Raw genomic sequence first — 112,812 nt, 5'->3', positions numbered from 1 at the left:
CCGGCTTTGCCACCGTCTGGAAGGAACGAATCGAGAGCACCAGCTTTGCGTCCGTCTAGTGTGGATCCGGTTGGAAGCGACGAGGCGACTACCGCTGGGGGGACGATGGTGACTGGGTTGTCGCCGAGGCCGACTAGGGACGATGGGATGACGATCGTGCTACCTGCTGGGATGGCGACCCCTTGATCGATCTGAAGAGTGAGCTTGGCGAGTTTGGGATTGTCTAGCTGAATCTTAGAGACGGAACCTACCTTCACACCTGCCATCAGGATACGGGTTCCAGGGGTAATGCCTGTGGCGTCGGAGAGTGTGGCGAAATACTCGTCAGTTTTGGAGAGGAAAGAGCGACCGAGGACCCCGAAAGCGCCAATCAACAGGACGATGGAAACGATCAGGAGTAGGCCAACCTTCGCCGCGCTCTTCATAGGGCACAGTTTACAAGTAATGAGACGGGGATGCCGCCATTCTAACAAAGATTCGATGCGGGGCATTCAAATAGGTCGAATGGGTTGGAGTGCTCGTGTGGGCTTTGGTAGTCTTGGTCGTTTCAAGATCGAGGGTAAGAAATGTGGCAAAGATTTTCCCAACATGCTCGTAAGGCCGTCTTCTATGCGCAGGAGGAGGCGCAAAAGTTTGGGCATTCCCATGTAGGTAATGTGCATTTGCTCCTGGGTGTGTTGCGAGAGCCGGAGAACATGGCTTGCATCGCGCTGATGCGGCTTGGAGTATCTCTTACTGAGATTCGCGAGGCGGTCCTTAAAGATGTGCAAAAGGACCAGGCTCATTTTTCTCATGACATGACTCTGACGCCAGAGGCTAAAGGGGTTATTAATCGTGCCTACGCCGAGGCAAGAGAATTAGGGAACGACTACATAGGTACAGAACATCTGCTTTTCGGGCTGCTCCACAAGCCTGAAAGCGTGTCAGTGACTGTTATTAGGCAGTTCGGTGTGGAGTATGACGCGCTTCGATCAGTCGTCAAAGAGCTACAGGAAAACACGGGAATCAAACCAGTTGACGTTGGTGCCCAACCGAGCGAACAACTTTTTTTCATCGGTGGCGGTGCGGAACTAACACGAGAGGCGGAGAAAACGATAGCCCGTGCGCAGGAGGAGGTGGTTCGATCGGGTTACCCGTATATGAGTACCGAGCATCTGCTCCTTGCTGTTGTTCAGGAACCTGCCAGCATCGCTAGTCTTTCTCTTGAGCGACTTGGAGTAACCATCGCTCAGGTTGAAGGGGAAGTGCGAAGACACATGCCGTCTATTAGTGAAGTTTCAAACCGAACGACAGGAATTATGTTTACGCCGCGTTTGAGAAGGGCGATCGACTTTGCCTATGACGAAGCGCGTAGGCACAACCACGGTTTGGTTGGTCCCGAATACTTGCTGCTGGGATTGTGTCGAGAAGGTGGCGGTGTCGCGGGTCGCGTACTGGCTAAGTTCGGAGTGAAGCAGGATGTGCTGAGAGACGCGGTGGATACCATTCGCAAGGAGAAGCAAGTGGATGATCACCTGTTGCCTCTCATTGACCAAACCACTCACAACCATACAGGACAAACCTTTGTCTTGGGCAAAGAGGTTCGAGAGCTTGTTCTGTATGGATATTGTGAAGCGCAGCGACAGGGAAGAGGCGAGGTGACACTCGAACATCTCGTGATCGGTCTGCTGATTCGATCGACCATTTCGACTGATTCAATCTACGTGGATCTTCAGAACAAGCTAGATACCTCTAATGCCGATGTAGAGTCTGCTCCCCAGGTTGTTCTGTCTGAGGCCGTTTTTCAAGTCTTCTCCAAGGCATCCGGTTCTGCTGACTCAGTGGGCGTCCAAGGACTCTTGAAAGCGATATTGCTGGATGCTAACTCAGAGGCTGCTCGCGCGTTGGAGATTCTTGGATTAAGCCTACAGAGTCTGGGCGAGTAGGAATAACATGGACCTCGCTCGTTTGTCCTGATAAATCTCGCGATTTAGGGCAGAAACAGAGCATCCTGGTATCCCTAGCAGGCAAAATGCGTGCAAAGGCGATTTAGAAGCGGTTGCTTTCGCTCGACGAGTCCTGTTTTTTGGTAGGCCCAATGGCTCAATTTGTTTCGCAATACACAAATCGATCCAACCTGCCGACAATTTTAGGAACTAAGAAGGGTGAAAGGGACTCTTCTTAAAATGAGCGATCTTCTGAGGCACGTTACGACGTCCAAAGAGGAAAAGCGCATTTTTAGGTCTGGATAACGCAAGGTGCATAACCGAACGTAGATATAAGTGTCATGGAGCCGAGGTAACTCGACCGCTGACGAAAGGTAAAAGGCAAAGACTATGTGGCAACGCTTTACAGAACGCGCGAGAAAAGTTGTGTTCTACGCGCAAGAAGAGGCACAGAGATTCGGAGAAGGCTATGTCTCTACGGAACACCTTCTCTTGGGACTGGTGCGCGAGTCGGATAGCGTCGCCGCACGAGTGCTTGAACGACTAGGTGTTAGTCTCAATCGCATTCGAGCAGAGGTGGAGAAGCAGCTTCCCCGTGGAGATGCAAGACCATCCCAGGACATGACGCTCACCCCACGCGCAAAACGAGTTATCGATCTCGCATACGACGAAGCGCGTAACCTCAACAACAATTACATTGGCACAGAGCATCTGCTGCTCGGGCTTATCCGAGAGGGCGATGGTCTGGCAGGTCGAGTATTGGCCAAGCTAGGCGTTGAGCTAGAGAAGGCACGCCGAGAAGTGATGTCCCTTCAGGACAACGAGTCTCAGGCAAAGTCCGGCTCCAGCGGAAACCGTGCGTCGAACAACACCACGGCTAGCCCCAATAAGACCGCTACTTTAGACGAATTCGGACGAGATCTTACGGATCTGGCCCGTGAAGGCAAGCTCGACCCCGTCGTTGGACGACAGGGCGAAATTGAGCGCGTCATGCAGATTCTCTGCCGACGAACGAAGAACAACCCTTGTCTCATTGGCGAGCCAGGTGTTGGTAAGACCGCTATTGCAGAAGGACTCGCTCTCAAGATCGTGAGTGGCGACATCCCTGACATCCTTCGAAACAAGAGAATTGTCTCGCTTGATCTTGCTGGCCTGGTTGCAGGGACCAAGTATCGTGGTGAGTTCGAAGAGCGCATGAAGAAGGTGATGGAAGAGGTTCGTAAGTCAGACGGGCAGGTCATTCTGTTCATCGACGAACTTCACACCCTGGTGGGTGCCGGTGCTGCCGAGGGCGCCATCGACGCATCCAACATCATGAAGCCTGCTCTTGCACGAGGCGAACTGCAATGTATTGGCGCGACTACTCAAGACGAGTTCCGCAAATATATTGAGAAGGATGCTGCTCTTGAGCGACGCTTCCAGGCTGTTAAGGTTAAAGAGCCATCGGAAGAAGAAGCTATTGATATCCTCAAGGGTCTTCGAGAGCGATACGAAGCTCATCACCAGGTTGAGATCACTGATTCGGCATTGGATGCAGCGGTCAAGCTCAGTCAACGTTATATCAGCGACCGAACACTGCCAGACAAGGCGATCGATTTGATCGACGAAGCTGCTTCACGTGTTCGGCTTCAGCAGAGCCTTCCACCTCTTGATGTTCGAACTGATCGCGCTCGACTGACTAAGCTTCGTTCAGAGTTGGAGCACCTCAAGAAGCGATCCAGCACGGATGACGAGTTCTTGAAGCTTCAAACTGAAGTGGATGCACTGGAAACCAGCGTTACGGAACGAGAAGAGGAGTGGCAGAACACCGAGAAGCCAGAGCCTATCGTGAGCTACGACGAGATCGCGGCCATTGTGCAGTCCTGGACAGGTATTCCTGTTACCACTCTTATCGAAACTGAAACGCAGAAGCTGCTTAAGATGGAGGATGAATTGCACGAGCGAATCATCGGCCAGCATGACGCAGTGGTTGCTGTTTCGCGAGCGATTCGACGAGCACGATCCGGGCTTAAGGATCCGAAGCGACCTATGGGAAGCTTTATCTTCCTTGGACCAACGGGTGTGGGTAAGACTGAGCTTGCAAAGGCTTTGGCAGCTTATCTCTTTGAGAAAGAGGCCAATATGGTCCGAATCGACATGTCGGAATATATGGAACGGTTTGCCGTTTCCCGACTGGTTGGTGCCCCTCCGGGATACGTGGGATACGATGAGGGCGGTCAGCTTACAGAGCAGGTTCGACGAAATCCTTACTGCGTAGTTCTTCTCGACGAAATCGAAAAGGCTCACCCAGAGGTCTTTAACATCCTTCTGCAGGTGATGGAAGATGGACAGCTTACGGACAGCCAAGGGCGAACTGTAGACTTCCGAAACACCATTATCATCATGACTTCCAACGTTGGAGTTCGACCTCTCGAACTCGATAAGGGCCTTGGCTTCCGAGACAATCGTGAAGATCCAAGTGATCCTAAGACGTATGAGAGCATGAAGCGAAAGATGCTTGAGGAGATGAAGAAGATGTTCCGACCCGAGTTCTTGAACCGTGTCGACGAAGTCATCGTCTTCCAGCACCTTAAGGAAGAGGAGATCTTGGAGATCGCCGATCTGTACCTGAAGAGAGTCAACCAGCAAGCCGCTTCTATGGGAGTCACCATTGAGCTCAGCGAAGCTGTTAAGAAAGTTCTTGTGAAGGAAGGATACGACCCCAACCTCGGTGCTCGACCTCTACGAAGAGCTGTTCAGCGATTCATTGAGGATCCGCTCAGTGAAGAGATCCTTTTGGGTCGATTCCATGAGGGTGATCACATCCTGGCCGATCTGGAAGATCCAGAGAGCAAGACAGTTATCTTCAAGGTGAGTTCTCCCGATGGTGGATCAGCTCCTGAGAAGGAACTCGTCTCAAATAGCTGAAGTCAGGCTCGGTTAGAAAAGAGGGAGTTTGCCAAATGGCAGGCTCCTTCTTTTTGCATTTTTCGGGGACCTCGATCGGAGCTAAAGAGTGCTCGCCCATTGTATTTGCCGGTTTGTTGCTGATATGTTAAGGGGGTGTTGTCATCTTGTATCTTAGTCCGAAACCGCAAAGGGATACTATTTTCTCTCGGATTGCTTGCAATCACGATTTCAAGCGGTCTCGCTCAGCAGGCTCCTAACCCAGCGGTCCAGGAAAGGGTTCGCAAAGAGGTTGCTCGTCTTAAATCTGTGGCAGACCTTCGTGCCAAGGCGATCGGCAAATTAGTCCAAGAGAATGGTGTGACTTCTGACGACAAGTCTATGCAGTTGCTCCAACAGATGGTGGACGAACTGAAAGCCATTCGCGAAAAGCTGAAAGACTTGGAAGCTGAGCTATCTCCAAGTGGGAAGAAGGAACAGCCAAAGGGAGATAAGCCCGGCACCTTCCAGATTACGGGATACGGTCACTTCCAGTATCAAGATTCCGATAAGAGGAATAACAGTTCCTTCAACTCCTTCCGGTTTAGACGGCTTGAGTTCGGTTTTATCGATACGATTAGCCCCCGAGTGCAAGCGAGAGCTCTCCTGGATATTTCCCAGGGGCCGGACCATAACGCGGCACAGATGCGAGATGTTTATTTCACTTTTGACACGAGTCCTGCTGAGAAGCTGGGCCGTGACAAGCTGATCGTTGGTCAGATGAAGACCCCACTTGGATACGAACTGGAGCGTTCGTCATCCGAGAGAGAGTTTCCAGAATTGGCGCAGTACAACCAGATCTTCTTCCCAACAGAACGGCTTCGAGGTGTTCAGTTTAACCGGCAAGAGGGCAAGTGGTTGTTCAAGACCGGTCTGTTCGATTCTCTTGCCATGAATGACCCAGAGCAGGCAAGCCTTGCGTCTGGCACAGGAAGTCGTTTGGCCGGGACTGCGGCAGCGAAGTATTCGAGCGGTCCGGTTGAGTTAGGGGCTTCGGGGCTTGTGGGTGAGAGATCTGCTTATGCTTCGAACTCGGTTATCTCGCCTCGCATTACGGATCGGCACTTTTATTATGTGGATGCTCTGGTGAAGCATCTTCTGCGTGACCGCGCAACACTTCGTGCCGAGTATATGGAGGGCAAAGATCGCATACCAAATGCGACAGCGTCCGCCACTGCTCTTGCTCATGGCGTAAAGGGGTTTCATGTGATTGGGCTGTATGACCTTTCCGGGATCGATCAGTTTGGTCTTCGGATGGAGCAGTTTGATCCCAATACTAGCCACAGCGGCGACTACCTCAAGGGGTATGGCATGGCCTATCTCCGTAATGTTGCTCCTAACACAAAACTGACGGTTGGATATGAAGTTTTCGTGGACGATTCGCGTCGTACGCTGCATCAGACTAGATATGGTCTGACGACCGTTCGATTGCAGATTAAGTTCTAGTTCGGGGTCTGAAACTTGTAGACAGGTTCCTAGGAAAATTGCCTGGGAACCACCTATTTTTGCTAGGATAGCCTCTGAAACGAATTGTTAAGGGGCTATTAGGGAATTGTTAAGGGAAGGGTAACGAGCTGACTCTGGCACCAAACTTGAAGTGCATTTGCTTATCACCGTCAAGGCGGTAAGCGGAGTCACCCCAATGAAGAAAGCCTTCACCCTAATCGAACTTTTGGTCGTTATTGCCATCATCGCAATCCTCGCGGCTATCCTTTTCCCAGTTTTCGCACAGGCTAAGGCTGCTGCTAAGAAGACTGCTGACTTGTCGAACATGAAGCAGATCGGTACGGCAACCATGCTGTACGTTGACAGCTACGATGACACTCTCTATCCTCACCGACTGAACTGCAACGATCCAGCTAACCCAACGCTTTGCCAGGATTATACAGACGGAAATGGCAATCTCAAGCCAGATGCACCTGACCAAGCCGGTGGCGTCGGATCAGCTGTTAACGCCCGATATTACTGGGTTTATATGCTTCAGCCATATGCGAAGAACTACAATATGTTCGCTAACCCAGGTCAGACGAATGCGTTCTACCCAGGCGGCAAGACAACTGTAGGTTTCCAGAAAGCTCGCGGTGGTCAACAAGGCAACAACTACGGTGGCCAAAACAGCTACGCTCACAACGATGTTTATCTGAGCCCTGCTGCGAGCACCAACGGCGGAAGTTCTGCAGTTCCAACACCTCCTACAACTACATCCATTCCACGTGTTGCAAGCACGATCCTTACCGTGGATGGTAGCTACTATGGTGGTGCAATGGACATTAACAATGCTTCTGGCTTCACTGACATGAGCAAATTGAACGGTACTGAAGCAGCCAGCAGCTACTGGACAGTCAACGGCAGTTACGGTAGCTACTGGAAGAACCTTGGCGGTGCAGACTGGACAGTTTCCAATCTCAGCGATGCTGATGCACTCAAGAAGGGTCAGGCGATGTGGGGCGGAAAGCTCAACGTTCAATGGGCTGACGGTCACGCTAAGTCGCTCGATTACAAGGCTGTCGTTGGCAACATCTGCTACTGGACAACCGACGTAGACGGCGCTCACCCTAACTGCGGCTAATCTCAGCTAGACAAAGAGTAAGAAATCGAGAGTGATCGGGCGGAAGCTCGGTCGCTCTCTTTTCGTTTTTGGCTGGTAGCATGAGCTGTGGAAAAGGAGACGTTCAGCTGGAACGATGAAGTACGGGCACTTGCTGGAGCGAGGCTTAAGCGTACGCGAACGCAGCAGCGGATGTCGATTCGGCAGCTAGCAGAGCTGGCCCATATCAGTAAGACGACTGTTCTTTAGGTTGAATTTGGGAGGTCTACCCGCCGCAGCACTTACCTTAAGGTCGCGGAAGTCCTTGGTTTGCACCTTGATAAAGTGACCGAGCCAGTGACGACAGGTGACCGACCCTATGCCGTTCACAAGTACAGACAAGATACTTGGTTTGATCTTGCCAATTTCGAGGGTGGTCCCTTTGATCCACATGGTTCTAGAGAGATTTTGGCTAGGGAAGCAAGCGTTACCCCTCTGAATATCCTTGCTTCTCGGCTGGAGGCTGGGCGTATCAAGCCAACCATTTTAGAATTGTACGCACCGAGTCCGGTCAGGACCCATGCGGGCGAGGAGCATGCGTTTGTGCTTTCTGGGACAGCAATTGTAAGTGTCGGAGGTGAGGAGATTGAGCTTCTCACTGATGAGTCGATCACATTCTGGAGCATGGAGCTCCATTCATACGCGCCGGTTCCGGGTTCTCTGCTGCCTGTACGTCTTCTTTCTGTGAGGGTGGACAGCTAATCGATTTAAACTAGTACAGTATCAATTGTGATGCTCGCCCTCCTATTGATCACCGTTGCTCAGCAGAAATGGTCTCGACCCTATAAGGTTGTGACCCCACCCGTTAACGTCGCCAGGTTCGCAAAGCGGCTGGGTTCTGACGAGGCTGGAGTCTTTCTTGAAGGTAGGAACTTAACCTTTGTCGGTAAGCATGAGCGTAGCCTCACTCTCCCCGATTGGATGTGGATTAATTTTGAACGGGATAACAAGACAAGCCTGTGGTTCGCTCAGGCCGAGATGAGCAATTGGGACCAGGCATTCTTTACTTACCAAGTTGGAAAGGAGAGCAAAACATTCCTAGGTCGGCATGCGACAAAATTGCCTCAAGTGGCCAAAGATCTCCGAGGAAGCATTAAGACGGTGCCACTAATGAGTAAAGCTTTGGGTGAATCACGGGATATAACCGTGTATCTTCCACCAGTCGCCAATAGGAAATTGAACGCGGTCTATATGGCTGATGGGCAGGGTTGCAAAGATTTTGCGCAGGTACTTGAGCCCCTGATTCTGTCTGGAAAGGTTGCCCCAACTGCGATCATCGGACTTCACCATGGGCCATACAAAGGAACTGGTCCGAGTTATGACATGAGCCAGGATTACCGTGCACGTGAATATCTAAAAGTTGCGGATCCTGAGCGGTTTGCGGCTCATCTAAGGTTCGTTTTGGAGGAAGTCATGCCTTGGGCTGAGGCCGAATATGGGCTTGTCAGTAACCCGAAGAACCGGACGCTCTTCGGATTTTCGAATGGTGGTGCGTTTGTGGTGAGTGCGATTGCGGCTCGTCCAGATGTTTTTGGGTCTGCGATCCCATGTTCGGTTGCGGCTTTTGACCGCAAAGATCTTGAGAAGACACTCATCGGAAGGAAGCTTCCAGTAACATTCTTGTCGGCTGGAACTCTCGAGTCGTTCATTGTCAACACCTCGGACGTTGCCGACATCCTCAAGCGAGCAGGGAATCGTGTGCGATTTGATCACTACGTGAGTGGTCACGAATTCATGATGTGGCAGCTGGCCTTTACCAGAGTCCTGCCTCAGATTTTTCCGAATCCGAGGTAGCGCGCCGTCGGTGCCTTTCTTACTTTTCCTTTTCTTCGAGAACGTATTTGAAGAGAAGAGCGGCGGCCGCGCCGCCTAGCAGCGGGCCGACTAGATAGACTGCTGCATCGTTGAACTGGCCTGATGCGATGGCTGGGCCGAAGTAGCGAGCTGGGTTCATTGCTCCTCCGGTGATCGGGCCGATCGCAAGAATGTCGAGCACGACAGTGAGACCGATGAAGAGTGCACCCATCTTAGGGGCACGTTTGTCGACGGCAGTGCCATACACCACGAACACGAGGAAGAAGGTGGTGATGAACTCCGCGACCATTCCTTGGGCCGGTGTGATGCTCTTTCCCAGCGCAGGCGTTCCGTGGAGGATTGTTTGCATCGAATCACCCGCTGCGCAGAACTTTGCCGCAAAAGCCGCTACGATGGCACCTAGGATCTGTGCGACTACGTATGTCAAGAAAGTGGCGACATTTATCTTTTTGGCCAAGAACAGTCCAAAGGAGACGGCGGGATTTAGGTGTCCCCCACTGATTCCGCCAGTGGCACTTGCCATGCATGCTATTGCCAGCCCGTGAGCGAACGCTACTCCCACAAGGCCAAGATGCTGGTCCGCCTCTCCGAGATGGGCAAGTACAAGAATGCCTACAAAAATCAGTGCAAAAGTTCCGATGAACTCCGCGATCAACGCCTGAGTCTTCATGATTGATCATACAGACGTTGATCTATTTATCAAAGAATCGGATAAATGAAACGTTAACGTGGTTTTTGGTTGGGTCCGAAGCTCGCGGAGTAATAGTTCACGTGATGGCTTCCGGGCTCAAAGATGTCATCGATCTGCTTGAGGATCCGTTCGCTGAGTTTCAGCTGGCACGCATTCACTGATTCCAGGAGCTGGCTTTCTGAGCGAGCGCCGATGATTGGGCTGGTGATACCGGGTTGGTTTGCTACCCACGCAAGACTCAGTGTCGCCATCGACATTTCAGATCGCTTTGCAAGAGCTTGGAGTCTCAGTAGCTGCTTGGTGGGGAGTTGTTTGAGGCGTCCGCCGGGGTCGCTTGACGAGTAGCGCGCGCCTTGGGTGTTCGGGTCTAGGTACTTGCCGCTCAGCATGCCGCCTGCCAGGGGAGACCAAGGGATCACGCCGTAGTCGTAGGTGCGGCAGAAGGGGAGTAGTTCCCGCTCAATGCGTCTGTCCAGGAGGTTGTAAGGTGGTTGCTCGGTAATAAAACCTGCTGCTCCCATCTCTTTGGCCACGTAGTGAGCTTCACAGACTTGCCAAGCGGCGAAGGTGCTGCATCCTGCATAGCGTATCTTTCCCTGTCTCTGGAGGATATCGAGAGCTCGGAGTGTTTCATCGATCGGAATGGACGGTTGAGGACGGTGGATTTGGTAGAGGTCAATCCAGTCTGTATTGAGCCTTTTGAGGGACGCCTCGCAGGCTTCGATGACATGCTTGAAGCTGTTGCCGAGTGCATTTGGGTCGTGGTCATCCATCTTGCCGTGGCATTTTGTTGCGAGGACGACTTTTTCTCGTTTGCCCTCTGAGAGTGCTTTGCCCAGAATGGTCTCACTGATGCCCCGGGCATACACATCGGCAGTATCGATGAAGTTGATGCCTAGATCGAGGGCAGCGTGTGTAATTCGAATGCTCTGCTCTTCGTGACTGCCCCAGTCATCCGGCTCCCAGCCGAACGTCATGGTTCCCAAGCACGATGTTGAGACTTGCAGTCCGGTGCGTCCAAGTTGTTTGTAGTTCATATCAAAAATGGTCTACGGATTATCGCGCCATTGGTCTTTGCATCTCAATAAGAGCACTTTCTCAACTGCACAAAATTGCCGATAGATCGACCTAACAGAGGCAATACTGGTATTTCGTTAGTAATAATATTTTAGGAATATACGCTCGTTTGATATATTTTTTATTGCGGTGGTTATCGCATATTCTTATTGTTATCCTGTTATTCTTCTGAAAAATATAAGAATTTGCCCCGAAGTGGGATGTTTCGTTCCGATAACAAATTCTGTAGCGCACTCAGTGGGGATGCTCATGAATTGGTTAAAGAACATTAAGATTGGAACAAAGATTGGTCTGGGTTTTGGGATCGTCGTTTTCTTGCTTGCCTTTGTAGGCATGGTAGGCGTCAAGGCCTCGAATGGACTAAGCCGTGAAGTCGACAGACTGTACAAGGATGGCGTTCTCGGGCTGAAGAATGCAAAACAGGTCAATGTCATCTTTCGGAAGAGCAGGATTGCCATTATCCGAGTTATTCACGAGAGAGATCCACAAGAGCAGAAGAAGTTACTCGAAATGCTAGACGGCTACAAGCCTGAGAATGATGCAGCATTATCGGCCTACAAGAAGACTATACATTCCGCAGAAAATCAGAAGCTATTTGATGCGCTCGATCAAGCCAGAAATAAATATCTAGTTCGAAAGAAACAGATTATGAAGGCATGTTCAAAAGGCAACTATGCCGCTGCAGAAGCCGCTTATAAAGACTCAGAAACCAAAGAGTATAAAGAGTACTATGAAGCGGCTGAGGCGCTTGCCGACTATAGCGAGAAAAATGCTGAGGTTCTTACTAAGAGGGCACGCGATGCAGCTCAGACCTCAATCAACCAGATCGTTTTCTTTGGCACTCTCGCGGTTTTCCTCAGTGTTGTGGTTAGTGTTGGTATCTACAAGGGGATTGTTCCGCCCATCCGATTGCTTTCCCAGCAGATCAACCACCTGCAGACGGAGTCGATTACCGAGCTACACACCGCTGTTGACGCATTAAGTAATGGCAACCTTACGGTCTCCGCTAAATTGCGAACTGAGCCGGTGAAAATTGATACAACCGATGAGGTTGGCGTGATGGCGAAGGACTTCAACGCCATGCTTACGCAGCTAGGTGGAACTATCGAATCGTTCGACCGAGCTCGCGTTAGCTTGCAGGCGTTGTTGTCTGATGTCAGAGACCGAGCGAACACTGTCGCTAAGACCAGCGAAAAGCTTCATACATCTGCCATTGAAAATGCTCAGGCTGTCGAGTCTGTGAACATGGTCATTGCCGAAGTGAAGCAAGCAAGTGTTGAGAGCTCCATGACATCCACTGAGATTGCCGATGGAAGCGAACAACTTGCAGTGAGCGCTACGAAGGCTACTGGTTCGATGGAGGACCTTGAGGCTTCGATTGGTGCGGTTAAAGAGAGCAGTGAGCAGCAGCTTAAGGATTCGCTCTCTGCTGCGGAAGTTGCCAACAAGGGTAGCAAGGCCGTTGAGCAGACAATTCAGAGCATGGGACGCATTCAGGTTCAGGTGGATGCCTCTGCCAAGAGCGTTCGAGAGCTCGGTGCCAAGCAGGAAGAGATCGGAAAGATCGTTCGAACAATCGATGAGATTGCTGAGCAGACCAACCTTCTCGCATTGAATGCAGCCATTGAAGCTGCTCGTGCTGGAGAGCACGGTCGTGGTTTTGCGGTTGTTGCCGATGAAGTTCGGAAACTTGCAGAGCGTTCCAGTGTGGCGACCAAGGAGATTGCTCAGCTTATTGAGACGGTCCGGTCCGGTGTGAGCCAGTCGATCAAGTCCATGGAAGCTAGCTCTAACGAAGTCAGCGAGGGAGCGAACTTCTCGTCCGAGGCCAGCATCGCCTTAGCGGAAATTCTCTCTGCGGTTGAGGGTGTTCGAGATGAAACCATCCGAAACCAGGAGCTGGTTGTGAAAATGTTCGAGGAAGCTCGCTCGGTAACAGACGCTATCTCTAGCGTGGCTGCGGTGAGTGAGGAGACTGCTGCTGGAGCTCAGTTGGTGAGCGCGAGCAGTGCACAGGTGGCTTCTTCAGCAGGAACTGCGGCGAACGCCGTTGAGAGTCAAGGATCGCTTATCCAGAACACGGTTAGCATGTCCCAGGGGCTCAATTCTATCTCGGAAGAGCTTAAGGAGCTTGTTGGTCAGTTCAAGATCGACGATGAAGACTCCGGCAAGTTCCGCCTAGCTGCCTAAGATAAGACATAGGGTTGAAGGCGATTGCCTTCAACCCTATTTTTATTCCTGGGCGATGACCACAGCCGTTCCGTAGGCTAAGACCTCGGTTACTCCGGGTGCGATCTCGGTAGCGTCGTATCGCATGGCAATAATGGCGTTGGCTCCAACCTGGACGGCATGTTGGATCATGATCTCGTAGGCTTCCATCCGTGCGTGCTCTGCCAGCTCTGTGTAGAGAGTGATATTGCCTCCAAACATTTGTTGGAATCCTGCACCGATTTGTCCAAGGGCACTTCTACTGCGGCACGTGATTCCTCGAACGATCCCGAGTCCGCGTACCACTTTGTAACCGTCAATCGAATTTGCGGTTGTCACCCAATGATGGATATCGCTCATGTCCCCTGCATTCTGCCACTAATATGGGGTTTTGTACTATCTTGACCGTTTAAGAAGTGAGTGATAAGGTGGGTTGATGAAACGACTTGTGTGTTTAGGTTGTGCAATTATTTTGGCCGCAAGTAGCCATGCTACCGATCAAAAGGAGGCCAATTCAGTCATTGCGAAGACCCTTGCTGCCTATGTGAAGGCGATCAAAAACCGTGATTACAAATGGTTTGAACAGCACTCTTCGAAGGATTTCAACACCATCGATCCGAAGGGCAAGCGGCTCTCCCGAACCCCGGCTTTGGAAGAATTGAAGCAGTCGTTTTCTATGATGAAGAAAGTGAACAGCGTAACTGCCAAGGCACAGAAAGTCTCGGTGAACAGCCAGAATGAGATTCTTTGCACCTATACCGATACCATCGATGTGATGATCCCTGGCGCGAATGGCAAGCTGTCCCGACTTGTGATGAGTTCTCGGACGGATGGTGTTTTGGTGAAGGAAGCAGGGATATGGAAGATGAAGACTGTCCACACACTCAAAGACAGCACAACCATTGATGGCGTTAAGCTGAAGCGGTAGTTCTACCAGGTATATTTGCGAGGCGTTGAGGCGGTAGGCTAAATTCTGTCATACTCAGATGAAAAGCCAAGGAGCCCCAATGCCCGCTTTTCGCGAAGGTCTTAGCTTCGACGACGTATTACTAGTCCCTAAACACACATCGGTACTCCCAAGTGAGGTCGACATTTCGACCCAATTCTTGCCTGGAATCACACTTAAGATTCCTATTGCGTCCGCCCCGATGGATACGGTTACGGATGCCCGACTTGCCATAGCAATGGCGAGAGAGGGTGGCGTAGGCGTGATCCACCGCAACCTGACGATTGAACAGCAGGCTGAGCAGGTAGACCGTGTAAAACGCTCCGAGAGTGGCGTTATTACCAAGCCTTTTAAACTCGAACCCACAAAGACTATTCAGGACGCTGTAGACCTGATGGAGCGATTCCACATTAGTGGCGTTCCCATTGTGGATGAGAATGGCCGACTCGTTGGAATTCTTACCAACCGAGACATCCGATTTGAAACTGATTACTCCAAGCTGGTGGCTACCCGCATGACGAGTGAGAAGTTGATTACCGCTTCGGTCGGAACAACCCTTGAGCAAGCTCAAGAGATCCTTGCCCAACACCGTATTGAGAAGCTTCCCATCGTGGATAGCGAAGGTCGGTTGATGGGATTGATCACCATCAAAGATATCCAGAAAGTTAAGCGACATCCGCTCGCGACCAAAGATGCAAAGGGGCGCCTTGTGGTCGGAGCTGCGATTGGAGCTTTGCGACAGCCTTATGAGAGGGCGAAAGCGCTGGCTGATGCTGGTGCGGACTTCGTGGTCATCGATGCCGCTCACGGTCACTCTTTTGGAGTGATGGAGTGCTTAAAGATGCTGAAGACCAAGCTGCCAGACCTGAAGGTAGTTGCTGGTAACGTGGCAACTAAGGAAGGCGTTCGAGACCTCCATGCCTTGGGTGCTGATGCGCTTCGACTCGGTATTGGTGCCGGCTCTATCTGTACAACGCGTGTAGTGGCAGGTGTGGGTGTGCCTCAGTTCACTGCCGTGATGGATTGTGCTGAGGAAGCCAACAAGTTGGGCATTCCAACCATTGCCGACGGTGGAATCCGATCGTCTGGAGATGTGGTGAAGTGCCTTGCTGCTGGTGCAAGCCTCGTCATGATGGGCAACATGTTTGCTGGTTGTGAAGAGAGCCCAGGCGAGATGGAGATCTTCCGAAACCGTGCGTACAAGGTGTACCGTGGCATGGGTTCTGTGAGCGCCATGAAGCAGGGTTCTTCGGACCGATACATGCAGGTGAAGGAAGCCGGTGGGGTGATTGTCCCTGAGGGAGTCGAAGGTCGGGTTCCATACAAGGGACCGCTTAGCGACACAGTCAATCAGCTTATTGGTGGATTGCGGTCTGGAATGGGTTATGTTGGTGCTGAAAGCCTAACGAGCCTACGAGAGACTGCTGAGTTCCTCAAGATCACCAACGCAGCGTTGCGCGAGAGCCATCCGCACGACGTGCAGATTACGAAGGAGCCACCCAATTACTCCTCTCCTTACGGTTCTTCCGAGAACGAGTAAGACTCAGAAAGGGCGAAGCGAAAACTTCGCCCTTTTCGATTTTGGATACAAGTGCCATAATCGGCTCGATGAACGAGCTTCAACTGCGCGCTGAAATGTGTGAAATTGGCCGCCGACTTTGGCAGCGTGGACTCATCGGAGCCTGCGAAGGCAATCTTACTGTCCGACTTTCCCCACAGCGGTTTTTGTGTACTCCGGCAGGTAAGAGCAAGGGCCACTTGCGTCCGGATGACATTGTTGTGGTTGATACAAAAGGAGAGCCGGTGAATGGCGGAGTTCCAAGCACGGAGATCCGTCTGCATATGGCGATCTATTCGCAGCGACCTGATTGTAACGCAGTCGTTCACGCGCACCCTCCCATTTCGACGGCCTTCGCGCTTGCTGGGGAGACGATTCCAGACAACTATCTGCCCGAAGCAGCCACGATTCTGGGTTCGGTGGCGACAGTTCCTTTTGCTATCCCAGGGACCGAGGAGGTTGCTAGCGCGATCACTCCGTTGGTTGCAGACCACAAGACGTTCTTGATGAGTCACCATGGGGCTGTCGTATTGGGAACGGATCTCAATGACGCGTACAACCGCATGGAGACTTTGGAACGAGTCGCGAAGATCTTAGTCTATGCGAAGCTGATCGACGCACCGATCCCGATGCCGGAGTACGCGTTTACGCACTACTTAGCGTCGGCACTGGATGGAAGTTTGTGAGCTGCTGACTTAGGCACAAAATGCACCGCCTGAGGTCTATCTTCTACAATAAGGCCTATGGGTTACCAAGCTCCTCGCGGCACCGAAGACGTTTTGCCGAATGATTCTCATCGGTGGCTGCGAGTTGAAGCGGCTTTCCGCGAAGTTTCGAGCCGTTACGGCTATCAGGAGATGCGCACTCCTACGTTTGAAGAGACCGAGTTGTTCACTCGGTCGGCGGGTGATACATCGGACATCGTCACCAAGCAGATGTACACCTTTATGGACAAGGGTGATCGCAGCATCACGTTGAAGCCTGAAGGCACAGCGGGCTTGATGCGTTCGGTGATTCAGCACAGCATGTGTCCTCCGGGCACTATCTTGAGGCTGTCGGCGATTACACCCATCTTCCGGTATGAGCGTCCTCAGAAGGGAAGGCTTCGGGAGGCACACCAGTTTGATCTTGAGCTTGTGGGTTCTGCCGCGCCAATGGCCGACGCTGAAATCATCGAAGCGACGATCGCGTTTTACCGAGAGGTCGGGCTGCCTGAAGTTCAAGTGTTGCTGAACTCAATAGGTCGGGCAGAGTGTCGAGCCAAGTATCGGGATGCGATCCTTGCTCATGCTGCTGCTTATTTGCAGGACCAGGATGAAGAGACGCGCGCCCGCTATCAAAAGAACCCGATGCGGCTTTTGGATAGCAAAGACGAGGCGGCTAAAGTTGCTTTGCAGGGCGCACCTCCTGTGACGGATTATCTTGAGGACGAGTCGCGGGCAAACTTCGACCAGCTTCAGCAGTTGCTCACCGATGCGGGTGTGGACTATGTGCTTTCCCCCGAGATTGTTCGTGGGCTGGACTACTACACGGATACAGTATTTGAGGTTCAGTCGACTAAACTGGGCTCCCAAAGCTCACTTTGTGGTGGTGGACGCTACGATGGTCTGATCAAGGAACTGGGCGGTAAGCAGACTCCTAGCGTCGGCGTGGGGATGGGTATTGAAAGGCTTCTCATCGTGCTGGAGGCTTCCGAAATCGAGATGAGTGCAAAGCGCCCTGATGCGTTTATCATTTCGGCGACTCCTGCGGGGCGAACGGTTGCGGCAAAGATTGCGAGAGAGTTGCGGGCTGAGAAGCTCACCGTTCTGGTGGATCCGGATCAGCGTAGCTTGAAGTCGCAGCTTGGTCAGGCGGATAAGGCCAAGGCAAAGTTGGCTCTTATTGTGGGTGATGAGGAGATTGCCAAGGGGGCTGCGCAGATCCGAATTCTGGATTCGGGCGAGCAGCGTGAGGTGAGCTTCGAACAGCTCGTGAAGACGGTTCAGGTACTTGTGTGAGATATCTTGTCCCAGCTTTGATTGCGCTTAGCAGTGCGGCATTTGGCCAAGTGCCGGATGTCCGCACGAAGGTGGATCTGACTATTTCCTATCGCACGGGCGACCATATTCCGAGCGAGCTGAAAATGTACGATCCGTTGGGCAAGACGAGCACGCTGGGACTCACTTTTTATCTAGAACCTGGGTTCCGGGCGTTCATTGCCGAGCGACTCCAGCGAATTGAAAACGACCCTGATCGGGATCCTTTTGACGAATATTACGTGGAGGATGAAGGGATCTGGAGAGTTGGTCGTCAGTATCTTCCATTTGGTTCGGGGAACATTCTGCGCGAGAGCGTCGTTGCAGCTCGAGCAGATACGAACCTGATTATTGAGCGCCTGCCTATTTCCGTTGCAGTGTGTGATGGTGGCAACGGTTTGCCTCAGGGCTTTGTCGGGCGGCTTGGGAACCAGTTTGGGCTTAGCTTTGCTACGGGGCACAACTTTGGAGTGAGTGGGACGGCTCTCGGGTTAGTGCGTCGCCTTGAGAATTCACCTGGTAGGAATAGAGGCTGGAGACAAGCTCTCGGCGTCGACGGTGTTCGTAAGAGCGGCATCTTCTCATCGCGTTTTGAAGTGGTGGCACTCTCAAACTCTCAAGATACGTCTGTAAAGGATATCCAGATCTATGATCTCAGCTTTAGCAGCCAGCCTTCTAAGTACCAACTTTTCACTGTCGGTTTCACTCGAAGAATGCCTGACCGTCTGGATATTTTTCGGTTGCTGGGCTCTTACTACATCAGCAAGAACGTGACTTTAGATCCAATGGTTCGTTACGCTGAAGGGAAGTTGTTTGACGCTACGGTCTCAGTTCGTGTCCGTTTTTAGGCTAACTTGTTGGAAATGCTTCACACGGTTCGCATCTGTCGGTAACCTTAAAGAATATGAGTACGGCTAAACGTGCCTACGACGTTCTTCGTAGCTACGTCAACTATGGTTGGGACCGAGTGCAGGGTGGCGACGAGACAGATGCCGAGCGTGAACTACGTCAGGCGATGGAGCAACCTCTGCCCAACTCGAAGCCGCAAACTCAGGATGTGCCCAACACGCCGAAGCCAGTTCCAATGACCTTGGAGAATGCGCGCAAGTTGTTGGGGGTTGATTCCAATGCGACTACAAAGCAGATCGACGCATCTTATCAAGAGGTGATCGGGGTTGTAGACCCCGCCAAGTTTACGGTTGGGACCGATGCGCACACACGGGCGGTGGAGCTTCGGGCCAAGTTCCTCGCTGCACGGACCTTGTTGATTGCAAATATAGACCCGACTGTTCAACGCTTCGAGCATCTCGAAGTGGAGTAGCGCTCAGATCGTTTTCTTTGCAATGGACAAGATCTTGCGCTGAGGTGCGGGCATTGGCAAAGTTGCAAGCTGTTCCAGGCTGCACCAAGTGAGCAAGGGCGATTTGGACTCGCACCGAACATAAGAGACATCCACTGTGATGCGATGCTTGGTGACCGAGTGGCGGATTTGTCCTAGCTCCTGCAGCCATCCATCACCCACCAAATCTCTCAATTCTGCTACTTCTCCGGTCTCGTCTGTTTGGATTCGTGGGAATTCCCACATGCCTTCCCACCAGGTTCCTGCGGGGATTTGACGGACTCCGAATGAGTCTTCAAATTGAGGAATCCAAACAACGTGGCGTAGTTTAACCGTTTCTTGCTTGGGGGATTGTGTTGGCAGTTCGTCAACTGTCCAAGATTGCCGGGCTACGCACTGATCCCGTAGCGGGCAAATGGGGCAGTCAGGCTTTGTTGGCTTGCAGATCGTGGCGCCTAGCTCCATGAGGGCCTGGTTCCAGTCGCCTGGGCGATCCTTAAAGAGTTGGTAGTGCGCCCACTCCCAGGCGTTTTTGGTAAGAGCTGGGCCAAAGGCGCGATCACCCGTTACTCGTGCATACACTCGCTCAACGTTTCCATCCACAAGAGCGGCGGGCAGTGATTGGGCAATGCTTGCGATTGCCCCGGCAGTATATCGACCGACTCCAGGCACTGCGAGCCAATCAGTGGCGGACTGGGGAATTCCATGGGTTGCCACAAACTTTGCGCCATCTAAGAGAAGGCGGCAGCGACGGTAGTAACCGAGGCCTTGCCACAGCTCAAGGACGTCCTGTTCATCCGCCTTTGCCAAATGCTCGACGGTGGGGAAGCGGGCCATCCATCGTTCCCAGTAGGGGATGACCGTGGCAACCTGCGTCTGCTGAAGCATGATCTCGCTGACCCAGATGGCATATGGGTCGCTCGTGCGGCGCCAGGGAAGGTCTCGCTTGGCTGAATCGTACCAGCGAAGGAGTGGGCCGCCGTTCTTTTGATGCAGCAGATGCTCCGCACGTGAACTGGCATAGCCGTTAGGCACTTGCTTGCGGGGCATATAGGAAAGGTACCTCTAGCAGACTCTTCCAGTGGTGGGGAGAAAATGTGGATAACTAGAATTAATGCTGTAGGTGCTTCTTAACAATAAGTGAGAGAGTGGTACTTGTAGGCGCGATCTTTTGATCTGCCTCGTGTGGAGAAGAGTTGCGGATGGGGCCGGAGTGATCTGGCCCCAAATAGATTAGGCCTTGTAGTTCAGGCCGTGACTAAGCCGAACTGGCCGAGCGTAGACATAATGTCGGGGCTTTGGATGAGTGCGCGTCCGATCACGAGATAGCTGGCGCCATCTTCAAGGGTTTGTAAGGCGTCGCCAACTCTCTTCTGGTCGTGGACTTCGCAGTTGGGCAGTCGGATGCCCGGGGTGACGATTTCCGCCTCGTGTCCGAGTGCCGCACGGAGTGCTTTGACCTCGTGAGCGGAGCACACGACACCCGCGAGTTCACAATCCATGGCTAGCTTGCCGAGGTAGATCATCTGCTCTTCGATCGTTCGTTGCACACCTAGGTGGGTTGTAAGAATGTGCTGGTCCAGACTGGTGAGTACCGAAACGCCGACAAGCTTAGGTCGTGTTTCGATAGGGTAGCACTTGGCCTCTTCTGAAGCAGCCAGCATCATGGCTGGGCCACCAACGGTATGGACGGTGATCATCCATGCCCCACGTCTACAAGCTTCACGCACGGCGAGGGCGACGCTGTTGGGGATGTCGTGGAATTTGAGGTCTAGAAAGACGCGATTTGCGCCCGCATCGTGTAGTCGATCAATGACATCGAGACCGTGGCCCAAAGTCAGCGCATGACCAATTTTGAAGGCACCCACATAGGGGGCTAGCTTCTTTACAGTGGATACCGCTTCATCGAGGTCGTGCATGTCCAATGCGCAGATAATTTTCTTATTAAGTTTTTCCATCGCCAACGTCTCCACTGCTTATTGTCGCTCATTTCACCCTATACAGCGAACTAAGTTATGTGATTCTGACGTCAAGTTCAGGTTTTTTCGGAGGGTGCGTGTTAAGGGGCGTAAAGACCTGTTAATTCTTCTGGGCTTCTTTGGCTGCGTCGGCGTTGGCCTTGATCTGATTTGCCTCTGCCTGCATGGCTTTGCAGATTTCGTTGGCCTTTGGAGTGTCCACGGCTGCGAGTAGTGCCGTTACCTGGTCTTCTTCCATCCGAAGCGCGATTTTTGCGACGTCCTTGGCGGGCCACTTCATCACTAAGTCTTTCAACTTAGTGACATCCATGCCGTTCCAAATACTGGCGAGTTTCATTTCGCCTGGTTCCGTGGAGGGTGGAGGCACGGCCTTCTTCTTGGGTTGAGCGTTCTTCTTACGCTTCTCTTCGGCAGCCATTTCTTTTTGGAATGCGGCTACAGATTTTTGGAGCAGGACGACATTGTCTTGAATGAAACCAACTTTTGGGTTCTTCGTGGCGACAATGTTCTTTGGCTTCTTCTTTGGAGTGATTCCTGGGATTTCTAGAATGCCTGTGAAGGCAAGTCCGCCCACTATTCCGACGATCAGAATAATTGGAATCAGCACAAAGAGAAGCTTCTTCATCTGTTTCCGAAGCCTCGTTCCTTGATGCGCAAGACGCCGCTAACATAGGCAATGGTTTCTGGGAAGTCAGGGATTCCACCTGCTTTGTTTACGTTCCCAGGGCCAGCGTTATACGCTGCCAGTGCCAGCTTTTCGTTCCCTTGGTAGGCGTCAAGCATCTTCTTGAGATACTTTGCTCCACCGCGAAGATTTTCTTCAGGGTCGAGTGCGTTTTTGACACCTAGTCCGCGCGCGGTCTCAGGCATCAGCTGGGAGAGGCCGGTGGCACCTGACTTGCGGTTGACGCTATTGGGGTTCCAGCTGCTTTCCTTCTCGACCAAAGCTAGGAACAGTTCTGGGTCTACTCCTGCTTCGTTCGCAGCATTTCGGGCCATTTCTTGTAAGCCCTTCACATTGGCGTCTACTGTGAAGTTGCCACCAGGACTGAAGGGCTTGAGGGGACCTTTCATGGCTAGATCCATATGATCCTTGTAGGACACCGCCGATGAAGAAAGTGTGGTTGGTTTGTTAGAATTGGTTCCGCTGTACGCAGAGATTCTTTGTTGCAGGGAGTTCATGCGCGAAAGTGCGCCTTCAGGACCAAGCAAGCTCATGCTGCCCTCCGAGTCACCGCCCATTCATCAAGTTCGTTTTGCTCTCTGCGAGACTCTTCCAGTTGCCATTCTTCTTCAGCTCTCTCTCGGAGCTTCTCGATTGCCTGGACCTCTCGCTTCCGATCTTGCCAGTTTTCTAGGGCGCGCTGCTCTTCGGACTCGACGACGGTAAGAGCGATTCTCGCCTCACGTTCGTCGCTGTCGGTCTTCAACAGCACTCTCTCAAGCGCTCGGTGGCCTTCAAGTGTCAGAACGGATTCTTGAAGCAGGGATTGGCGATAGTTCTGGATTGCAACGATGGAGGCATCGACTTCAAGACGCGCGGCGCGAGCGTCGCGATACGCCTCTAAGGCCCAGCTCTCTTCGAGTCGGCGATATTCCAAAACCTTCTCTAGACGGAACTTGAAAGACATGGCGGTAACTATCCGATAAAGCGATATTGGAAAGTTCAATTAAGAACTTCCCACTATCGTCATCGGTTAATTTGCTCGGGTTCTTTAGAGGGAATTGGGGTGCAGCGTTTTAGAAAGTTGAGCAAGGGTGGTTTCCCACTCGGAACTCTCATCTTTCCGCTGCTTCAGGAACTTCAGGATTCCATCGTACAGGTCGAGAGCTCGATCTGTGTCTGGCCGTGATCCACGTTTGTACGCTCCAATGCTTACCAGGTCCTCGATGTCCTTGTAGGATGCAAGTGTCTCCCGAAGGTCTCTTGCTAGCTCCATCTGGTCAGGGTGAGTAACCATGGGCATGGTTCGGCTGAGGCTTTGGAGGATGTCGATCGGTGGGTAGTGGCCTCGGCTGGTGAGCTTTCGGTTGAGGACTACGTGGCCGTCAAGGATGGATCGTGCAGCGTCTGCGATGGGCTCGTTGGTGTCATCACCGTCTACTAAAACTGTATACAGTGCAGTGATGGCCCCGCGTGGCCCTGTTCCGGCTCGCTCCATCAATTTAGGGAGGAGAGCGAAGACGCTGGGGGTGTAGCCCTTGGTGCTTGGTGGTTCTCCGACGGCGAGACCGACTTCGCGTTGAGCCATTGCAAATCGAGTGACGCTGTCCATCATGAGGAGGACTGACTTGCCTTGATCACGGAACGCTTCACAGATAGCAGTTGCTGTGAGAGCTGCTTTGATTCGGACCAAAGCAGGTTGTTCGCTGGTGGCGCACACGATGATGCTTCGTTTGAGGCCTTCTGGACCCAAATCGTTTTCGATGAACTCTCGGACTTCACGACCTCGTTCTCCGACAAGTGCGATCACGTTTACGTCGGCCTGACAGTTACGCGCAATCATGCCGAGGAGGGTGCTCTTTCCAACGCCGGAGCCCGCGAAGATGCCCATGCGTTGGCCGACGCCCAGACTCAAGATCCCATCAATGGCGCGAACGCCAGTCGTCATGGGTTCGTGGATCATCGTGCGATCCATGGGTCTGGTGGACTGCGCCAGGACGGGATACGTGATGGGGCTATGGATCGGGCCAAGCCCGTCCATTGGATTTCCTAACGCATCGAGGACACGTCCGAGAAGACCTTCTCCTGTCGGAACTCGAAGACACGAACCTGTGGCATAAACCTTTGCGCCGGCTCGGATGCCACCGAGTTCTCCAAGAGGCATGAGCAAGGTGCGATCTCCTTTGAAACCCACCACTTCGCAAGGGAGAAACTGGTCGTCAGCATCGTCGTCGGTGACGCTCAGCTTGCGGCTCGGAGGAGGGGCATCGCCACTGGCCTGAATCCAACAGAGATCGCCAACGCGTGCATTAGGGCCGTTCGATTCGATGATCAGTCCGACAACATCTGCAACTCGTCCAGCCACCCGGAAGGTTGGAGCTTCCTCTTGGGCTTTCTTGAAGCGGTCAAATCTGGCTGGGGCTGGGAGAAGAAACCGTGACATTAAGCGGCTTCACCAACATGCTCTTCCAGCAGTTCGAGATGTGTTTCAACAGTCGCATCGATGATGCCACCCTCTGTTTCGATGACACAACCTCCTTCGATCGTAGGGTCATCGACCAGTTCAAGTGAACGGATCGATGCGGTTGCGGCGATTAGTTCACTGCGATGTTGGTTGAGGATTGCAGAATCGAACGGGTTGAGCCGAATCCGAGCGTGAGTTGAGTGGGTCACTTCTCTTAGAGCGTATTTCACCAGTTCCAGACAGGAGTCGCGGCTCATGGATAGCTCTGTCCTGAGAATGTCTCGGACTGCGTTCATGGCTAAATCGGTCATGGATTCCTCCGCCTGTCGAACCCAGGCGTTGAGAGCGACCTGGATCTTATCGACAAGTTCGTCTAGGTCGGTGGTGAACTCGCTGAGTGTTACTTGCTCGGCCTGAGTTCGCTCTGTGTAGGCTTGAGCGAAGGCTTCGTCACGACCCTGTATTCGCCCTTTTTCAAGGCCGGTTCGGAAGCCGTCTTCATAACCGGATGCAAAGCCTTCTTTGCTGGCTTCTTGTCGAGTCTCCTCGATTAGTTGCTGGGTGCTCATACCCCGCGACTTGTTGAGAATCGCGCCTGGGATTGCGGCAACATTCGGGAGGATTCCTGCGAGCGTTTGTGCTTCGCCAGGAAATCCACCGCGAATAACATTCTTGTTGGTAGGTTGTTCAGACATAGACATTTACTCGCCGCATTAAATGAGGACGTCTTCCTCTCCGCTTCTTCCGACAACGACTTCGCCAGACTCTTCGAGCTTTCGGATGATAGCAACGATCTTTTGCTGCGCTTCTTCCACCACGCGAAGTCGAACGGGGCCCATGAACTCCATGTCTTCTTTGAGCATCGCAACAGCGCGCTCGGACATGTTTTTGAACACCTTGTTTTGAACGTCGCCGTTGACACCCTTGAGGGCTGTGGCAAGTTCTTTCATATCGACTTCCCGGAGGATTGCCTGAATAGCTCGGTCGTCCAGTTGGATGATGTCTTCGAATACGAACATCATGTTCTTGACTGTGTCGGCGAGCTCGGGTGACATTTCGCTGAGGCTTTCCAGGATAACGCGCTCTGTCGAACGGTCTACTCGGTTCAGAAGGTCCACCAAGGCCTTCGGTCCGCCTGCCTGAGTGAGTTCTTGGCTAAGAATGCTGCTGACTTTCTTCTCAAGAACCTGCTCGACACGTCGGATCACCTCTGGTGGCGTTTGCTCCATCATGGCGATTCGGGCAGCGACATCTCCTCTCAGTTCGCTCGGGAGCTTGCTGAGGATCATGGCTGCGTTATTAATCGGCATGTATGCGAGGATGAGGGCGATAGTCTGTGGGTGCTCGTCTTGGATAAAGCTGAGAACCTGGCTGGGATCGGCCTTCTTGAGGAACTCGAAGGGCACGACCTGCATGGCGGCCATGATTCGCTTGATGACCTCATCGGCGCGCTCTGCACCGAAGGCTGACTCGAGCACGGAGCGAGCCTGTTGTACGCCACCCTCGGCGATGAATTCTTGCGCAACGGCATGCTCGTAGAACTCGGAGATAACGGCTTCGCGTTGATCGGGAGAGATCTTATCGAGTCGAGCGAGTTCCAAAGACAGCTGTTCGATGTGCTCTTCTTCCAGATGGCGAACAACCTTACCCGCGATCTCTGGTCCGAGGACCATGAGCATGATGGCTGCTTTCTGGCGGTGCGTTAAATCTTCCTTGCCTTTTCTCATCTTCTTTCCTCAAGCAACATGCTCTTCACAAGCATCGCTACCACCTGTGGCTTTTCCGTAGCCATCTTTCTTAGCTGTTCCAATGGAACGTGAACTTTGTCTTTGATCTCTTCGATTTCGATCACGTCATCGTGTGGATGCGGGTACGAGTGACCGTGGTCTCCAAGAGCGCTGGCAGGAAGATGAACACCGTCTTCTGTCGCGATTCGATCCAGCAGTTGATTAGCAATCGACTCAAGCGACTGAGGGGTGTCGTTGTGATGCATCGAGCCATCTGCCGACATAGCGAGCTCGTTGTCTGAACGATGGACCGCTGCGGGAGCTGGTAGATAGGTCTTTGCGAACTTGCCGACCTGTTTCACTACGAGCAGTGCGACGAAGAGCAGAGCTACGATGGGCAGAATCGAAATGAGTTGCTGCATTCTGGCTTGGCTTGCTGCTTTATCTTCTGCGGCCCTAGCATCTTCAAATGCTTTCGTGTCAAAAGCTACGTCGGTAACCATGTATGCGAACGGCTGGTTTGGTAAGGGCACGCCGTTTGCATCTACTTGCAATTTGCTTCCCAGATGGCCCCGTAGGATCTGCTCAACCTTCGCCTTGTCGACATTTCGGTTGGTGTCTACGACAACGTTGAGATTTAGGCTTTTGAGGGTGCCAACTGCCTTATCGCTGATATTAACCCGACGGCTCGCACCGAAGTTGGCTGTTTTGACGTTGCCGAGGTACGTCCCCTTATCCCCTCCTCCTCCACCTGACGTGGGTGCGCCAATATTTGAACCTGCTCCGGCGGCTCCTCCGACGGCGTTGCCCGGTTTGCCGTCAACTTTCTCGTTACTGGTGGTGACATCAAGCGGCTTTTCTGTAGGAGTAACAAGGTCTTCCGTAGACTTGAGCGAATCCATGTCGACTTCGGCTCTCGCTATGACCGACGTGGCTCCCACACCGAAAGCGTGGTCAAGCGTCGCTTGAAGTTGGTTCTGGTGTTCCTTTGAAATCTGTTTTTCTAGATCAAGTTTCTTGGAAGCCGTCGAGGTGCTGTTGCCTTGTTGATCTGCTCCATTCCAGAGGAACTTCATCTGCTGGTTGGTCACCACGACGTTTGCAGCCTCCATCTTCGGCACCGCGTTGCTAACCAGCATGGCGATGACTCGGCCGTTTTCTTGTGTCAGTGCTCCTGGGCTGGATTCTACGACGGTGACTGCTGCCGTTGGTGGTTTGTCATCGGATTGAAAAAGTGCTGCAGGTGGCAGAGTGATTTGGACGTGAGCGCTGGAGATGCCATCAAGTTGCTCGATGGTGCGAGAGATCTCGCCTTCGGCGATGGTCTTGAGGCGCTCTCGCTCAACGGTTGGAGTTGATCCCATGGGAATCTTATCAAATTCGCCCTGACCCCAACTGCCTTGAGTTCTGGGTTGTTTGCCGGTGACAGCAAGCTTTGCGTGGAGTTTGTCTTTCATGCCCACAGGCACCTTGATAACGCCAGCTTCGGACACAGCGTCAATTCCCTGACCTTCCAGCTCAGCCATGATCACTCCGCGATCCTGGTCGCTCAGGTTGGAGTAGAGCGTTTCATACTTGGGCCGTGAGGCAAAGATATAAACGCCGATGAGCATAAACAGGAGGACAGCGACTCCGCCGAGAGTGGCTACTCTCTGAGTCTTATCTGTGGTTCTCCACCATTCTTGCAGTCGTATTAGCAGGCCGCCCATTGCTTAGTTCCAATGTGGCGACGTCTTGATTATTGTTTCTAGACTTGCATACGATTGATTTCCTGATAGGCTTCAAGCACCTTATTTCGAACTGCAAGGGTTAATTGCATCGTAGTGCTTGCCTTCTGGACAGCAATCATCAAGTCATCTACATCCACAGGACGTCGACCCGTGAGGAAGTCTTCGGTCTTTGCTTGCGCATTGTTTTGCGCTCCATTGACCTCTTCCATCACGTCCATCAACATCGAAGCAAAGTCGTTGCTTTTGTCACCCCCGCCCTTCACCTTTGGAGAGGTGCCAAGCTGCCCAGACTGGAGAGCTTGTTCGATAGCGGGGTTGGTGGGGATTCTCATGATCAGTTACCGTTTACGGTGTTCTGGTTAAACTTTTCCGATACTCAAGGCGCTTTTGATCATTCCTTTGGCGGTGTTGAATGCCGCAATGTTGGCTTCGTAGGCCCTGCTTGCACTCATCATGTCCAGCATCTCAAAGACAGGCTGAACATTGGTTGCCTTTACGTTGCCCGTGGTGGGGTCAGCGTTTGGGTTGCCTGGATCGTATCGTTGAACGAAGTCCGTTTGGTCTTCCTGAATGCCTGTGATCACGGGGCCATTTTCGCTGGTTGTGATCGAAACATCTCTTCTCCGATAGGGCAGAGTGTTTCCAACTTGAGTTGACTCGGCGTTCGCGATGTTTGCCGAGATCACGTCCATTCGGAAGCGCTCTGTAGACAGGCCAGCTGCCGAGACTTTCATTGTGCCGCTAAGTGTCATCGTGGGTTATCTCCTAGCTATTTGCCCTCGCGGATGACGTTTTTCATTCCGCTAAAGTAGTTGGCAGTGAGATCGGTGAGAGTCTGATACCGAAGCTCTGTTTCTGCAATGGACTGGACCTCTCGTTCGAGGTCCACGCTGTTGCCATCACGACGGATACTGCCCTCATCCGTGGTGACTTGGTCTTTGGGGTCGGATGGCAGCTTCGGGGCGCCAGAAGGTGTCTTCATTTCGCTCTCCAAAGCGATGTTGAAGTCTAGATCCTTCCGCTTGTAGCCGGGCACGTTTACGTTCGCAAGGTTTGCGGTGAGCAAACCCTGTCTTGCGGACGCTTTTTGAAGTCCTCGACTTAAGTTATTTAGCTGTGGCGAGAAAAGTTTCTCTAACATGACACGGTTGGTTCATCCTTCCGCGCATCCGTTCGCTGACTGCCTCACCCTCTTGGTTTGGCTGGGCCTGAGTAGGCCCATCAGCTTTGTCGGTATTCCCTCGCCAAAAGCTCAGGGTGTTTGTTTACTTTGCGCGCTTAAAGAAGCGCTTGTTGACAATCACACCAGGTTCCTGCTTCCCGCGCACTTCAATCGTGCAGGGAGTATCGAGTGCAATATTTGAGTTGATGAAAACGAACGCGAGGCCACGATCCAGCAAAGGTGAGACCACGCCACTGCTGACTTCGCCTACTTCTTCGCCGTTGACCATGACCTTCATGCCCGGTGTGATCAGTCGCTTGGATTCGAGCTTCACACCTTGAAGTTTCTGTGCTGTGCCGTCCGTTCGGGCTTTGTTGATGATGTCGCTGCCGATGAAGCTTTTCGTTTTGCTAATGACCCAGCCGAGGCCAGCGGCGATTGGGCTCAGCTCGTCGGTAAGTTCATGACCGTACAGAGGCAGGCCAGCTTCCACACGAAGCGTGTCTCGTGACCCGAGTCCGCATGCAGCAACTCCTGCATCGAGGAGGGCTTGCCAGAGTCCCGGCGCATCTTCTGCGGAGCAGATCAGCTCATAGCCATCTTCGCCGGTGTAGCCGCTTCGGGCAGCAAAGACGGGGATGCGGGCCACATTTGCCTCGACAATTCCAAAGGCCGCAGCGTTTCTGAAGGCACTTGGATTGTCGCTGAGACCTGCAAGGGTCTCGACTGCAGTTGGACCCTGAACAGCGATCATGGCGGTGGCATCGGTCTGATCGGTGATGCTCACCGACTCTTCATTGTTTTGCCGGAGCCAATTCACGTCTTTCTCGTGGTTGCTGGCGTTGACGACCATGCGGTAGTGCTCGTCCTCAATTTTGTAGACGATGATGTCGTCAACGACTCCTCCGTTCGCGTTGGGTAGCAGGGAGTATTGTCCGGTGCCGTTGCCTAGCTTCGCAACATCATTGCTGGTGACGCGCTCAAGGAATTGGAGCGTTCCTGGACCCTTGAGAGTGAGACGTGCCATATGGCTCACATCGAACATTCCAACTCCGTCGCGAACAGCTTTTGACTCAGCGATGATGCTGGCGTACTGGACCGGCATGTCATAGCCAGCAAACGGAACCATACGGCCGCCTAGTTCAATGTGCTTTGCATGAAGCGCGGTGCGGAGTAGTTCTTGTGTAGACATATTGTCTTGAGGGTACCGCGAACTGCTAAAACAGTGCGCTGGCGGCAGTTTTCCAGTTTTTTGAGAGAAAGTGTCAGAAGTTCCTGGGCAGTAGAACCGTCTATAGTGGAGGTATTCCACTCAAAATTAGGTTTGGTACAATGGCAGGAGATTTGTCGTTGTACGGTTCGGCAGGAGAATCGCTCCCTTATGGTCCTTTGTAAGCATTGCAATACACCCAACAGCCTGGATAGCACTTTCTGTAAGAGATGCGGAACAGGTCTTCCTGAAGATGACATTTCAGAAGCGAAAGCCAAGCTGGAAGTAATCCTTGCGGAAGGTGTCGCCCGACTCAATGAGGGCAAGGTTGAAGAGGCTATGGCTATTGCCGAGTCTTCGGTGATCTCCGATCCTTCTTCAGTTATGGCCCTTACGCTAAAGGCTAACTGTCATGAGCGACGTGGTGAGATCGCTGAGGCATTGGAGTGTGCCGAGCAGATCGTGGATCTGAATCCAGATTCTGACCTTGACAAGATTCGACGCAATCAGCTTCGAAGCGCACTTGTGTTACATGCTCGACCGGCTCCTCAATCTGATCGTAAGCTGGCCGTGATCGGCGCTGTCGCTGCAACCCTGTTAGTGGTTTGCCTTGGCGCGCTCATCGCGAAGGTTTCTCGAGAGCCCGTCGAGAAGCCTGTTGCTTCTCTCAGTGGTTTGGAACGACAGCCCAATCAGGATTTGGGCCAGCAATCTGTGCAGCAGCCGAGCACTCAGACAAACCCTGGGACTAATCAGCCGGCGACTCAAACAAACACAGCTACGCCCACTACTGATCAGACCGGGCAACAGAATCCTCCTGCGGATCGAACCGAGGCACCATTGGACACTAAGACTTCCCCTTGGCGTCCGGGCGATATCGGCAATCAACTTCCATTGCCAGGGAATTCGGGCAACACGATCGTGACACCCACCAATCCGGCTCCGAAGAAGCAAACAGACAACCAGCGAAATGGTGCTGAGAATCCTGGTAGCGATCCTTCGCCGGTACCTGGACCTGCTCCCACTCCGCCGAAGGAAGAACCAGAGGCAGTTCAAGGCGAGTACAAGATAGAAGTCTCGAAGGGTGGCGGTAGGAAAGTGAATGGTGGGTCGGAAACGGTCAACCCCACAGGTGGATCCAAGGCTTACTTCAACGTTGCGAACGATCAGTACCTGCTGGGCAACTATGCAAGAGCAGCAGTCAATTTTGAGCAGTCACTGAGAAGCGGCGGCGACCCAACCCGCATCAACATGAGGCTCGGACAAGCCTATCAAAAGATGGGCAAGAAGTCAGAAGCAGCCAACGCCTATCAGCGAGCCATAACGGCCTGCGATAAGGCGATTGCTTCTGGGCGAGGCGATAAAGAATCGTTGCAGGCTACTCGGGAAACTTGCCAATCCTACCTCCGCGTAGTTCAGGGAGGCTAATCATCGGTATTGTAAGCAAGTCAACGTTCATTGCTGGATTTCTATTCACCGGGGCGTTTGCACTTGCAGATACCCCTCCTACCGTTCTCATTGTTCCCATTAGCTTGGATGCAAAAGACACTGCCGGGGCTAACTACTCCGTTGCCAACTACTTGGCTCAGGAGATGGAGACGGAAGGTCGCGTCGCTCCTGTCGTGTGGGGACTTACTGATCCTGTTTTCCGAGCCGCAGCGCTTGATGGCAAATTGGGCAATGTGCCGGACAATCCGAACGGCAAACAAGCCTTAGAAGTTGCCAAGAGACTTAAGGCCGGTTTTGTGGTCTTGTACAGCACCAAGCGGGAGAAGGGAAGTTTAGTCGCCAAGGCGGACCTGTACTCCGGGAGCCGCAAGGTTTGGCACAAAGAGACGAACATTGCTGCGCTGACGGCTGGCCAATCGGATGCGGAGAATGTAGCCGCTTCCACGGCGAGAACGTGGTACATGCTCATGAGCCGCGAGTTCTTCAAAGAGTTTCCACCTAAGAAAAAGGCCGTCACTCCAGAACCTGCTCCGGGCCAAACACCCACGGTCACACTCCCTATCCCCACAAATCCCGTGAAACCTCAAAGCAATGAGGCGCTTCTTAAGGAGTTTGAAGCTCTCAAGAAGAGTGGTCAAACTTCGCAGGCATTGGGGCTGATGAAGGATGCTGTGGATCTCAAGCCATTCGATTCAGAGCGAAGGCGTGTTCTCATTCAGCTTCTTGTAGATATGGGCAACCCAGTAGCAGCAGCCGAAGAGGCTAAGCGTGCTGCCGGAGTCATTCCCGAGGACAAGCAACTTAGATCTCTCGCCATTCGGGCGTACTTGGCGGCTGGTCGCGCCGAAGACGCACGGAATGTTTTGAATGAAGCATTGTTGCGGGACCCTAACGACCAGCAGACTCTTTTGCTGGCTGGACGCGCATATCTCGCGATGCTTCAGCCTGAAACTGCTCTCGTGTCCTTGGACAAGGTGATCAAGACAGGGCCAAACGTGGACGCGAGCTTCTTCAGAGCTCTCACCCGATCGATGCTAGGGGGAACCGATGGTTGCCTTCTGGATCTCAAAGAGTTCCAGAAGCTTGCTTCCAATGAACTGCCTTCTGTCGCGTTGGAGCGGTTCCAGTTCGCTTTCACCGTTCTCGATTCGAGTCTCTCAAAGGTTTCGGTTGAACTCCCCAAGCTCCTTCAAAGCGCGCTTATGAAGCCAGAATCGAAAGAGGTGGCGGAGGCTAATGAGCAGCTCTTAATGCTCTCGCTTTCTCGTGGCACCTTCATGGAGAAGTTGCCTGTACCGGAGTTGCATACAAAATCGTTCGAGAGGATGCAACTGGCACAGAAATTGATGCGCCAATCCATGTTGGACTTAGGAAGGTTCCTAAAGGGCAACGAGGATTCTAAGACAGATGCACGCATCAATTTGGGAGAAGCAGTGAAAGAACTCAATGCCGCTCGTGAAGCGTTCCTGTCCGAAAAGGGAGCGCCAAGCAATGCCGGATCTAATTCGCTTCGTCCTTAGTTTAGTTGGTTTGTTCATCGTGTCCGTAGGCATCTCCTACGGACTCTCAAATGTCTTCCGCAAGCTAAGACGCATCACACCGATCCTTGGCGCGAGAGTCCGTGTTCGGACTTCGACTGGGATATTTCGGTCGCGTTTGGAAGCGGTATCCCCGCGGGGGTGGACCATTGGGGCACCTCTCAGCAGAGACAACTATGTTCCACTGCGAGTTGGTGAATCACTTGTCGTCGAGGTTCCCGCTGAGGGTGGTGTCATCCACTTTCGAACCACGATTCTGGAGCGAGACGCGGACAACCACACGTTCCTGATTGCTCTCCCGGAAGAGACGTCAAGAGTTAAGGACAGACGCGCAGAACCCCGGATCTCGACCGTGTTTGAGGATGATGCAAGGATCGAAGGGATGCCTGCCAAAATCTTGGATGTGAGCACATACGGCATTCGCATGGCACCAAACGGACGTGTGAAGACCGGCGATCGCGTTCGGATTGACGTCACCTGGGCGAGGGAACCGATTTTCGGATGGGTGCTTGCAGACGAGAGTACGGGTGTTCGGATTCGGTTTGAAGAGCCGCTCGCACACAAGATTTCAATGAAGTAAATAGAGACGGCCCCACTGTCTGATGGGGCCGCTTGAGGGAGGGAGGATGCGCTTCATTTATAGAGACGCTGTCCAAAAATGGGGCGTTCCCGGGTCCTAGGACCGCACCAATGGGTCCGCATCAAGAGTTTGGAAATCCGCCTTAGTGCCAGGCAGAAGTGTTCCCGTGCTATGCCCATCGCCATTAACTTTGGAAGCTTCAGCAGTGTAGGCGAGAATGGCTTCCAGGCGTGTGCAGTTCTCTGTTGGGTCAAAGCCTTCAGGACGGTTCTCGGCCGTTCGTATCCCATCCCATGGATTGCCAGCGACGATTGGACGGTCTGAATTAAAACTCAATGGAATCCCCGCATCAATCAAGCTCCGAGCGCGTTTTAGCTTGGCTGCGCGTTCCGGACCCAGCTGACGCCGATACGACACTCCAAACTTCATGAGGAACTCTGGTTGGAACGTCACCGGACAGCCCGCACGAGCGATCCTCTCGATTTGCTCATCGCTGAGGAGCATGGCGTGTTCCAGCCGGTGTTTGGCAGCTTCACCCGTCGCTTCGTAGGCTTCCAGAACGAGGTCCGTGCTGTAGTCGCCGATTGTGTGAGTGGCTACTGAATATCCGGCTTCGTGTGCTCTGAGCACCATGTCTCTGAGCCGCTCGGGCGTATAGATTAATTGACCGTCGACCTCGCGTGTGTCATTGGAGACAGGTTTGCCGTGTCTCGAAACTCTCAGACTTGAGGGAGACTCGCCGGAGTACCGGCCGTAGATGGCCGCAGTAGCGGAGCCTATTGCACCATCGGCGAAGATCTTTATGCCCGCTATACGACCTCGACCTGTGCCTTCTAGAGGACGCTTCGCGGCCTCTAACTCCTCTGTCGGCATAGGTTTTGGGCCGAGCGTTGGTTTCCATTGAAGGTAAAGCCGTATATCGATTGCGCAGCCGCGATCAAGGGCAATCTTGTACGCTTCCAGCTCCATTGGAAGGTTGAAGCGTCCGGTCATCATGTCCGAGGCGCAGCCGATTCCCAGAGCCCGCATCGCATCTGCCGCCCGTGTGATGGCGTCGACCATCTGCTCGAGGTCTGGCGCTGGCTCATAGCTGGAGACGTGCTCATGGGCGTGTTCGAGCAGTACGCCGGTTAAACGGCCGGATGCGTCTCGAACATAGCATCCGCCTTCAGGATCTGGAGTTTCATGGTGGACTCCCGCCAGTTTTAGAGCGGCCGAGTTGACCACACTCGCGTGCCCGTTAACGTGCCGTAGCAAGATTGGGCGCTCGCTTGAGATCGCATCGAGTTGATGTCGATCTAGGTGCATTCCGTCGTATCGGTTCTGATCGTAATGAACGGCAAGCAGCCATCCCTCGGGCTGGTCCGCGTGTCTTTGACGCACGAGGTTGAGTACATCCTCATGTGTGGACGCGCTGCCCAAGTGCAGCTTCTGTAGATCCAGACCAGTCGGAAGAATGTGGCAGTGGGCGTCGATAAAGGCAGGTAACAGATACCGCCCTTCGTGGTCAACGATCTCAGAAGCTACTTCCGCTCCACCCAGAGAGGTTCCGCGCGCAACGACGAGTCCATCCTGGACGAGCATCGATTGTTGCTCACCTGTGAGACCCCATCTGAAGTTCTGATGGAGCGTTCGCATTACGAAGACTGGATCTGCTGGACTACGCGCTCGGCACTTTCTAATGCGCCTTCGATAAATCCAACCCACTCCGACGTGTGTTCTCCCGCGAAGTAGATCTTGTCCTCGTTGGGAGCAATGCTTTCCATGTGCTCCAACACGTACCTTGGGGCAAGGTGACTGAAGGCTCCTTGGCTGTAGGGATCGCGGACCCAGTCGTGGAACCAACCGCGTACAAAATGCTCTTTTGCCTCTGGGAACATTTGTGATAGCTCGTAGAGACCTGCGGCAACCGGGTCACCGAGATCGCACCACTTGACCGCACTATTCCCACAAACGTAGGAGGTAAGAACCGCACCTTCACCCATGGTACCGTCCCATGTTTGCTGCAGAGCGTTATCCACCAACATGCTTCCACCCCACTCGATGTCTTTCCACCAGGGTTTGCTGAAGTGCCAGGAGATCTTCACTGCCCGACTCATTCGGCAGGCTTCAATGGCACATCGCTTCCCGACGCTCAGTGCAGGCTCGAAGACCACTCTTTCTAAACAGGGTGGAGGCAGGGTCACGATCACTCGGTCTACTTCGGCCTCTCCATCCGCAAAGATCAACTTGATGTGGTTGCCGTTTTGCTGAACCCTTTCAAGGACCTTGCCAAAGTGTCGCTCGCCCTTCAGGCTGGCCAGCATCTTCTCAATTAGCTGCCCGCTTCCGCCAGGGAAACGATAGGCGCTCATGACGTCTCCGTCCCGGTCGAGGTACTTGAGGTAGCCAGACAGCCAGCCAAGTAGGCCAATCTTGTCGAGGTCATCACCTTCATCGCTTCGTAGCTTTGCCGTGACCCACCATAAACCACGTTCGCTTTGAGCGTTTTCTCTTACGAATTCCTCAAGGGTCTTTTCGTCTAGGTCGGCCAGGTGCTCGTTTTCCCATGGTGGAGTGCGAAGGTCTCGGCACATCTCACGTGCGGCAGCCTCTACTCTAAGGTCGTCTTCGAGGGCTTCGTTCCAAACTAAGTCTTCGGTGGTCTGGCGAGCATTGTAAACCAGTCGTTGGGGCCAGCTTGCTTTGGGTTCTGGTGCTTGTCCAAATTCCTTAAGCAGCGCAATTGCTCGATGGTGGTCGGAGTCGAGCCACTCTCCACCGGCCTCGTAAAGTACGCCGTCGCCTTGATCAACGCAGTGGATTCTTCCGCCAGCTCGCTCACGAGCTTCGAACATCACTACTTCGATGCCTGCCTTCTCTAAAAGCATAGCGGCTCTCAGTCCGGCTATTCCTAGACCAACGATTCCGACCTTCAACTACGATGCTCCTGGCCGCGCATGCGCATTACTATATCCGTTACAAGACATCCAAAAACTCCAAAACCACATAAGCCCACGGCCCAAACCGGCGCATGAATTCGATAAACGTAAAGTGCTGCACCAAAGAAAAGAAAACTTGTGGCCATCAAGAAGGCTCTGTTGCCGCGTTTCTTGACCATGAAGACATTGATCACTGCCGCCACCGTGCAGCCAATTGCTGCCCACATTAAGTAGTTCTCAAACTCTGTTTGTGTCACGAGGCAGCCCCCGCAGCCGATTCCAACTGCCGCCGCTCGAATGCTCGCCGCACCACTTGGTCTCTGGATTCGGCGAACGTGTTCCAAACATCTTCCTGATCAAAGGAAGAGAGCACTGGTTCAATCAGAGTTCTGAATTGAGGATCCTGCCCCTGCTGCACAGCACTCAACGCATCTTCAGCCTCTTTTGCGGACCGCACTCCGACTAACACAGGATGATCCTGGGCCAAGTCAGCAATGGCAGCTTGGGCAAGTGCGGGATCTGGACAGGTCGGCAGGGAAGTAAAGGGAAGCCCGTATCCCCAGTTCAACGGCCTTGAGGTTACGACGCCAACGCGACGCTCTTTGGCGAGTCCGGAGAGTGTGCGGTAGGACTCATCGTCATAGTGGTTCCGAGGCACTTGCAACACTTCAAAGGCGTCGTGGAACTGCCAGAGTCCGAGAGAAGCCATTGCGGGACCGTCGCAACACAGGCCTATGAATCGAACGTGTCCCTCCTGTTTTGCGTGTTCTAGTGCTTCGAGGACACCTGAAATCTGGTACTCCTCCACAGCTTGCCGAACGCGCAGGAAGTAGATATCGATCCATTCGCGCCCCAGCGAACTAAGCGTTTCGATCAGGTGCGCTTGGATGAGATCGCATGCGTGACGATCATCGTTTGCGTTTTCGTACCCGAACGAGGAGAGCTGCGTCAGGAAGCACTCGTCCGCCCCTCGCATGTGTCCACCCCACAAGGCTGGGTTGCTGGAAATATCGATCGGAACCTGGCTCCCTCGAACCGTTTCCACCAAGTCTGGAATGGACTCATGAGGATTGGCAGAATTCGGGAGCGACAGACTCAACCAAACATCCGGGAATTCTCGATTTGTTCTCCCAAGTAGCTTTGAGCCCACACTTCGTTGTACCCGAGGGGGAGTTGCGGATACTTTGTGTGGGCACTATTTACGTCAGTGAGGGATCGCCTGAAGATTGGACTCAGGATGGTGAACTCACTTTCATATCGACATGAGTTTCTTGGCTGGTAGTAATCCCGCTTTGCTCTATCGCATTTTGTTCTCGGCGAAACAACCCTGCTGCAGTTGTAATAGATCTCCAAGTTCCTTGCCGGACACGCTGTGTTAAGTCACTTGAGAACGACCTACAACGCGTTCGGTGCTTTGAGTTATCCTGTAGCTTACATATATGGAAGTAGATGCGCTTGAACTAAAAGAGAAAGCGGAAGATGCCGCCAAGAGTAAGTTGAATGCCATGGTGGCCGTGACCATCGCGCTGCTAGCGACCTTTATGGGAATCTGTAAGGTTAAAGATGACAACATCGTTCAAGCCATGCAGCAGGCCCAAGCCAACAAAATAGATGGGTGGGGCTACTACCAGGCCAAGAACACCCAGATGAAGCAAGCCATCATTGCTTCGCAGCAGCTGGAAATTGCTGCTGAGTCTGCAACGGGGAAAGCAAAAGAGCTGGCGTTGAAGTACTTAGAGCTCAATAAATCCAACGCGAAGCATCTGGATGAAGAAAAGGTCAAGCTCAAGAAGGAGGCCGAGGACTGTGACAAGCTGTATGACGCGCTCAACATTCACGATGACCAGTTCGACTTGTCCGACGCATCGCTGGCTCTGGCAATCTCTCTCCTGGCGGTCACTGCTCTGACGCAGAAGAAGTTCCTCTTCTATGTTGCCCTCGTGCCAACCACCTTCGGAGTGGTGATGGGAGTGGCTGGTTTGTTCTCGCTTGGACTCCACCCCGACGCACTTACGAAGCTCCTTTCCCTCTGGGTCTTAAGGTAGAAGCGTTTTGACAAAGAGCTTGAGTCCCCAGGATTTGGGGACTCCGAGTCCACCTGAATCGCGCCAGAGTTTCAGTTGCTTTCTTGCAGCAGACTTTTCCCCTCTGGCTGCGTACTCAGCGGCCGCCTCAAAGAACTTTCTCACGCGGGCTGTTTCCAGAGTGGGTCTGGCTTCTTCAGGCATTTCAAGTGCGATGTGCTGAAGCATCTCTTGCTCAGATGCGAGCCTTTTGTCGAACGCAGCCCCAGACCAAACTCCGCCTGCGTGAATCCTGTAAGCCCCCATACACTCATCAACCATCTGAATCCCACCGTGGCGTGCTGTGAGCATGTGAAGGGCCCAATCTGATGACCGCACTTGGTGCATCCACTTGGGAAATGCTACCGGTACCGCGGATCGACGATACATCACGCTGCAAGTGTTCATAAAGTTCTCTTTGCAGAGGTCCTGAAGTGAGTAGCTAGGACGCAGATCTCGGGGATATGTGAAGTCTTGTCCCTGACTCTCTTGGTGAAAGTTGAGAGTTGGGTGAAAAGAGATCACCGTTTCAGGGTTTGATTCTAACTGACCAACCTGAGCTTCAAGTTTGTTGGGTGATGTCCAATAGTCATCACCCTCAAGGAGTGCAATATAGTCGCCCGTACAAGCTTGGAGAGTGGCCTCAAAGTTGTGTGACATGCCCACGTTTTGAGTCCGGAGAGTCGGCTTGATGAAGTCGTGCTGGCTCGCATATTCCTCGATGATTGAGGCGGTTCGGTCGGTTGAAGCATCGTCGAAAATGATGAGCTCTATCGGAAAAGGTCGCTTCTGCTGGACCACACTTTCTATTGCTTGTGCCACGAACTTCTCGTGGTTGTAGGTGATCATTGCGACAGAGACTTTCATGGTGTTTTCCGATTAGCCAAGGCTGTTGGAGCAAATGCGATGATGGAGCAGATCGTCTCAATGGCCGCTTCATCTACGGCTTGACCGGTGGGAAGGACAAGCACAGAATCACAGAGTTGCTCGGTTGCTTTTAGTTGCAAATTGGCATAGGTTGGATCGCTTGCGTACGGCTCCATTCGATGAATGCCTGGCGCAAAGTATCTACGGGCCAAGACTCCATCTGCTTGGAGAACTTGGTGAAGCTGGTCTCGATTGATACCGAACTTCTCTGCATCTACCTCCAGCACCACATACTGATAGTTATGTTGCACTGACTCCTGAACTGGCAAAACGCGAATGCCATCCAGCGGTAGTAAGTGTCTGCAATAGGCGTGGTAGTTCGTGTGGTTTGTGTCAACAATCGATGAGATCGACTCGATGTTGGTGAGAGCCATTGCCGCGCTCACTTCGCTCATCTTGCCATTGGTGCCTTCACTAACGACGCTGTCGTAGCCCCCAAATCCAAAGTTAATCATGAGGCGGATCTTCTTGGCAAGCGCATCAGAATTGGTGGTCATGACACCCCCTTCGAAAGCGTTGATGAACTTGGTCGCGTGGAAGCTAAAGACCTCGACGTCGCCAAAATTGCCAATCATTCCATACGGGGAGCTGCATGCGAAGGCGTGCGCCGCGTCGTAAATGAGCTTGAGTTGCTTCCTTTCGACGAGCGACTGAAGGGCGCCAGTATCGCACGCATTGCCCCAGAGATGCACCCCAAGGATGGCGCTCGTTCGATCTGTGAGCGATGCCTCGATTTTGCCCACGTCGATGTTATGATCATCCAGGTTGACGTCCACAAAAACCGGCTTAAGCCCGACCCACTGAAATGCATGGGCGGAAGCGACGAAGCTGAAAGCGGGAACAATAATCTCGCCTTTCAGCTCAAGAGCCCTTGCAGCAACCTCAAGTCCGATGGTTGCGTTGCAGACGGCTACCGCATGTTTCACTCCAAGCATGGAGCAGACTTTGGCTTCCAACTCTTGGACGTAACGACCGTTGTTCGAGAGCCATCGCCTTTCTAGAACGTCGTCTAGCCGCTGATAGAGTGCCTGTCTTGAGCCGAGGTTGGGACGTCCCACGTGCAGCGGCGGCTCAAATGCGGGAGCGCCACCACAAACCGCCAAATCTAGTGCTGATCTCTTACTCAACGTGCGGGTACTCCCTTTACCGTGCAGTCGTCAGGCACATTCTTGGTGACCACTGCGCCAGCTCCGACGGTCACTTTGTTGCCGATTGTGAGTCTTGGAAGCACTGAGGCACCCGTTCCAATCTCGCAAGCTTCCCCAACCGTCACAGAACCGGCCAGAGCAGCGTTAGGCGCAAGTGACGTAAACTCTCCAACTCTGCAGTCGTGCGAGACTCGTGCTCCAGGATTTAGGAGAACAGCTCTTCCCAAAGCCACGTCGGTCGTCACCGATGCACACGCTAAAACCACACAACCTTCGCCAAGCGTAACCGTTCTTCCTACATAGGCTGCTGGGTGAATGATCGTCGCAAACTGGCACGAGTGCCGTTCAAAGAAGCTTTTTCGAGAGGCTGAAATGCCGATTCCAACCGCAACATGAACGTTAGGGTGCTGAACCATCCACTCTGATGTTCCAAGAACGGTGTAACCGCTGACTGTCGTCCCGGTGGCGGCTGGATCGTCGACAATAAACCCATGTAGTTTCCAAGTTGGAGTTACATCATTCGTTGCTAGAACCGCGTCCAGAATCTCTCTCCCTAGACCGCCGGTTCCTACGATTACAAGTTCACGCATAAAGGTCATCTTCTTTTGATCAACTTCTTCAAAGAACGGACAATGCCTCGCAATCGTGCTTTAGCGGGGAAGTGATTTGTTGTACCTCTCGAAGTTACCAGCGAATACCCACAGTAGCGCGAGTGTGACCAAAAGGAGCCGAAAGTAGCTGACCGCTTGTACCGCGTATAGACGTGGTTCTCGTCCTGGTACACAACCCAGGTCAGGTGTCGCGCCACCGATTGTTTGGTGGTGGCCCATTTCCTGCCACTCAGTGCATAGACCCAATGGTGCATGATATTGTCGCGAAACTCCCAACACTTCTTCCGACTTACGACGAGGAAGTCTCGGAGATCTTTTCCCCTCATTACCAACATATGAATGCCGCTGGCCTGTTCCCTATAGGTCTCACCTTCAGACAAGACGGGGGCAATCCATGTGTGTGCTTCGGGAAATGTGGACGAGGGTAGATCGCCTTCGTCAAGCTGGATCCCGCAGACAGCAATCTCTGGGTAAGACTCCAATATCTCGACCTGTTCCTGATAGCTTCGTCCACTGGGAAGTTCGAGATCACCATCGGTCAAGACAACGAATGGGGAAGCGGTAATTCGTTCGGCCAAATGTTCGAACACGACCTCGTAAGCATTGTTTGAAATGTTTTTGGAGAAGCTGAAGAGCCCTTGAATCTTCCCCTCGTGAGCGAGTTGTGAGAGGTATTCGTGGAGTTGCGAACCCTCTGGAGATGGATTCTCAATCACGTAGATTTCGAGTCTTGGGTCGCTCAGGAGAGGGTGTAATGTGGTCGATACGAATTCGTAAGACCAAAAGGCCATCACCAAACATAGGAACTTGCTGTCCTTGTCCACCATGGAGAAAATAATTTTCTCTCGTCGCCGTGTTAAGGAACTTTATCTGTCAAAAAAATGAGGCTTAAGGGATGATCTCCATCGCTTAAGCCTCTGCTGGATTGACCTTTTTAGACTCCTACGAGCGCATGACGGTGCTCATAGTGTTCGCTAGCTGCTTGGGTCATGGTCGTGAAGTGCGATCCGCGATCTCTGAAGAACCGAATCGTCTTTCGAAGGTCGTCAGCGCTGTCGAAGTAGTCGCGCAGGCCGAGAGTGATCACCTCGCGATTGAGATTCGCTTCATACAGCGGAACGAGAGCGTCGAAGCCTTTATCAAGGTATCCGTGAACTCCTTCATTTGTGGCGATCGGGAGATGAAGTAGCCGATTGTTACCTTCAACCTTCAAGTCGTCTCGACTGCTGTGGTAAGGCTCATGCGGCGCATCGTCCCAATTCACGAACATACGGTAGTTCGCATCGGGTAGGACGCTGCTGTCCACGAGGATGCCAATCTCTTCGAGATACGGAACGTCGGATGGGAGGAGTGCAAAGGCACCCGCTCTAAATGAAGTCGCCTTGATCATGTGGCTTTTCAAAGTCTCTTTCGCTACGAGAATCACATTCCCGCGCTCTTTAGAATCTTCGATATAGCCACGCTCGTTCTCGAAATTAACCTTCATTCCGATCTCGTGCCAGTTCGGAATCTTGTGAATGAATTCGTGATAGTAGAGGTTCGTGTTTGCGCTCGGATCTTTCATGGAAACATGAACGAGCCAAGTACAAGGGACGAATTCTTCTTCTAACACCTTAATGTAGTCGCCGGTATAACACCGGTCGTGCATTGCACCTTCGCAATCAACGGTCAGGACGACATTTGGCATAGGATCACTCTCCTTGGGTTACAGAAGCGACGGTTCCGCCTTGGGCGGAATGGTTGGCGGTTAGGGTTAAACGCGTGCCTAGAACGGTGAAGTTTTTAAACTTCACAGACTTCCAAGCTTTGGGAAGGTTTGGCTTAACGCTCAATACGGTTCCTTGCAGGAGTTGTTTGGACCACGCCGCTCCTGGTTCCTTCTTGTAGTCTAAACGAAGTCCTAGAAATCCGTACAACAAACTTTGCAAACTTCCACCAGCCCCTGTTGTAAAGTACGCCAGATCCTTGTTTCTTTTCTCGCTAAAGAGCAAAAGACCGTTGTTTGTGAAGGGCTGCCAGCTTGCGTGCCAGGTCTCATAGGCTTTCTCGGTTTCCCCAAGTCGTGCCCAAATGAGGGCGTGAATGGAGTCCGTCATGGCAGGGCCGTTCTTGATCACCTTGTCTGCAAACCTCTCCATCATCACCTTGGCCTGCTTCTCTGCGGGAGGGTATTGAAGCGGGTAGATACTGAGGACCGCCGCAGCCTGCTTATAACCCTTGAAGAGGTCACCGTCATAAGTCAGGAAGCACTTGTCATCTTTGGGCAGGTAGTAGGTCGGTTTTTCGGCCCACTTGTGATCGTTGAGCAGCCACTCGGCAAGGAGGTTGGTGTAGAGGTCGTTATCTCCCGTGTGGTTCTCGTCCGGGCTCATCGTGTTTTTGATTTCTAGGCCACGGGCGGTTTTCTCGGATCGGTAATCGTAGAAGGTCAGCTTGTATGGCGAAGTTGGAGGCTTCAAAAGGCCAAGGGATGCGGCTTGGTATCTCGACCAGAGCACGTCACCTGTGATATGGTCTTCGAACTTTGACGGCCCGATGACCGTTTCCTTTCCGGTTACACTCGATTCCCACGGATATTTTGAGCCAAACAATAGTCGCTTTGGGACGTAGTGACCCATGCTATTACCGTTGCCCACTGGCCGATTCTCGTTATCGATCCACGTTCTGAAATTGGCATAGGCAACCCGATCACGGTCTAACCGATACTGAGGAACAGCCGTCGCTGCCTCGGGGTTAATAAGCGACAAAGCAGGGAAGACCCACATGTCTGCGTCCCAGAACACGTGCCCATTGTATTGCGTGTCGCTTAGCGCAAAGGGACTGATCGACATGCCACCTTTGGGATGAATAGAAGACTGAAGGTAGAACATGAACGAGCGGACTGCCTGCTGGTCTTCCACAGGGCCGTCGATTTCTATGTCAGTTTTCCATCGCTTAGCCCAGCCATCGACCGATGCTTTGCGAACCTCCGCAAATGCGTAAGGCTTGGGGGCCAGCTTCTGGAGCATGTTCACGTTCTTGACAGTGAACTCTGGGAGCGGAGTTTTGCTTCGCGCGCCAAACGAAAGCACTCGTTCAAAGCTGACTGGGGTTCCGGCTTTGGCTGTTCCTTCCTGAACACGCACTCCATCGACCTGTCCTAAAGCGCCTGGATCTGCTCCGGCAACCTTCCAAGTCATGGCAACCAGTCGGCGTTTGGACGCACTGATCGTGATTCCACTCTTCTCGTCTCCTCCTAGAGGTTGCTGGGCGTCTTCAGGTCCTGCGTAATCCAAGGTGCGAATCGCGAACGGTGAATCCTTCTTCGTCTCAATTTTCCAACTCTGAGCAAACACTCTCTCATCTGGGTGGATGACCGTCTCAGAACTAATCTTTACTTCGCCTGCCTCGCTGGTGTCCTGAGTCCACTGAGTCGTAAGAACCCCGGTCTTCATGTCCAGCTTTTGGGAAAAGTCCTTTCCTTTGCGTGGGTCAAGGGGTGTGCCCCCCGATTTCATGAAGTCGTGATCTTTCTGACCGTTGTAGAGTTTGTTGCCAACAGAGATCGCAACGAGCGCGGGATTGGGCATTCGAATGATCTTCTCCTCACCCGTTTGCTCGTACTCGTCAATCATAAAGAACCCCAGCGGCTTGCCTTCGTTGTCGAGGCCGCCACCGGTCTTGGCAATTCGAATTCCTATCAAACCATTGGAAAGATAGGCTGGAGCACCGCCTTCCGCATCAAGTGTCGTCAGTATCCAAGGGTCGGCCGGTGCCTTGGGAGCAGGTCCCTTGGATCCTCCCTTGGTTGAAGTCGAAGTGTCTTTGTTGGAACCGCATCCGACAATTCCGACCGCTAAGAAAACGAGTGCCATGCCCCAAGCGCGCATGGAAACAGCGTACCTGCCAGCGGGAAAGACTACTTGTCACGATAAAGGGGCTAAGTTGTCACGTTAGGGGCAACTAGATGTGGGGGAGGACTGCCAAGCTGTCCATATTGGTTCGCCGAATTCCGCGGCTTACTGTGTTTCAGGAGAGATCAAAATGTTTTTAATCAAATCGCGAGCCATCCAGGTGGCATTCGTTTCAGCAACCGTTCTCATGGTTTCGTCTGCCTCGGCAACCAGCATGACTTACGTGATTAAGGGAATCGGGAGCGGAGTTTTCCACGGCCAGACTTTCACTCGCACGGCGTTCTCGTTCACTTCAGTTGCAGATTCAGCAGGAATTACAAACCCTATGTCCGGCTTCTACCAAGTGATGAATCAGTCGTCAGTCGTTGCCGTTAATGGGCTAGGATCTGGAGCGTTTACAAACGCAACGGAGACGATCGTGGACCAGACAAATTCTAGCTTCGCTGGCTTAAGTGACGTGACTCAGAATCGTTTGGTAATGAGCGTACAGAATTCTGCCCTTTCCACCTACGACCTCTCCACAGCGGTTGGACCTTTGGGCGGACAGTCTGGACTCAACTTCAGCCTGATCAACCCGACAACAGCGGGCGACTTCACGCTCACCTCATTCCCAGCAGACAGCACGTTTGAGGCATTCGTGACACCAGTTCCAGAGCCAGCAACGATGGCTGCTCTTGGACTCGGACTCGCAGCCTTCCTGCGCAAGCGAAAGGCCTAACAGGCCCTCACCTGGAATAGCCCCATTCTGTTCCCGGGCTATTCCAGTACACTTTTAACCTATGGCTACCGCCGAACGAGGCGTGCGTGCTTTTCGCACTTACCTCGAAATGATCAAGTTCGAGCACTCTATCTTTGCCTTACCCTTTGCCATGATTGGCATGATGTGGGGCTCGAAATCCGTCTCCAACTCCGCATGGCCAGGCTGGGCGACCTTCGGCTGGATCATCCTAGCGATGGTGAGCTGTCGGAGCGCTGCTATGGCGTTCAATCGCATCGCGGATCGGGACATCGACGGAATCAATCCGAGAACAAAAACACGGGCCATACCCGCAGGGCTACTAGAGCTTCGCCAGGTGAATCTCTTCTTGGTCCTGAGCTGCGTGCTCTTCGTGGTTGCGGCGGCAATGCTGAACCGTCTCACGCTGATTCTAAGCCCAGTTGCGCTTTTCGTGACGCTGGCCTACTCCACCACCAAACGTTTCACACCTCTCTGTCACTTTGTGCTTGGCTTTTCTCTCGGGATGGCCCCAGCTGCTGCCTGGATTGCAAGTACGGGAAAGGTCGACCTTCCCATCATCGCAACATGTCTCGGTGTAATGCTCTGGACTGCCGGCTTCGACATCATCTACTCACTTCAGGACGAAGAGTTCGACCGCGCGAATGGTCTTCGATCACTCCCAGAGACCTTAGGAAAATCCGAGGCCCTGATGGTTTCAAGAATCAGCCACTTCTTCGCCATCATCGCTCTCACTGCTGGAGGATTACTGGTCTCTGCCGGCCCGATCTTTTTTGTCGGTGTGCTGTTCGCTGCAGCGCTTTTGGTGTACGAACAGAGCCTAGTGAAACCTACGGATTTGAGCAAGGTAAACATGGCGTTCTTTACACTAAATGGATTTGTCAGCATTGGCGTGTTTGTATTTGCGCTTCTGGACTTGCTTTTTAGGAAGTAGAAGATTTCGCTAGATTCTTGATCAATTCGATTTGTGTAAGATCCTGTTATTTTCACCTGAATTCGAACTTGTCAGCTGTCATTTTTGATAGTTATTTGTACGCGAAAACGACAAGTTCATTTATGCAGGCATATACACTAGGTTTTGAAACTTGTACTTTGCTGCGACTTGATTCTTGTTGCGGCAGGCCCGGGTTGCAACATGGCCCATAGAAACCGGTAACGTGAACTGCTCGGGAGTTCTCATATGGTTTCACTCATCCTAGGTCTCTGGCTAAAAGCGAGTCTTGAAGTCTCCAATTTCGAAGCCGGACAAGTGGTCCGATACCCGATGGTTATCCTTCGTGGCACTTGTCCTGGTACAGACATCATCACAGGGACTTCGTGGAAAAAGATGACCCGGTTCCCCACGAAAGACGAGAAGTTTGTAGCCACAGTTGAGTTGCAGCCAGGGAAGAATATGGTGCTTCTCAAGTCTGCCAATCAGTTGGTCAAGTTCAGATTGGACTACAAACCGATGACGACGCCCTACAAAGTGCGCTCGGTCTATCTCGCTTCTGCGGATGAGACCACGGACTACGATGCGCCTCCTGGAGTCAAGGCCAACATGTACGGCGAGAAGCTGGACACTACGCTGAAAATGCTGCAGGGCTTTACGGCAGACGCCATGAAGCGCGGCGGCTATGACAGAAAGACGTTCGCTTTGGAGTTCGACAAGAACGGCAAAGTAAAGGTCAATGTGGTGCGCTCACCCAAGACGGGTGCCGAGCTACGAAAACTTCCGGATCAGGAACTGTACGCGCATTTCAATGACATTCTGTCAAAGCAGTTCAATTACAGCATCGACAAGTGTTGCGCCATCATGTCCTTCAGTCGGTATGACAAAGCGACCAAGAAAGCGCAAGGTCATACAGCTTTGGGAGGCGGTGGACTCGGACTTTTCGGCGGGCTCTGCATGGTAAGTTGGCCAACGTCCATCAACGAGATCCCAACCGTCTTCGCCAACCCAACTCCAATCGACGACACGGTTCAGCTAGACGACAGCGCCTTTCGATCCACGGTTTGGGGACTTGCTGCCACTACCATGGGTGCGGTGATGCACGAGATGGGACACACGTTTGGGCTGCCACATGCGACAGACCCCGAATGCATCATGTCGCGAGGGTTTGATCACATCAATCGGGCGTTCAGCCTCGTAGAACCGCCAACTAAGGGCAAGACGGAGCCATTCCTGTTCACGGACGAACAGGTCTCGCATTATTCAAAGTTCTTCGCCGCGCGGCTCAACTGGCACGCCTGGTTCCAGCCCGACGGACTGGAAGGGAAGACCTTCCCATCGATAGCCCCAACTATCAAAGCCACCGACAATGCAGATGAAATCGTGATCAGCTCACCCAACAACCTACGAGTTGTCGGAGCGGAGTGGGACGACAAACCGAGTTTCTTCCTGGAGATGAACGAAGGATCGAAAAAGCAGGTTTCACTCTCGAAGAAAGAGTTGATCGCAAAGGTCGGCAACAACAAGGTGTCGGTCTATGCGATGGATGAATATGGGAATGAGGCTCACTTGGAAATAAGGGCCATTCCATAACTCGATTCGCTTTTCATAAGTAGAAATACGAGGAAATGCTGAAGTTTTCGCTTCGTCCCTGCCGACAATTCTCGGTAACCCGTAAAGGAGGAACACGAAATGTCTATTTCAGCTACAAGTGGCTTTTCCAGCAGTGCGATGTATGAATCGCCTATGGCCAAAGCCAGCGCAAACCAAAGTTCGCCGTTCGCAAAGTTGGCACAGTCAGACCCTGCACTCGCTAAGAAGTTGCAAGGCTTCTCGGACCAGCTAACAAAGATGAAGCAGCAGGGCGCGAGTTCTGACCAAATTCAGAAGACACTCCAAGATGACTTCTCTCAACTCACCGCATCCGAGTTGAGCGAGTTGAAGACCACGATGGGCGGTGCCCAGACAAGTGACGCCCAAAGCCTGACTGGTGCAACAGGAAAGAAGCACCACAAGCATCTTAAAGCCGGTGGAAGTGACGACCAGTCCTCGCCATCTACAGCCAGCTCCATTATCAGTGGGCGCCCGATCGAGAACCCAGCAGTTGCTGGTCTAGCTTCTTTACTCGGTGAATAATTCATTCCTGGACACTTACTTCGATCCATCGAAGTAGTGAGGGAACCAAGCGCGAGAGCACGAATGCTCTCGCGCTTTTTCGTGACTAAAACACCTATCGATAGTCCTGCGACACATGCTAAAATCGCACCGTTAGGAGGGATATTGATTATGTTCTCAAAAGGAACTTTAACTGCGTTGGCGCTCTGCGCTACTGCTTTGGGCAATGCAGGTGTCTATTACGGATTTGACTACAACTCTTGGGGCACGGTGCCACTTACGGTTCACCCAAATCACGATGCAGCAAAAGCATCGTTTCTAGGTGCGGTTTCTACCTACGGTGTTGATGACCTCGAAGCGCTTTCCACTGGAGCACAAGCCAGTTCATCACTTCACTTCGGCGCAGCTGCTAATGGTTCTATGACCACCGGCACTGGGCCAGGCGTGAATGAGGCTCAAATCCGAAATACTTCTGAGTACGATGCTTTCGCATTTTCCGGGAAGAACTTTTTCCTCGGTCTAGGCGATCCCGGCGTAACGCTTCTCACGATCAAGCTCGATCGAAAAGTCACCGCAGTTGGATTCTCCATCAGCGATGAAGCCGACTGGGGGCAGTCGAGCAACCCAGGTCATGAAGTTGTTCTAAATAACGGGGAGGTGTATTCGCTCACACCCAATAAGCCATATAACATCTCAAGCGGGTCGGTCTCGTTCTGGGGTGTTACAAGCGCTACGCCTTTTGACAGTTTTTCCATTCGATACCCATCGAACGGAATCGGTACAGGCACCAATGCAGATGCACTTGGCATCGATGACATCATCGTCGCCAACCCTGTTCCAGAGCCAATGACGATGGCAGCTCTCGGTTTAGGCGTATTGGCGCTCGTTCGACGACGCAAAGCCTGATCTAGGTGGGTGGGATTCCTCCCACCCACTTTCCTCGAAACCCAAGATATTCCCAAACGTCGTAGGCGATATGACGCGATACAAGTGGTTTAGTGTGATGTTGGTGCTCGGCGCAGTGTTTGCAAATGGAACACCACCAACCGAGTCGTTGGATTTCACGAAGTGGAAGCGTGTTACAAGTCAGCCTTATCCCATGGCACCCCTTGCGGCGACTTCATGTATTCAAGTTCTGTGCGAGCACCGTGGTCCCAACGTGCCTCCACGTGGTAGCTCCAAGGCTGGGCTTCAAGAAATACCTGTGTCGGAACAAGTGATTGTCGCCCCTGGAAAGACCCAAACGGTTCCCTTCGGCACGCGTTGGTGTCACGTTTACGTAAACCCGATTGGATTAAAGGCTTTCACTAGTAGTGCACCCGATCTGCCTGCAGGGTCCGTTGTTGTAAAGAGCAAACTGAAGACTCCACTGGACAAAACTCCAGAGCTATCGACCGTAATGATCAAGCACGAGAAAGGTTATTCGGCAAAATCGAGAGACTGGGAATACGCGATTTTGGACGCGAGCGGGCGAAGAATCAAATCAGATACAGACCACTGCGTCTCATGCCATCAAGATGCCTACAAAACTGGCGGGTCCATGCTGTTTAGGACGTATCTGAAACAACACAACGGAAAGATTCAGCGCGGCACTGGTTCGAGCTACTGAACCTTGTCCTTATTCAATTTTCTAGTGCTCGCGAACTAACCAAGTACCCACGCCTCTCTCAGAAGGTAAAGACTGAGAGAGGCGAAGTCGTGTTGAGTAAGGCAGTGCAGCTGGTTCAGGAAGCAATCGCGAATGGGGTTTTCCCAGGGGCATGCTTTGCCGTGTTTGACCAAGGAGTTCTTCACACTCATGCGCTGGGTCGCCAAACTTACTGTCCCGAGTCTCCCGAAGTGAACGTTGACACCCTCTGGGATCTTGCCTCTGTTTCAAAGGTAGTCGGCACCACAACGGCCGCTATGCTTCTATACGAAGATGACCGACTCAAGCTGGACCAACCCATCAGCGAACTGCTCCCAGAGTTTGGACAAAATGGGAAGGAAAGCATCACGGTCCAAAACCTGCTCGTGCACGATAGCGGACTCGTCGCCTTTAGGCCCTATCACAAGCGGTACACAAAGTCAGAAGCGGTCCTTCATGCCATTTATTCGGAGGGGCTGGAGTATCCAACAGGCTCCAAGAGCGTCTACAGCGATTTAAGCATGATCGTTCTTGGAAAGGCGATTGAAAAACTAACAGAGCTTCCGCTAGACCAGTACTTGCAAGAACGAGTCTTTCAGCCCCTCGGAATGAACTCAACTCTCTTCTCGCCAGGCGAGTTATGGGCAAAGTGTGCACCCACCGAAGTGGTAGAGGAGTGGCGCAAAGTCCTTCGTAAGCTGCGCTATGGATTAGTTGGCTCCCGCACGAAGTTCGGAGCAGATCCTGAGTTCATCCAAGGTGAAGTCCACGACCCAACGGCCACTGTTCTGGGAGGTGTTGCAGGGCACGCCGGCCTCTTCTCAGCGATCGGTGACCTGAGCAAGTTCATGCAGAGGCTCACTAACGCCGAGATCGTGAATCGTGAGACGCTCGCGCTCTTCACAAGGCGTCAAAACAAACAGAGTAGCCGTGCTCTTGGCTGGGATACCAAGAGCGAAAAGAGTAGCTCAGGCAATCACTTTGGACCGTTATCCTACGGACACACCGGATACACGGGAACCTCTATCTGGTGCGACCCAGAGGCCAACCGCTTCGTGATCCTGCTAAGCAATCGAGTGCATCCAACAAGTGACAACACGAAAATTATCGAGTTCCGACCCATCTTTCACGATGCAGTCATCGAGTCACTGTAGCTTCCACACACTGGGCAGCTTGAGTTTCGCGTATGTGTCGATCGCAAACCGATCCGTCATCCCAGCAATGTAGTCAATCGCGCCCTGAACACCCTCGTACCCTTCGGGTAAGTTTCCTGGCTCAATGAAGTGCACAAATAGCTCTTTCACCATGTTCTGTGCTTTGGTGATGTCTGGATAGAGGACCGGGTACAGCAGATAGACATTCTCAAACAGCCACTCTTTCAGGTCGTTCATGTCTTTCATCAGCTTTGGGGAAAGCCGAATCGCAGGTTGGTCCATGCTGTTTACGATGATGTCCTCCACCATCTTGCCGATCCGTTTTCCGTGGCTCGCGCCGAGGTCCGAGAACATAGCGGGGATCTCTTGGATCATTCCACTTCGCAAAGCGTCGTCAAGGTCGTGGTTGAGATACGCCACTCGGTCGCTGATACGCACCACGGCTGCCTCAAGAGTCGAAGTAGGCTCGCCGTCGTGCGAGCTGAGATCATTCCGCCCCTTGCTGTGCCCATCAATTCCAGCTCGCGTCTCTTGAGTCAGGTTGAGCTTTGCCAATACATCCACAATCCGAAGTGACTGCTCGTAGTGCTTGAAACCGGATGGACCACTCGGAGCGTTCAACTCCTGGATCGCATCATCCAAAGCTCGCTCACCCGCGTGGCCAAAAGGCGTGTGGCCGACATCGTGCCCAAGGGCAATCGCTTCGATGAGGTCCTCATTCAAGCGAAGTGCTCTCCCAATCGTCCGTGCTACTTGCGCCACTTCCAGCGTGTGCGTCAACCGCGTTCGGTAGTGGTCTCCTGTCGGATCAATGAAGACCTGTGTCTTGTGTTTCAATCTTCGAAAAGGCTTTGAGTGGAGCACTCGATCTCGGTCTCGTTGGTATACGGTCCGGATTGGATCCTGGGCTTCATCTACCAACCGCCCGGCGCTCTCCGCGGACTTGGCCGCAAAAGGGGATAGCAACTGACATTCCCGTTGCTCTGTTAAAAGGCGTACTTGGTGGGACACTACTTGTAAAGACGAAGAAGCACACGGGCATGATGCCTGAACTAGATGAAACTTCGGCGGCGATACTCGGCTGGAGTCACGCCCATCAGCTCCCCAAACACCACGTGGAGTCGGTTAACACTCCCGAAGCCACTCCTTTTCGCGATGACATCCAATGGAGCTTCTGATTCCAAAAGCAAACGGCAAGCTGTCTCCACTCGAACACGGTGGATCTCGTCTAAGGGCGTTCTTCCTAAATGAACCTGAAAGAGTGTCTCCATTGTTCGCCGACTGATGGGAAGTTGCGAGGCAACATCGTCGACTCGGAGTGGTTTTAGAGCATTTGTGCGGATGTAGTGAATGGCATGCGCAAGGTCAGGATCACGGATGGCGAGTGTGTTGGTCGACTGCCTTTCAATGACTCGCAAAGGCGCTAAGAGCCGTGGATCCATCGGAGTTGAAACACCCCGCATGAGCCGATCCAGAGTGGAGGCCGCTTCAAATCCAATCTTGGAAGATGGGGTTGAAATACTGGAGATCGGTGGATAACCCATATTCACAAGATAGGGATCGTCATCCACACCGATAACAGCGACCTGCTCCGGCACGAGCAGTTGTGCTGATCGGCACGTTTCCGTAATGTCCAGCGCCCTCTCGTCATTGTCCGCAAAGATGCCGATCGGCTTTGGAAGGGAATCGAGCCACCTTTCCAATCCGGGGTTCGAGATTCCTACGGTTGTAGGTGCCGCTTTGGGGAACTCCTCAAGGTAATGCTCAAAGACTTCTACGCGGTATCCGAATCGCTCCAGCACTCTGGCGTAACCCCGAAAGCGATCTGATGAGTAACGCAGAGACAGCGACCCAAAGAATCCAAATTCTTGAAATCCAAGGTTCAGCAAGTACTCTGCAGCCATCGCCCCCACAGACTCATCGTCAACAGACACCCGGGGCATGCGACTGTCGCTAGGTGTCCAGTTGGCTATATCGACCATGGGCTTGTTAAGCTGATGGAGCTCATGAGCGAGCTCCTCGGTATGGATAAACGCGATCACACCATCCGGATCCCACTGTTTCAACGTGGGTACTAGCTCCAACTTTGGATTAATACAATGGCAGAGCCAGCCCTTGTCCAAAGTTGCGAAGGCATGAATTCCGTTGAGCACCCCATGGTTAAAGCCAACCAGCCTTTCCATCAGCACGGCAATGCGCTTTAGAGTTGTGACGCGGCGTTGCATCTAGTACTGAATCTTAGTGCAATTACGCAAAACGAGATAACTCTTTCGCAAACCAAGATTCTGGAACTCTGCGCGAAGACCCCGTATTGTTACCATGAAATCCACTCGTGATCACCGGCCCAGAACTGGGCTGCAAGTATCGGTGGAGAAATATGAAGACCCAAAGATGTCGCTTCATGACAAAGATCGCAATTGGCGCCTTTGTCCTTACAATGTCCGCACTTTCAGGCGCGAACGTTCTTATGCAAGGTTTTTACTGGGACGTGCCGTCGCCAGCAGCAGGGAACAGTTCTGCTCCATGGTGGTGGGACAACTTGGCCAGCAAAGCAAACAGCCTCCGAAGCGCAGGTTTCACCGGAATTTGGATTCCCCCTGTCCTTAAAGGAGCTGCCGGAGGTTATTCAGATGGCTATGATCCCTTCGACGACTACGACATGGGTTCCAAGAACCAAATGTGGACCTATCCCACTCGCTATGGCAACCGAGAGCAGTTGGAAAGATGTTGCGCGATGCTTCGAGCTAACAACCTAGAAATCTATGCTGATATCGTGGACAACCACCGAAATGGCGACGACGGCTACTACAATTTTCACTACGTTGATGCCTATGGCAATGCGAACTCAGGTCGATTCCAGAAGGGCCAGTGGGACTTCCATCCCAACGTCCCCCAAGATCCCAACGTTTTCGATTCTGGCGAGAGTTTTAGCTTGTTCGGTCGAGACTTGGCACCCATCAACGGAGCATCGGGTTGGGTCTACAATGGCCTGATTGACGCGGGCGATTGGCAAACAAAAGCCCTGGATTTGCAGGGATACCGACTGGACTACGTCAAAGGCATTTCCACTGACTGGTTAAAACCATTCCTAAACTCCAAAGCGATGGCAGGGAAGTTTGCAGTCGGCGAGTTCTTCGATAGCAACCTCAGCAACGTTCAGTATTGGGTCTCAAACATGATGCAGGGACGCGCAAGCGCCTTCGATTTCCCCCTCCGAGACAAGTTGAAGAACATGTGCAACTCGCCAACGTCGTTCGACATGAACACGTTGGACCACGCAGGTCTCGCAGGAGTTGACCCCACACACTCCGTCACCTTTGTAGAAAACCACGACACGGATCGCAGCGACCCAATCGTTCAAAACAAAGCGATGGCCTATGCTTATACGCTGACCTCAGAAGGCTATCCAAGCGTCTTCTACAAGGACTACAGCCTAGACGCCGGTTGCTATGGCATGAAGACCACGATCGACAATCTGGTGTGGATTCACGAGAAGATAGCCAGCGGCACTACCCAGCAGCGGTGGAAGAACAACCAGATCTTTGTGTATGAGCGCATGGGTGGCTCGCATCTCTTGGTTGGCCTCAACAACGTTCAAAGCTACTGGTCCACCATCACTTGCGCAACCGGATTTGGAGCCAATGTCCACCTCCACGACTACACGGGCCACGCAGGCGACGTCTGGACTGATGGAAGTGGCAACGCCACCATAGGTATCCCCCCAGGAAGCGGCGGCGGCGGATATGTTTGCTACGCGCCAGTTGGAATCAGTGGTGGCTTCAGCAACACGCAGCAGGCGACGACGCAGGAATACGCAGGAGCGCAAGACCTCGACATCAAACCTGCTGACAACACAACCCCTGTGCAAGTCTGCCGCGTATATTCGGATGCAGGGAAGGCCGTGAGCTGCGCGTTCTACTACGACATCACGAACTGGACTGCGAGCACGAGCATCAAAGTAGACATCCTCAAGCCTGATGGCACAGTGGCAGCGACCAGAACCTACACCAGTAGCACTGCCCAGGGTGCAACTGTCTCGGCAACTGCAGCAACCAAAGACTACTACACCTTCCGGGTGCAATCTTTCAATACACCATCAGGGAATCTGAAGCCGAAATATTGGCTCAAGGCAACCTACACAGCCCCGCAGACATAGCCTCAAGGGGGCGGCATGTCCGCCCCTACTCCTTGGGTTTGATCGGAATCTGAGTCTTACCACCCACAACCAGCTCCCCATCTCCAAGCGTCACCTTGTCCACGTGAACGGCCCCGAAAAGGTGGAGGTCTTTGTCGAGATCAACCACAGGGTTGAGGGTTTCCAGGAGCAGTTTGCTAGTCTCAGGATCAGCAGTCTTGCCGTCCATCGTGATATTGGCCTCAGAAAGTCGAAGCTGGGTTCCGTCTTTAGCCTCAAGCTTCGCAACGACACTAAAGTTAGCAGCTACAACGATAAACTCGCCATATCCTTCGACCTGCAACTTAGAAGGGCTGATCGTCACTTTTACTCGTTTTATTTCTCGAAACTTCTTGAGGATGAAACTCTCAAGATCTGCAGCCTTGATGGTAACAGTTCCGTCTCCTGTCCCGCTCTGGCTCAGACGTATCTTGTGTTTCCTGGTCGCCAATCCGAGGTCAAAGCGACAGTCCGGAATAATCGCTTGAAGCTTCTCAACGCGAAGACCACCTAGTGAGAAGTCGGTTAACTCCAGGTTCAGTTTTCTAACTTTTCCACGCTTAGACAGCTGTGGTTCGGTGAAGAGGGGCAGGCCTTCGGTTTGAAAGTGGGTCGCCGAAATTCTTACTTCACGGATATCTCCTGAAAGTGCACGTGTGTCGAGTCCGGTTCGAACGGTCACTTTCTTGCGATCACCCTGGAGCTTGCTGGCGATCTCGTCGGCCGCGCGGATCTCAAACTGCTCGACCGTCATGGCGGAATAGTGGAATAGCCCCGCAAATAAGCCAATGAGTAGGGGGATCATGCTCTGGTAACTCGCGATAGGTAGGTCTCGTAAATCATAATAATTGCGTTGCCCCAAAAACGCCTCTCCGACGGCTCGTTTTTACAGACCAACTGCCGGGGCTTAGACCAGCGATGTCCGATCTACTAGATAACATAACAGAGAAGGCTCTTGCAGAATACGATCTGTTAAGAGATACATGTGGGCTTTTGCAATTAGACCTAGGTCTTGTTGAACTGACAGGTGATGACCGCAAGGGTTGGTTGCAAGGTCAGGCTACGAACGACGTCCGCCGACTAGAGAACGGAATCTCGAACTCATTTTGCTTCTGCGCAGCCACGGGGCACATTCTTGCCGTGGTCGAAGCATGGGCACTTTCTGACCGTATCGTCTTTGCAACAGCACCAGAAACCGTGCCAGATGTCATGCAACGCATTGAGCAAATGGTGATCGTCGAAGACGTAGTCGGACAGCATGTTTCCGACAGCTATACGCTCCTCTCAATTCAGGGACCCGACGCGACCCAACAACTTACTCAACTTCTAACGCTGCCTAGTCTTGATGCAGGAACAAGTCCCTTAGAAGATGGAGAGGTTTTCTGCTTGAGGTCTAACAGAACCGGTTTAGGCGGATGGGATATTTGGATACCTAAGTCCGCTCCTAAGGCAGAAAAGAAACTCCGCAAGGCATTCAAGCCTATCGGCCAAGAGGCTTACGATATCGCTCGCCTTGAAGCAGGTGTGCCGATCTTCGGTCGGGACATGAACCACAAGACTTTCCCACCAGAGCTAGGTGGGGCGTTCATCAGCCGGCACGTGAGCTACAACAAAGGCTGCTACATGGGCCAAGAAGTGCTCATGCGCATTCACAGCCGTGGCCATACTAACCGAACTTGGATGGGGCTCATATCTGAAGAGCCATTGGAAGTCGGAGCGACCATTTCGCATGGTGCGAGGAAAGAGGCAGGCGTCGTGACCAGTGCAGCATTCTCACCCGACTTCGGCCATATCGGAGCGGCCATGATCCGAAACGAAGCGGCCGAAGAGCGAGAACTGGTCACGGTTCATGTGGGCGAGAAGCTGGTGGAGGCGGAAGTGCGTCGGATGCCTCTGTTGCGGTTCGAGTGACCCAGGGCCAAGGCTTAGACACCCGCCGTCTGTTCGCTGTTCTCATCGTCCTAAACGTTCTTTGGACGCCCGTGAACGTCATGGTGCGGCTTGCTACGACACACGGAATGTCTCCACTTGCGGTGGGGATGTTCCGTTGGGGAACGCTCTGCGCACTTCTGGTTCTAGGTCTTCAAGTCCCGAAGCTACGCGAGTTAGCGAAGTTCCGGCAGCCAGACGTAAAAGACAGATGGTACGCCCTAGCAATTGGGCTAGGACTCTTTGGGCCTGCCCACGTGCTCTACTACTTCGCTTTGACCCAGGGAGCATCCACAGTGGGTGGAACCGTTTTGAACGCCACCTCGCCCGTGTGGACGGCAGCTATGGCATTTCTCATCCTCAAAGAGAAAGCTGGCTCCTCCCGCATTGTCGCCATCGTGCTCGGTTCCATAGGGGCCTACTTGGTGGTAGTTGGCTTTGGCATCCCAAAGATCGACGGTGATACCAAAGGGAACTTGATGTACCTACTCGGGACGTTTGCAGAGTGTACGGGAGGTGTCTTATCTGCAAGGCTCGTCAAGCGATCCTCGGGCATCGCTATCTTGACGTATGAGATCGTCGGCAACGCGACCGTCTTCGGAATCCTTTCGTGTTTGTCGCTGCCCGCTCTGCCTTTTAAACTGGCGAATCCAGGTTGGCAGGCTTTCGGCGCAGTGGGCTATCTCGTGGTGTTCGCAGGCCTCATCTGCTTCGGGATGTGGTACATCCTGGTCGAGAAATCGCCCCTTTCGTTAATGGTCGTCACACTATTACTTCAGCCGCCGCTTTCAGCGTTACTAGGGTGGGTGGCTCTTGGAGAGATGCCCACTCCGCAACTCTATGCGGGAGCAGGCATCATCTTGGTCGCGTTGTTACTTGCTGCCTTCGAGAGGCCCAGCAGCAGCACTCTTGCTCTTGGCCATGAGATGCCCAGCGAGTAGAGCAACGAACACGATTAGTGAACTTGAGCCAATCATGTAGTGATGCCACATTTGCGTGCCGTGAATGAACTTAGGAATTACCTGTCCGAAAGCGAGAAGTGAGACAACTGCAGTTCCGATGCGCCCGACTCTGGGATTGGTCTTTCCGTAAGCAAGAAGTCCGATAACGATGGCACCCATGCCTCCGCCTGCGATGATGGAGACCAAACTGTGTTTCGCGTTCGGGCCAACTCCAACGAAGCCGATGATTCCAAGCACGATCAACAGGATCGCGTAAATCAGGACGAGGATGTCGAGTTTGTTGCGCATGCCTAGAGGGTACCAGGCAAAAAGAAAAAGGCTGTCAAGCTTGCTTATATCTCGACAGCCGATGCCACTTCCTACATATCGTAGGTTCTCGGCCCCCGGATCAAGCCAGGGCGCCTTGTATGGTCTAGAAACCTTATAAAATTGTTTTCCAAGATGATAAACGGATCGGAGAGACCGTTTAGTTCATTCTTTTTGCAATATTTTTATTTCGTATACGCAGTATTGATCTTCGCTTGTTCCGACTGCTTGCCTTTCCGGGACGATTAGGTCTAAAGGTCTGACAAAACACTCAAAACAACTGGATCGTGAAGCTGCTATTGCAACTCCATAACATATATTACCTTTTTCAATTGGCACTTTCGGTACAGAATTTAGGGTTGTTAACACCATTCATATACGCACTTCCTCGCTATTGTTGGGAATCACGAAACAATTCGCAGGAGACTTAGAGAATATTGCGAGTCTACGGAACCCCCGCAGGGTCTAGCAAAAGCCAGGCGATTCAGTCACACTCTCAAACATGCGAACCTCGCGGTCGGAGTGGCCGCTCTATGCCGCGGTTTTCCTAGATCTGTTCGGATTTGGGATGATCGTTTCCGACATTCAACTCCGAGCACAAGCCCTTGTCCCCGAAGGTTTCCCCAAGGGAGCCACCATCGGAGCCTTGCTGGCGTTCATGTTCATCGTCCAGTTCTTGGTCTCTCCAAAATGGGGGGTCTACTCGGACCATGCAGGTCGCAAGAAGGTGCTAATAATCTGCACCGCCCTCTCAGGACTAGCAATGCTCACGTACGGCGTTGCTACAAGCCTCTGGATGCTGTTTGCAAGCCGACTCTTGGCGGGATTAGGTGGCGCAAATGTTGCCATCGCACAGGCCTATATCGCAGACACCCACGAGGGCGAGTCCCGAACAGCGGCTTTGGGAAGAGTCGGAGCCGCCATCTCTCTCGGCTTAATCGTCGGCCCACCCCTGGGCGGAGTGATTGTCCACAGCTTCGGCCATCACGTGCTGGGCTATGTCGCGGGTGCTGCCTCACTGCTTGGCGTGTTGTGGATCGCCATCGAACTCCCTCACAAAACAACTCCCAAACCCCGAGAACCAGAGACTCGCAAAATCATCGATCTCCGCCTGCTCAATGATCTACCGCATCTTCGCCCGCTCGTCCTGATTGCCATCGTCGCCTGGCTGTCTCTGGCGACTCTTGAAGGAACATTCGCGCGGCTGATCAAACTCATGCTTGGCTACGACCAACTTGAATTTGGTTTCCTATTCGGTTACGAAGCCATGTTGGGATTTGCCATCCAAGCGCTCCTTCTGGCTTGGCTAACGAAGCGATACAAAGATGCCATCCTGCTTCGTTCAGCCTACGTGTCACAGGGAGTAGGGCTTGCGCTGAACCCGCTGGCTGGCACCTTGGCTGCCTTTGTTCCGGGACTGGCCACTCTCTTTGTGGCAAGCACACTGTTCGCATTAGGTTCCAGTGTGGCAAATCCGACCGTGAACGGCCTGTGTAGCAAGCTCACCCCAGATAGTCGTCAAGGCGAACTGTTCGGTCTACTTCAAGGCACAAGGTCCATCGGGTTCGTGCTTGGGCCGATTCTAGGTGGCGCGATGTTTGACTTCATTCCCGCCGCCCCCTACTACTTCGCAGGAGGAGTTTGCCTCCTGGCAGCCGTTCTGGTGCCGAAGCTGGACTGAGGATCGCTCCTTCGCTGTCTGAATGAAGCAGCGAAGGAGAGAAGCAAATGAACTACTTCGGCAGAGCTTCCGTGAGAGGCTTGCCGATGTTGCCGGAGGGGTATTCAATGCCAAGTCGCAGGCTCAGAGTGCTCGCGATGTCGTGGGTGTAGACCGTTCGACTCACCTTCTGCGGGGTCTGACCTTTGAAGCGAGTCATGATCGGAATGTGGGAGTCATAAGCCCAAGGAGAGCCGTGCCCGGTTCCAGTTCCTGTATCCAACTGCCAGCCTGGAGCCTCAAAGATCAATAGATCTCCGCCCAAGGTTGGGCTGAAGCCGTTTGTCGCCATCTGAACCCAATCCCACTGCGGAACCTGGTTGTTTAGCAACTGGGTTCTGGTGAAAGCAGTGTAAACGCCCGGAATCTTCATGGCTGCCTCAGCAGCTACTTTCTCCACATCTTCTGCCTTGAGACCCTTTGCTTCAATTGTCTTTCGATTCAAGTAGAAGTTCTGCTCATACAGACCATCACCAAGGACCCAGTCACCTTCGCCAAATTTAGCGACAATGGCGGCCTTAATCGGCTTGGCAAGGCTGCCAGGCTGACGACCAGCAGCTGTCTTGTACACATTGTGGGACTCTTCAGGGATAGGACAGACGCCATGGTCCGCAGTCACCACGATGTCGACGTTGTCGATTCCACCTGGGATCTTCTTGTTGAGCGTGTTAAACAACTCACTCAGAAGTCGGTCCGTCCGCAGCGTGATGTCCATCACCTCAGGGCTGTTTGGCCCGTACTGGTGTCCCACGTAGTCGTTGGTGGAGAGATTCACCACGAGGATGTCTGGCACAGAGTTCTGCCCAAGCTTCTCTGCATCAATGGCACGCTCAACTGTCTTGAAAACGAATTCCTGGCCAAATCCACTCTTGGCAAAGTCCCCAAAGTAGCCTTTGTTAATGGCAGAACCACCAATCTTGTGAGAGAAAACCTTCCCGTTCTCAGCAGCCTTTTCAGCAGGAGCTCTGCGAGAAAGCTCGTAGGCCTCTGCTGGAAGCAGCGGCTCCCAGCTCTTGCCCAGCGCGGAATCGGCTTGGCGCGACTTGTTGATCTCATCGACCCACGTTGGGAGCTTCTTGGACGGAGCATAGAAGCTGCTCGTGACCCAGTTTCCTGTTGATGGGTCAAACCAGATGACCGTGTCCGCGGCGTGACCCGCCATCAGGATAGCGGCTCGATCCTTGAACGCCACTCCCACTACTTTCGACTTACCATTGGTAGCCATCTTGAGTTCATCACCCACAGTGGTTACCTTCAGGGGGGCCGGACTCATCGGTTTGCTCTTCCCGCCAACTGTCTCAACCGTGGCGTCATCCGTCACATAGTGAACGATGCCAGCTTCACGATCCCACCAATCGTTCCCAATGATGCCATTGATTGCCGGAACCGAACCAGTCATGAGGATGGAGTGACCAGGTCCTGTGGCGGTAGGAATGTGGTGATGGTGAGCGTCCAGGTACTGCACGCCGGTTTCTGTAAGGAACCTAAAGCCACCAATCTTTCCACCAGTGCGGGGGGACAAGAGGTGAGGAGCAAATCGCTGCACATAGTCCGCTCGGAACTGGTCAATCGAGACCAGCAGTACAAGACGGGGAGGTTTTACGCCGATCTTAGGGCTTTGGGCCGATGCAGAGGCCGCAATTGCGATGGCGGCAAGGCCTAGGTATCGCTTCATTAACCTGAGGATACCGAGGCTTGTTAAGGTAAGTGTTAAGGATTAACTACTTGTCGTACGAGAAATAGGTCTCGTAAACACATCCCGAACTGTCTGTACTGTGAACCGTTTCCGCGTTGCCTTTGATGTACTTGCTGTGTCCATCCAGGAAGCTGAAACTGCCGCCGTCGCCCTTGTGGCGGAACTGAGCCTCACAACCAAATTTCGTGACGACCTCAGATTTGTTCGCATTCACAGCAGTGAACGCATCCCCAATGTTGGCCGTGCGAGCCACTTCTACCACGGAACTGAAACTGATCGATTCAAAACTCGGAGAGTACGGCGCACCGTAGTTCCATCCGCTACCGGGGTAGCTGAAGTAAGGATCGAATTCGGCAGTGTCCTTGCATCCATCAATACGCCCATGACGCTTTGCAATGCCGTAGTGGGAAAGATATTTCCCATCGCTAGGAAGCACCGAATAGTCCGCCTGGTTCGAAGGCCAGCCTTCGCATTCATTGCGATCCATCGCTTTCTTGAGACTGCTTTCGCTGAAGGAAGGGCAGAACAGAAGTTGACTGCTCTTCATATAAGGCTGAATGATCGTAACCCAAGACCCGGCGATCTGCACATTGATGGGGGCGCTGTTCAACTGAGTGTTACTTGGGATGATCACATCATCCACATCATTCGCATACAGAAGCTCAGCCAACGCAATCTGCTTGGTACCGCTTAGACACGCGGTCTGCTTGGCGGCTTCCTTGGCCTGGGCAAAAACGGGGAACAGGATCGCAGCCAGGATTGCAATGATCGCAATCACAACAAGAAGTTCAATGAGGGTGAATGCGCGTCGACTGTTCATATCTGATGGACTATAAGATATCTCTCAAAAGTGCGCACTGTTTCCAATTCGTGAAACATTCTGGCCCAAAGCTGATAATTACCTGTAAAAAAGGCCGCCCTTATGTAAGGCGGCCATTATAAAGGATGGCTGGGTACAGGAGGAATTGCTTCTAAATGAAGTTTCGTTCCTGACATTTCATCATATCGCAGATTTTGTGCCACGGCAAGAAAAAGATGTGAAATCGAGATAATTTCGATTCTGTGAAGGTCCTCCTACATTAGAGCGCATAAGAAGTCGCGAGGAGTGAGTCCGTGAAACTTCATACGGTCGCGGATGTAATCTGCTGTCCATAGCGCCTGGATATTGTCATCACACCCGATCTGATGAGTTGCATCGTTCCAAATGGGAAGCACAGACTCGCCGAACAATTTGACCAACGCATTCGCTCGAAGATCGACGCCAGATGCCGCAGCGCAATCAATCATCAAGTACACATCAGGGCTCCCAGCGGTATGTCTCCAAGCACCTAACCACAACTCTGCGATCCATTGGAGTCGCCCATTTTCCTGGAAGAACCAATCATCAATGAATTCGTCACGTCCAGTTTTGCGCATCCCCCCAATCCGTCGCCAGTCAAAAAAGCGTAAATTCCCATATAGGTCAGGCCTGGCCGATCGAACAAAGTTCACGCCAGTAAGCCTCAACTCGACCGGCCAGGTTTTCTCGTGTGGCGCAACTCCAAGGATCTTAGAAAGATGATGATCAAAATTGTCCGCGTATCGACAGTGCAGCCTCAACGTGAACTCGTCTCGAGAGCGCTCCATTCCCAGAATGTAGGCGTCATGCATTCGCGCTCCGTACAGGTTCATAAACTCTTCGGCCACTGGGAGAGGCTGACTGTACCGAGTCACGCGGTTCCGCATGGCCAAAGACTCGCGCTTGTCATCCCACTCTTGGCCAGGTTTCAGCGTATAAAGATGATTGCCAAGATCATAGAGATGTTTCGCTTTTGCAAGCCAAGTGCGCGATGACATAGATTGAACGTCATTTTACAGATGTGCTGGTAGGGCTCGGACCGAAAGTCCGGGGGAGCCTTAGCCAAACCTAGTTGAAGAGGGATTCACATCTAACCGAGCAGGGAACTTCCCATAAGGCAGCGAGTTATTTCTGTGGCACGCTATAAACCGCTCGACGAGTATCGGGGTTGTCCAGAACAAACTTAATAGAGACAGACACGTAACTGTTGTTGGGAAATATCCTGTTTCCAGAACCAATGCAAATGGGATTTGAGTTCAAATGGGACTGGATAAAGCAAAAAGACCAGCTTAAACTGGTCTTACTTATGCTAGGCGACTAAAGATTTACTTCGTCTGCCTTCCTGGTAGATATTGGGTGCGGGGATAGGATTTGAACCTATGACCTCCGGGTTATGAGCCCGACGAGCTACCAGACTGCTCCACCCCGCGGTACAATTGAATATTATCCCTATTGGTTCCAGGTTTGTCAAGCCCTTAACTTATTAGTTCTGTTCGAAGGCCGGAGAGGGTCCCAGATTTGTCCTCCCCGCACGGCTTTCAAACTCAGACCAGCGACCGATGGCAAGGCATCCAGGCTCAACCTAAGATATCCATCAGCAGGAGAATCTTATGATTGAGTTCGACTTTATGACAGCATGCGGCCAGTTCCTCGCGGCCTTCTTTTTCGTGGTCCCCGTGATCGCCTTCGCGTACTTCCTAGATGCCCATTTCTCATCACGCCAAATCAGATAGAACGACTTCAGGCAAAATAGGCCCGTGATCCACGTATGGTGGCAGATTGCGCTTCTCTGTGGAGCCGCTCTCTTAGTTGGCTTCTCAAAGACCGGTGTCCCAGGCTCTGGCATCCTCGTCGTGCCAATGATGGCTGCGGTGTTCGGAGGACGCCTCTCGATAGGAGCCACCCTTCCGTTGCTCATTGCGGCAGATTGTTTTGCCGTCTACTTCTACAGCAAAGACGCCGAGTGGGGAAGGCTCAAGCAGTTGGCGCCATGGGTGATCCTCGGGATATTTGCAGGTGCCGCCTTTCTGAAGCTCTTGCCGGAAGGCAAAGGAGTCAAAGATCTACTTAACCCAATCATCGGCGGAACGGTACTCGCCATGTTGGGAATCCACCTTTTGCGAGGGAAGCTCGGAGACAAAATGGTGCCTCACTCCCCTGTAGGCACGGTCGCAACAGGAGTCTTAGCCGGGTTCACAACCATGGCAAGCAATGCCGCTGGCCCCATCATGTCCATCTACATGACGGCAGCGGGATTGCCCAAGACCAAGCTTATGGGCACCACAGCTTGGTACTTCTTCATCTTCAACCTAGTGAAGCTCCCCTTCGTGCTCCTGCTAACTGCGAACGCTAAGTCTCCACTGGCAACCGTAGAGACCCTGAAGCTAGACTTGCTCGTACTCCCACTCTTGGTGATCGGTGCTCTGATGGGTAAGAAACTCTTGCCACATATCCCGGAGAAGATCTTCACATCCGTCATCCTCTCGCTTTCGGCTATCGCAGCGATCTATCTGGTGTTTAAGCACTAGAGTCTATTTGCCTAATCATCGAAGCTCCATTGCGGTAGTGAGGTTCAGTTCGTAGGCGACCAGCAACGCTATCCGGTGTCCCCGGTACACTTGCATAAGTGAGCGATACTCCGAATTCTCAAGAACTGGTCTGTACATACGATCCGCTCATTGAGTTAATGGCCAGATTCGAGAATGTGAAAGCCGCCAACACCAGTGCGGACCCATTCGAGGGCCTTACCGTTGAGCAGTCTCTTGAAAAGCACATCGTGGATGGCATCAAGAAAGGTCTCGATGCTCGCTTAGATGCCGCCCTTGCGGTTCACCCACCCCTTCACATCATCAACGAGATCCTGCTGGCAGGAATGAAGACCGTCGGCGAGCTGTTTGGAGCAGGCAAAATGCAACTCCCATTCGTTCTCCAAAGTGCCGAAGTGATGAAGACTGCGGTCCGGCACCTAGAGCCTCACATGGAGAAGGTAGAGGGAAGCGAGAAAGGATCGATTCTGCTCGCAACGGTTTCAGGAGACGTTCACGATATTGGCAAAAACCTCGTCGATATCATTCTCTCGAACAACGGATACCGTGTGGTCAACATCGGCATTAAGCAGCCGATCAACAATATTCTTGAGAAGGCCATCGAACACAAGTGCCAAGTAGTGGGGATGAGCGGCCTGCTTGTTAAGAGCACCCTCATCATGAAGGAGAACTTGCTGGAGATGAATCAAAGAGAACTCTCTGCTTTTCCAGTCATCCTTGGTGGAGCAGCCCTTACACGAGGTTACGTAGAGGAGGATCTTCGGGCGATCTACAATGGTCAGGTCTTCTACGCGAAGGATGCCTTTGAGGGACTGAGGCTCATGGGCGAACTCTGCGGTGAGGATGCCCAACCGATAGAACTGCCAGTTGACTACAGCTCGCCAGATGAAAGCACGCCACGTGTGAAGAGTCACAGAACCGATGTTCTCGATCCAGAACTCTACACCTTTACAGGAATCAAGTCAGACGTCCAGCCGCTAGAAAACCCACCAGCGATCCCGTTCTACGGCGATCAGCGAAACATGAAGTTCGACATCTTCGAACTCTACAAATACATCAACCCCATCGCGCTCATTCGAGGCCAGTGGCAATATAAGCGCCCGGATGGAATGTCCAACCCCGACTTCAACAAGTATCTGCAAGATACAGCTGTTCCTATCTTCGAACGTCTCAAGCGGGAGCTCGCCAACGTTTTGAAACCTCGTGTGAAGTGGGGCTACTTCCCGTGCGCCAGCGAGGGTAACGATCTCATCATTTACCATGACGATTTCAAGACAGAGCGCCTGAGATTCACATTCCCACGTCAGCGGGACATGAAACGACAATGCCTCAGCGATTTCTTCAAGGAAAAGCCCCAGAACCCATCGGAGTCAAATCTCGATGTAGTTGGATTCCAGATCGTCACAGTAGGCGAAGAAGTTTCCAAGCACGAGAGAAGCCTCTTCGCATCCGGTGCCTTCGAGGACTACCTCTACGTCCATGGAATGGGCGTTGAGACAGCCGAAGCACTCGCCGAGTATTGGCACAAACAGATGCGCTCTGAAATGGGCATTGATGACCAGGAGCCCGAAGACATGAGACTCCTGTTCAGCGCGAAGTACCACGGCGCTCGCTACTCCTTCGGTTACCCCGCCTGTCCCAACTTAGAAGATCAGGTGAAACTGATGGAGCTTCTGAAGCCTCAAGACATCGGAATCGAATTGACTGAAGAGTTCATGCTCTCGCCAGAACAATCAACAAGCGCCTTGGTGGTTCACCACCCGAACGCGAAATACTTCAACATCCGTTAGAGCGGCGTCTGCCAAGCGGTCTGCAACTGGTTGTAGTTCAGATTCCGTACATGGAAGTCGCCAAAAAGCGTGTTGTATCGATAGGTCTGGATCAGGGCATAACCTGTGAACGAGTTCGAATCTTCCTTGGTAAGAGCCCTTCCGTCTCCATGCCAGTGACCACCACCGTCAAACAGGATGTTCACATTGGCAGGAAGCTTGAACTGTGTCTGTGTGAAATATTTGAACGCGATCTCGGTTCGGAAGAAATAACTACAGTGGTAAGTCGCGTACATGCTCGGCGCGGTGACGAACGGTTTGAAGAAGTTCTCTAAAACCTCCGTGCCCGAATCCGAAGGACAGTGAAAAACCTCTTTGCTCTTCACATACGGTTCTAGCGCTTCATGCAACATAGGCATGTAAGGGATTCGATCCTTAAACTCCGGAAATGCAGACCAGATGTCTGAGCTGTACTTATCCGACGCGTCAAGGGCAGCAGGGAAGACATCGTCGTAGTCACCCATGTATAGCGCAATGCCTGACCCGAGTTGCTTCAGATTGCTCACACACACCGTCTTCTTCGCAGCCCTCTTGGCCTGAGCGAAAACAGGGAACAAGATGCCTGCAAGAATCGCGATGATTGCGATCACCACGAGCAGTTCGATAAGTGTGAATCCAGATTGTCGTTTCATTGGGCTATTCCGGCTCGGCCTGTGCCCTATATCGTACGACATTTAGACAAGGATCGTCTTGGAGTCCTATCTAGGCTGCTTGAGTTTCTGGATCGTCTCGATGAAGGCACCTCAGAATCGTTTCCGTCAACACCTGTGACTTGACGGGTTTGGTGACATAGTCGTCCATTCCAGCAGCCAGGCAGGTCTCACGGTCACCCGCAACAGCGTTCGCTGTGAGCGCAATGATCGGGATCGACTGCCAAAGTGCGTCAGAGGCGCGAATCTCGGCAGTCGTCTCAAAGCCGTCTTTTTCGGGCATCTGGCAGTCCATCAGGATAATGTCAAATGCATCGGATGCAAGCAGTTCAAGCACAAAGTTGCCGTTTATAGCTGTCACAACTTCGGCTCCACTCTTTGTCAAAATCAGCTTGGCTACTTTCTGGTTCACCAAATTGTCTTCAGCAAGAAGCACACGCAAACCTGTGAGGGGTTTTTCGACTTGAATGGAAACGGCTGGGTCCGCTTCTTTAACCGATGTGCCAATGGCGCTTGAAAGAGTCTTGAAGATTTGTAATTGACGAGCCGGTTTGGTAAGCACATGGCAGAATTCCTTTAGAACCTGGTCCGGAATTGTCCCGGCTCCTCCAATGGACGAGAGAAGTACGATTGGGACCCGTATACCCATCTCACCGTGAATCCGACTTGCGGTCTCACCGCCATCTAGTCCAGGCATCTGCATATCCATAATCACCGCATCAAACCGTTTACCCGCCCTTAAGATGTCCAGTGAGGCTTCACCGCCAAGGGCCATGGTAGGGACACAACCCCAAACCTCCAACTGCTTCGATAGAATCGTCAGGTTCATTTCAAGGTCATCGACGATGAGGATCCGCTTTCCAACCAGAGTCGTTGAATCAGCCGGTTTGGTTTGTTCAAGGCCAAGCGGCAGATTAAGATCCACAAAGAAAGTCGAGCCCAAACCGAGTTCGCTCTCCACCCAGATTTGCCCTTGCAGAAGCTCTACGAGCTGCCGACAGATGGTGAGCCCAAGACCTGTGCCTCCATACTTGCGGGTAGTGCTTCCGTCTGCTTGGGTGAAGCTTGAGAAAATGCCAGCCTTCGCCGGTTCCGAAATCCCTATTCCCGTATCGCTGACAGCCAGCCGAATAGCAACCTCGTTCCCAACCCGCTCTAGGACTTTGATCGAGAGTCCGATATGGCCACTCTCCGTGAACTTAAACGCATTGCCCATTAAGTTCAACAAAATCTGTCGAATGCGAACTGGGTCGCACTGCAAAATCGGCAACTCAGGGTCAATGTGACACGTGACTTCAATCGGTTTACCCTGAGCCTTTGGTGCAAGCAGTTCCACCACCTCCTCAGAGATCTCGCGAAAATCTGTGTCAACGCGTTCAAGGCCGAGCTTTCCTGCTTCGATTTTGGAGAAGTCTAAAATATCGTTGATGATCGAAAGGAGCGACTCGCCCGAGGTCTTGATAGTCCGCGCATAATCCTTTTGCTGTTCATCCAGTCCAGTGTCCAGCAAGAGCTCTGTCATTCCGATGACGCCGTTCATCGGAGTACGGATCTCATGGCTCATATTTGCCAAGAACTCAGACTTCGCGGTACTTGCAGCCTGTGCGGCTGCCGCCAACTGATTTGCATGCTGAACAGCGACTTCTAGATCCGCATTTGCAAGCGCAAGTGCTTGCTCGGCTTTTTGAGTGTCCTCCACCTGTTTCGCCAGTTCAGCAGTCCGTACCTTGACTCTGTCTTCAAGTTCAGATCGGCTGGCTAGGAGATCCAACTCTCGACTCTCGATCTCCGAAAGCATGTCGTTGAATCCATGGATCAGCGCACCTATCTCATCCTGTGACTCAGTCGATACGCGCACGCTGAAGTCCTTCTCTTCCGAGATAGAACGCATGGTATGCCCCAGCTCAATAATTGGACCAGATATGGTTCTTTGCAATCGTGACCCAAGAAAGAAGGTCATGGCTGCGGAGCCTAGAAGAAGAAGGCCAACGATGATGAGGTCATTGTAGAGCCTTGCATACCAGCCGTGGAAATCTTCCCGTAAGTAGCAAGTGCCAAGCATTTCCTGCTTCTGGAAAATGGGAGCAGCCACCCAAAAACCTTCGGCGTCGTCTCCAATGCCTGGCTTTGACACAGTGGTTGGGAGAAATCTTGCTGACGACTGTTTCGAAGTGTATTGGCTAAATAGTGTTCCGTCTTTCTTATACAAACCTGCGCACACAATGTGCTTGTCCATGCTCAAGGCCATCAGCCCTTCCGTGGCCGCTTTCTCATCGTCGAAGGTAATGGCAGCGCCACTGTTCGCTCCAATGATTTTCGCCTTCGTCCTCAGATCCCGCACCATGTACCTTCGCGCAGAAAGCAGATCGTAGGTCAAGATTCCGATCGAGGCGAGAGCAAGTGCCACCATGCTGGTGAGCATCGTGATCATCACAAGTTTCTTCTGAATGGGGAAGTTCTTTAACATGGACCTACTAATTTCCAATCACCCGTTTTGCCAGTGAAAGCAATTTGGAACTGATCTTCAGCCGAGAAGACCGAGCGGAGGCGACGTTTACGAAAAACCGGACCTTGTTCTCTTCAATGTAGAGCTCTATGACAACACCCTTCTCTGCCATACCAGGGCTATCACCCACAGTCAGCGTGGAGTGGCCTTTGAGACTGGAAACGATCTGAGAGATCCTCTGCTTCTCGCTTGAAGAAATGATCAAAATGTGACAGCCTTTGGTTTGAGCTAGGTCGGTGAACCGCTTGACCACCACAGGGTGACCATCGACGGATCGCCCTTCAAATGCCGAGTCCAAAGCACTCCCAAATCGGTCTTGACCCAGAATCCCAACAACAAAGCGAGAGCTAGAACCGCTGAAAGCGCTGTCTGGAAACTCTACATATTTGGTGAAGTGAAAGATGTAGGCCGCTTTAAGTTCATATTCCCCGCTTCTGGCAAGAGGTGTGGCATGAAGCGAGCACAGTAGGCATCCCGCCAACAGATTGATACTGCGCTTCATGCGGCGGTCTCCCGTGCTGCCTCAGGGATCAGCAAGCGATGCCGGCCTACCTGTGCCCGAAACGAGCGTGTCCGACCATGAAAGGCTCGGCGAACCGCGAACGTATCGGACAGGTGGGACTTCATCATTTAGAACTTCCACTGAGAGGACAGATACAGGCTTCGACGTCGAATTCCGGAAGAGGAAAAGAGGTCCGACTGCGTCACCGCATGGTCGTGGGCAAACAAATCCTGACCGACAAGACTGATCTCCCAGTGGCTTGAGGGCTTCCAAGCTAATCGAATATCGCATCGAGTTAACGGACCTTCTTGGCTGGCAATCTCGCGGTCTGTATAGTACAAAACAGCGTCAAGATCCAGAGTTCGACTCAAGTTGTAGAACGAGGTCAAACTAAACTGATGCCTCGGGTTAAGCCCTCTCAGATCTGAGCCGTAGTTTCCAGTCTGGTCCTTACTGTCGCTGTCCAATCTTAGCTGCGTGCTGAAGTACGTGTAATTTGCAGTGACGCACCATCGATCACTCGGCTTGAACTTACTAGAGACTTCAACACCAGCCGTGTTGCCATAAAGCTTGTTCCCAAACAAGTAGTTCGCCTGAATATATGGGACAGGAGCAGCGACATACGTCGGTGTCTGGGCTTCCACCGTGCGGAGGTGGTTGTATTTATTGAAGTATGCAGTGAAGTCGACCGAAGATCGTTGTGTCGGCCGAAGACGCAGTCCTGCTTCAAGCGCAATCACATCTTCAGATCGAAAGTTTGAATTTCCAAAGGCCCAGCATTGGACGGGAAGCCCCGTATTCGGATCGAAAACGTTGAACAGGTGAGACTTAACGTATCGCTCCGACATGTTGGGTGTCCTCACGGCACGTGTGACGGCAGCCCACATCACCTGCTGGTTACTCTGTGCGTAAAGCATCCGCAAGCTAGGTTGAAACTCCCAGCCCGTGTAGCTGTTTCGCTCGAACTTAGAACCAACCACAAAACTTAGCTTCTTCGTGGATTGAATGGCATCCTGGAAGAAAGCGCTATAGGTGTCTTGAAACGTTACGTTCTCAGAAAACGACAGATTGACGGTCGGCGCGATTCGTTCTCGGTTTCGTTTGAAGTCTGCGCCGTAGACGATCGAGTGTCGGCCACGAAGAAACTCGGTCTGGTACGCACCGTTGACAGTCTCAACTCGGCTCGGAGCGATAGGGTCCGCCCTGGTGGAAACGTCCCAATATGCTTGAAGCGAATGACTCGTCCCATCAGTCTCAGTTCTCGTCCACTTCGCCAGGAGATTGTGGCCAGCAAGCCCAAAGCTAAAGTCATTGGCCTGCGAAAATGGAGCGGAGAGGGTTGGGTAGAAGTAGCGAACACTCTCCCGGTCGTTGTAAGCATCCCCAGAGAAGCTGAACTGGTCTTTGCCTCGGTCCCAGTCGGTCCTAAATCCACCTTGTCGAATTTCATAGGCGTCATGATTCGGCCCACCCGTTTTTGATGGGAAATCCTCCACGCCGGTATAGGCTCCGTAAATGCGATAGGTCCCGTTAGTGCCGAGCTTTCCTCCGTATCTGAGGCTATCTTTGGTTCTCTCCTGACTTCCGTAGCTGGCCGTGGCAAGTCCGCCCTGAGTATCAACAGAATGCTTGGTGATGATGTTGATAATTCCGTTCACGGCATTGGAACCCCAAAGTGAGCCTCCAGGTCCCCGAATAACTTCAATGCGGTCCACGTCCGGAAGGTCCACGCTCTGAGAGTTCCAGTAGACGCCACTATAAATGGGTGAGTAGACGCTTCGGCCGTCAATCATCACGAGAAGCTTGTTGGATATCTGACCATTGAAACCGCGAGCGCTGATGCGCCATGTGTGTGCGGTAACTTGACTTACTTGCACGCCAGGCACAACTCGGAGCAGATCCGGGACGCTCGTAGCACCTGAGTGCCGTATGTCATCTTGCGTGATGACGTAAATGGCTGCCGCAACGTCCATGAGCGACTCGCTCTTCTTGGAAGCGATTGTCACCTCCATCTTCATCAATTCTTCAAGATTGATGTCGTTCAGGCTCTTCTGTTTGCTCGGCTGTTCGACTTGGGCAAACACACAAGTGAAGCTGGCCAGCGCAGTGAGAGTGACAAATATCCGACTCATGATCAACCCGGTGCGGCATATTGCCGGCCCGTATATGTATCGGCATTAATAAGTTTGAGTATCACCCGCTAGGCCAAAACTCATACTCAAGTAGCAATTATCAGACGGTAGCCTCAAGATCAGATGTAGTTTTAACAAGGCCGAACCTGGCATAATAGGTGGTTGCGCACTATCCGTGCGCTACGAGGACACCTTTGGCAAAGACACCAGCGATTAAGCAAGAAGAAGAGTTCGCACGAGCCTACGCAGACCGACTCATTTTAGAGAAGCTCCACGAAATGGAGTCCGCTGTGAAGCTAGGTGAGCTGGCGGACAAGCTCTCTGGAGTAGGCATCAGCTTATCCACCGTCCGAGCGCTGCTGGCCTCTAACCCAGATCGATTTGCATACCACGAGCGACGCTGGATCCCCGCTGCGAGACTACAGGGATTGGGCCGACCGTTCACCGAGTCGCTTGCAATCACTCTAGATCGCTTTGGCGGCCCTATGCAGTTCGAAATTCTGGCCTCAGAAATCTCCCGCGTTCGAAGAGAGCCAATCGAGCTAGTAGAAGCCAACGTCGAAAGAGTTGCACAGGTTGATAAGTCCTTCGTGATCACGAAAGATGGATTTGTCGCCCTCTCCCGATGGGGATTCTTTGCGACTGATGAAAAGCTGGCACGAGCTCTCGCTCTCAACCAGGTCACCGACGAAGAACTAGAAGAAGCAAAAGCCAAACTCGCCGACGTTAACTGGAGACTCCCAGGCGCAGCAGCTAAGGCACTCGAAATCGGTGCGCCGATGCGAGCCAAGGTGCTCGGAGCCGTTGCCTACGCAACCCTCAACAGCCCAGATCCTAAGACGATTTTGATGTGCGACTCACGACAAGTGTTCGCAGATCTCCTTGCTGTACCAGGCTACGTATTCGCAGCCGACGGCATGTTCTATCCCGAAATCGATACCAAGAAGTGGATCTCTGCCGCTGTAAAGCTGGCAGATCGCCTGGCCCCAACAGTGGAACTTGACGATGCCGCTCCAATCGAAGTGAAGGCTGAAGACATCGATAAGCTGATCGCGAAGATTCTTGGAAGCGAGTCCTCTTACACGGCAACTCGACTGCTGGAAGAGAACTACGAGATCACCATCGGCAACAAGACCTTCCCAGACGACCTTGCCAACATGATGGACGCGCTCAAGGGCAGCGACAAACTTCAGTGGGTGGGTGGAGATCGATTTAGAAAGAACGGCGACGTTCCCGACTATATCCACGAAGTCCCAGAGCCGTTCCAGTTCGAGACAAACGACATTCTCGACGAAGAAGGCGAGCCTGTCGATGTTGAACTTACAGACGATGGTCTCAGCACCACCCTACGTAAGCTTCTTCAGCACCCTCTCGCAACGGACGTGATGGATGAGGATGTGCAGCCAGCGCCTAAGACCATGCCAGAAGGCGTGCGACTCGTTCTGAAGTCAATCCACAGAGAACTCGGAACCTTCCCGCTCTGCCAAATTCCTACAGAGTGGCTCGATGCAGATCCTAAGCTTCAAGAGCTGATCTTCATCGACGCAGCAGGACGAGAGCTCCAGGTTTGGATGAACACCGAAGCTCGACTCATGTACAACCTGTTCGACTGGTGGTACGAGCAGCCTGTTGAGAACGGTGCAGTATTCACACTTACCAAGACCAGCAAGCCAAACGTTCTCGAATTCGAATGGCTCGACCAGCCAGATCCGGTTGTCTACATCAGCAGCCAGAGAATGGAAGAGCTTCGACAAATCGCAACCGAAGCAGAAGGAAAGACCACTCTGGATCTCTTGATCCAAGTAATGGGCCACTGGCCAAAGGGTGCCGACTTCTTGACGCTCCTCGCAGAAGTCAACGTTGTTCGACGATCAAGCCGACGCCTGATCGCTTCGCTCCTGTCCAGCTATCAATGCTTCTACCAGCGATCAGGTAGCCCTGTGTGGCACTTCGACGCCAAGAAGGTTGATCAAGGCTTCGACAAGACGAAGAAGAAATTCATCAAGAAGTAAACAAAACGACCAGTGGTCAAGCAGCCGAAAACAAGTTGCTTGATCACTTTTCCCGAGACATCGGGTATATTACAATTTCGCGACTAAACCATGGCAAATATCAAATCAAGCAAGAAGGATCTTCGACGGAACGCTAAGAACCGTGCACGAAACCAGCAGACCAAGAGTGCGTTGAAGACGTACGTTAAGAAAGTTCGAGTAGCTGCGGCTGCTAGCGACAAGGAACTGGTTACGACTGCACTCGTCACCGCTGTAAAGAACCTAGACAAGGCTGCTCAGCGAGGCGTTATCCACAAGAACCAAGCTGCTCGACGAAAGTCACGAATTGCGAAAGCTGCTAATAAGGCTCTCAAAGCCGAAGCAGCAACAGCCTAGTAGCTGTAAATTTGCCTAAAGAAGTCCGGTAGTTCAATGAACTACCGGACTCTTTTATTTGCGTCTCACCGACTGAAGTTACGCGATGGAACGGGCTGCTAGTGCCTCAGCATCCACAACAGCGCTTGTGTAAACTACCGTGGGACGACCCTCGGCAAGGGCACGAGTAATCATGCGAGCAACGCTCGGATTCGCATTCTTATGGAGAAGCGTCACATGAGGATGTGACTGCGCATATACTCGGAAGATCTGGTCGGCAAACGCCTGCCCAATGAGCGGTACCCCTGCGAAATCAAGCACGATCTCCTGGAACCGATCAAGGCGGTTCAAAAGCCGCTCAGCCTGCGACCGTGAGGTCAGTGCGGTGTTACCAATACGAGCCGAGTTCACAGGGATCTCCGTGCGACTAAAGCCGTAGCTCGTGTCATTGGTGGCGGTGAACGATTCGATCACAGAATTGAAAGTCCGAGTCGAGTTGAGACTCAAAAGCATGGACACATAGGTTCCATCACGAGGAGCCATCTGGATTGACTCAACACTCCACTGCTTATCGGCTCCAGCAACGAGTGTAACCCCGGAACAAGAAATCGTAAACTGATCAAAGCAGCGGGTAGTGAAGTAAAGACCCTCACCCGAGTGACGATTAGGATCCGTCGTAAACTTGCCCTTCGCCATCTCCAGCACCGCATGTCGTCGATCTTCCAGATTCAGCAACGGCTGAACCGTGTTAAACACACCCGCACCATCGTCCATCACCACAAACTGAACATCAGCGGCAGTCACAGTCAACTGGATGAAAACTGTCTCGCCCCCAGAGTGATGGAGAGCATTGTTCACAATTTCAGTGAAGCCGTAATGGCAGATGTCAGAAACATTGCCTGGAAGGTTGCGAAGCAGTTCTGCAAAGTTCTGCTCGAAGATCACATCCTCTTGGACACCTTCGTGAATATCGACACGAGTGCTCTTCTTAATAAGAGGTTTCAACTGATACTTGCGTGCGTTGAGGGGACCATCCACTGTGAGTAGTCCCTGCTGGACTAACCGGTGTAGATGCCCTCTAGCAGATGATCGTGAAATCTGGAATCGATCGCTGAGTAGCGATACGAGCCCAATTGGGTTGAGTCTGACAGTGTTCAAAATGAACTGTCGGATCTCCGTTCGTTTTTGATAAGACGCCATAGTGTCTTCATCGGTATGTTCCCCCGGCAATTGTAGGGGGAAATAAGACGATTTTTTGGCACAGAAAAGCCGCCCAAACTTGCACGTTTGGGCGGCTAAAGACTACTGGGTCTTATCGGTTCTGTACTTCTCAATCAGGGCAACTGCTACGTCCCGATCTTCCCATCCGTAGATCTCTACAGACTTCTCTTCGAGTGTCTTATAGACCTCAAAGAAGTGGGTGAGCTCTTTCAAAGTATGCTCGTTCAACTGATCCAAAGAGGTCCGGTATCCATATCGAGGATCCTTGGTCGCAACGCAAAGGATCTTCTCATCTGGCCCCTTTTCATCGGACATCTTCAAAACGCCAATCGCCGATGCTTCAATCACGCAGCCTGGGAAGGTTGGATGCGAGAGAAGTACAAGGACGTCCAGAGGGTCACCATCTAGGTAATGCGTCTGCGGGATATAACCATAGTCGAACGGATAGAACAGTGGCGAGTAGAGAACGCGATCCAGCTTGATGGTTCCTGTCTCGGCATCCACTTCGTACTTGTTCGTACTGCCCCGTGGGATCTCGATGACCGTATTGAAAACCTCAGGTGCATTTGGGCCGATCTTGGCATTAAGAAGAGACATGCTGCACTGAGGGTACCCGTCCTCGCAGCTCCTTTACCTGTTAGCAACGCGAGAGATTGTGTTTGATTAAGGAACCGATGACAGTTTAGTGACGTTTGTCACTCAGGTCTATGGAATCTCACTTTTGATCATGCGTGGAACACTCGAACAAAAAGAAAATCTCCGCACACGAGGCACATACATGTTCCTCGGAGGACTCTTAGCGTTTAGTAGTGCCTTAGCCCTGCTGGTTTTGACTCAAGGGAAGAGCGAAGTCGCAGACTCTATGGCCAGCTTCCTCATGCTGTTTGGAGCTGTCGAAGGCCTTGTGGGGTCTTGCAACTACGCCTTGAGCAAGGGCTACGGTCTTATCTATGGTTTCTTCGGTTTAGTAACGCTAGCCTTCCTGCCTGATCTTTACAAAGTCGAAGATTCAGCGGATACGCAAGCCCGTTCCAAAGCCAGCCTATGCTAGTGGGGGATAGGGTATCGTGTCCGCTTAGACATACCCATGGAGATTTACGGAACTTTCGAGGAGAAGAAGGATCTCCAGAAGAAGGCAAGCATCTACGCAGGCGCAGGATTTATCATCCTCGCCATCATACGATTCACGCCGCTACTAACAGTCGTAAACAGCATGAACTCCATGCCGGCAACCGGCCTAACCCTTGCCTTCATCGCCGCAGGAATCACGCTCTGGTTCTGGGGTCTAGGCTTCTACTGCCGAAGCAAAGGCTACGCAGCCATCCTCGCGGTCGTCGGTCTTTTCGCCGTAATAGGAGTCCTTATCCTAGCTTTCATCCCCGACAAGTTTATCATCGTCGCTGAGTCTGAGCTAGAAAGCCCAAGTAACTATCCAAGATAAATTTCATTGCCTGATTGAACTTAGACACGCTTTGTCGGTTCTGTGGAGTTGTCTTAAGAAAGAAGAGGCACTCCTTGAGCGATCTAGAAACAGCGCAACAAATCATAGCGGGGAACAAAGAAGCGTCCGAGCAGTTTGCAAAGGACTACTATGGTTCGGTCCTCAGGTTCCACAGGCACCTCACACATCGGCTCGATGATGCGGAAGATCTAACTCTCGTTACGCTTGTAAAAGCTCGAGATGGTATGTCGTCCTTCCGCGGAGACTCATCGCTGCGGACGTGGGTCCACAGTATTGCTTTCCATGAGTACACCAAGTGGAAACGACGCCAAAGGCTCATTCAACCACTGAAGAACTGTTTTCCCTATCAAGAAAAGCGTTTCGAGCTTGTCGGAATTGCGCAAGATTTGCTCGCGGCATTGCACCAACTAACTGCATCCCAACGCGAAGTGTTCTTACTTCACGAGATCGAGCAGGTCCCCATCTCTGAGGTCGCTTCGATCGTTGGCATCCCAGAAGGCACTGTGAAGTCGCGTCTGTTTCACGCCAAGCAGAAGCTCCGGGAGCTGCTCTCATATTGCGAGGAGGACAAGGTTTATGGATCGACAACCTACGAATTTCCCTGATCAATTAATCGAAGCGGCCACTGTTCAGTTGAGGGCTGACGAACATGTTGAGCCTACTCAGGATTTCATCCATCGTTACAACAACTCGGCAGCAAAGCGAGAAAGAAGGCGCATGCCAATGCCTCTCAAGATTGCGGGGGCAGTTACACTGTGTGCTACGGTCGCAATTTGGCCCTACGGTAAAAAGAGCTCAGCCTGGTCCCAAGTTGCTTCGGCGACGCGTGCAGCGGAGAGGGTTCACATAATTTACACCGATCTGCCACAGGGTAGGAGACCATCCATCGTGGCAGAGTATTGGATCGACGGAAAGCGTTGGAGAGATCTTCTTCCTATTGGGGATGGCCGTAAGTTCTGGTCAGAAACGCGTCGAAATGGCATTTTTCGGTCATCACACAACACGTATCAGCCCTACTGGAGCGTACGACGGTTACAACCGAATGACCGCTACAACCCTCGTGAACTAATGGAAGGCTTTGATGTAAAGAAACTCCTTGCTCAGAGGGGGCACGAGTCGGATCTGCTTGAATACAAGCCGCAAACCTCTTTTAAAGATGGTAAGTACGATTACTATCGAGTCAAATCTGGTCCGAACTCGGCAGTTCGATTCTATTCTGATCCGCAGTCAGGCAAAGTGAAATACTGTCGAACAGACGACTCACTCATTACGTTTGAGTACCCGACCAGCATCGATCCGGAGATGTTCGATCCTCCTAAGAAGAGCCCTTATCCGATTCACAACATAGAAAAAGAGGAGACTCTCCTCAAATCAACTATCTTGGCCGGACACGGAATCCGAACCGTAGCTGGGTCGAAAGTTAATCTACGCCTTGTTCTCAATGGCCGAGGCAACGAACTGACAGTCCTCTGGACAGGAACACCACCAAACGGCGACATGGCACCTGCGATTCAAGTGGTTGGCAACAGTGTGAGTCAAGTATACGGTCCCACGGCCCTGACCTCAACCATCTACCGTTCGCAACAGAAACTCGCAACTCCAGCCTTCCTAAACGAGCATGTTTGGGGCATGGTTCTGGTTCTGAAAAATCCAGTTGGAACCCACGTTCATCTCAAAGTGCCCGTGTTCACCCAAGATAAGACGCAACCCATCAAAGCCCCCGACGGGAACGTAAATGGCTATAAGAGCAAAGTGGTTGGTTGGGCAGACTATCAGGAGGTTCCAATCACACGTGCAGCACCCATTCAGGAATTTCGTTTGTTCCTGGGACTTACAACGGCCGACCTACGGTATCGGTAGCACGCGAAACGAACATTCGAGATTTCCGCTTTTGAAGCGAAAAAGTCCCTTTATGTAGACGAAAAGATACCGTATTGCGGTATGGTGCATGTCGAGAGGATTTTTGTAGACATGTCCGGTACATACGAAGAGAAACGCGCGCTCGAAAAGAAGGCCTATCTGTTGATGGGAGCATCGATACTGGTCGGATTGTTCCGGGGAGTTTTCTTGATGATCAGTGATTCACTATTCCCGCTAGCGATACTCGCGCTTCTCATTGGGGTTGCGCTGTGGTTGATCGGGTTTACCGTATTCGTGAGAAGCAGGGGGTACCCAGATTCCCATGGCTGGTTCGGGGTGCTCGGTCTGATAGGCCTGCTGATCATCGTGATGAAACCAGATCAATATGAGATCATCCATCCTGAAGAGGTCGGACTAGGGTTGAATCTACCGCCAAGATACGACGCTGAGACTCCTAAATAAGCTCGCCGTGAAGGCCCCAAAGGTGCGAACTCAAAACTCGCACCTTGCCAATCCGTCCAGCACGTTCCAGAGAGCCGCTGCAGGTAACCGTCTTAATATCACGTGCATGCCCATAGAGAAGGTCAGGGTTCTTGTTTGCAGGGCCCTCTAGCAGCACCTCGATCTCCTTTCCTACAAACGTCGCGTGAATCTCGCACGTGATACGGTTTTGCATCTCGATCATGCGAGCTAGACGCTCCTTCTTCACGTCGTCAGGGATCTGATCTTTTCGATCACCGGCAGGAGTTCCTGGACGAATGGAGTACGCAAACATATAAGCAGCATCAAACCGAATCCGTTCCATCGTCCGCAGCGTGTTCTCAAACTGCTCATCCGTCTCCCCAGGAAAGCCAACGATCACATCGGTGGTGATCGCAATTCCAGGGACCGCTGCACGCAACTCCTCGACAATCTTCGTAAAGCTATCTACGGTATACAGCCGGTGCATCTCCTTCAACATGGCATCATCGCCCGACTGAAGCGGCATATGGCAGTTCTCCATTACCTTCGGGCAATCGCGAATCGCCTCAATAAGATCAGATTTGAAATCGCGAGGGTAAGGCGACGTGTATCGAATTCGTTCAATCCCAGGGATCTCCGCGAGCTGCCACAGAAGTTTGCTAAACGGAACTCGACCCTCCAAAAGGTTCTTCCCGTACGAGTTCACCGTCTGCCCAAGAAGCGTAATCTCCTTGGTCCCCTGGCTTGCCAGAGCCGCAACCTCCTCTAAGATGTGCTCCGTAGGACGAGACCGCTCGCGTCCACGCGTGGTCGGAACAATGCAGAACGTACAAAACTTGTCGCATCCGTACTGAATCGGAACAAACGCTTTCAGCTTAGCCGGGCGCCCGAGGTGACGCTGAGGAATGTCTTCCACAACAGCGCCCTTTCGCTCTGGCAGCGCCAATCTCTTCTGAAACTTATGGCTTTGAGCAGCCTCTTCCACCAAGCTAGGTAGCTGTCCCAAATCCCCTGTCCCCAACACAAAATCGACATGGGGAGCACTGCGACGGATATCCATCGCACGCGCTTGAGCCATGCACCCGCAGACTCCGATGATCACCTCAGGATGTTTCTTCTTATACAGCCCGAGCTCCCCTAGAAGGCTAAAGGCTTTATCCTCAGGTTTCTTGCGGACCGAGCAAGTGTTCAGCAGAATGACCTGAGCCTCGAAAATCGTCTCAACAGGCTTAAACCCAAGATCTTCCAGATACAGCGCCATCTGCTCGCTGTCCTCTTCGTTCATCTGACATCCCCACGTCTGTACAAAGTACGTGCCTAGCGTCATCTTGGGTCGCTGGGGTCGAACGGTTCTACCGGACGCTAGCTCACGCTGGGGGATTAAGTTCATGGGATCAGGTTAAGAATACCTTTACCGTCTTGAACCTAAACCTGAGAAAAGTCCGCCTGAATACGAGCTAGTTTGTAACCCGTCACCAGCGATGCAATGGCCCACACTCGGATACCTATGGGAAGGATTTCTTGGGCTCCGCCGATGAACAGAGGAATGGTGTCAATCCCCAAGAACACAATGCCTACCAGGAAAGCCCACCGCGCACCCTTTGCAGCTGCCCTACCAAGCGCAAAGATTCCCCCTGCCACTGCAAGGGTGAAAAACAGAGCGACGGCAACCCCAACACTGCCAAGCTTTGCCCCAATAATATCCACGATCAACACGATGTTCAATCCCAAGATCATGGTCAGCTGAGAATGAGTCAGCACCATCACGGAGTTGATTACGGTAAGCCCTGCAATCCAATAGAGCCAAGAAGCGGATGAACGGATCTTAGGGGAGTAGTTCGGAGCCTGGAAGTTCGGGCCTGGGTCCACAGGAGGCGGAATGATCGTGGGATTCACCGAGCTATTATAACGCTCCACAGATTAAGCAAATGCAAATTGGTTTCGCATATGGAACACCAACCGTGGCACGTTTGTTGTTATCTGTTGTTAGTTCGGATTACTTTGCCTGGATCGAATAATGCAGCCCACCCCAACCCGTATACTGAGTAACGTGAAGGCAAACCTTTACAATCGCATCCTGCTCGTCTTGGCATTTGCAGGCCTCTTCATTGCTGGAACCCTAAGTCTCAGCAAGCTTCTGAAGATCTCTCTTCCTTGCGGACCTTCGCACGGCTGTGATGTTGTAAACAACCATCCCTCCTCTGTGTGGCTCGGTGTTCCAGTTGCCTACATCGGTTTCGGAGCCTACTTCGTCTTCGCCGTCTTGGCAGTGATGCGCGGCATCAAGGGAGTGAACAACACCCGAAAGCTATCGACAATAGGCTTTGCCATGGCCATCGGAGGCGCCCTCACGAGCGTCGGGTTGCAACTCTACTCCTACACGGTCATCCATGCGATCTGCATTTACTGCTTCGCATCTGCAGTGACTATGGTGATTACCGCAGGGTTCTACGCAGCTTTAGTGCAGTCGCTCGACGAAGTCGCATCACCTGAAGCACCAGCTGGCGGCATGTTAGACACCCTGCTTCCCGTTGGTTTGTCACTTGTGCTTGCAATTGCTCTGACCGTCCAAGGCTACATTGCCAAATACAGCGTTGCCTCCCGGCAAGTGATCCCAACCTCCGTGGTGGAAAGTGTCCAGATGGTGCCAAAGAACCCAAACATCTATGGCGATCCATCTTCCCCCATCACGATCATCGAGTTCGCCGACATGATGTGTCCTTCGTGTCAGACAAATTCGCCACAACTTAAAGAGTTCGTACGACAGCATCCTGGAAAGGTCCAGGTCATCTATCGCCATTTCCCATTGGAGAAGCTCCACCCGCTTGGCCCCCTCGCCGCGTTTATTGGCGAGTACGCAGCCGAGAAAGGGAAGTTCTGGGAATTCACTTTGGCTGTGATGGCCACTCACAAGAACATGGACGATCCCAACGATGTGTTCAACATAGCCCAGTCCATTGGGCTGGATACGAACAACATCAAGCAGCGTATCGATAACACCAGTGATCCAATTTACGATAGGCTCACCAATGATCGAAACGCTGGCAATGGCTTGGGTGTCAAAGGAACGCCCACCTTCTGTGTCCTCCTCAAGGGGCATCCAACCCAAGCTTTCGGCTGGGACTCGCTAAACGAAGCTTTGAAGGCACCACCTTACGTAGAAATCATCGATGGCAAGTAAGAAAGGAACGGTATTGGTCGCCATGTCCGGCGGCGTGGATAGTAGTGTCGCGGCTGCATTGTTGGTAAAGCGGGGCTACGATGTCATCGGACTGACCATGCAAATTTGGCAGGAGAGCCAAACCGATCCTCGCCACGCTGGCTGCTGCTCCCTGGGAGCCGTCGAAGATGCCCGCCGAGTCGCACGCGTGCTCGGCATCCCGCACTACGTCATGAACTTCAAAGAGGAGTTCCGCGCCAACGTCATCCAGAACTTCATCGACGAGTACGCAGCAGGAAGAACCCCCAACCCCTGTGTTCAGTGCAACAAGCACGTTAAGTTTGAGGTCTTGCTCCAAAAGATGAAAGAGCTAGGCTGCGACCGACTCGCAACCGGCCACTACGCCCGAATCCGAAAGGACTCCACTGGCTGGCACCGCCTCATGCAAGCTCGCGGCAACGAGAAAGATCAAAGCTACGTCTTGTACATGCTCGACCAGGATCAACTCAGCCAGTCCTGGTTCCCCCTCGGTGACATGCCGAGCAAGGAAGCCACGCGACAGCTCGCCGAAGACCTCGGACTCCACCTCGCCAACAAGCCCGACTCCCAAGAAATCTGCTTCGTCAGCGAGGCAGGCGGCTACACAGAATTTCTCAGAAAGAGCCGCCCAGACATCTTCGGCAAAGGCGAAATCGTCGATGCAGAAGGCAAGGTCATGGGTGAGCACGACGGCGTCGCCGACTACACCGTAGGTCAAAGAAGAGGTATCGGCCTCACGGCACGAAACGGCCGTCCGCTCTACGTGCTGGAGCTCAAGCCGAAAGAGAACAAAGTCGTCGTCGGCGATTCCGACCTCCTCCTTCAAAAGGAAGTCCCTCTCGACGAACTGCACTGGGCACTCCCGCCAGAAGATCGAGTGCGCGTCAAGGCCAAAATCCGATACAACATGGTGGCGATGCCAGCGACCCTCATCGGCGGAGACCAACCTAAGCTTGTCTTCGACAAACCCGTGCGAGCCGTGTCACCTGGTCAGATCGCAGTCGCCTACAAAGGAAGGACTGTATGTGCAGGCGGAACCATTTCAGGCGGAGCAAAGATCGAGCCGCCCCAACTCACGGCAGTTTAAGCACGTTTTTTCGGATATAAGCCCTATGCACATGGCTTTTTGTGCCTATAGTGAATCATTGTCAACAAAGCGGAACGCTTGTGCGGCGAAGTGCCCTGCATTTATGCGGTGCACGTAGAATAAACTACTTACGGAGGAGTCTCGGATTGAGTAACAACAATAACGACGAAAGCAATGCTTTACTTTACATGCTCGCGGGTGTAGGCCTTGGAGCCATCATCGGAGCCGCGGCAGGTCTACTCTTTGCCCCTAAAAAGGGTGAGGACTTGCGAGGCGATCTGAACGATAAGTTCAAAGAGCTTAAAGGCAAAACCGAAGAATGGGTTACCGAACAACGAGCTAAGCGCGCAATTGACAGCGCAGCTGAAGAGCTGGGCGTCTAAACTAACTTGATGAATGGTTGGAGAATCTTCCTCTGGGCAGCCCTTGTTGTGGGAAGCCTTTTCTTTCTCTATTTAGTCAGAGGGATTCTCCTTCCTTTCATCGTCTCCTTTATCCTCGCAGCTCTTCTAGAGCCCACGGTGCGCAAGCTCCGTCTCAAGGGAATGTCCCGCAAAGGTGCAGTCTCCCTGGTCATGGTTCTGTTCATCAGTGTGGTCGCCGGCGGGGCCATCCTCATCACCCCAACCGTTTCCCGTGAAGGCAAAATCCTCAGCGACAAAGTCCAAGAACTCACAGCGACGCTTTCAAAAACAAACGAGAACGATAACTTCTTTCTCCGCTGGAACCCAACCTACCAGATCCAGCAGAACGCAAACCCAAGCCAAATCGACCGACTCCTTTCGGAGAACAGAGAGGCCCTAGAACGAGTTGGCCTCCCAACGACTCGACGCGAGTTCATGGAGCAGTATGTGGATAAAAACCGTCCACAGATCGCCAAGATCCTTCAGAACTTCTCGAACTCACTCTTTGGAGTCATCACCAACGCGTTCTCTCAATTGATGTTTGTGGTGATCGTCCCGATCCTGGTCCCCCTGATCCTCCTCGAAATGGAAGACATCAAGCGCCGAACCCCCCGCTGGATCCCGCCGTCTATTCGAGACTCCATGATCAGTGTGCTTGGCGACATCGGGCAGGTGTTCTTCAAATACCTTCGGGGCATCTCCACGGTCGTCCTGCTCTACACAGCAAGTATCACTTTTCTCCTTGCCATCACGGGTGTACCAAGCTGGGTTCTTCTAGGTCCCTTGTTCGGGGCGCTCTATCTGATCCCTTACCTAGGCAATATCATGTCGGCAGTGACCGTGTTCTCGGTCGTCGGTTTTAGCGGAGTCACGGGCGGCATGTTTCACCCCTTCGCAAGCTCATGGGCCTATGCAGCGCTCGTAACCGTTCTTTATCTGGTAGTGGCATTCTCGTTCGACCACATGATCTACCCTCAGATGGTCGGCAACAGCGTTGGACTAAGCCCCGTGGTCAGTATGTTCGTGATCTTCTGCGGAGGAGCGCTGTTTGGAGTCGTCGGAATGCTCATAGCGTTCCCCCTTGCTGGCTCAGTGAAAGTCATCCTCGACCGGCTCCTAAGATTCACATCATCAACCCAAGACGGACTCCATCTTCCAAGCGTGCCTCTACGGCACCGCGCGAGCAGTTAGGAGCCGCTTTTCTAAATCTTGTGCGGTGAGCGTCACGCTACGCTCGCCACTCTTGAGGTGAGCAATCATCTCCACCGGCTCCAGCCGAAATGCGTGCTCTTCGCCGGATTCATGAAGCAGCACAATCAAGTCCCCCTGAGCCTCCACGTGAGTCACTTCGCCCAAGGAAATCCTCAGCTTCCGAAGCAGACCCCCAAATGTCACTTCAGAATCAGTGATCACAATCTGAGACTCCTGCTCCGTGTCTTCACGCGAAGCTGGCCCCTTCCACAAAATCTGGTTCTGAGGATCAAAGCCAATCTCGCCGTCAATGTAAGCCTGCAAGAGAGCCAGTTCAAGTTCTGCAACTAGATCCTCTTCCTTACCGAGCAGAGGCAGCCCCTGTGCCATTCTATGCCAGTCCTCAGGTTTCAGAGACTCCTCAATAGCGCGAATCAGCTTTCGAGACGAGGTGTCCACCAAGATCCACTCATCTCCCTTCTTATCAAACTCAGTTCGACACTTGTCGCACACCAGTCCGGCATTCGGGCTGGTCTTGCCCACGCCTAACCAACGCGCGTCCTCCAGACGGATACGTCGTCCACGATAGTTTGCGCCATAGCCAAAGGGGTCGGCATGAGTCTCCAACAGCGTCAAAACATCCCCCACGAGATCAAACTCAGCACTGCAAGCATCGCACTCCGCGTTTCCGGCACCTGGGTCAAAGCCATTAGCAATGCGCGCCCACTCCTCGGGATAAAGAACGTGATGTCCACCTGGCTCATTTGGAATGACCTTACGCCACCGGCCATCTTGAAGCAGGTCAAACTGAGCCTGACAATCCTCGCAAATCTGAATCGAATGCGACCGCCCCGATGTCTCAAGCCAATTGGAGACATCCGCAGAAGAGGAAGGCTCTGGGCTAATGCGTGTCCAGTCCCGCCCCGCCACTTCAAACTTCACATCGCACTCAGAGCAGCTCGCAATCTGTTTCCGAGAAAGCAGCGACTGCTTCTGATACGACAACAACCCGACCGAGCATTCCGGGCAGATCGTCAGAGGGTTCGAATTCTGGAAGTGTCTTAGAGGCCCCGACTTACAGTTCGGGCAAAGTCGAGTCGATATGTCTCTCTTCCGAACGTGTCCCTTATGGCACACAGGGCATGTGCCACTCCGCAAGGGCTTAAGCTCTTCTAGCAAACCGTTGCAAGCCGGACAGCCGTATCTGGGGAAACTGAAGTTCTGCGAACGATACAGCCGATCGTCTAAGGTCTGAAGCCCCTCTAGATGGCTCTTGGGTTCCTCCTCGGCAATCAAATCCCGCAGGTCAGCAATGGTCTGAGGGCGGGCTCCAAACCGAAGGTTGAGCCCCTTATCAATTGCTTCCAGCACAGAGGTCTCAACATCCTTCCGCCTACTCGTAATAGGAGTCAACTCGACGCCTGCCAACCGGTCGTTCGCGCTCTCAGGCGGAATCCCCATCAGCATGTGATAAAGAGTCGCGCACAACCCATAGATATCCGTTGCCGGTCCACGCTTGGCTCGCTCGCTGAGCTGCTCAGGAGGCGCATACCCTGGCGTGTACATGATCGTGTGGGTGATGTCCACATGCGATTGCCACTCCCGAGCAGAACCAAAATCGATGAGGTAAGCCGTCCCGCGAGGGGTAGTCAGAATGTTAGACGGCTTGATATCCCGGTGCAAAATGTTCTTCGCATGAATCGCCTCAACGGCTTCGAGAAGTTGGAAGAAGATATCAAGCGCCCCCACCACATCCAACGGCGCCTCCTTCTGAATCAGCCGATCAAGTGTCTGCGCGTCGGGAATATACTCGGTGGCAAAGTAAGCAGTTCCATTCTCGGCAAAAGTCGATCGAACGGGAAGAAGACTCCGAGCGCTGATTTTTCCAACAGCCCGCGCTTCAGTCAAGAAGCTCTGACGAAGCCGATGCGCATCCTCCCCAAGGTCGAGGAAACCCTCCTCGCTACGATGAAGGCCGCTTGGGGCCAGCTCCTTGATCACCACCTGCTCGCTACGCTGCAAGTCCAGTGCCACGTACACAATGCCGAAGCCCCCGCGCCCTATTTCGCGCTGAATCTCAAATCTCTCGGCTAGGAAGGTCCCATTCGGTAGTGCTACTGGGTGGTCGATGATAGATTTTAGATGATGCTCACCCCCTTGTAGTTCGGTGGCAGAATCCCTATTGGCAAGATATTTCGAATTTGTTTGGCTACAATCACATCGTGCTGCTGCTCGCGCTTGTCACTCTGACCTACCAAATACCCTCTACGGTCACCCGCTACGACGTCTCCGTCGCCTTCGACGGCTACCTCCCAGTCCTGGGCGGAAGAGAAGGAAAGGCCGAAGTTGTCATGGGAGTAGACCTCTGTGGTCTTTCAAACGATCGAGCTTCAAGCGAGATCACCGACCTCAAGATCGTACTGAACAAAGCAGTGCTCCCCTTCACTCCAAAGAGCATCCAAACCTTCTTCCCCAAAACCACCATCACCTACGCACCCAATGGAAAGATCCTGAAGAGCGATGCCCCCAACGTCAAGCTCCCCGTCCGTCTCCCAGGCCTCGACGCCAAGCGATTCCCAGATATCAGCTACCTCCCAATCGAATTCCCCGAAGGCGATCTACAAGAAGGGAAGTCATTCACCTTCAAGAAAGAGTTCGACGGCAGCGACATGCTCTACACCGTCACGCCCACTGCCATCAACGATCAAAAAGTGGAGCTGGCCATTAAGGTCGAACAGTCTTACGTCCTCTACGAAGACGCCCGCCACAATCAGATTCCAAACGACACAGACGCAGCCTTCCGAATCTCTACCGACGTCTCAGGCGAAGGCAAAGCCACTTTCCTGAGGTCTAAAGGGATGTTCGAAAAAGTATCCCTCAAGGCCCTCTCGCTAGGGCATGTCATGGAGATCAGTACCAAGAAACAATCAGATCGGAAGCTGGAGACAGTGATCACAGTCCTATTGGGCAAGAAGTAGCTGCTAAACTTCGCTCATGCTTTTCCCCCTCCTCGCGCTCTCATACGCCCGACTAGCTCAAGATTGGAACGTTGATCTCACCCCAGAAAGAAAGGTTGCCATCGAGCGAATCAATGCAGACTCCCTCAAAGGGCACCTGTCGTTCATCGCCTCTGACGCGTTAGAAGGCAGAGGCACCCCAAGCCGAGGACTGGATCTGGCAGCTGAATACATCGCAGCACAGTTCCGCAGAGCAGGTCTAGAGCCAGTCGGCGACGACGGCTATTTCCAGACCACCACCTACACCCCGCGCGGAGCAGACGCCAAGCCTGCGACCGTCCGAAACGTCATCGGCGTCCTTAGGGGCAAAGACCCCAAGCTCAAAGACACCTACGTCATGGTCACCGCACATTACGACCACTTAGGCATCAGCAAAGCCGAGGGACATCCCATCTACAACGGAGCAAACGATGATGGAAGCGGCACAGTCAGTGTCATCGAAATCGCCAACGCCCTACGAGGCATGAAGCTCAAGCGCAGCGTCGTCTTCATGACCTTTTGGGGTGAAGAGCGCGGACTGCTCGGCTCGCGCTACTACGGCAAGAAACCAATTTTCCCCGTCGACAAAACCGTCGCAGATGTGAACCTCGAACAAGTGGGTCGCACCGACGACACAGAAGGTCCACGCGTCGGAGCCGTCTCAATGACCGGCCAAGACTACAGCGACGTAGGCAAAATCTTCGAACTGGCAGGCAAGAAAGTCGACGTCAAAGTAGAGCGTCACCCTCAATTCAGCGACGCCTTCTTCAGCCGAAGTGACAACCAAGCCCTAGCCGACCTGGGTGTCCCCGCGCACACCATCTGCACCGCATTCGAATACCCCGACTACCACCAAGTAGGCGACCACTGGGACAAAGTCGACTACGTAAACATGGCGAAGATCGATAAGATGGTCGCGCTGGGGATCATGGCAATTGCCGACTCAGTAAAAGAACCTCAGTGGAACGCCACCAACTCCAAAGCAGACCCATATCGAAAGGCGAGGGAAGCGAAGAAGGGTTGACCAAGGAGCAAACACTCAACGGCAGGATGGTGCTGACGTTTTCGCTATCAGCGATTGTTGGACTCGCCGTAGGGATCAACTATCAAAACTTACAGCTAGGCATGGACGCGTTTGTTGGTACGTTGATTGCACTGTGGTGCTTGTGCCTACTGATATGGATCAGCCTATTCTTAGCTGTACTGGTCCATGAGCTTGGCCATTATCTAGCTGGATGCCTGGTCGGTTTCGACTTGCTTTATGTCTCCGTGTTCTCATGGGGAGTAAGGTTGGAGCAGTCGCGTTATAGGTTCTTCAAGTTGCCGGGAGTGAAAGGAGGCGGCCGGACGGTTATGGCACCCAGAGTGCTACACGGCTATCGAAACCGGTTTGCGCTTCTTCTTTTAGGTGGCCCCCTCGCGAGTCTTGCCTATACAGGCTGTACGCTAAAGTGGCTAGTCAGCGCCTCTTATCCGATCTCCGTTCCTCCCATCGGGCCATTCCTATGGTCATGGATGGCGCCCATCTTTGCTGTTGGGGCGCTTTCAGTCCTTCCGGCAACACTGTGGCCCTACAAGTCACGGAAAGGATCCGAGACTGACGTCTTGTGGCTATGGAATATCTATAGAGACCAATTTGATGAGCATCGTTTGTGCTGCAACCTGCTGCTCTCCAAGATGGCGTTTGAAGGCGTTAGACCCAGAGATTGGAATCGAGAATGGGTAGATGGTCAGTGTGGGATCACGGACAATTCGGAAGCAGAGCTTCGAGGCCTGATCATGAAGGCAGATCACCTATCCGACCTAAGCTCTCCCGAACTAGAAGCTTGCCTCAAAAGACAAGCCGAAATATTGGAAGGGCTAACCCATTATTCAAGATCCACGATATTCAAGATCGCCTGTCTTCAACAGGCTTTTTACGCATTTGAAAACGGAGACATGGACGGTGGGACTTGTTGGCTAGACAAGTGCGCCGAGCCTTGCGCGGACACAAGGGCTGAGTTTCTATTGTGCAAAGCATTGAGAGCGGCCTGCGATGGTCAACTTGATGAGGCTGAATCTCTAACGAACCGGGCAGAAGCAGAACTCCGTGATTACATTCGTGATGTAGGCGGTAAGCGCGAGCAAGAGTTTGACAAGATTGAATCGCTAAGGCAAAGGGTTCAGGAGCTTCGACAATGTGATAAAACGGAGGGCGAGATACTCACTAATTGAGAGGCCTAGAATGTGGAAAACTCGTGGATATCCCCATTCTAGTGAGGATAAGTCAAGCAAAACCTGTTAAAACTACTGCATTTATGCTCAGGACTGAACGATTGCAAACAACACACCAATGTCGCGTTAGTCCCTCTCGAAGCCCATCCCACACAACTTTCCAGCACCGCAACCCACTGATCTGAAAAGGGTACAATCTCGCCTTGAAGCACCAGCGAGTTCTCGTAATCGATTTTGGCGGACAGTACACGCAACTGATCGTACGACGCGTCCGCGAGCTTGGCATCTACTCAGAAATGGTCCCCTGGACCAACGGAGCCGAGCGAATTACCCAAGATCAGCCCGACGCAGTAATCCTAAGCGGCGGCCCAAGATCTGTCCTTGAAGAAGGCGCTCCCACACTAGACCTGAGCGTTCTCGAAGGCATCCCAACACTGGGAATCTGCTACGGACAGCAACTCATGGCACACCTGCTCGGCGGCAAAGTCGAGAAGGCCTCTCACAAAGAGTACGGCCACCGCCACCTAGTCTCAACCCAGCCAAGCGGTTCACTCGTTTCAGGCCTTTCCAGTGATGTTGTCTGGATGAGCCACGGAGACCAGGTCCTCGAAGTCCCATCCGGATTCACCATCACCGCCAGCACCGAGAGCTGCCCAGTAGCCGGGTTTGAGAACCCAGTCGCCAAGCAGTACGGCATCCAGTTCCACCCAGAAGTCACCCACACCCCAGACGGCAAGACGGTCCTGCGAAGGTTCCTTCTAGAAGCAGCCCAACTGAAAGGCGACTGGACCAGCGAGAGCTTTATCGAAGAAGAGATCGCCAAAATTCGAGAGACTGTCGGCCCAGAAGGGAAGGTGCTCTGCGCCGTTTCCGGAGGCGTCGATTCCTCTGTCATGGCAGCCCTCCTCATCCGTGCCATCGGAGATCGAGCAGTCTGCGTATTCGTAGACCACGGCCTCCTGCGCAAAGGCGAAGCCGAGCAGGTCATCGAAACCTTCTCAACACACTTCAAAGGGAGCCTCAAAGCCTTCCACGAGCATGATCGATTCTTTGGCGCACTCAAAGACCTCAAAGACCCAGAACTCAAGCGAAAAGCCGTCGGCGAGCAGTTCGTCCGAGTCTTCGAAGATCACGCCAACGAACTCAAAGGTTGCGACTTCCTAGCGCAAGGCACCCTCTATCCAGACGTCATCGAATCAGGCTCCCCCACGGCCGCCAAAATCAAAACCCACCACAACGTAGGCGGCCTCCCAGACTGGATGCGCATGAAGCTCATCGAGCCTCTGCGCTGGCTCTTCAAAGACGAAGTCCGCGAAGTAGGCCGAAAACTAGGTCTACCCGATGACATGGTCGACCGCGAACCATTCCCAGGCCCCGGTCTCTCCGTCCGAGTTCTAGGTGAGGTCACTCCAGAAAGAGTCAAAATGACTCAAGAAGCAGACTGGATCTTCCGCTCAGTTCTCAAGGAAAAGGGCCTGAATAAAGGCATCTGGCAAAGCTATGCAGCTCTCCTCGATGTCCGCTCCGTCGGCGTCATGGGCGACGAGCGAACCTATGAGCAGCCTATCGTCCTAAGAGCCGTCGAAAGCGAAGACGCCATGACCGCAAGAGCTGTTGCCCTCCCGTTCGATGTCCTTGAGCACATTGCGAACCGCATCGTGAACGAGGTACAAGGCGTTAACCGAGTGTTTTACGACCTCACCAGTAAGCCGCCGGCCACTATCGAACTCGAGTAGCAGACCTTATGGCGTTGGACGTTTTATTCTCTGAATCACAAATTCAGGCAAAAGTACAAGAGATGGCGGGGCTCATTGATGCCGAGTATCAAGATGAGCCCGTCCTCCTCATAGGAGTCCTAAAAGGCTCAATCCACTTTCTCTCAGACCTCGCCAGAGCGCTCAAAACTGAGGCGAGTTTGGACTTCATGCAAGTGAGCAGCTACGGTCACGGGCAAGTTTCTTCAGGAAATGTTCAAATTCGCAAAGATTTAGACATCAATATCGAAGGATTGAACGTCTTAATAGTCGAGGATATAGTGGATACAGGGACAACCCTGAACCACTTGAGAGAGCTTCTCTCAACTCGAAAGCCCAAGTCACTAAAAGTAGCTTGTCTGCTTTCAAAACCCGAAGCAAGAAAAACGAATCCAATAGTTGAACACATTGGTTTCGAGATTCCGAACGAATTCGTGGTAGGATATGGTTTAGATTACGCAGAGAGGTATCGAAACCTCCCGTATATCGCCATTCTCCGCGAAGGCTAACACCCTCTATTTGGACGCCTTGTACGGCCTCCAACCAAAGCGGATCCCTGATTCACAGGAGTAAAATGACCCATCAGTTTCGACCTCGTAAGGGGCAAGACGGCAATAACCACAGCAATAATAACAATCGGCGCCGTCGTCCTAGCGGTAACCGCGAAGGCTTACCCAAGAATGACGCCACCGATTTCGATAGCCTGCCGGAAATTGATTACAATTCGCTAGACCAACTGGCACCCGCTGCGCTACTCAAAGAAGCTAAGAATGCCAAGCTCGATCCAAAGAGCATGCTTCGCCATGAAGTAGTCGAATGCCTGCTGCAGAAAGCCAACCCAGAAGCAGTCTATGCCAAAGGAATCCTGGAGTACATCCAAGACTACGGCTTCCTTCGCCGCGAAAACTATCATCCCGGCCCAGGAGACGTTTACGTTTCTCAAAGCCAGATCAAGCGATTTAATCTTCGTCAAGGCGACATCGTTTTCGGCCAGATTCGCACGCCCAAAGAAGGCGAGAAGTATCCAGGCATGCTCCGAGTCGAAAGCGTCAATGCATTCGGCACGCAAAGCCCTGAGATGCAGCGACGCGTGAACTTTGACGAACTCACACCGCTCTATCCAAACGAGAGAATCATCGCCGAAACCGTCGCGGATAACATCCCACAGCGAATCGTCGACCTCATCTCGCCAATCGGAAAGGGTCAGAGAGGTCTCATCGTGGCACCACCGAAAGCCGGTAAGACCACCATGATGAAGACCATCGCCAACGCGATCACGGTCAATCACCCGGAAATCTATCTCATGGTCCTGCTCGTCGACGAGCGACCGGAAGAAGTTACCGACATGCGCCGAAGCGTCCGGGGCCAAGTCATCTCATCCACTTTCGATGAGCCAGCCGAAAACCACATGCGGGTTGCCGAACTCTGTCTAGAGCAGGCCAAGCGACTCGTGGAAGCAGGCCGAGATGTTGTGATCTTGCTGGACTCACTCACACGATTGAGCCGAGCAAGCAACCTCACCATCAACCCCTCCGGAAGAACCCTCTCCGGTGGTCTGGACCCAGCTGCACTCTATCGACCTCGCCGCTTCTTTGGCTCCGCGCGAAACATCGAAGAAGGCGGATCGCTGACCATCATCGCTTCCGTCCTCATCGAGACCGGTAGCCGAATGGATGAAGCGATCTTCGAAGAGTTCAAGGGTACAGGAAACATGGAACTCGTTCTCGACCGAGAACTGGCAGAGCGCAGAATCTGGCCAGCGATTGATGTCAAGCGAAGCTCCACCCGCCACGAAGAGTTTCTATTCAAGAAGGAAGAATTGGAAGGTGTGGTCCAACTTCACCGCCTCCTCGCCAACCAAAAGGACAGCGTAGAAGCAACCGATTCCTTGATCAAGCTTCTCAAGCGAACGCCTACCAACGCAGCCTTCCTAGAAGGTGTTGTGGCACGAACCAAAGCATCTGTCTGATGCCTCACAGCGCGAGCCGCATCTTTCGGATGCGGCTCATCTGTTTCTGAATCGATTTTTTGGGACAGAACATAGGATAATAGGCAGCTACAAACGTCGAAGTAGCCGAGAACTCTATGCCGGACGATTTTGAAGAGAACGATAGTAAAGAAAACCTAAACGAACCCCCAGCGTTCTTCCCCTACGAAGGCCAAAGCCTCCCAAGTGAAGACGACACTTCATCAGAAATGATCGAAGTGCAAATAGAAGGGATCTTTGGGGTCGAAAGCGATGCCCAAACTCGCTTCGTACTTCTATCCGACGGCATCCGCAAACTGCCCATCCGCATCGGTGCCTTCGAGTCCCAGGCAATCCTCTACATCCTTGAAGGCGACCGCCCGGACCGCCCAATGACGCACGACCTCTTCAAGAACGTCCTAGACCGCCTTGAAGCCACCCTCGACCGAGTCGCCATCGACGACTTCTGGAGCTCTATCTATTACGCGAAGATGTACCTGCACCAGGAAGGCGTAGACGAAGAGCTAGAAATAGACGCCCGCCCATCCGACGCCATAGCCATGGCCGTCCGCTTCAACGCCCCCATCTTCGTAGCAAACGCCGTCTTCGACGCTAGCGAAGAGATTTAACTTCGCTGTCTCAAGATGGTAACGATGCTTCGCGTGAGAGCGGTCTCAGTAGTAAAGGGTCTTCCATTAAGAGTGAAAGACTCTAAATTGCTGGGCAGATTGTAAGCATTCACTCCAAACCCACTCTTGGAGTCCCCCCAAAGGAATGCCCTCCCGGAGGTGAACACGATGCGTCCTGAACCCGCATGCGCCAGCACCATGGCCTCTGATCCAGGTTGCAGGATGTAGATTCCCCTTTCGCTCAGATCCGCATCGCTGGAGTCGCAGGACCAAGTCTTCTGCGCCACAAATCGCACAGTCTTTCGCTCTTGACCTTTGAGAGTCTTCTCTACAGTGATCTCAGCCACACGAAGATCGCCCTCGCGAAAGATCCGATGGACAGTTCCAACACAAACATAAGATGCGCTGCTCAGAGATTTCTCAATGGGAATGACGGCAATTTTGGCCTTCGCCTGAAAGACGGTAAGAAGTGCGACGGTGAGCATAATAATCGGTAAGACGTTCTAATGATGTTTGGGTTGCTGTAGAAGCCTCTTGAACTTGGAAACTAGGTCAGTCTCTGAGAACAAATGGTTGCCGTTTTTATGCCAGTCCTTAGGCAAAGTGTAGTAACCGATCGAAATCTCCTTTGGGTCAAAGGAGGTTGCATCATAGAAACCGTTCTTGAAAACGATGCGACCCGAGCCGGAATGGCCTAAAAACATCACATTCCGTGGCACCCTCTTGTCGCCAGGCCGAGGGAATTTATAGCTCTCTCGCAATATGTACATGCCCCTCTCACCCGCAACTGCACTGCTAGTGTCACACCTCCAAGTCTTCTCAGCTAGATAAAGGAGCGATTTCCGAGGAGTTCCTTTTAAAGTCTCCAAGATCCTAAGCTCCGCAACCCGCAACCCGTGAGTTTTATAAACCCTACTAACACGACCAACGCACACAAAGTCCGCACTCCTCAGCCCTTCTGAGATTGGCAGATAAGTCGGTTGGAACCCAGCGAGTAAGAAACAGGCTATCATTTGCTTGAAACACCCTAACTCATAAACAAACAACCTAGGAAGAGATTTCGATCCCCACAGCGCCATAATCCAAGGCATGGACGCGGGACGCGCAGCCGAGCTTCGGAAGATCATCGAGCACCACGAATATCTGTACTACGTCTTGGACAAACCCGAGATCAGTGACACCCAGTACGACCAACTGTTCCGAGAGCTCCAGGACATAGAAGCCGCCCAACCCGAACTCAAAACCGACGACAGCCCAACGGCCAGAATCGGTGCTCCGCCCATCGAAGGATTCGAGCCTCATCGCCACCTTATCCCGATGCTTTCCCTCGACAACGCCTTTGGCGAAGAAGAGCTCAGAAGCTACGACGAACGCGTCCGGAAAGGACTCGAAACCACAAACCCCGTCGAGTACTTCGCGGAACTCAAGTTCGACGGCGCATCGATCTCTCTCACCTACCAGGACGGCTATCTCATCACGGCCACCACCCGAGGCGACGGAACCACGGGAGAGAACGTCACCGCAAACGCCCGCACCATCGGCGGCATCCCCCTCCGAATGCGCAATCCACTTCCAGGCCTCATCGAGGTCCGCGGGGAAGTGGTCATGCTCAAGGCGAACTTCGAGAAGATCAACGCAGCCCGTGCCGAGCGAGGAGAACAAGTATTCGCCAACCCCCGAAATGCAGCAGCAGGGGGATTACGACAACTTGATAGCCGCCTAACTGCCCAAAGAAAACTCAACTTCTTCGCCTACGGCGTAGGTGCCGTCCAACTCCAGCAAGGGAACAGGTTGGCCAATTCCCAGTCAGAAATCATCAAAGCCCTCCGAGAACTAGGTTTTGCAACGCGAATAGAAGCGAAAGCCGTTACAGGTGTCGAAGAGCTCATCGAGTTCGTCAACCACGCCCAAAGGATCCGAAACGACCTCCCATTCGGAATCGATGGTGCAGTCCTCAAAGTGAACTCGCTGGACCTCCAAGAGCAGCTCGGCTTCACCGCCCGGGGACCCAGATGGGCCATCGCCTACAAATACCCAGCTGAGCAAGCCTTCACCACCCTAAAGGCCATCCTTACTCAAGTGGGGCGAACCGGTAACGTCACGCCCGTAGCCGACTTAGAGCCGGTCTACGTGGGTGGAGTAACGGTCAGCCGAGCCACCCTCCACAACTTCGACGAACTCCGCCGCAAGGATGTCCGTGAAGGCGACACAGTCATCGTCCAGCGCGCGGGAGACGTCATCCCAGAGGTCGTAGGCCCAGTCCTGGAAAAACGACTCGGTGACCCGCCCATCCCGCAAGAGCCAACGCACTGCCCCGTATGCGAAACCCAGCTGGTCCGCAAAGAAGGAATCGTCGCCCTCAAGTGTCCCAACCGCTACTGCCCAGCTCAAGTCGCCATGAAGATCGAACACTTCGTGGGCCGCAAAATGATGGACATCGACGGTCTCGGCACCAAGCTCATCGAACGCTTCCTAGAGCTTGGCTTCCTCACAGACGTAACCGGCATCTTCCGCCTCAAAGAGAGACGCGAAGAACTAGTGAACCTAGATCGTATGGGTGAACAGTCCGTGGACAACCTTCTCCAGAGCATCGAAGACTGCAAATCACGCCCCCTCCCCCGCTTCCTCTTTGCGCTTGGCATCCCAGAAGTCGGCGAGAAAGGAGCGCAAGACCTGGCAAGGGAACTTAGAACACTAGAAGCGCTCCGCCACGCAGACTACGAAACCCTGAACGCCATCCCAAACGTAGGACCACGCACCGCCTCCGAAATCCAAGAGTGGTTCGAAGACGAAGAAAACCGCAAACTAGTCGACGACCTCCTAGCACTCGGAGTAACCCCGGTAGAAGCCGAGGCTCCTACAAGCGATATCTTCGCGGGCCAAACCTTCGTCTTCACCGGCAAACTGGAAAAATTCGCCCGGGAAACGGCAGAGGAGTTGGTCGGAAAGATGGGCGGCAAGTCAGCAGGAAGTGTCAGTAAGAACACCACCTACGTAGTCGCTGGTCCCGGAGCAGGCTCTAAACTAGCCAAGGCCGAATCCCTAGGAGTTGCCGTACTGACCGAAGACCAGTTCCTCGAAATGCTCCCCGAGGGCACCCTTTGAACTCATTCACTCTCACCTATCCCAAGAACCGCCTCGATCTCGAACTCTGCGTGTCCAGTGGCCAAGTCTTCCGCTGGGAGAAGCTAGAAGATGGCTCCTTCCTCGGTGTCGATGGAAACCACTGGTACCACATGTCTCCCCCACACATCAAAGAGGATCTGGAATCGATCGAAGTACGTTCCAACGCAACACTCGCCGACCTCGAGTCGTTCTTCCGACTCGATTGGGACGCCGAGGAGACCGAGAAGAAAATCCTCGAAATCGGACCCGAGATGGAGCCCTACATGCAAAGTCTCCCCGGACTACGCCTAGTAAGGCCTTCGTACCCCACAGAGGTGTTCTTCTGTTTCCTCTGCACCCCAAACAATAACCTGAAACGCATCATCGCTATGAGTCGCCATCTGGCAGAGTACGGTGAGACTATGACAGAGGTGGAAGGCAGGGTATTGAAGAGGTTCCCCACAGTGGACGTGATTGCCCAAATACCAGAGACTCGTCTCCGCGAGATGAAATTCGGATACCGAGCTGCCACCATTCCAGGCATCGCAAGGCAGGTCATGGCCCGTGGCGGGGAAGAATATCTTGCAGGATTGAGGGGTTTAACCTACACAGAAGCCTTCCAAGAGCTCTGTTCATTCAAAGGAATTGGAGCAAAATTAGCCGACTGTATCGCGCTATTCGCGCTGCATCATACAGAAGCAGTTCCAATAGATACACACATCTGGCAAGCATCTGTTCGCCTCTATTTTCCTGAGTGGAAAGAAAAATCACTCACCGATTCCAAATACCGAGAACTGGGCGACTACTACCGGAATCGCTTTGGAATGCTAACGGGATGGGCACATCAGTATCTATTCTATGATAATGTGCTGAATTGGAGAAGTAGAAAGGAAGTATAAGAGTATAGCCACCGCATCGTGGCCACTGCTGCATCGCAGTTCTGCTGAAGTATTTCTCTTAACCGATAGCGACTCGTAAATCCTTCTTAAGGATTGCTCTTGCCCTAAAGAGCCAGCTCTTGATTGTCCCCTCGGGCTTGTCAAGGGCTTGGGCGATCTCGTTGACTTCCATATGGCGGAAGTGCCGCATCAAAATAATTCTCTGATAGTTCTCCGGAAGCCTCTCGATTGCATCGAGTACCTGTCCCTGCTGAATGTTGCCGCGAACCTGAGATTCCACCTCTGTTGTGTCTTGCAGCATGTATTCATGCTGATCCAGGCTTTCACCGTCGCGTTTTCGCTGCCTCACAGCGTCCACACAGCAGTTGGCACATATTCTACATAGCCAAGGTTTCATTGGGCGACTTGAGTCAAACTCCTTAATCGCTCGGTAGGCTTTTACTATGGTCTCTTGAACCGCATCATTTGCATCTTCGTTATTGCGTAACATTCGCATTGCGAGTGAGTGCAAGATCGGCCGATACTGATCGCAGAGTTGCTCAAAACTAGCTTTGTCCCCCTCGGTTGCCCGAGAAACCAATTCTGATTCTAAGCTTTGAAAGCTGCCTATATTCATTGTTTGTTGCCTCTAGTGGAGACAAGTAAATTGTATAACCAGTTGGGTAAGCCCTGTATGGTGTTCACTATTTCTGGGACTATTGTCTAACCCTTTCGTAGGCCAGTGGACCTAGTTTAGAAAGGTTAACTGCCACGCAACCGAACACCTGAGCGTATAAAGCCGTTTTTGCTCACTAAAAGGGATGTTCCATGGCAATCATTGCAAGCAAAATTAACAGTCCCATCTGGAGCTTGGCTACCGATTATTTCCGTGTGGGACAGGGAAGTTCGCTAGTATACAAATTCTTGCTGGTGACGCCGGCAATCATGTTAGGAGTCATTGGTGGCGTTGGCCGATTTCGGCACAGCGAATACCAATTCCTCACCAACACGCCCGAGCAGGAAGCTCGCCTAAACGCCTACGTAGAGCCCGCAAGGCTCACGCATGAACTCCTGGGTGAATACAGACGTGATTGCACGCCCCAGCAACTCAGAGACCTTGCGAATGTGTGGAAGCAAGGAGCCATCTCGGGCAAACTAAAGCCCCTAGAGTCAGCATTCTACGAAGACTCCTGCAGAGAAGGCCTCAAGGGCGACGCAGTCAACCAGAACTGCATGGTGGCAACGCTCATGCTGGAGCTGAGCGAGAAGGAGCAGTTCAAACAGCTCTGGTCACAAAGCGTAGAAGATGCCCTGCTAGCAGCCGAGTCGGTGCAGGCGCTTCGCTGCTCCGACTTCCCAAGCGCAATCCAGACAGGTATCGTCCAGAGACGAGCGCTCGCACTGATTTCCGAGGCTGCTCCATACCTACCTCCTGTCCGAAGAACTGCCGCAAAGAAGAGGCTGGCTGCACTCACCATCTCCATTGAGACTCTTCAAAAGATGGCTCACCGAGCAAAGTCTCTCTTCTCAGACTATCAAGATCGACGAGGCGAAGCCGTCATCTCCATCGAAGACACTCAGCGGGTTTTCAACATTCAGGACGAGATGATGAGGCAGGCCAGCCATAAGAAGCCGATCAACAAGCTCCCTTATCTTGCAGACCGCGAATCTTCCATGCCAATGTTCGTTTCCGATATTCGACTCGGAATCAACTCCGCAATGCAGATCAATAAGCGAATCGCGAACATCCTCGCTCAAAAATAAAGCGAAAAAGCGGCACTCCAGAAAGGAGAGCCGCTTTTTCATATGAGGCAATGTTCAGCGATCCAAGATGATGAACATGTTGTCCGCGCTCACCGATACCGTGTAGGAAGATCCGTTGGTAGCAGAGTTCGCTCCTTCAATAGGACTGTTCGACTGCAAGTTCCAAGTGAGTGTCTTGTCAGATTCGTTAACCTTGACTTCTACATTCATCTTGTACCGATCAGCCAAAGCCATCGCCAACTCCTTGATGGAGCCTGAATTCGCCTTCTTCTCAAGCGTCCCGCTTCCAGGAATCGCCAGCCAAATCGGCGGATTCTCGTCGCTAACCTGAATCTGGAACAGCGCAGCCGTTGTGTTCGGGTTGCTAAGGGGACTCTTAAGATCCTGGTTAGCTGCCAACGAAATCGTCTTCAGCACGTGGCCCTTCTCATCCGAAACGGTGATGGTTTTAGGCTGAGGGTACTTCGCCTCAAAAACCACGTTTGAATCTTTCACTTCAAACTTCATCGGATTCGACTCAGCGCCGCTCGTAGCAATGCCACCCTGTGAAGAGTTCGAATTGCCCGGACGAAGCGCCAAAACGCCGCCATACATCACAGCAACTGCGACAGCACCAAGCGCAAAGCGAGGCAGCCAAAGGCTAAAGATCGAGCTCTTACGCCGGTGCTCCAGACCCTGCTCCAAGCGACTAGCAATGCGATCACTCAAGTAGATGGGCACGTCAATCTCTTCCAGCTGGAGCTTCGTCAGCTCATTCATCGTGCTCTCAAAGGCACGATACTCAGCCTGAATTTGCGCATCCGAAGCCAAACGCTGCTCAAAGTTCTGCTTGAGACCTTCTTCTAGCGTTCCCTCGTAATATGCGGAGAAAAACTCCCGTGCTTTTTCGTGATTCATACCGTCACTTGCCTCTCGCCAGTAGCGATGAAAATTGTTCTACCTTTCTTCAAAATATTCCCTGGAGCCACTGTATGAGCAGCTCACATAAGACTTTGTTAAATGATCAACACCAATTCAGCATTGATACACTTCGTTTGACTTTCTAGATCTTAAAAAGTTCCTCGTTTTTAACCAAAAGTTCTCTTAGGTTCAAACGAGCCCTGTTTAATCGGCTTTTTACCGTGCCAACTGGCAAGTCCAGGGCAGCAGCGATCTCTTCGTAGCTCATCATCTCGGCGTGATACATCACGATCATCGCCCGCTGATACTCAGGAAGGACTCCCACAGCCTCTTCAATCTTCCGCTCGCGCTCATCGCGTTCAGCCTGAAGGTCCGGTGTTGGCCTAGTGTCCTCTACCTGCATCTCCATGTCCCCATCTGGACCTTGCATCGAGGTCTCTAGGCTGGTAGTGTGCTTGTTGCGTTCCTTCTTCTTTAGGTCAAGGAAGCAGTTCGTGATAATGCGATAAAGCCAAGTGTTGAAACTGCTTTGCCCCCGAAAGTTGTGCAACGCGTTGAAGACCCGATAAAAAGCCTCCGCAACCACGTCCGCGGCCTCTTCAGGGTTACGAGTAAGTCGGAATGCGTACTGATACGCCCTGACCTCATATTTCCGAACAAGGGCATTGAAGCTGCTACGGTCGCCACCCTGCGCCCGGCTGATCAGCATTTCGTCTTCTAGATACCGTTCACTCATCAATGACCACTATTTATGGGGAGACAATCGTTCGGGGCCCAGAATTTCGTGCCTCTCGAATCGCCCTCTGCTCTTCCTGGCTCAGGTCTCTCTCAGATCGACCATTTTGCAGTGGCTTGCAGTAAACCCTACAGTCTGTACGTCCCACGATACTACTAAGGACGGCTCCATCGCCACGATCGTCGTAGACGGCCAGAGCAAAACTCTGATTGCCGCCCACATCTTCAAAGGCGTCGAACCGAATAAGTCCAATATGACGCTTGGAGCTCCGCATCAGGTCTTCTAGCTCATCGGTGCGACCTTTAAGCGAGTTGATATCGTTTTCGATGACCATTCTTTGACGAAGGTGGTCGTAAAGGAGGGTTTCTAGGCTCTCGTGGCTGCTACTTTGAAGCAGATGCTTCCATCGTTCATTGAATCTTCGTTGAACAATAGAGGTTCGCACCGCCCATGCTGACAATAGAAATGTCGCGATGGCGAGAACGAGGAGAAACTCCGGGGCGTGTTGGGCTAAGCTCTTGAGTAATAAATCCATGGTCAAGCGGCCGCAGAGGGATTAAGTATAGCGGACTCGGAGGACAGATTTGGATCAAAGGAATGTGATGTTGAATGGCTAAGACCAGAAAGAAGGCGATTACAGGCTTCGGCATCGCCATGTTGTTTGTTTTGGCGTTTGCGATTTTCTTCTACTTAAACTGCCGCACCGTGGTTGTCTCAGGACATTCCATGGACAAAACTCTTCACACAGGTCAGAGACTGCTGGTCTGCAAAGCGTATTGGTTGGTTGGAGAGATAAGGCAAAAAGACATCGTAGTCGTCCAAGACAACAATCCGGACGGCTACATCATCAAGCGCGTCTATAAGCTTGGAGGCGAAGCGGTCGAGAGCGCAAACGCCCCTAAATCTCACCGTTTAGCAGACGGCCCCTTTGTCGTTCCCAAAGATATGTTGTATGTTCTTGGCGACAACCGACCGGAAAGCGAAGACAGCCGATCTTTTGGGCCGGTGGAGATGTCCAAGGTGATCGGCAAAGTTATCGTGTGGTGATTTGAAGAAATTTCCTTCAGGCCAATATGGGAGACAGGTGCTGCGGTTTCATCCAGCACCATTCCGAGCCCCGCTTCGAGCGTTTGCGGGCCTCGTTTTCCCCTGGGTTGGTGAGAAGGTGGTCATCTGCGATATCGCCGGCAGAGGCTGGTGCATCCCTTCAGGCAGAGTTGAGCCACACGAGAGCTCGCTAGAAGCCGTCAGAAGGGAAGCAATCGAAGAAGCAGGAGCCATCCTAGGTGGCATTGACTACATGGGCTGCTACAACATCACCGAGCGGAGCGAAGTCCGCTGGGCCGATTGCTACGCAGCACAGGTGCTAAGCCTCCAAGCAATCTCAATGCCCGAAGAGTCTAGAGGCGTTCGCCTCGTCACCATCGACGAACTTCCAGCGATCTACCATCTGTGGAACGAACTCACACAGATGGTTTTTGAACACAGCCGAGACGTGGTGAATAGACAGCGTCGCTGCTGCTAACCACTCAACTTCATGGGACGGAGCGGCGGATAAGTCACGCCCGATTTCTTGATCTTGTCTTCAATCTTCTGAATACGATGCTTGTCCGAAGGGTGCGTGCTTAGAAATTCAGGAGGCTTATCACCCTTCTGCTCCGCTTCCAGCATCCGAAACACGTTCGCCATCCCCTGCGGGTTATATCCCGATTGAGCCACCAAATCGAACCCGGTATCGTCAGCATCAGATTCCGAGCCTCGACTGTACTTCAAGCTAAATAAACCGCTCGCTAGCCCCGCCAAGTCCGTAACTGTCCTGCCAGCCTTGAAAATGAGGGCACCAATCGCCACAAGCGTATCTCGGGTCTGGCTGTCACGATACTGCTTGGCCCAGTGCTCATGACGAATATGAGTCAGCTCGTGCCCCAAAACACCTGCCAACTCGTCCTCGGTCTTCATCTTAGAAAGAATGCCCGTGTAAAAGAAAACAGGTCCGCCCGGCAAAGCAAACGCGTTGACCTCCTTACTGTCAATCACGTCAAACGAATATTCCCAATTGGTCTTGTCCTTAACGTTGCTAAGCAATCGTGTGGCCACACGGCGCAGAGTCTTCACCCGAATGTCCGTCGCAGGTAGAACCTTCTCTTTCTGCCGAAGCTCCTTCGCTGCATTCTTGCCTAGCTCAATCTGCTGCTTAGGGCTCGGTTTTGAGAACTGGGCATGCGCATTGGACCCAGCCGCTACTGTCGCACAGACGACAAAAGACGCTACGATCGACTTTCTCATAGTAAATCTAGACGACATTTCAAAGCTTTCGGTCTACATAAAGTGTTCGTAAAGACGAACTTCGTAAGGCATACCCACGGGAAGAGAAGCCCTGAAGCCCTCCACTGACGACCAACTGGCGATGCCGATGACCTCTTCTTCAAGAGTATCGTTCACCCCAACCAAATAACCTGTGAATCCATCCAGCATTCGTAACTCGTCGAAGATCCGGGTCAACTCTTCCACCAGCTCTTTCCCGTAACCTGGCTCGGCAACCCTTACGCTCATGGAAAGAAAGTCAGGCTTGCCGCTCGTCCCCTTCAACGTTCCACCTGACTTAACAATACGTAATCGCATGACGTCAGCTGGCGCGCTCCCTACTACCTGGGACTCCATAAGAGTCCGCTTCTGGGCAATCGTCTTGAGCCCAAGGTCGGCCGCTTCAATGCTCTCGTAATGGAAGAAAATCAGACCCTTAGAGTGATCCGTGATACTGCGGGAGAACGAAGCTCCAAGAAACCCTGCAACTCCCTCAAGGGCCGCACACACATGCGTGTAGTAGGTGACTACCGTATGCTCATCAAGTTCGTGGCTATCAACCCGAATTAGAATTGCCGTTTCGGACATGAGCTAAGGGTACCGACACAGCATAGTCTGTGCCTAGACCTGTGACTTCCTATCTTACATATGTTTTGGACACTAAATCCCCGTACACATACGGTGTCCCTCCCCAAAACCCTGTGGAATCAAATCGACACGGGCTACCAAGCCCAAAGCAAACAACGGGTTAGGGTAACAGCATATGAATCGCAATCGCAGAAAGAAGGGTTTCACACTTATCGAAATCATGATCGTCGTCTTGATCATCGGCGTCTTGATGGCAATCGCAGTACCAAACTTCCTTAAGGCTCGTGGTAGTAGCCGCTACCAGACCATCAAGGCTAACTTGAAGCAGATCGATGCCGCTAAGTCACAGTGGGCAATGGAGAAAGGTAAGAGCGACACCGATGCAGTCACTTCGACTGACCTAGATCCGAACTACGTCAAGTGGCCAACCGGACCACTCGCATCCGGCACCTACAGCACCGGTGGTACAGTCAGCGCAGCATCCAGCTACAACTCGATGACCGGCGACCAATGGGACGCAGCTTGCGGACCAGCAGCAACCGGTACCTGTCCCCTATAAGCTCGTTATAGGCTTTAAAACAGCCCCATGCCACCGGCATGGGGCTGTTTTGTTTTGCACCCCACTAGAGCTATTTATGCAATGGAATCCTAGTAATGATGCGAGGATGCCCCGCCCTTTTGAATGGAAATAGCTCAGGGAGAGTCGGAAGCTCTCAATAAAGAGGTCAGGGGAAAAGCTAAATGAATCGCAATCGCAGAAAGAAGGGTTTCACACTTATCGAAATCATGATCGTCGTCTTGATCATCGGCGTCTTGATGGCAATCGCAGTACCAAACTTCCTTAAGGCTCGTGGTAGTAGCCGCTACCAGACCATCAAGGCTAACTTGAAGCAGATCGATGCCGCTAAGTCACAGTGGGCAATGGAGAAAGGTAAGGCAAGCTCAGACGCAGTTACCTCTACTGACCTAGATCCGAACTACGTCAAGTGGCCAAGTGGACCACTCGCATCCGGCACCTACAGCACTGGTGGCACAGTCAGCGCAGCATCCAGCTACAACTCGATGACCGCAGACCAATGGGACGCAGCTTGCGGACCAGCAGCGACTGGCACCTGCCCACTCTAAGAAAGCTACGGCGTGACGATATCGAAGGGGGGCGGCGTAGCCGCTCCCTTTTTTATTGGGAAGAATTATGAAAAGAGCACCAAAGTCTCGAGCATTTTCCTTGCTAGAAGTGTTGTTTGCCATGTTCTTGGTGGCCACCTCAGCACTCGTGGTTGCGGCAACAATGCCCGTGGCAAACCTCTCCAGAAACAAGGCAAATCTGTATCAGAAAGCAATGGGTATCGCCCAAAAGGAGCTCGAATCAATTCGTGGGCTTGGCTATGCAAACGTGTCGGCGAGCCAGCTAGTCACCTTCCAACTCATCGATAGCTCCACGCCAACCTCAGCAAATACTTACACCTTTACCAATTCAGATAGTGCGGCTAACGATGCTCCCTCTAAAGTCTTGCCGTCCGGAACAGGCACCGTCATGATCGAGCAAGCCGATATCGATCTCCGAAGAGTAACCGTAACCGTCAAGTGGGTGGACCGTGGCGCCACCAAGAGCTTCCAAGTCGCGACCCTCGTGGCGAATTTGTGAGATGAAGACTATGTCCAGAAGAGTTCGCGGTGTAACCCTTGTAGAAGTCCTAGTGGCATCTGCCATGACCTCAATGACGCTGCTCGTATCACTCAGCATCTTCTTGGTGGGAATGTCCAACTGGTATCGAGGCCAAGGACGAATCAATGCAGAATCAAGCTCCCAGTTGGCCGTCCGCAAGATTGCCCGAGAGCTACGCGAAGCCATGAGCGTAACGGTAGACGGAGACGGCATGGGCCTGTCCTACCGACTCCCACAAACGGACAGTTCCGGAGCCTACGTCATGCCCATCACATGGGACGGCATCTCACGTCGCATCGAAATGCGCAACAACGCCATCCAGAGAGTCACGGGATCAGCCGCGACCATCTTCTGCGACGGCGTGATCACAACAGACCCTCTCTCTGCCAATGGGACCGCCTCCTACAAGCTCTTCCAGCCCGGAACCGGTTCCATCACGCGCTCAATCACAGCAATGGTCGTGACCCAAAAAGCCTCCTACCGTACGGATAAGGTCACCAGCCGAAGTCGAGAAACGATCTATCTCAGAAATATCCCGGAGTTGACTAAATGAAACCTACACATCGAAAACGCATCAGAGGCCGTTTTCGCCGTGGTGCTGCTCTCATCTCGGCCTTCGTGGTAATGTCGCTGCTCGCAGTCGGATCGGCAAGCTATATCAGTTCATCAACAGCCGCCATGCGACAAGCTGACCGGCAAGCGCGCGAAATTCAAGCAACCCACCTATGCGAAGCAGGTATCCAGTCAGTGCTCAGATCGCTCTGGAGACCCTTCAAAACGTCACAGAACTTCACCAGCTTCGATGCCGCCACAGCAGGTGCAAGCGCAAGCTCACCCAAAAACGCACTGGGTGACGCACTGCCCGGTGTAGGACGTTTCTCTGCCGGAGTCATCTCAGTCACGGCACCCGATGGCTACTCCAGAGTCGTCACCATCCGATGCGTTGGATGGATTGACAGCAACGGCAACGGACAAATCGACGCTGGCGAGGCCAAGAAAACGGTTGATGTCTCAGCCACCTATCAACTCGCACGCAGCCAAGTATTCGACTACGCCTACTTCGTCAACAACTACGGTTGGATGGACGGCTTCGGAGTCAACGACCTCATTGTCAACGGCGACATGCGCGCTAACGGAAACTTCAACTTCACCAACGGCTCGCCCACGGTCAACGGCTCCGTTTTTGCCTGTCTCAATGAAAAGCTCAGCTCACCCGCAGCGGGCCTTCTCAACACCCCACCCGTAAAATGGGACCAATCGACTTACGCCGCGAACGCCGCAGCAACCAACAGCGGAAACGCCGACAACGAGAACCGGTGGCGGCAATCCTATAACGCAGCCACCTACGGCGCTCAAGGCACCTCCATGTATGAGACCTGGCGCGACCTCGTGTTCGAGTCAACAGGCAATATCTCCAACAACCGCCTCTCGGGTGCCGTCGTAGGCGATTCCAGCGGCACCAGTTCTTGGAACCGAACCGCAGTCGGAAACACAGCCACCAAGACCATTCTCGACTCAAACCCAACGCAAGAGGTCATCATGCCCGACCTCAGCAACCTGTCCTACTACCAAAACCTCAGTAGCACATACGTCGATTCAAAGCGAAACTACGCAGACGGCACTGCAAATCCAAACTACGGAACAGGTGCGTACATCCAGGTGTGGAACACAACAACAAACTCCTACCAAACCCTCACAACCAATGGCAACATCTCAGGCTCTGCGGTGATGGTAGGAACGGCCGCACACCCGATCATCATCCATGGTCCGGTCACCGTCTCGCAAGACATCCTCATCAAGGGCACCATCAAAGGCCAAGGCACGATCTACACCGGTCGCAATGTCCACGTCGTTGGCTCGATCGTCTATCAAAACAAGCCCAACTTCAAAGGATCGAACCCGACAACCATCGATAACGCAAACGAGAAGGCAGACCTTCTCGCACTGGCTGCCCGTGGCTCCGTAATCATGGGCAAAACCACCGACTTCACGGACTCCAGCCCGCTCAACTACATGACGCCGCCTTTTACCAAGGGCCGCTACGATGAAAACGGTAACTGGATCCCACCATTCAACGCGAAGGAAGTCGACTCAACAGGACGCATGCGCTACCAGACGGTCCTCCCAGACTCCACCATGAACAGCGTGGCCGAGGGTGTCACCCAACTCGATGCAGTCCTCTACACCAACTTCCTCGGAGGAGGAAACGTCGGTGTAGGTGGCAGCGGTATCAAATTCAACGGCTCCATCATCAGTAAGGACGAAGCAATGGTTGCCTACTCACTCCCGATGCGCATGAACTACGATTCACGCATCCGAGAAAGGACGCTGACCTCGCAGCCACTCATCGACATTCAACTTCCACGAAGCCCAGTCATGTTGAGAAGCGCGTGGAAAGACCAAGGATTTGTATATGGTGTGGGCGATACGCTCCCATCAACAGGAACTGCACGCACATGAAAAAAATCTGGGTTATCCTCACAATCGCAACGTTGGCTGCACTCAGTCCTGCTCCCATTATCGACAGGGCAGCAGCGGGTAAAGACCTTCCTGTACATTCCCAGCAGCAATACGCCCAAGAGCAGAGCCTGAACGGAAGACAAGGTGTGGTCGGAGCAGTCCCGACAAAGACCGACGAGTCAGGCTTTAACGTGGAGTCTACACGTAACGACGGCGACGCAAAGGACAACGTGGCAGCCGCTCAAAACGTGAGCGCGGTCAACGATCTCAAGCAAGAAGAAGTTGAACTCAAAGGCGAAACCAAGTCAGGCATTGGCAACTGGCTGATGCCCATCTTTTTCGTCGCAGTAGGGTTCTTAAGCGTGTTCGGATTCCGAATGTGGATCGACAAACAGGTCCCGATGCCTCGCGAACGACGGAAGGCTCAGTGGTAGCGAGTCTCTGACCGATCCGTTGCCACGTTTCTGAACAACCAGTACTTGACAATCTCTTCGATGCTCTCAAGAAACAGCATGAAGTCCACCTCTTTGCGGACATAGCTGTTCACACCATTTTGATAGCACGCAAGAATATCGGAGCTCTCATCGGAGGAAGTCAACACCACGATGGGAACTCCCACAAGCTTGTCTACTCCGCGAACTTTTTTCAGAACCTCAAATCCATTTAGCTTAGGGATCTTAAGGTCTAAGAGTACGAGGTCCGGTAAATTTACTGTGGATTCTCCGTTGGGAACCAGTCGTTGGAGAGCCTCGTTACCGTCCCGCGCCACAGTGACTAATATGTTGGGGTCCACACGCGACAACGCCCGCAGAGCCAATTCTTCGTCGTCGGGATTATCTTCAACGAGCAGCACATGCCGTTCTTTGTCTGCACGAGAAGCCATTCACTTAGTCTAGACTCTCGCGAACCTTAAAAAGAAGATCCGAAGGTCTAATTGCACTCATCTCTTGCTAAAGTGATAGCAACTACTGACTACGTGCGCAATATTATTGCTTTCAATAAGATCGATACTCCCTTTTAGGGAGGGAATCCACGGATTTGAGCGAGATGTGCCTCGATTGCCGTAGAATCTAGAGGCTATGCAGACGAAACCAGACCTCAAAGGCAGATTCGGCGACTACGGTGGTCGATACGTGCCAGAAACCCTTATCCCGGCACTCGACCAGTTGGACAAGGAATTCGAGGCTGCATGGCAAGATCCAGCCTTCCTGGAAGAGTTCCGCTACTACCTCGCCGAGTATGTAGGGCGCCCCACACCCCTCACCGAGGCGAAGCGACTAAGCGAAGAAACCGGCCTGCACGTGGTCATCAAGAGGGAAGACCTCAACCATACAGGTGCACACAAGATTAACAACGCCCTCGGCCAGTGCCTACTCGCCAAGCGAATGGGCAAGAAGCGAATCATCGCCGAGACAGGAGCCGGCCAGCACGGAGTAGCAACCGCAACGGTATGCGCCCTCTTCGGCCTTGAGTGCGAAGTCTATATGGGCGTGGACGACACCGTCCGACAACAGCTCAACGTCTTCCGCATGAAGCTTCTCGGAGCGAAGGTAAACCCTGTCTCCTCCGGCACCCGAACCCTCAAAGACGCCCTCAACGAAGCCATGAGAGACTGGGTCACCAACGTGGCCGATACCCACTACATCATCGGTACAGCCGCTGGCCCCCACCCCTACCCATACATGGTCCGAGAGTTCCAAAGAGTCATCGGAGACGAAGCCCGAGCTCAATATCTCGAACGCTACGGCCGCCTGCCCGATGAATGCATCGCCTGCGTTGGCGGAGGATCCAACGCAATCGGATTCTTCACAGGCTTTGTGAACGACACAGAAGTAAAGCTCCTGGGCGTAGAAGCAGGCGGGCGCGGCCTAGATACCACGGAACACGCAGCACCTCTCTCAGCGGGCACTCCAGGCGTCCTGCACGGCTCATACAGCTACCTCATGCAGGATGAGCACGGACAAGTCATGGGAACCCACTCTGTGTCGGCGGGCCTCGATTACCCTGGCGTCGGAGCTGAACACTCCTACCTCAAGGATATCGGACGAGCGAACTACACAGCCGTAACCGACGACGCAGCCCTCGAAGCACT

Annotated in this window: 112 protein-coding genes, 1 tRNA gene and 1 pseudogene (2 of these 114 cut by a window edge); 62 read left to right on the top strand and 52 right to left on the bottom strand. The window is 52.7% G+C overall.

All coding sequences use genetic code 11. The annotated features are described in order from the left end of the window. Nucleotides 1–425, bottom strand: the 5' end (the start) of a protein-coding gene (locus tag ACZ51B_RS04095) for an MlaD family protein (protein ID WP_464295962.1). It extends 1,015 nt beyond the left edge of the window; only the first 425 of its 1,440 coding nucleotides appear in the window; its start codon is at nt 423–425; the stop codon falls past the left edge of the window. A 141-nt stretch (nt 426–566) separates the two neighbouring features. Here ACZ51B_RS04095 and ACZ51B_RS04090 point away from each other — a divergent pair, with 141 nt between their 5' ends. From ACZ51B_RS04090 to ACZ51B_RS04060, 7 genes are all read left to right on the top strand, one after another. Further along, nucleotides 567–1,925, top strand: coding sequence for a Clp protease N-terminal domain-containing protein (locus ACZ51B_RS04090; protein ID WP_464295961.1), 1,359 nt, complete (start codon nt 567–569; stop codon nt 1,923–1,925). A gap of 390 nt (nt 1,926–2,315) precedes the next feature. Further along, nucleotides 2,316–4,832: an ATP-dependent Clp protease ATP-binding subunit gene (locus ACZ51B_RS04085; protein WP_464295960.1), complete on the top strand. Its 2,517-nt coding sequence runs from the start codon at nt 2,316–2,318 to the stop codon at nt 4,830–4,832. Nucleotides 4,833–5,024: 192 nt separating this feature from the next. Then, complete coding sequence (locus ACZ51B_RS04080) at nt 5,025–6,296, top strand: porin (RefSeq protein WP_464295959.1); 1,272 nt, start codon at nt 5,025–5,027, stop codon at nt 6,294–6,296. Nucleotides 6,297–6,492: 196 nt separating this feature from the next. Beyond that, complete coding sequence (locus ACZ51B_RS04075; protein ID WP_464295958.1) at nt 6,493–7,419, top strand: prepilin-type N-terminal cleavage/methylation domain-containing protein; 927 nt, start codon at nt 6,493–6,495, stop codon at nt 7,417–7,419. A gap of 87 nt (nt 7,420–7,506) precedes the next feature. Next, a complete protein-coding gene (locus tag ACZ51B_RS04070) occupies nt 7,507–7,647 on the top strand; it encodes a hypothetical protein (RefSeq protein WP_464295957.1) in 141 nt (46 codons plus the stop codon). A 60-nt stretch (nt 7,648–7,707) separates the two neighbouring features. Next, the gene (locus tag ACZ51B_RS04065) at nt 7,708–8,139 is read left to right on the top strand and encodes a cupin domain-containing protein (protein ID WP_464295956.1); all 432 of its coding nucleotides are present in this window, start codon (nt 7,708–7,710) and stop codon (nt 8,137–8,139) included. Between the two features lie 30 nt (nt 8,140–8,169). Next, nucleotides 8,170–9,231, top strand: a complete 1,062-nt coding sequence (locus ACZ51B_RS04060; protein ID WP_464295955.1) for an alpha/beta hydrolase — start codon at nt 8,170–8,172, stop codon at nt 9,229–9,231. A 19-nt stretch (nt 9,232–9,250) separates the two neighbouring features. Here the strand turns inward: ACZ51B_RS04060 and ACZ51B_RS04055 are convergent, their stop codons facing one another. Both ACZ51B_RS04055 and ACZ51B_RS04050 read right to left on the bottom strand, forming a co-directional pair. Then, nucleotides 9,251–9,922 carry an MIP/aquaporin family protein gene (locus ACZ51B_RS04055; protein WP_464295954.1) on the bottom strand — a complete coding sequence of 224 codons (672 nt, stop codon included), beginning with the start codon at nt 9,920–9,922 and terminating at the stop codon, nt 9,251–9,253. A 53-nt stretch (nt 9,923–9,975) separates the two neighbouring features. Then, nucleotides 9,976–10,980 carry an aldo/keto reductase gene (locus ACZ51B_RS04050; RefSeq protein WP_464295953.1) on the bottom strand — a complete coding sequence of 335 codons (1,005 nt, stop codon included), beginning with the start codon at nt 10,978–10,980 and terminating at the stop codon, nt 9,976–9,978. Between the two features lie 289 nt (nt 10,981–11,269). On the opposite strand from ACZ51B_RS04050, the gene ACZ51B_RS04045 reads away from it, so the two are divergent. Next, the gene (locus ACZ51B_RS04045; protein WP_464295952.1) at nt 11,270–13,210 is read left to right on the top strand and encodes a methyl-accepting chemotaxis protein; all 1,941 of its coding nucleotides are present in this window, start codon (nt 11,270–11,272) and stop codon (nt 13,208–13,210) included. Nucleotides 13,211–13,252: 42 nt separating this feature from the next. Here ACZ51B_RS04045 and ACZ51B_RS04040 read toward each other — a convergent pair whose 3' ends face one another. Then, the gene (locus tag ACZ51B_RS04040; RefSeq protein WP_464295951.1) at nt 13,253–13,588 is read right to left on the bottom strand and encodes a YbjQ family protein; all 336 of its coding nucleotides are present in this window, start codon (nt 13,586–13,588) and stop codon (nt 13,253–13,255) included. Nucleotides 13,589–13,664: 76 nt separating this feature from the next. Between ACZ51B_RS04040 and ACZ51B_RS04035 the strand changes: the two genes are divergently transcribed. The 6 genes from ACZ51B_RS04035 (at nt 13,665) to ACZ51B_RS04010 (ending at nt 19,071) form a co-directional block, all read left to right on the top strand. Continuing rightward, nucleotides 13,665–14,156, top strand: a complete 492-nt coding sequence (locus tag ACZ51B_RS04035) for a nuclear transport factor 2 family protein (protein WP_464295950.1) — start codon at nt 13,665–13,667, stop codon at nt 14,154–14,156. A 79-nt stretch (nt 14,157–14,235) separates the two neighbouring features. Further along, nucleotides 14,236–15,714 carry an IMP dehydrogenase gene (gene guaB / locus ACZ51B_RS04030; RefSeq protein ID WP_464295949.1) on the top strand — a complete coding sequence of 493 codons (1,479 nt, stop codon included), beginning with the start codon at nt 14,236–14,238 and terminating at the stop codon, nt 15,712–15,714. Nucleotides 15,715–15,782: 68 nt separating this feature from the next. Next, entirely contained in the window at nt 15,783–16,418 is a 636-nt protein-coding gene (locus ACZ51B_RS04025) for a class II aldolase/adducin family protein (protein WP_464295948.1), read from the top strand. Nucleotides 16,419–16,475: 57 nt separating this feature from the next. Continuing rightward, a complete protein-coding gene (gene hisS / locus ACZ51B_RS04020; protein ID WP_464295947.1) occupies nt 16,476–17,732 on the top strand; it encodes a histidine--tRNA ligase in 1,257 nt (418 codons plus the stop codon). After that, a complete protein-coding gene (locus ACZ51B_RS04015; RefSeq protein ID WP_464295946.1) occupies nt 17,729–18,598 on the top strand; it encodes a hypothetical protein in 870 nt (289 codons plus the stop codon). The genes hisS and ACZ51B_RS04015 overlap by 4 nt, the downstream gene beginning before the upstream one ends. Nucleotides 18,599–18,654: 56 nt before the next feature. Continuing rightward, nucleotides 18,655–19,071, top strand: coding sequence for a hypothetical protein (locus ACZ51B_RS04010; RefSeq protein ID WP_464295945.1), 417 nt, complete (start codon nt 18,655–18,657; stop codon nt 19,069–19,071). A 3-nt stretch (nt 19,072–19,074) separates the two neighbouring features. Here ACZ51B_RS04010 and ACZ51B_RS04005 read toward each other — a convergent pair whose 3' ends face one another. From ACZ51B_RS04005 to gcvT, 13 genes are all read right to left on the bottom strand, one after another. Then, nucleotides 19,075–20,139: an A/G-specific adenine glycosylase gene (locus ACZ51B_RS04005; RefSeq protein WP_464295944.1), complete on the bottom strand. Its 1,065-nt coding sequence runs from the start codon at nt 20,137–20,139 to the stop codon at nt 19,075–19,077. A 197-nt stretch (nt 20,140–20,336) separates the two neighbouring features. Beyond that, complete coding sequence (gene pyrF, locus ACZ51B_RS04000; RefSeq protein WP_464295943.1) at nt 20,337–21,047, bottom strand: orotidine-5'-phosphate decarboxylase; 711 nt, start codon at nt 21,045–21,047, stop codon at nt 20,337–20,339. A 121-nt stretch (nt 21,048–21,168) separates the two neighbouring features. Then, the gene (locus ACZ51B_RS03995) at nt 21,169–21,693 is read right to left on the bottom strand and encodes a hypothetical protein (protein WP_464295942.1); all 525 of its coding nucleotides are present in this window, start codon (nt 21,691–21,693) and stop codon (nt 21,169–21,171) included. Further along, entirely contained in the window at nt 21,690–22,286 is a 597-nt protein-coding gene (locus tag ACZ51B_RS03990; RefSeq protein ID WP_464295941.1) for a lytic transglycosylase domain-containing protein, read from the bottom strand. Before ACZ51B_RS03990 ends, ACZ51B_RS03995 begins: the two co-directional genes overlap by 4 nt. Beyond that, nucleotides 22,283–22,699 (bottom strand): flagellar export protein FliJ, encoded by a 417-nt coding sequence (gene fliJ / locus ACZ51B_RS03985; protein ID WP_464295940.1) that lies wholly within the window; start codon nt 22,697–22,699, stop codon nt 22,283–22,285. The genes ACZ51B_RS03990 and fliJ overlap by 4 nt, the downstream gene beginning before the upstream one ends. Before the next feature lie 84 nt (nt 22,700–22,783). Then, a complete protein-coding gene (locus tag ACZ51B_RS03980; RefSeq protein WP_464295939.1) occupies nt 22,784–24,175 on the bottom strand; it encodes a FliI/YscN family ATPase in 1,392 nt (463 codons plus the stop codon). After that, nucleotides 24,175–24,891 (bottom strand): FliH/SctL family protein, encoded by a 717-nt coding sequence (locus tag ACZ51B_RS03975; RefSeq protein WP_464295938.1) that lies wholly within the window; start codon nt 24,889–24,891, stop codon nt 24,175–24,177. Before ACZ51B_RS03975 ends, ACZ51B_RS03980 begins: the two co-directional genes overlap by 1 nt. An 18-nt stretch (nt 24,892–24,909) precedes the next feature. Beyond that, nucleotides 24,910–25,923: a flagellar motor switch protein FliG gene (fliG, locus tag ACZ51B_RS03970; protein WP_464295937.1), complete on the bottom strand. Its 1,014-nt coding sequence runs from the start codon at nt 25,921–25,923 to the stop codon at nt 24,910–24,912. Continuing rightward, a complete protein-coding gene (gene fliF, locus ACZ51B_RS03965) occupies nt 25,920–27,632 on the bottom strand; it encodes a flagellar basal-body MS-ring/collar protein FliF (protein WP_464295936.1) in 1,713 nt (570 codons plus the stop codon). Before fliF ends, fliG begins: the two co-directional genes overlap by 4 nt. A 38-nt stretch (nt 27,633–27,670) precedes the next feature. Beyond that, nucleotides 27,671–27,985 (bottom strand): flagellar hook-basal body complex protein FliE, encoded by a 315-nt coding sequence (gene fliE, locus ACZ51B_RS03960; protein ID WP_464295935.1) that lies wholly within the window; start codon nt 27,983–27,985, stop codon nt 27,671–27,673. 27 nt (nt 27,986–28,012) lie between these two features. Continuing rightward, nucleotides 28,013–28,405 (bottom strand): flagellar basal body rod protein FlgC, encoded by a 393-nt coding sequence (gene flgC, locus ACZ51B_RS03955; RefSeq protein ID WP_464295934.1) that lies wholly within the window; start codon nt 28,403–28,405, stop codon nt 28,013–28,015. Nucleotides 28,406–28,422: 17 nt separating this feature from the next. Further along, complete coding sequence (flgB, locus tag ACZ51B_RS03950; RefSeq protein ID WP_464295933.1) at nt 28,423–28,794, bottom strand: flagellar basal body rod protein FlgB; 372 nt, start codon at nt 28,792–28,794, stop codon at nt 28,423–28,425. A 124-nt stretch (nt 28,795–28,918) separates the two neighbouring features. Next, complete coding sequence (gene gcvT / locus ACZ51B_RS03945; protein WP_464295932.1) at nt 28,919–30,007, bottom strand: glycine cleavage system aminomethyltransferase GcvT; 1,089 nt, start codon at nt 30,005–30,007, stop codon at nt 28,919–28,921. A gap of 189 nt (nt 30,008–30,196) precedes the next feature. Between gcvT and ACZ51B_RS03940 the strand changes: the two genes are divergently transcribed. Genes ACZ51B_RS03940 through ACZ51B_RS03930 form a run of 3 tightly spaced genes read left to right on the top strand, consistent with a single transcriptional unit; the run spans nt 30,197 to nt 33,592 of the window. Beyond that, the gene (locus ACZ51B_RS03940) at nt 30,197–31,453 is read left to right on the top strand and encodes a tetratricopeptide repeat protein (protein ID WP_464295931.1); all 1,257 of its coding nucleotides are present in this window, start codon (nt 30,197–30,199) and stop codon (nt 31,451–31,453) included. Continuing rightward, nucleotides 31,417–32,994 carry a tetratricopeptide repeat protein gene (locus ACZ51B_RS03935; RefSeq protein WP_464295930.1) on the top strand — a complete coding sequence of 526 codons (1,578 nt, stop codon included), beginning with the start codon at nt 31,417–31,419 and terminating at the stop codon, nt 32,992–32,994. Before ACZ51B_RS03940 ends, ACZ51B_RS03935 begins: the two co-directional genes overlap by 37 nt. After that, nucleotides 32,966–33,592 (top strand): flagellar brake protein, encoded by a 627-nt coding sequence (locus ACZ51B_RS03930; RefSeq protein ID WP_464295929.1) that lies wholly within the window; start codon nt 32,966–32,968, stop codon nt 33,590–33,592. Before ACZ51B_RS03935 ends, ACZ51B_RS03930 begins: the two co-directional genes overlap by 29 nt. A 96-nt stretch (nt 33,593–33,688) precedes the next feature. Here the strand turns inward: ACZ51B_RS03930 and ACZ51B_RS03925 are convergent, their stop codons facing one another. From ACZ51B_RS03925 to ACZ51B_RS03910, 4 genes are read right to left on the bottom strand one after another with little or no spacing between them, the layout of a single operon-like run. Continuing rightward, complete coding sequence (locus ACZ51B_RS03925) at nt 33,689–35,230, bottom strand: amidohydrolase (protein ID WP_464295928.1); 1,542 nt, start codon at nt 35,228–35,230, stop codon at nt 33,689–33,691. Continuing rightward, nucleotides 35,230–36,510 (bottom strand): flavin monoamine oxidase family protein, encoded by a 1,281-nt coding sequence (locus tag ACZ51B_RS03920; protein ID WP_464295927.1) that lies wholly within the window; start codon nt 36,508–36,510, stop codon nt 35,230–35,232. Before ACZ51B_RS03920 ends, ACZ51B_RS03925 begins: the two co-directional genes overlap by 1 nt. Then, nucleotides 36,507–36,770 carry a hypothetical protein gene (locus tag ACZ51B_RS03915; RefSeq protein ID WP_464295926.1) on the bottom strand — a complete coding sequence of 88 codons (264 nt, stop codon included), beginning with the start codon at nt 36,768–36,770 and terminating at the stop codon, nt 36,507–36,509. Before ACZ51B_RS03915 ends, ACZ51B_RS03920 begins: the two co-directional genes overlap by 4 nt. After that, on the bottom strand, nt 36,767–37,612 hold the full coding sequence (locus tag ACZ51B_RS03910) for an aldo-keto reductase family protein (protein WP_464295925.1): 846 nt from the start codon (nt 37,610–37,612) through the stop codon (nt 36,767–36,769). The genes ACZ51B_RS03915 and ACZ51B_RS03910 overlap by 4 nt, the downstream gene beginning before the upstream one ends. A gap of 340 nt (nt 37,613–37,952) precedes the next feature. Between ACZ51B_RS03910 and ACZ51B_RS03905 the strand changes: the two genes are divergently transcribed. Then, nucleotides 37,953–38,558, top strand: a complete 606-nt coding sequence (locus ACZ51B_RS03905) for a DUF4337 domain-containing protein (protein ID WP_464295924.1) — start codon at nt 37,953–37,955, stop codon at nt 38,556–38,558. On the opposite strand, the gene ACZ51B_RS03900 is transcribed toward ACZ51B_RS03905, so the two are convergent. From ACZ51B_RS03900 to ACZ51B_RS03875, 6 genes are all read right to left on the bottom strand, one after another. After that, complete coding sequence (locus ACZ51B_RS03900; RefSeq protein WP_464295923.1) at nt 38,550–39,443, bottom strand: glycosyltransferase; 894 nt, start codon at nt 39,441–39,443, stop codon at nt 38,550–38,552. The genes ACZ51B_RS03905 and ACZ51B_RS03900 overlap by 9 nt on opposite strands. Further along, the gene (locus tag ACZ51B_RS03895; protein WP_464295922.1) at nt 39,440–40,630 is read right to left on the bottom strand and encodes a DegT/DnrJ/EryC1/StrS family aminotransferase; all 1,191 of its coding nucleotides are present in this window, start codon (nt 40,628–40,630) and stop codon (nt 39,440–39,442) included. The genes ACZ51B_RS03900 and ACZ51B_RS03895 overlap by 4 nt, the downstream gene beginning before the upstream one ends. Continuing rightward, entirely contained in the window at nt 40,627–41,241 is a 615-nt protein-coding gene (locus ACZ51B_RS03890) for an acetyltransferase (RefSeq protein WP_464295921.1), read from the bottom strand. Before ACZ51B_RS03890 ends, ACZ51B_RS03895 begins: the two co-directional genes overlap by 4 nt. A 5-nt stretch (nt 41,242–41,246) precedes the next feature. Continuing rightward, the gene (locus tag ACZ51B_RS03885) at nt 41,247–42,089 is read right to left on the bottom strand and encodes a hypothetical protein (RefSeq protein WP_464295920.1); all 843 of its coding nucleotides are present in this window, start codon (nt 42,087–42,089) and stop codon (nt 41,247–41,249) included. A 107-nt stretch (nt 42,090–42,196) separates the two neighbouring features. Beyond that, nucleotides 42,197–42,949: a hypothetical protein gene (locus ACZ51B_RS03880; protein WP_464295919.1), complete on the bottom strand. Its 753-nt coding sequence runs from the start codon at nt 42,947–42,949 to the stop codon at nt 42,197–42,199. 4 nt (nt 42,950–42,953) lie between these two features. Next, entirely contained in the window at nt 42,954–45,131 is a 2,178-nt protein-coding gene (locus tag ACZ51B_RS03875) for a glycosyl hydrolase family 65 domain-containing protein (RefSeq protein WP_464295918.1), read from the bottom strand. A gap of 154 nt (nt 45,132–45,285) precedes the next feature. Here ACZ51B_RS03875 and ACZ51B_RS03870 point away from each other — a divergent pair, with 154 nt between their 5' ends. The 7 genes from ACZ51B_RS03870 (at nt 45,286) to ACZ51B_RS03840 (ending at nt 51,718) form a co-directional block, all read left to right on the top strand. Further along, the gene (locus ACZ51B_RS03870) at nt 45,286–45,873 is read left to right on the top strand and encodes a PEP-CTERM sorting domain-containing protein (protein WP_464295917.1); all 588 of its coding nucleotides are present in this window, start codon (nt 45,286–45,288) and stop codon (nt 45,871–45,873) included. Between the two features lie 61 nt (nt 45,874–45,934). Continuing rightward, on the top strand, nt 45,935–46,825 hold the full coding sequence (locus tag ACZ51B_RS03865) for a UbiA-like polyprenyltransferase (protein WP_464295916.1): 891 nt from the start codon (nt 45,935–45,937) through the stop codon (nt 46,823–46,825). Between the two features lie 246 nt (nt 46,826–47,071). Next, nucleotides 47,072–48,415: a hypothetical protein gene (locus tag ACZ51B_RS03860; RefSeq protein WP_464295915.1), complete on the top strand. Its 1,344-nt coding sequence runs from the start codon at nt 47,072–47,074 to the stop codon at nt 48,413–48,415. A gap of 99 nt (nt 48,416–48,514) precedes the next feature. Then, on the top strand, nt 48,515–48,958 hold the full coding sequence (locus ACZ51B_RS03855; protein ID WP_464295914.1) for a hypothetical protein: 444 nt from the start codon (nt 48,515–48,517) through the stop codon (nt 48,956–48,958). A gap of 150 nt (nt 48,959–49,108) precedes the next feature. Continuing rightward, nucleotides 49,109–49,843 (top strand): PEP-CTERM sorting domain-containing protein, encoded by a 735-nt coding sequence (locus ACZ51B_RS03850; RefSeq protein ID WP_464295913.1) that lies wholly within the window; start codon nt 49,109–49,111, stop codon nt 49,841–49,843. Nucleotides 49,844–49,913: 70 nt separating this feature from the next. Continuing rightward, nucleotides 49,914–50,546, top strand: coding sequence for a cytochrome P460 family protein (locus tag ACZ51B_RS03845; protein WP_464295912.1), 633 nt, complete (start codon nt 49,914–49,916; stop codon nt 50,544–50,546). 89 nt (nt 50,547–50,635) lie between these two features. Further along, a complete protein-coding gene (locus ACZ51B_RS03840; RefSeq protein ID WP_464295911.1) occupies nt 50,636–51,718 on the top strand; it encodes a serine hydrolase domain-containing protein in 1,083 nt (360 codons plus the stop codon). On the opposite strand, the gene ACZ51B_RS03835 is transcribed toward ACZ51B_RS03840, so the two are convergent. Continuing rightward, a complete protein-coding gene (locus tag ACZ51B_RS03835; protein WP_464295910.1) occupies nt 51,710–52,729 on the bottom strand; it encodes a deoxyguanosinetriphosphate triphosphohydrolase in 1,020 nt (339 codons plus the stop codon). The two genes, ACZ51B_RS03840 and ACZ51B_RS03835, sit on opposite strands and share 9 nt — an antisense overlap. Nucleotides 52,730–52,770: 41 nt before the next feature. Beyond that, nucleotides 52,771–53,943 carry a XylR family transcriptional regulator gene (locus tag ACZ51B_RS03830; RefSeq protein WP_464295909.1) on the bottom strand — a complete coding sequence of 391 codons (1,173 nt, stop codon included), beginning with the start codon at nt 53,941–53,943 and terminating at the stop codon, nt 52,771–52,773. Between the two features lie 212 nt (nt 53,944–54,155). Between ACZ51B_RS03830 and ACZ51B_RS03825 the strand changes: the two genes are divergently transcribed. Further along, nucleotides 54,156–55,874 (top strand): alpha-amylase domain-containing protein, encoded by a 1,719-nt coding sequence (locus ACZ51B_RS03825; protein ID WP_464295908.1) that lies wholly within the window; start codon nt 54,156–54,158, stop codon nt 55,872–55,874. A gap of 25 nt (nt 55,875–55,899) precedes the next feature. Here the strand turns inward: ACZ51B_RS03825 and ACZ51B_RS03820 are convergent, their stop codons facing one another. Next, nucleotides 55,900–56,697, bottom strand: a complete 798-nt coding sequence (locus tag ACZ51B_RS03820; RefSeq protein WP_464295907.1) for an LmeA family phospholipid-binding protein — start codon at nt 56,695–56,697, stop codon at nt 55,900–55,902. A 113-nt stretch (nt 56,698–56,810) separates the two neighbouring features. On the opposite strand from ACZ51B_RS03820, the gene ygfZ reads away from it, so the two are divergent. Both ygfZ and ACZ51B_RS03810 read left to right on the top strand, forming a co-directional pair. Next, a complete protein-coding gene (ygfZ, locus tag ACZ51B_RS03815) occupies nt 56,811–57,803 on the top strand; it encodes a CAF17-like 4Fe-4S cluster assembly/insertion protein YgfZ (RefSeq protein ID WP_464295906.1) in 993 nt (330 codons plus the stop codon). After that, on the top strand, nt 57,800–58,762 hold the full coding sequence (locus ACZ51B_RS03810; RefSeq protein ID WP_464295905.1) for a DMT family transporter: 963 nt from the start codon (nt 57,800–57,802) through the stop codon (nt 58,760–58,762). The genes ygfZ and ACZ51B_RS03810 overlap by 4 nt, the downstream gene beginning before the upstream one ends. On the opposite strand, the gene ACZ51B_RS03805 is transcribed toward ACZ51B_RS03810, so the two are convergent. After that, entirely contained in the window at nt 58,694–59,071 is a 378-nt protein-coding gene (locus ACZ51B_RS03805) for a hypothetical protein (RefSeq protein WP_464295904.1), read from the bottom strand. The two genes, ACZ51B_RS03810 and ACZ51B_RS03805, sit on opposite strands and share 69 nt — an antisense overlap. 520 nt (nt 59,072–59,591) lie before the next feature. Here ACZ51B_RS03805 and ACZ51B_RS03800 point away from each other — a divergent pair. Further along, the gene (locus ACZ51B_RS03800; protein ID WP_464295903.1) at nt 59,592–60,770 is read left to right on the top strand and encodes an MFS transporter; all 1,179 of its coding nucleotides are present in this window, start codon (nt 59,592–59,594) and stop codon (nt 60,768–60,770) included. 52 nt (nt 60,771–60,822) lie between these two features. Here ACZ51B_RS03800 and ACZ51B_RS03795 read toward each other — a convergent pair whose 3' ends face one another. From ACZ51B_RS03795 to ACZ51B_RS03780, 4 genes are all read right to left on the bottom strand, one after another. Beyond that, nucleotides 60,823–62,484 carry an alkaline phosphatase family protein gene (locus ACZ51B_RS03795; protein WP_464295902.1) on the bottom strand — a complete coding sequence of 554 codons (1,662 nt, stop codon included), beginning with the start codon at nt 62,482–62,484 and terminating at the stop codon, nt 60,823–60,825. 46 nt (nt 62,485–62,530) lie between these two features. Then, on the bottom strand, nt 62,531–63,325 hold the full coding sequence (locus ACZ51B_RS03790; protein ID WP_464295901.1) for a prepilin-type N-terminal cleavage/methylation domain-containing protein: 795 nt from the start codon (nt 63,323–63,325) through the stop codon (nt 62,531–62,533). Nucleotides 63,326–63,579: 254 nt separating this feature from the next. Next, nucleotides 63,580–64,341, bottom strand: coding sequence for a hypothetical protein (locus ACZ51B_RS03785; RefSeq protein WP_464295900.1), 762 nt, complete (start codon nt 64,339–64,341; stop codon nt 63,580–63,582). A 355-nt stretch (nt 64,342–64,696) separates the two neighbouring features. Next, a tRNA-Met gene (locus ACZ51B_RS03780) sits at nt 64,697–64,773 on the bottom strand. A 327-nt stretch (nt 64,774–65,100) separates the two neighbouring features. Between ACZ51B_RS03780 and ACZ51B_RS03775 the strand changes: the two genes are divergently transcribed. From ACZ51B_RS03775 to ACZ51B_RS03765, 3 genes and pseudogenes are all read left to right on the top strand, one after another. Then, nucleotides 65,101–65,871, top strand: a complete 771-nt coding sequence (locus tag ACZ51B_RS03775; protein ID WP_464295899.1) for a sulfite exporter TauE/SafE family protein — start codon at nt 65,101–65,103, stop codon at nt 65,869–65,871. 137 nt (nt 65,872–66,008) lie between these two features. Continuing rightward, a pseudogene (locus tag ACZ51B_RS03770) lies at nt 66,009–66,728 on the top strand (B12-binding domain-containing protein); the annotation flags it as partial. Then, nucleotides 66,711–67,679 carry a vitamin B12 dependent-methionine synthase activation domain-containing protein gene (locus ACZ51B_RS03765; RefSeq protein WP_464297166.1) on the top strand — a complete coding sequence of 323 codons (969 nt, stop codon included), beginning with the start codon at nt 66,711–66,713 and terminating at the stop codon, nt 67,677–67,679. The pseudogene ACZ51B_RS03770 and the gene ACZ51B_RS03765, both read left to right, overlap by 18 nt. On the opposite strand, the gene ACZ51B_RS03760 is transcribed toward ACZ51B_RS03765, so the two are convergent. From ACZ51B_RS03760 to ACZ51B_RS03745, 4 genes are all read right to left on the bottom strand, one after another. Then, a complete protein-coding gene (locus ACZ51B_RS03760; protein ID WP_464295898.1) occupies nt 67,676–68,350 on the bottom strand; it encodes a type II secretion system protein in 675 nt (224 codons plus the stop codon). The genes ACZ51B_RS03765 and ACZ51B_RS03760 overlap by 4 nt on opposite strands. Before the next feature lie 70 nt (nt 68,351–68,420). Further along, complete coding sequence (locus ACZ51B_RS03755) at nt 68,421–70,835, bottom strand: sensor histidine kinase, YfiR-like protein-associated (protein WP_464295897.1); 2,415 nt, start codon at nt 70,833–70,835, stop codon at nt 68,421–68,423. Between the two features lie 7 nt (nt 70,836–70,842). Next, nucleotides 70,843–71,376, bottom strand: coding sequence for a TOL_0243 family YfiR-like periplasmic protein (locus ACZ51B_RS03750; protein WP_464295896.1), 534 nt, complete (start codon nt 71,374–71,376; stop codon nt 70,843–70,845). A 128-nt stretch (nt 71,377–71,504) separates the two neighbouring features. Beyond that, on the bottom strand, nt 71,505–73,508 hold the full coding sequence (locus ACZ51B_RS03745; protein WP_464295895.1) for a TonB-dependent receptor plug domain-containing protein: 2,004 nt from the start codon (nt 73,506–73,508) through the stop codon (nt 71,505–71,507). 194 nt (nt 73,509–73,702) lie between these two features. Here ACZ51B_RS03745 and ACZ51B_RS03740 point away from each other — a divergent pair, with 194 nt between their 5' ends. Beyond that, nucleotides 73,703–75,520 (top strand): hypothetical protein, encoded by a 1,818-nt coding sequence (locus tag ACZ51B_RS03740; RefSeq protein WP_464295894.1) that lies wholly within the window; start codon nt 73,703–73,705, stop codon nt 75,518–75,520. Between the two features lie 90 nt (nt 75,521–75,610). Continuing rightward, nucleotides 75,611–75,895 carry a 30S ribosomal protein S20 gene (rpsT, locus tag ACZ51B_RS03735; RefSeq protein WP_464295893.1) on the top strand — a complete coding sequence of 95 codons (285 nt, stop codon included), beginning with the start codon at nt 75,611–75,613 and terminating at the stop codon, nt 75,893–75,895. A 78-nt stretch (nt 75,896–75,973) separates the two neighbouring features. On the opposite strand, the gene ACZ51B_RS03730 is transcribed toward rpsT, so the two are convergent. Both ACZ51B_RS03730 and ACZ51B_RS03725 read right to left on the bottom strand, forming a co-directional pair. Then, entirely contained in the window at nt 75,974–77,074 is a 1,101-nt protein-coding gene (locus ACZ51B_RS03730) for an STAS-like domain-containing protein (RefSeq protein ID WP_464295892.1), read from the bottom strand. Between the two features lie 102 nt (nt 77,075–77,176). Further along, entirely contained in the window at nt 77,177–77,692 is a 516-nt protein-coding gene (locus tag ACZ51B_RS03725; protein WP_464295891.1) for an inorganic diphosphatase, read from the bottom strand. A gap of 130 nt (nt 77,693–77,822) precedes the next feature. Between ACZ51B_RS03725 and ACZ51B_RS03720 the strand changes: the two genes are divergently transcribed. The 5 genes from ACZ51B_RS03720 (at nt 77,823) to ACZ51B_RS03700 (ending at nt 80,879) form a co-directional block, all read left to right on the top strand. Next, on the top strand, nt 77,823–78,146 hold the full coding sequence (locus tag ACZ51B_RS03720; protein ID WP_464295890.1) for a hypothetical protein: 324 nt from the start codon (nt 77,823–77,825) through the stop codon (nt 78,144–78,146). 36 nt (nt 78,147–78,182) lie between these two features. Next, the gene (locus ACZ51B_RS03715) at nt 78,183–78,536 is read left to right on the top strand and encodes a hypothetical protein (RefSeq protein ID WP_464295889.1); all 354 of its coding nucleotides are present in this window, start codon (nt 78,183–78,185) and stop codon (nt 78,534–78,536) included. 74 nt (nt 78,537–78,610) lie between these two features. Beyond that, a complete protein-coding gene (locus ACZ51B_RS03710) occupies nt 78,611–79,162 on the top strand; it encodes an RNA polymerase sigma factor (RefSeq protein ID WP_464295888.1) in 552 nt (183 codons plus the stop codon). Continuing rightward, a complete protein-coding gene (locus ACZ51B_RS03705; RefSeq protein WP_464295887.1) occupies nt 79,134–80,417 on the top strand; it encodes a hypothetical protein in 1,284 nt (427 codons plus the stop codon). Before ACZ51B_RS03710 ends, ACZ51B_RS03705 begins: the two co-directional genes overlap by 29 nt. An 81-nt stretch (nt 80,418–80,498) precedes the next feature. Then, nucleotides 80,499–80,879 carry a hypothetical protein gene (locus ACZ51B_RS03700; protein ID WP_464295886.1) on the top strand — a complete coding sequence of 127 codons (381 nt, stop codon included), beginning with the start codon at nt 80,499–80,501 and terminating at the stop codon, nt 80,877–80,879. Here ACZ51B_RS03700 and miaB read toward each other — a convergent pair. Both miaB and ACZ51B_RS03690 read right to left on the bottom strand, forming a co-directional pair. After that, on the bottom strand, nt 80,872–82,269 hold the full coding sequence (miaB, locus tag ACZ51B_RS03695) for a tRNA (N6-isopentenyl adenosine(37)-C2)-methylthiotransferase MiaB (RefSeq protein ID WP_464295885.1): 1,398 nt from the start codon (nt 82,267–82,269) through the stop codon (nt 80,872–80,874). The genes ACZ51B_RS03700 and miaB overlap by 8 nt on opposite strands. A 35-nt stretch (nt 82,270–82,304) precedes the next feature. Further along, nucleotides 82,305–82,775 (bottom strand): hypothetical protein, encoded by a 471-nt coding sequence (locus tag ACZ51B_RS03690; RefSeq protein ID WP_464295884.1) that lies wholly within the window; start codon nt 82,773–82,775, stop codon nt 82,305–82,307. 154 nt (nt 82,776–82,929) lie between these two features. Here ACZ51B_RS03690 and ACZ51B_RS03685 point away from each other — a divergent pair, with 154 nt between their 5' ends. The 4 genes from ACZ51B_RS03685 (at nt 82,930) to ACZ51B_RS03670 (ending at nt 86,760) form a co-directional block, all read left to right on the top strand. Then, a complete protein-coding gene (locus tag ACZ51B_RS03685) occupies nt 82,930–84,060 on the top strand; it encodes a vitamin K epoxide reductase family protein (RefSeq protein ID WP_464295883.1) in 1,131 nt (376 codons plus the stop codon). Further along, nucleotides 84,050–85,165 carry a tRNA 2-thiouridine(34) synthase MnmA gene (gene mnmA, locus ACZ51B_RS03680; protein ID WP_464295882.1) on the top strand — a complete coding sequence of 372 codons (1,116 nt, stop codon included), beginning with the start codon at nt 84,050–84,052 and terminating at the stop codon, nt 85,163–85,165. The genes ACZ51B_RS03685 and mnmA overlap by 11 nt, the downstream gene beginning before the upstream one ends. Before the next feature lie 146 nt (nt 85,166–85,311). Next, nucleotides 85,312–85,548, top strand: a complete 237-nt coding sequence (locus ACZ51B_RS03675; protein ID WP_464295881.1) for a YtxH domain-containing protein — start codon at nt 85,312–85,314, stop codon at nt 85,546–85,548. A 9-nt stretch (nt 85,549–85,557) separates the two neighbouring features. After that, a complete protein-coding gene (locus ACZ51B_RS03670; RefSeq protein WP_464295880.1) occupies nt 85,558–86,760 on the top strand; it encodes an AI-2E family transporter in 1,203 nt (400 codons plus the stop codon). Here the strand turns inward: ACZ51B_RS03670 and ACZ51B_RS03665 are convergent. Next, nucleotides 86,737–88,836 carry a serine/threonine protein kinase gene (locus tag ACZ51B_RS03665; protein WP_464297165.1) on the bottom strand — a complete coding sequence of 700 codons (2,100 nt, stop codon included), beginning with the start codon at nt 88,834–88,836 and terminating at the stop codon, nt 86,737–86,739. The two genes, ACZ51B_RS03670 and ACZ51B_RS03665, sit on opposite strands and share 24 nt — an antisense overlap. Nucleotides 88,837–88,982: 146 nt before the next feature. On the opposite strand from ACZ51B_RS03665, the gene ACZ51B_RS03660 reads away from it, so the two are divergent. The 7 genes from ACZ51B_RS03660 to ACZ51B_RS03630 all read left to right on the top strand — a co-directional run bounded on the left by ACZ51B_RS03660 (nt 88,983) and on the right by ACZ51B_RS03630 (nt 96,319). After that, on the top strand, nt 88,983–89,738 hold the full coding sequence (locus ACZ51B_RS03660; RefSeq protein WP_464295879.1) for a hypothetical protein: 756 nt from the start codon (nt 88,983–88,985) through the stop codon (nt 89,736–89,738). 16 nt (nt 89,739–89,754) lie between these two features. Further along, nucleotides 89,755–90,780, top strand: a complete 1,026-nt coding sequence (locus ACZ51B_RS03655) for a M28 family peptidase (RefSeq protein ID WP_464295878.1) — start codon at nt 89,755–89,757, stop codon at nt 90,778–90,780. Then, on the top strand, nt 90,717–91,970 hold the full coding sequence (locus ACZ51B_RS03650) for a hypothetical protein (protein WP_464295877.1): 1,254 nt from the start codon (nt 90,717–90,719) through the stop codon (nt 91,968–91,970). The genes ACZ51B_RS03655 and ACZ51B_RS03650 overlap by 64 nt, the downstream gene beginning before the upstream one ends. 203 nt (nt 91,971–92,173) lie before the next feature. Further along, nucleotides 92,174–93,706, top strand: a complete 1,533-nt coding sequence (gene guaA, locus ACZ51B_RS03645) for a glutamine-hydrolyzing GMP synthase (protein WP_464295876.1) — start codon at nt 92,174–92,176, stop codon at nt 93,704–93,706. A gap of 8 nt (nt 93,707–93,714) precedes the next feature. Next, nucleotides 93,715–94,233, top strand: coding sequence for a hypoxanthine phosphoribosyltransferase (gene hpt, locus ACZ51B_RS03640; RefSeq protein ID WP_464295875.1), 519 nt, complete (start codon nt 93,715–93,717; stop codon nt 94,231–94,233). 65 nt (nt 94,234–94,298) lie between these two features. After that, nucleotides 94,299–95,693 (top strand): transcription termination factor Rho, encoded by a 1,395-nt coding sequence (gene rho, locus ACZ51B_RS03635; protein ID WP_464295874.1) that lies wholly within the window; start codon nt 94,299–94,301, stop codon nt 95,691–95,693. Nucleotides 95,694–95,809: 116 nt separating this feature from the next. Continuing rightward, nucleotides 95,810–96,319: a bifunctional nuclease family protein gene (locus tag ACZ51B_RS03630; protein ID WP_464295873.1), complete on the top strand. Its 510-nt coding sequence runs from the start codon at nt 95,810–95,812 to the stop codon at nt 96,317–96,319. Here ACZ51B_RS03630 and ACZ51B_RS03625 read toward each other — a convergent pair. Then, nucleotides 96,316–96,804: a hypothetical protein gene (locus ACZ51B_RS03625; RefSeq protein ID WP_464295872.1), complete on the bottom strand. Its 489-nt coding sequence runs from the start codon at nt 96,802–96,804 to the stop codon at nt 96,316–96,318. The genes ACZ51B_RS03630 and ACZ51B_RS03625 overlap by 4 nt on opposite strands. 604 nt (nt 96,805–97,408) lie before the next feature. Here ACZ51B_RS03625 and ligA point away from each other — a divergent pair. Next, nucleotides 97,409–99,424 (top strand): NAD-dependent DNA ligase LigA, encoded by a 2,016-nt coding sequence (gene ligA, locus ACZ51B_RS03620; protein ID WP_464295871.1) that lies wholly within the window; start codon nt 97,409–97,411, stop codon nt 99,422–99,424. Then, on the top strand, nt 99,421–100,323 hold the full coding sequence (locus tag ACZ51B_RS03615; protein ID WP_464295870.1) for a DNA glycosylase: 903 nt from the start codon (nt 99,421–99,423) through the stop codon (nt 100,321–100,323). The genes ligA and ACZ51B_RS03615 overlap by 4 nt, the downstream gene beginning before the upstream one ends. A gap of 58 nt (nt 100,324–100,381) precedes the next feature. Here ACZ51B_RS03615 and ACZ51B_RS03610 read toward each other — a convergent pair whose 3' ends face one another. Beyond that, nucleotides 100,382–100,939, bottom strand: coding sequence for an RNA polymerase sigma factor (locus ACZ51B_RS03610; protein ID WP_464295869.1), 558 nt, complete (start codon nt 100,937–100,939; stop codon nt 100,382–100,384). Between the two features lie 308 nt (nt 100,940–101,247). Here ACZ51B_RS03610 and ACZ51B_RS03605 point away from each other — a divergent pair, with 308 nt between their 5' ends. Then, nucleotides 101,248–102,066, top strand: a complete 819-nt coding sequence (locus ACZ51B_RS03605) for a hypothetical protein (protein WP_464295868.1) — start codon at nt 101,248–101,250, stop codon at nt 102,064–102,066. Between the two features lie 54 nt (nt 102,067–102,120). Here ACZ51B_RS03605 and ACZ51B_RS03600 read toward each other — a convergent pair whose 3' ends face one another. From ACZ51B_RS03600 to ACZ51B_RS03590, 3 genes are all read right to left on the bottom strand, one after another. Beyond that, the gene (locus ACZ51B_RS03600; protein ID WP_464295867.1) at nt 102,121–102,963 is read right to left on the bottom strand and encodes a hypothetical protein; all 843 of its coding nucleotides are present in this window, start codon (nt 102,961–102,963) and stop codon (nt 102,121–102,123) included. Nucleotides 102,964–103,108: 145 nt separating this feature from the next. Next, nucleotides 103,109–103,702, bottom strand: coding sequence for an RNA polymerase sigma factor (locus tag ACZ51B_RS03595; RefSeq protein WP_464295866.1), 594 nt, complete (start codon nt 103,700–103,702; stop codon nt 103,109–103,111). 13 nt (nt 103,703–103,715) lie between these two features. Beyond that, entirely contained in the window at nt 103,716–104,237 is a 522-nt protein-coding gene (locus tag ACZ51B_RS03590) for a DUF4446 family protein (protein WP_464295865.1), read from the bottom strand. Between the two features lie 74 nt (nt 104,238–104,311). Between ACZ51B_RS03590 and lepB the strand changes: the two genes are divergently transcribed. Then, nucleotides 104,312–104,749: a signal peptidase I gene (gene lepB / locus ACZ51B_RS03585; RefSeq protein ID WP_464295864.1), complete on the top strand. Its 438-nt coding sequence runs from the start codon at nt 104,312–104,314 to the stop codon at nt 104,747–104,749. 37 nt (nt 104,750–104,786) lie between these two features. Further along, nucleotides 104,787–105,227 (top strand): NUDIX domain-containing protein, encoded by a 441-nt coding sequence (locus ACZ51B_RS03580; protein ID WP_464295863.1) that lies wholly within the window; start codon nt 104,787–104,789, stop codon nt 105,225–105,227. Here ACZ51B_RS03580 and ACZ51B_RS03575 read toward each other — a convergent pair. Both ACZ51B_RS03575 and ACZ51B_RS03570 read right to left on the bottom strand, forming a co-directional pair. Continuing rightward, nucleotides 105,224–105,988, bottom strand: coding sequence for a M48 family metallopeptidase (locus tag ACZ51B_RS03575; RefSeq protein ID WP_464295862.1), 765 nt, complete (start codon nt 105,986–105,988; stop codon nt 105,224–105,226). The genes ACZ51B_RS03580 and ACZ51B_RS03575 overlap by 4 nt on opposite strands. 33 nt (nt 105,989–106,021) lie before the next feature. Further along, on the bottom strand, nt 106,022–106,594 hold the full coding sequence (locus ACZ51B_RS03570) for a hypothetical protein (protein ID WP_464295861.1): 573 nt from the start codon (nt 106,592–106,594) through the stop codon (nt 106,022–106,024). Nucleotides 106,595–106,769: 175 nt separating this feature from the next. Between ACZ51B_RS03570 and ACZ51B_RS03565 the strand changes: the two genes are divergently transcribed. The 6 genes from ACZ51B_RS03565 to ACZ51B_RS03540 all read left to right on the top strand — a co-directional run bounded on the left by ACZ51B_RS03565 (nt 106,770) and on the right by ACZ51B_RS03540 (nt 111,154). Continuing rightward, the gene (locus ACZ51B_RS03565) at nt 106,770–107,153 is read left to right on the top strand and encodes a type II secretion system protein (RefSeq protein ID WP_464295860.1); all 384 of its coding nucleotides are present in this window, start codon (nt 106,770–106,772) and stop codon (nt 107,151–107,153) included. A 182-nt stretch (nt 107,154–107,335) separates the two neighbouring features. Beyond that, nucleotides 107,336–107,719, top strand: a complete 384-nt coding sequence (locus ACZ51B_RS03560; RefSeq protein WP_464295859.1) for a type II secretion system protein — start codon at nt 107,336–107,338, stop codon at nt 107,717–107,719. A gap of 67 nt (nt 107,720–107,786) precedes the next feature. Then, entirely contained in the window at nt 107,787–108,239 is a 453-nt protein-coding gene (locus ACZ51B_RS03555) for a type IV pilus modification PilV family protein (protein WP_464295858.1), read from the top strand. A gap of 10 nt (nt 108,240–108,249) precedes the next feature. Further along, entirely contained in the window at nt 108,250–108,813 is a 564-nt protein-coding gene (locus ACZ51B_RS03550) for a PilW family protein (protein ID WP_464295857.1), read from the top strand. Next, nucleotides 108,810–110,720: a hypothetical protein gene (locus ACZ51B_RS03545; RefSeq protein WP_464295856.1), complete on the top strand. Its 1,911-nt coding sequence runs from the start codon at nt 108,810–108,812 to the stop codon at nt 110,718–110,720. Before ACZ51B_RS03550 ends, ACZ51B_RS03545 begins: the two co-directional genes overlap by 4 nt. Then, nucleotides 110,717–111,154 carry a hypothetical protein gene (locus ACZ51B_RS03540; RefSeq protein WP_464295855.1) on the top strand — a complete coding sequence of 146 codons (438 nt, stop codon included), beginning with the start codon at nt 110,717–110,719 and terminating at the stop codon, nt 111,152–111,154. Before ACZ51B_RS03545 ends, ACZ51B_RS03540 begins: the two co-directional genes overlap by 4 nt. Here ACZ51B_RS03540 and ACZ51B_RS03535 read toward each other — a convergent pair. After that, complete coding sequence (locus ACZ51B_RS03535) at nt 111,145–111,603, bottom strand: response regulator (RefSeq protein ID WP_464295854.1); 459 nt, start codon at nt 111,601–111,603, stop codon at nt 111,145–111,147. The two genes, ACZ51B_RS03540 and ACZ51B_RS03535, sit on opposite strands and share 10 nt — an antisense overlap. A gap of 196 nt (nt 111,604–111,799) precedes the next feature. Here ACZ51B_RS03535 and trpB point away from each other — a divergent pair, with 196 nt between their 5' ends. Then, nucleotides 111,800–112,812, top strand: the 5' portion of a protein-coding gene (gene trpB, locus ACZ51B_RS03530) for a tryptophan synthase subunit beta (RefSeq protein WP_464295853.1). The gene runs 169 nt beyond the window's last position; the window shows 1,013 of its 1,182 coding nt (coding positions 1–1,013); the start codon lies at nt 111,800–111,802; the stop codon falls past the right edge of the window.

Source organism: Fimbriimonas sp. LA-C6 (genome assembly GCF_055398105.1).
Note: the sequence above shows the minus strand (reverse complement) of the source record. Positions and strands in the feature narration are given on the sequence as shown.

Excerpts from the sequence above, each read along its gene's own strand:
- ACZ51B_RS04090 (WP_464295961.1), top strand. The coding sequence starts at position 567 with ATGTGGCAAAGATTTTCCCAACATGCTCGTAAGGCCGTCTTCTATGCG.
- ACZ51B_RS04085 (WP_464295960.1), top strand. The coding sequence starts at position 2,316 with ATGTGGCAACGCTTTACAGAACGCGCGAGAAAAGTTGTGTTCTACGCG.
- ACZ51B_RS04075 (WP_464295958.1), top strand. The coding sequence starts at position 6,493 with ATGAAGAAAGCCTTCACCCTAATCGAACTTTTGGTCGTTATTGCCATC.
- ACZ51B_RS04060 (WP_464295955.1), top strand. The coding sequence starts at position 8,170 with ATGCTCGCCCTCCTATTGATCACCGTTGCTCAGCAGAAATGGTCTCGA.
- ACZ51B_RS04055 (WP_464295954.1), bottom strand. The coding sequence starts at position 9,922 with ATGAAGACTCAGGCGTTGATCGCGGAGTTCATCGGAACTTTTGCACTG.
- ACZ51B_RS04050 (WP_464295953.1), bottom strand. The coding sequence starts at position 10,980 with ATGAACTACAAACAACTTGGACGCACCGGACTGCAAGTCTCAACATCG.
- ACZ51B_RS04045 (WP_464295952.1), top strand. The coding sequence starts at position 11,270 with ATGAATTGGTTAAAGAACATTAAGATTGGAACAAAGATTGGTCTGGGT.
- ACZ51B_RS04040 (WP_464295951.1), bottom strand. The coding sequence starts at position 13,588 with ATGAGCGATATCCATCATTGGGTGACAACCGCAAATTCGATTGACGGT.
- ACZ51B_RS04035 (WP_464295950.1), top strand. The coding sequence starts at position 13,665 with ATGAAACGACTTGTGTGTTTAGGTTGTGCAATTATTTTGGCCGCAAGT.
- guaB (WP_464295949.1), top strand. The coding sequence starts at position 14,236 with ATGCCCGCTTTTCGCGAAGGTCTTAGCTTCGACGACGTATTACTAGTC.
- ACZ51B_RS04025 (WP_464295948.1), top strand. The coding sequence starts at position 15,783 with ATGAACGAGCTTCAACTGCGCGCTGAAATGTGTGAAATTGGCCGCCGA.
- hisS (WP_464295947.1), top strand. The coding sequence starts at position 16,476 with ATGGGTTACCAAGCTCCTCGCGGCACCGAAGACGTTTTGCCGAATGAT.
- ACZ51B_RS04010 (WP_464295945.1), top strand. The coding sequence starts at position 18,655 with ATGAGTACGGCTAAACGTGCCTACGACGTTCTTCGTAGCTACGTCAAC.
- ACZ51B_RS04005 (WP_464295944.1), bottom strand. The coding sequence starts at position 20,139 with ATGCCCCGCAAGCAAGTGCCTAACGGCTATGCCAGTTCACGTGCGGAG.
- pyrF (WP_464295943.1), bottom strand. The coding sequence starts at position 21,047 with ATGGAAAAACTTAATAAGAAAATTATCTGCGCATTGGACATGCACGAC.
- ACZ51B_RS03995 (WP_464295942.1), bottom strand. The coding sequence starts at position 21,693 with ATGAAGAAGCTTCTCTTTGTGCTGATTCCAATTATTCTGATCGTCGGA.
- ACZ51B_RS03990 (WP_464295941.1), bottom strand. The coding sequence starts at position 22,286 with ATGAGCTTGCTTGGTCCTGAAGGCGCACTTTCGCGCATGAACTCCCTG.
- fliJ (WP_464295940.1), bottom strand. The coding sequence starts at position 22,699 with ATGTCTTTCAAGTTCCGTCTAGAGAAGGTTTTGGAATATCGCCGACTC.
- ACZ51B_RS03980 (WP_464295939.1), bottom strand. The coding sequence starts at position 24,175 with ATGTCACGGTTTCTTCTCCCAGCCCCAGCCAGATTTGACCGCTTCAAG.
- ACZ51B_RS03975 (WP_464295938.1), bottom strand. The coding sequence starts at position 24,891 with ATGTCTGAACAACCTACCAACAAGAATGTTATTCGCGGTGGATTTCCT.
- fliG (WP_464295937.1), bottom strand. The coding sequence starts at position 25,923 with ATGAGAAAAGGCAAGGAAGATTTAACGCACCGCCAGAAAGCAGCCATC.
- fliF (WP_464295936.1), bottom strand. The coding sequence starts at position 27,632 with ATGGGCGGCCTGCTAATACGACTGCAAGAATGGTGGAGAACCACAGAT.
- fliE (WP_464295935.1), bottom strand. The coding sequence starts at position 27,985 with ATGAGAATCCCCACCAACCCCGCTATCGAACAAGCTCTCCAGTCTGGG.
- flgC (WP_464295934.1), bottom strand. The coding sequence starts at position 28,405 with ATGACACTTAGCGGCACAATGAAAGTCTCGGCAGCTGGCCTGTCTACA.
- flgB (WP_464295933.1), bottom strand. The coding sequence starts at position 28,794 with ATGTTAGAGAAACTTTTCTCGCCACAGCTAAATAACTTAAGTCGAGGA.
- gcvT (WP_464295932.1), bottom strand. The coding sequence starts at position 30,007 with ATGTCTACACAAGAACTACTCCGCACCGCGCTTCATGCAAAGCACATT.
- ACZ51B_RS03940 (WP_464295931.1), top strand. The coding sequence starts at position 30,197 with ATGGTCCTTTGTAAGCATTGCAATACACCCAACAGCCTGGATAGCACT.
- ACZ51B_RS03930 (WP_464295929.1), top strand. The coding sequence starts at position 32,966 with ATGCCGGATCTAATTCGCTTCGTCCTTAGTTTAGTTGGTTTGTTCATC.
- ACZ51B_RS03925 (WP_464295928.1), bottom strand. The coding sequence starts at position 35,230 with ATGCGAACGCTCCATCAGAACTTCAGATGGGGTCTCACAGGTGAGCAA.
- ACZ51B_RS03905 (WP_464295924.1), top strand. The coding sequence starts at position 37,953 with ATGGAAGTAGATGCGCTTGAACTAAAAGAGAAAGCGGAAGATGCCGCC.
- ACZ51B_RS03900 (WP_464295923.1), bottom strand. The coding sequence starts at position 39,443 with ATGAAAGTCTCTGTCGCAATGATCACCTACAACCACGAGAAGTTCGTG.
- ACZ51B_RS03890 (WP_464295921.1), bottom strand. The coding sequence starts at position 41,241 with ATGCGTGAACTTGTAATCGTAGGAACCGGCGGTCTAGGGAGAGAGATT.
- ACZ51B_RS03885 (WP_464295920.1), bottom strand. The coding sequence starts at position 42,089 with ATGGTGGACAAGGACAGCAAGTTCCTATGTTTGGTGATGGCCTTTTGG.
- ACZ51B_RS03880 (WP_464295919.1), bottom strand. The coding sequence starts at position 42,949 with ATGCCAAATGTCGTCCTGACCGTTGATTGCGAAGGTGCAATGCACGAC.
- ACZ51B_RS03875 (WP_464295918.1), bottom strand. The coding sequence starts at position 45,131 with ATGCGCGCTTGGGGCATGGCACTCGTTTTCTTAGCGGTCGGAATTGTC.
- ACZ51B_RS03870 (WP_464295917.1), top strand. The coding sequence starts at position 45,286 with ATGTTTTTAATCAAATCGCGAGCCATCCAGGTGGCATTCGTTTCAGCA.
- ACZ51B_RS03865 (WP_464295916.1), top strand. The coding sequence starts at position 45,935 with ATGGCTACCGCCGAACGAGGCGTGCGTGCTTTTCGCACTTACCTCGAA.
- ACZ51B_RS03860 (WP_464295915.1), top strand. The coding sequence starts at position 47,072 with ATGGTTTCACTCATCCTAGGTCTCTGGCTAAAAGCGAGTCTTGAAGTC.
- ACZ51B_RS03855 (WP_464295914.1), top strand. The coding sequence starts at position 48,515 with ATGTCTATTTCAGCTACAAGTGGCTTTTCCAGCAGTGCGATGTATGAA.
- ACZ51B_RS03850 (WP_464295913.1), top strand. The coding sequence starts at position 49,109 with ATGTTCTCAAAAGGAACTTTAACTGCGTTGGCGCTCTGCGCTACTGCT.
- ACZ51B_RS03845 (WP_464295912.1), top strand. The coding sequence starts at position 49,914 with ATGACGCGATACAAGTGGTTTAGTGTGATGTTGGTGCTCGGCGCAGTG.
- ACZ51B_RS03830 (WP_464295909.1), bottom strand. The coding sequence starts at position 53,943 with ATGCAACGCCGCGTCACAACTCTAAAGCGCATTGCCGTGCTGATGGAA.
- ACZ51B_RS03825 (WP_464295908.1), top strand. The coding sequence starts at position 54,156 with ATGTCCGCACTTTCAGGCGCGAACGTTCTTATGCAAGGTTTTTACTGG.
- ACZ51B_RS03820 (WP_464295907.1), bottom strand. The coding sequence starts at position 56,697 with ATGATCCCCCTACTCATTGGCTTATTTGCGGGGCTATTCCACTATTCC.
- ygfZ (WP_464295906.1), top strand. The coding sequence starts at position 56,811 with ATGTCCGATCTACTAGATAACATAACAGAGAAGGCTCTTGCAGAATAC.
- ACZ51B_RS03805 (WP_464295904.1), bottom strand. The coding sequence starts at position 59,071 with ATGCGCAACAAACTCGACATCCTCGTCCTGATTTACGCGATCCTGTTG.
- ACZ51B_RS03800 (WP_464295903.1), top strand. The coding sequence starts at position 59,592 with ATGCGAACCTCGCGGTCGGAGTGGCCGCTCTATGCCGCGGTTTTCCTA.
- ACZ51B_RS03795 (WP_464295902.1), bottom strand. The coding sequence starts at position 62,484 with ATGAAGCGATACCTAGGCCTTGCCGCCATCGCAATTGCGGCCTCTGCA.
- ACZ51B_RS03790 (WP_464295901.1), bottom strand. The coding sequence starts at position 63,325 with ATGAACAGTCGACGCGCATTCACCCTCATTGAACTTCTTGTTGTGATT.
- ACZ51B_RS03785 (WP_464295900.1), bottom strand. The coding sequence starts at position 64,341 with ATGTCATCGCGCACTTGGCTTGCAAAAGCGAAACATCTCTATGATCTT.
- ACZ51B_RS03765 (WP_464297166.1), top strand. The coding sequence starts at position 66,711 with ATGGGCGAACTCTGCGGTGAGGATGCCCAACCGATAGAACTGCCAGTT.
- ACZ51B_RS03760 (WP_464295898.1), bottom strand. The coding sequence starts at position 68,350 with ATGAAACGACAATCTGGATTCACACTTATCGAACTGCTCGTGGTGATC.
- ACZ51B_RS03755 (WP_464295897.1), bottom strand. The coding sequence starts at position 70,835 with ATGTTAAAGAACTTCCCCATTCAGAAGAAACTTGTGATGATCACGATG.
- ACZ51B_RS03750 (WP_464295896.1), bottom strand. The coding sequence starts at position 71,376 with ATGAAGCGCAGTATCAATCTGTTGGCGGGATGCCTACTGTGCTCGCTT.
- ACZ51B_RS03745 (WP_464295895.1), bottom strand. The coding sequence starts at position 73,508 with ATGAGTCGGATATTTGTCACTCTCACTGCGCTGGCCAGCTTCACTTGT.
- rpsT (WP_464295893.1), top strand. The coding sequence starts at position 75,611 with ATGGCAAATATCAAATCAAGCAAGAAGGATCTTCGACGGAACGCTAAG.
- ACZ51B_RS03730 (WP_464295892.1), bottom strand. The coding sequence starts at position 77,074 with ATGGCGTCTTATCAAAAACGAACGGAGATCCGACAGTTCATTTTGAAC.
- ACZ51B_RS03725 (WP_464295891.1), bottom strand. The coding sequence starts at position 77,692 with ATGTCTCTTCTTAATGCCAAGATCGGCCCAAATGCACCTGAGGTTTTC.
- ACZ51B_RS03720 (WP_464295890.1), top strand. The coding sequence starts at position 77,823 with ATGCGTGGAACACTCGAACAAAAAGAAAATCTCCGCACACGAGGCACA.
- ACZ51B_RS03715 (WP_464295889.1), top strand. The coding sequence starts at position 78,183 with ATGGAGATTTACGGAACTTTCGAGGAGAAGAAGGATCTCCAGAAGAAG.
- ACZ51B_RS03705 (WP_464295887.1), top strand. The coding sequence starts at position 79,134 with ATGGATCGACAACCTACGAATTTCCCTGATCAATTAATCGAAGCGGCC.
- ACZ51B_RS03700 (WP_464295886.1), top strand. The coding sequence starts at position 80,499 with ATGGTGCATGTCGAGAGGATTTTTGTAGACATGTCCGGTACATACGAA.
- miaB (WP_464295885.1), bottom strand. The coding sequence starts at position 82,269 with ATGAACTTAATCCCCCAGCGTGAGCTAGCGTCCGGTAGAACCGTTCGA.
- mnmA (WP_464295882.1), top strand. The coding sequence starts at position 84,050 with ATGGCAAGTAAGAAAGGAACGGTATTGGTCGCCATGTCCGGCGGCGTG.
- ACZ51B_RS03670 (WP_464295880.1), top strand. The coding sequence starts at position 85,558 with ATGAATGGTTGGAGAATCTTCCTCTGGGCAGCCCTTGTTGTGGGAAGC.
- ACZ51B_RS03655 (WP_464295878.1), top strand. The coding sequence starts at position 89,755 with ATGCTTTTCCCCCTCCTCGCGCTCTCATACGCCCGACTAGCTCAAGAT.
- hpt (WP_464295875.1), top strand. The coding sequence starts at position 93,715 with ATGGCGTTGGACGTTTTATTCTCTGAATCACAAATTCAGGCAAAAGTA.
- rho (WP_464295874.1), top strand. The coding sequence starts at position 94,299 with ATGACCCATCAGTTTCGACCTCGTAAGGGGCAAGACGGCAATAACCAC.
- ACZ51B_RS03630 (WP_464295873.1), top strand. The coding sequence starts at position 95,810 with ATGCCGGACGATTTTGAAGAGAACGATAGTAAAGAAAACCTAAACGAA.
- ACZ51B_RS03625 (WP_464295872.1), bottom strand. The coding sequence starts at position 96,804 with ATGCTCACCGTCGCACTTCTTACCGTCTTTCAGGCGAAGGCCAAAATT.
- ligA (WP_464295871.1), top strand. The coding sequence starts at position 97,409 with ATGGACGCGGGACGCGCAGCCGAGCTTCGGAAGATCATCGAGCACCAC.
- ACZ51B_RS03610 (WP_464295869.1), bottom strand. The coding sequence starts at position 100,939 with ATGAATATAGGCAGCTTTCAAAGCTTAGAATCAGAATTGGTTTCTCGG.
- ACZ51B_RS03605 (WP_464295868.1), top strand. The coding sequence starts at position 101,248 with ATGTTAGGAGTCATTGGTGGCGTTGGCCGATTTCGGCACAGCGAATAC.
- ACZ51B_RS03600 (WP_464295867.1), bottom strand. The coding sequence starts at position 102,963 with ATGAATCACGAAAAAGCACGGGAGTTTTTCTCCGCATATTACGAGGGA.
- ACZ51B_RS03595 (WP_464295866.1), bottom strand. The coding sequence starts at position 103,702 with ATGAGTGAACGGTATCTAGAAGACGAAATGCTGATCAGCCGGGCGCAG.
- ACZ51B_RS03590 (WP_464295865.1), bottom strand. The coding sequence starts at position 104,237 with ATGGATTTATTACTCAAGAGCTTAGCCCAACACGCCCCGGAGTTTCTC.
- lepB (WP_464295864.1), top strand. The coding sequence starts at position 104,312 with ATGGCTAAGACCAGAAAGAAGGCGATTACAGGCTTCGGCATCGCCATG.
- ACZ51B_RS03575 (WP_464295862.1), bottom strand. The coding sequence starts at position 105,988 with ATGAGAAAGTCGATCGTAGCGTCTTTTGTCGTCTGTGCGACAGTAGCG.
- ACZ51B_RS03570 (WP_464295861.1), bottom strand. The coding sequence starts at position 106,594 with ATGTCCGAAACGGCAATTCTAATTCGGGTTGATAGCCACGAACTTGAT.
- ACZ51B_RS03565 (WP_464295860.1), top strand. The coding sequence starts at position 106,770 with ATGAATCGCAATCGCAGAAAGAAGGGTTTCACACTTATCGAAATCATG.
- ACZ51B_RS03560 (WP_464295859.1), top strand. The coding sequence starts at position 107,336 with ATGAATCGCAATCGCAGAAAGAAGGGTTTCACACTTATCGAAATCATG.
- ACZ51B_RS03555 (WP_464295858.1), top strand. The coding sequence starts at position 107,787 with ATGAAAAGAGCACCAAAGTCTCGAGCATTTTCCTTGCTAGAAGTGTTG.
- ACZ51B_RS03550 (WP_464295857.1), top strand. The coding sequence starts at position 108,250 with ATGTCCAGAAGAGTTCGCGGTGTAACCCTTGTAGAAGTCCTAGTGGCA.
- ACZ51B_RS03545 (WP_464295856.1), top strand. The coding sequence starts at position 108,810 with ATGAAACCTACACATCGAAAACGCATCAGAGGCCGTTTTCGCCGTGGT.
- ACZ51B_RS03540 (WP_464295855.1), top strand. The coding sequence starts at position 110,717 with ATGAAAAAAATCTGGGTTATCCTCACAATCGCAACGTTGGCTGCACTC.
- ACZ51B_RS03535 (WP_464295854.1), bottom strand. The coding sequence starts at position 111,603 with ATGGCTTCTCGTGCAGACAAAGAACGGCATGTGCTGCTCGTTGAAGAT.